Source organism: Cupriavidus gilardii (assembly GCF_008801915.1).
GTDB lineage: Bacteria > Pseudomonadota > Gammaproteobacteria > Burkholderiales > Burkholderiaceae > Cupriavidus > Cupriavidus gilardii.
Genome location: NZ_VZOV01000006.1, coordinates 114,407 through 228,080, shown reverse-complemented (window position 1 = coordinate 228,080; position 113,674 = coordinate 114,407). Strand labels below are relative to the sequence as shown.

107 protein-coding genes and 3 tRNA genes (1 of these 110 only partly in view) are annotated in these 113,674 nt (G+C 66.5%); 47 read left to right on the top strand and 63 right to left on the bottom strand.

Features of this window, described 5'->3' with window-relative positions:
• Positions 1-81: 81 nt before the first annotated feature.
• The 10 genes from F7Q96_RS10735 to lnt all read left to right on the top strand — a co-directional run bounded on the left by F7Q96_RS10735 (position 82) and on the right by lnt (position 12,199).
• Entirely contained in the window at positions 82-393 is a 312-nt protein-coding gene (locus tag F7Q96_RS10735) for an ArsR/SmtB family transcription factor (protein WP_003149789.1), read from the top strand.
• 22 nt (positions 394-415) lie between these two features.
• Positions 416-943: a rhodanese family protein gene (locus tag F7Q96_RS10730; RefSeq protein WP_004350638.1), complete on the top strand. Its 528-nt coding sequence runs from the start codon at positions 416-418 to the stop codon at positions 941-943.
• A 187-nt stretch (positions 944-1,130) separates the two neighbouring features.
• On the top strand, positions 1,131-2,009 hold the full coding sequence (locus F7Q96_RS10725; protein ID WP_003149790.1) for an MBL fold metallo-hydrolase: 879 nt from the start codon (positions 1,131-1,133) through the stop codon (positions 2,007-2,009).
• 48 nt (positions 2,010-2,057) lie between these two features.
• Positions 2,058-3,728: a bifunctional protein tyrosine phosphatase family protein/NAD(P)/FAD-dependent oxidoreductase gene (locus F7Q96_RS10720; RefSeq protein ID WP_004350643.1), complete on the top strand. Its 1,671-nt coding sequence runs from the start codon at positions 2,058-2,060 to the stop codon at positions 3,726-3,728.
• 518 nt (positions 3,729-4,246) lie between these two features.
• Positions 4,247-5,803: a cbb3-type cytochrome c oxidase subunit I gene (locus F7Q96_RS10715; protein WP_003149798.1), complete on the top strand. Its 1,557-nt coding sequence runs from the start codon at positions 4,247-4,249 to the stop codon at positions 5,801-5,803.
• On the top strand, positions 5,800-6,441 hold the full coding sequence (locus tag F7Q96_RS10710; RefSeq protein WP_003149800.1) for a cbb3-type cytochrome c oxidase subunit II: 642 nt from the start codon (positions 5,800-5,802) through the stop codon (positions 6,439-6,441). Before F7Q96_RS10715 ends, F7Q96_RS10710 begins: the two co-directional genes overlap by 4 nt.
• 8 nt (positions 6,442-6,449) lie before the next feature.
• Positions 6,450-7,256, top strand: coding sequence for a c-type cytochrome (locus tag F7Q96_RS10705; protein ID WP_023120493.1), 807 nt, complete (start codon positions 6,450-6,452; stop codon positions 7,254-7,256).
• A complete protein-coding gene (locus tag F7Q96_RS10700) occupies positions 7,240-8,337 on the top strand; it encodes a c-type cytochrome (RefSeq protein WP_004350647.1) in 1,098 nt (365 codons plus the stop codon). The genes F7Q96_RS10705 and F7Q96_RS10700 overlap by 17 nt, the downstream gene beginning before the upstream one ends.
• On the top strand, positions 8,318-10,576 hold the full coding sequence (locus F7Q96_RS10695) for a heavy metal translocating P-type ATPase (protein ID WP_011517003.1): 2,259 nt from the start codon (positions 8,318-8,320) through the stop codon (positions 10,574-10,576). Before F7Q96_RS10700 ends, F7Q96_RS10695 begins: the two co-directional genes overlap by 20 nt.
• Positions 10,577-10,600: 24 nt before the next feature.
• On the top strand, positions 10,601-12,199 hold the full coding sequence (lnt, locus tag F7Q96_RS10690; RefSeq protein WP_003149811.1) for an apolipoprotein N-acyltransferase: 1,599 nt from the start codon (positions 10,601-10,603) through the stop codon (positions 12,197-12,199).
• 153 nt (positions 12,200-12,352) lie between these two features.
• On the opposite strand, the gene F7Q96_RS10685 is transcribed toward lnt, so the two are convergent.
• The gene (locus F7Q96_RS10685) at positions 12,353-13,738 is read right to left on the bottom strand and encodes an ATP-binding protein (RefSeq protein WP_003149813.1); all 1,386 of its coding nucleotides are present in this window, start codon (positions 13,736-13,738) and stop codon (positions 12,353-12,355) included.
• Positions 13,735-14,403: a response regulator gene (locus F7Q96_RS10680; RefSeq protein WP_003149815.1), complete on the bottom strand. Its 669-nt coding sequence runs from the start codon at positions 14,401-14,403 to the stop codon at positions 13,735-13,737. The genes F7Q96_RS10685 and F7Q96_RS10680 overlap by 4 nt, the downstream gene beginning before the upstream one ends.
• A 180-nt stretch (positions 14,404-14,583) precedes the next feature.
• Between F7Q96_RS10680 and ccmA the strand changes: the two genes are divergently transcribed.
• From ccmA to F7Q96_RS10600, 16 genes are all read left to right on the top strand, one after another.
• On the top strand, positions 14,584-15,195 hold the full coding sequence (gene ccmA / locus F7Q96_RS10675) for a cytochrome c biogenesis heme-transporting ATPase CcmA (RefSeq protein ID WP_004350655.1): 612 nt from the start codon (positions 14,584-14,586) through the stop codon (positions 15,193-15,195).
• A complete protein-coding gene (gene ccmB, locus F7Q96_RS10670) occupies positions 15,192-15,878 on the top strand; it encodes a heme exporter protein CcmB (protein ID WP_003149819.1) in 687 nt (228 codons plus the stop codon). The genes ccmA and ccmB overlap by 4 nt, the downstream gene beginning before the upstream one ends.
• Before the next feature lie 12 nt (positions 15,879-15,890).
• On the top strand, positions 15,891-16,628 hold the full coding sequence (gene ccmC, locus F7Q96_RS10665) for a heme ABC transporter permease CcmC (RefSeq protein ID WP_003149822.1): 738 nt from the start codon (positions 15,891-15,893) through the stop codon (positions 16,626-16,628).
• Complete coding sequence (gene ccmD, locus F7Q96_RS10660) at positions 16,625-16,816, top strand: heme exporter protein CcmD (RefSeq protein ID WP_003149824.1); 192 nt, start codon at positions 16,625-16,627, stop codon at positions 16,814-16,816. Before ccmC ends, ccmD begins: the two co-directional genes overlap by 4 nt.
• Entirely contained in the window at positions 16,800-17,246 is a 447-nt protein-coding gene (ccmE, locus tag F7Q96_RS10655) for a cytochrome c maturation protein CcmE (protein WP_003149827.1), read from the top strand. Before ccmD ends, ccmE begins: the two co-directional genes overlap by 17 nt.
• Before the next feature lie 3 nt (positions 17,247-17,249).
• Positions 17,250-19,211 (top strand): heme lyase CcmF/NrfE family subunit, encoded by a 1,962-nt coding sequence (locus F7Q96_RS10650; protein WP_003149828.1) that lies wholly within the window; start codon positions 17,250-17,252, stop codon positions 19,209-19,211.
• Complete coding sequence (locus F7Q96_RS10645; RefSeq protein ID WP_003149830.1) at positions 19,208-19,732, top strand: DsbE family thiol:disulfide interchange protein; 525 nt, start codon at positions 19,208-19,210, stop codon at positions 19,730-19,732. The genes F7Q96_RS10650 and F7Q96_RS10645 overlap by 4 nt, the downstream gene beginning before the upstream one ends.
• The gene (locus F7Q96_RS10640; protein ID WP_003149833.1) at positions 19,729-20,184 is read left to right on the top strand and encodes a cytochrome c-type biogenesis protein; all 456 of its coding nucleotides are present in this window, start codon (positions 19,729-19,731) and stop codon (positions 20,182-20,184) included. The genes F7Q96_RS10645 and F7Q96_RS10640 overlap by 4 nt, the downstream gene beginning before the upstream one ends.
• Positions 20,181-21,062, top strand: a complete 882-nt coding sequence (gene ccmI, locus F7Q96_RS10635; protein WP_003149835.1) for a c-type cytochrome biogenesis protein CcmI — start codon at positions 20,181-20,183, stop codon at positions 21,060-21,062. The genes F7Q96_RS10640 and ccmI overlap by 4 nt, the downstream gene beginning before the upstream one ends.
• Positions 21,063-21,144: 82 nt before the next feature.
• Positions 21,145-22,998: a protein-disulfide reductase DsbD gene (gene dsbD / locus F7Q96_RS10630; RefSeq protein WP_004350664.1), complete on the top strand. Its 1,854-nt coding sequence runs from the start codon at positions 21,145-21,147 to the stop codon at positions 22,996-22,998.
• Complete coding sequence (locus F7Q96_RS10625; RefSeq protein WP_004350666.1) at positions 22,998-23,834, top strand: TlpA disulfide reductase family protein; 837 nt, start codon at positions 22,998-23,000, stop codon at positions 23,832-23,834. Before dsbD ends, F7Q96_RS10625 begins: the two co-directional genes overlap by 1 nt.
• A 2-nt stretch (positions 23,835-23,836) precedes the next feature.
• On the top strand, positions 23,837-24,610 hold the full coding sequence (dsbG, locus tag F7Q96_RS10620; protein ID WP_003149839.1) for a thiol:disulfide interchange protein DsbG: 774 nt from the start codon (positions 23,837-23,839) through the stop codon (positions 24,608-24,610).
• 90 nt (positions 24,611-24,700) lie between these two features.
• A complete protein-coding gene (locus tag F7Q96_RS10615) occupies positions 24,701-25,507 on the top strand; it encodes a sulfite exporter TauE/SafE family protein (RefSeq protein ID WP_004350669.1) in 807 nt (268 codons plus the stop codon).
• A 42-nt stretch (positions 25,508-25,549) separates the two neighbouring features.
• The gene (locus tag F7Q96_RS10610; protein ID WP_004350672.1) at positions 25,550-26,926 is read left to right on the top strand and encodes a dihydrolipoyl dehydrogenase; all 1,377 of its coding nucleotides are present in this window, start codon (positions 25,550-25,552) and stop codon (positions 26,924-26,926) included.
• 31 nt (positions 26,927-26,957) lie between these two features.
• Positions 26,958-27,281: a hypothetical protein gene (locus tag F7Q96_RS10605; RefSeq protein WP_003149844.1), complete on the top strand. Its 324-nt coding sequence runs from the start codon at positions 26,958-26,960 to the stop codon at positions 27,279-27,281.
• Between the two features lie 37 nt (positions 27,282-27,318).
• A complete protein-coding gene (locus F7Q96_RS10600) occupies positions 27,319-28,209 on the top strand; it encodes a LysR family transcriptional regulator (RefSeq protein ID WP_004350675.1) in 891 nt (296 codons plus the stop codon).
• Positions 28,210-28,230: 21 nt separating this feature from the next.
• Here F7Q96_RS10600 and F7Q96_RS10595 read toward each other — a convergent pair whose 3' ends face one another.
• On the bottom strand, positions 28,231-28,524 hold the full coding sequence (locus tag F7Q96_RS10595) for a helix-turn-helix domain-containing protein (RefSeq protein ID WP_003149846.1): 294 nt from the start codon (positions 28,522-28,524) through the stop codon (positions 28,231-28,233).
• Between the two features lie 119 nt (positions 28,525-28,643).
• On the opposite strand from F7Q96_RS10595, the gene F7Q96_RS10590 reads away from it, so the two are divergent.
• Positions 28,644-29,300, top strand: coding sequence for a substrate-binding domain-containing protein (locus F7Q96_RS10590; RefSeq protein ID WP_003149848.1), 657 nt, complete (start codon positions 28,644-28,646; stop codon positions 29,298-29,300).
• A 199-nt stretch (positions 29,301-29,499) separates the two neighbouring features.
• On the opposite strand, the gene F7Q96_RS10580 is transcribed toward F7Q96_RS10590, so the two are convergent.
• From F7Q96_RS10580 to uvrC, 5 genes are all read right to left on the bottom strand, one after another.
• Positions 29,500-31,431, bottom strand: a complete 1,932-nt coding sequence (locus F7Q96_RS10580) for a tyrosine-type recombinase/integrase (RefSeq protein ID WP_004350679.1) — start codon at positions 31,429-31,431, stop codon at positions 29,500-29,502.
• A gap of 228 nt (positions 31,432-31,659) precedes the next feature.
• Positions 31,660-31,735, bottom strand: a tRNA-Gly gene (locus F7Q96_RS10575).
• Positions 31,736-31,792: 57 nt separating this feature from the next.
• Positions 31,793-31,868, bottom strand: a tRNA-Gly gene (locus F7Q96_RS10570).
• A gap of 159 nt (positions 31,869-32,027) precedes the next feature.
• Complete coding sequence (gene pgsA, locus F7Q96_RS10565) at positions 32,028-32,627, bottom strand: CDP-diacylglycerol--glycerol-3-phosphate 3-phosphatidyltransferase (RefSeq protein WP_053822153.1); 600 nt, start codon at positions 32,625-32,627, stop codon at positions 32,028-32,030.
• 169 nt (positions 32,628-32,796) lie between these two features.
• Positions 32,797-34,926: an excinuclease ABC subunit UvrC gene (gene uvrC / locus F7Q96_RS10560; RefSeq protein ID WP_082371505.1), complete on the bottom strand. Its 2,130-nt coding sequence runs from the start codon at positions 34,924-34,926 to the stop codon at positions 32,797-32,799.
• A 113-nt stretch (positions 34,927-35,039) separates the two neighbouring features.
• On the opposite strand from uvrC, the gene earP reads away from it, so the two are divergent.
• Both earP and efp read left to right on the top strand, forming a co-directional pair.
• Positions 35,040-36,224: an elongation factor P maturation arginine rhamnosyltransferase EarP gene (earP, locus tag F7Q96_RS10555; RefSeq protein ID WP_151022607.1), complete on the top strand. Its 1,185-nt coding sequence runs from the start codon at positions 35,040-35,042 to the stop codon at positions 36,222-36,224.
• Between the two features lie 177 nt (positions 36,225-36,401).
• Complete coding sequence (gene efp, locus F7Q96_RS10550; RefSeq protein ID WP_006578548.1) at positions 36,402-36,962, top strand: elongation factor P; 561 nt, start codon at positions 36,402-36,404, stop codon at positions 36,960-36,962.
• A 114-nt stretch (positions 36,963-37,076) separates the two neighbouring features.
• Here the strand turns inward: efp and nagZ are convergent, their stop codons facing one another.
• From nagZ to F7Q96_RS10445, 21 genes are all read right to left on the bottom strand, one after another.
• The gene (gene nagZ, locus F7Q96_RS10545) at positions 37,077-38,126 is read right to left on the bottom strand and encodes a beta-N-acetylhexosaminidase (protein ID WP_053822154.1); all 1,050 of its coding nucleotides are present in this window, start codon (positions 38,124-38,126) and stop codon (positions 37,077-37,079) included.
• Between the two features lie 18 nt (positions 38,127-38,144).
• Positions 38,145-38,573 carry a holo-ACP synthase gene (gene acpS, locus F7Q96_RS10540; RefSeq protein WP_053822155.1) on the bottom strand — a complete coding sequence of 143 codons (429 nt, stop codon included), beginning with the start codon at positions 38,571-38,573 and terminating at the stop codon, positions 38,145-38,147.
• A complete protein-coding gene (gene pdxJ, locus F7Q96_RS10535; RefSeq protein WP_053822156.1) occupies positions 38,570-39,364 on the bottom strand; it encodes a pyridoxine 5'-phosphate synthase in 795 nt (264 codons plus the stop codon). The genes acpS and pdxJ overlap by 4 nt, the downstream gene beginning before the upstream one ends.
• A gap of 7 nt (positions 39,365-39,371) precedes the next feature.
• A complete protein-coding gene (recO, locus tag F7Q96_RS10530) occupies positions 39,372-40,259 on the bottom strand; it encodes a DNA repair protein RecO (RefSeq protein ID WP_053822157.1) in 888 nt (295 codons plus the stop codon).
• Positions 40,252-41,202, bottom strand: a complete 951-nt coding sequence (gene era / locus F7Q96_RS10525) for a GTPase Era (protein ID WP_053822158.1) — start codon at positions 41,200-41,202, stop codon at positions 40,252-40,254. The genes recO and era overlap by 8 nt, the downstream gene beginning before the upstream one ends.
• A complete protein-coding gene (gene rnc, locus F7Q96_RS10520; protein WP_006578554.1) occupies positions 41,199-41,969 on the bottom strand; it encodes a ribonuclease III in 771 nt (256 codons plus the stop codon). Before rnc ends, era begins: the two co-directional genes overlap by 4 nt.
• Before the next feature lie 59 nt (positions 41,970-42,028).
• Positions 42,029-42,928, bottom strand: a complete 900-nt coding sequence (gene lepB / locus F7Q96_RS10515) for a signal peptidase I (RefSeq protein ID WP_053822159.1) — start codon at positions 42,926-42,928, stop codon at positions 42,029-42,031.
• Positions 42,929-43,026: 98 nt separating this feature from the next.
• Positions 43,027-44,820 (bottom strand): translation elongation factor 4, encoded by a 1,794-nt coding sequence (gene lepA / locus F7Q96_RS10510; protein ID WP_053822160.1) that lies wholly within the window; start codon positions 44,818-44,820, stop codon positions 43,027-43,029.
• 386 nt (positions 44,821-45,206) lie between these two features.
• Positions 45,207-46,691, bottom strand: coding sequence for a DegQ family serine endoprotease (locus tag F7Q96_RS10505; RefSeq protein ID WP_053822161.1), 1,485 nt, complete (start codon positions 46,689-46,691; stop codon positions 45,207-45,209).
• A gap of 160 nt (positions 46,692-46,851) precedes the next feature.
• Positions 46,852-47,925, bottom strand: coding sequence for a MucB/RseB C-terminal domain-containing protein (locus F7Q96_RS10500; RefSeq protein WP_053823143.1), 1,074 nt, complete (start codon positions 47,923-47,925; stop codon positions 46,852-46,854).
• Between the two features lie 8 nt (positions 47,926-47,933).
• Entirely contained in the window at positions 47,934-48,572 is a 639-nt protein-coding gene (locus F7Q96_RS10495; RefSeq protein WP_151022605.1) for a sigma-E factor negative regulatory protein, read from the bottom strand.
• 108 nt (positions 48,573-48,680) lie between these two features.
• Complete coding sequence (rpoE, locus tag F7Q96_RS10490) at positions 48,681-49,280, bottom strand: RNA polymerase sigma factor RpoE (protein WP_006578764.1); 600 nt, start codon at positions 49,278-49,280, stop codon at positions 48,681-48,683.
• Positions 49,281-49,465: 185 nt separating this feature from the next.
• Entirely contained in the window at positions 49,466-49,897 is a 432-nt protein-coding gene (locus tag F7Q96_RS10485; RefSeq protein ID WP_053822163.1) for a hypothetical protein, read from the bottom strand.
• Between the two features lie 67 nt (positions 49,898-49,964).
• Positions 49,965-51,197 (bottom strand): beta-ketoacyl-ACP synthase II, encoded by a 1,233-nt coding sequence (fabF, locus tag F7Q96_RS10480; RefSeq protein ID WP_053822164.1) that lies wholly within the window; start codon positions 51,195-51,197, stop codon positions 49,965-49,967.
• Between the two features lie 298 nt (positions 51,198-51,495).
• Entirely contained in the window at positions 51,496-51,735 is a 240-nt protein-coding gene (gene acpP / locus F7Q96_RS10475; RefSeq protein WP_006577662.1) for an acyl carrier protein, read from the bottom strand.
• Between the two features lie 139 nt (positions 51,736-51,874).
• Positions 51,875-52,624, bottom strand: a complete 750-nt coding sequence (fabG, locus tag F7Q96_RS10470; RefSeq protein WP_053822165.1) for a 3-oxoacyl-ACP reductase FabG — start codon at positions 52,622-52,624, stop codon at positions 51,875-51,877.
• Positions 52,625-52,657: 33 nt separating this feature from the next.
• Positions 52,658-53,590: an ACP S-malonyltransferase gene (gene fabD / locus F7Q96_RS10465; protein ID WP_053822166.1), complete on the bottom strand. Its 933-nt coding sequence runs from the start codon at positions 53,588-53,590 to the stop codon at positions 52,658-52,660.
• Positions 53,591-53,689: 99 nt separating this feature from the next.
• Positions 53,690-54,670 (bottom strand): beta-ketoacyl-ACP synthase III, encoded by a 981-nt coding sequence (locus F7Q96_RS10460; RefSeq protein WP_006577659.1) that lies wholly within the window; start codon positions 54,668-54,670, stop codon positions 53,690-53,692.
• A gap of 132 nt (positions 54,671-54,802) precedes the next feature.
• Entirely contained in the window at positions 54,803-55,882 is a 1,080-nt protein-coding gene (plsX, locus tag F7Q96_RS10455; protein WP_053822167.1) for a phosphate acyltransferase PlsX, read from the bottom strand.
• A gap of 174 nt (positions 55,883-56,056) precedes the next feature.
• A complete protein-coding gene (gene rpmF, locus F7Q96_RS10450) occupies positions 56,057-56,236 on the bottom strand; it encodes a 50S ribosomal protein L32 (protein WP_006577657.1) in 180 nt (59 codons plus the stop codon).
• 132 nt (positions 56,237-56,368) lie between these two features.
• Positions 56,369-56,965 (bottom strand): DUF177 domain-containing protein, encoded by a 597-nt coding sequence (locus F7Q96_RS10445; RefSeq protein ID WP_053822168.1) that lies wholly within the window; start codon positions 56,963-56,965, stop codon positions 56,369-56,371.
• Positions 56,966-57,201: 236 nt separating this feature from the next.
• Between F7Q96_RS10445 and F7Q96_RS10440 the strand changes: the two genes are divergently transcribed.
• Together F7Q96_RS10440 and F7Q96_RS10435 are read left to right on the top strand one after the other, a co-directional pair.
• Positions 57,202-57,849: a Maf-like protein gene (locus F7Q96_RS10440; protein ID WP_249041663.1), complete on the top strand. Its 648-nt coding sequence runs from the start codon at positions 57,202-57,204 to the stop codon at positions 57,847-57,849.
• A gap of 41 nt (positions 57,850-57,890) precedes the next feature.
• Entirely contained in the window at positions 57,891-58,622 is a 732-nt protein-coding gene (locus F7Q96_RS10435; protein WP_053822169.1) for an SAM-dependent methyltransferase, read from the top strand.
• Between the two features lie 31 nt (positions 58,623-58,653).
• Here the strand turns inward: F7Q96_RS10435 and F7Q96_RS10430 are convergent, their stop codons facing one another.
• From F7Q96_RS10430 to F7Q96_RS10415, 4 genes are all read right to left on the bottom strand, one after another.
• Positions 58,654-59,820, bottom strand: coding sequence for a S49 family peptidase (locus tag F7Q96_RS10430; RefSeq protein WP_151022603.1), 1,167 nt, complete (start codon positions 59,818-59,820; stop codon positions 58,654-58,656).
• A gap of 111 nt (positions 59,821-59,931) precedes the next feature.
• Entirely contained in the window at positions 59,932-60,375 is a 444-nt protein-coding gene (locus F7Q96_RS10425; RefSeq protein ID WP_053822170.1) for a Rieske (2Fe-2S) protein, read from the bottom strand.
• Positions 60,368-61,027 (bottom strand): HAD-IA family hydrolase, encoded by a 660-nt coding sequence (locus F7Q96_RS10420; RefSeq protein ID WP_053822171.1) that lies wholly within the window; start codon positions 61,025-61,027, stop codon positions 60,368-60,370. The genes F7Q96_RS10425 and F7Q96_RS10420 overlap by 8 nt, the downstream gene beginning before the upstream one ends.
• Before the next feature lie 54 nt (positions 61,028-61,081).
• Positions 61,082-62,113 carry an RluA family pseudouridine synthase gene (locus tag F7Q96_RS10415; RefSeq protein WP_053822172.1) on the bottom strand — a complete coding sequence of 344 codons (1,032 nt, stop codon included), beginning with the start codon at positions 62,111-62,113 and terminating at the stop codon, positions 61,082-61,084.
• A gap of 839 nt (positions 62,114-62,952) precedes the next feature.
• Between F7Q96_RS10415 and F7Q96_RS10410 the strand changes: the two genes are divergently transcribed.
• From F7Q96_RS10410 to F7Q96_RS10390, 5 genes are all read left to right on the top strand, one after another.
• Complete coding sequence (locus F7Q96_RS10410; protein WP_053822173.1) at positions 62,953-66,192, top strand: Rne/Rng family ribonuclease; 3,240 nt, start codon at positions 62,953-62,955, stop codon at positions 66,190-66,192.
• Between the two features lie 221 nt (positions 66,193-66,413).
• The gene (gene moaA, locus F7Q96_RS10405; RefSeq protein WP_053822174.1) at positions 66,414-67,538 is read left to right on the top strand and encodes a GTP 3',8-cyclase MoaA; all 1,125 of its coding nucleotides are present in this window, start codon (positions 66,414-66,416) and stop codon (positions 67,536-67,538) included.
• Positions 67,539-67,603: 65 nt separating this feature from the next.
• Complete coding sequence (gene mobA, locus F7Q96_RS10400) at positions 67,604-68,203, top strand: molybdenum cofactor guanylyltransferase MobA (protein WP_053822175.1); 600 nt, start codon at positions 67,604-67,606, stop codon at positions 68,201-68,203.
• A gap of 110 nt (positions 68,204-68,313) precedes the next feature.
• On the top strand, positions 68,314-69,645 hold the full coding sequence (gene moeA / locus F7Q96_RS10395) for a molybdopterin molybdotransferase MoeA (RefSeq protein ID WP_053822176.1): 1,332 nt from the start codon (positions 68,314-68,316) through the stop codon (positions 69,643-69,645).
• A gap of 185 nt (positions 69,646-69,830) precedes the next feature.
• On the top strand, positions 69,831-70,109 hold the full coding sequence (locus F7Q96_RS10390) for a hypothetical protein (protein WP_151022601.1): 279 nt from the start codon (positions 69,831-69,833) through the stop codon (positions 70,107-70,109).
• Positions 70,110-70,197: 88 nt separating this feature from the next.
• Here F7Q96_RS10390 and F7Q96_RS10385 read toward each other — a convergent pair whose 3' ends face one another.
• The 5 genes from F7Q96_RS10385 to pncB all read right to left on the bottom strand — a co-directional run bounded on the left by F7Q96_RS10385 (position 70,198) and on the right by pncB (position 76,203).
• The gene (locus tag F7Q96_RS10385) at positions 70,198-71,577 is read right to left on the bottom strand and encodes a DNA recombination protein RmuC (RefSeq protein ID WP_053822177.1); all 1,380 of its coding nucleotides are present in this window, start codon (positions 71,575-71,577) and stop codon (positions 70,198-70,200) included.
• Positions 71,578-71,639: 62 nt separating this feature from the next.
• Positions 71,640-72,668 (bottom strand): 2-hydroxyacid dehydrogenase, encoded by a 1,029-nt coding sequence (locus F7Q96_RS10380; RefSeq protein ID WP_053822178.1) that lies wholly within the window; start codon positions 72,666-72,668, stop codon positions 71,640-71,642.
• Between the two features lie 8 nt (positions 72,669-72,676).
• Positions 72,677-74,095 carry a sodium:proton antiporter gene (locus F7Q96_RS10375; protein ID WP_053823145.1) on the bottom strand — a complete coding sequence of 473 codons (1,419 nt, stop codon included), beginning with the start codon at positions 74,093-74,095 and terminating at the stop codon, positions 72,677-72,679.
• A 148-nt stretch (positions 74,096-74,243) separates the two neighbouring features.
• Entirely contained in the window at positions 74,244-74,930 is a 687-nt protein-coding gene (locus F7Q96_RS10370) for a LutC/YkgG family protein (RefSeq protein ID WP_023265151.1), read from the bottom strand.
• 97 nt (positions 74,931-75,027) lie between these two features.
• A complete protein-coding gene (pncB, locus tag F7Q96_RS10365) occupies positions 75,028-76,203 on the bottom strand; it encodes a nicotinate phosphoribosyltransferase (protein WP_053822179.1) in 1,176 nt (391 codons plus the stop codon).
• A gap of 346 nt (positions 76,204-76,549) precedes the next feature.
• Between pncB and fdxA the strand changes: the two genes are divergently transcribed.
• From fdxA to F7Q96_RS10330, 7 genes are all read left to right on the top strand, one after another.
• Positions 76,550-76,873, top strand: a complete 324-nt coding sequence (gene fdxA / locus F7Q96_RS10360; RefSeq protein ID WP_053822180.1) for a ferredoxin FdxA — start codon at positions 76,550-76,552, stop codon at positions 76,871-76,873.
• A 109-nt stretch (positions 76,874-76,982) separates the two neighbouring features.
• Positions 76,983-78,089, top strand: coding sequence for an NAD(P)/FAD-dependent oxidoreductase (locus F7Q96_RS10355; RefSeq protein ID WP_006578042.1), 1,107 nt, complete (start codon positions 76,983-76,985; stop codon positions 78,087-78,089).
• A 282-nt stretch (positions 78,090-78,371) separates the two neighbouring features.
• Positions 78,372-78,447 (top strand) — tRNA-Asn (locus F7Q96_RS10350).
• 234 nt (positions 78,448-78,681) lie between these two features.
• Positions 78,682-78,894, top strand: a complete 213-nt coding sequence (rpsU, locus tag F7Q96_RS10345) for a 30S ribosomal protein S21 (RefSeq protein ID WP_006578041.1) — start codon at positions 78,682-78,684, stop codon at positions 78,892-78,894.
• A 241-nt stretch (positions 78,895-79,135) separates the two neighbouring features.
• Positions 79,136-79,537, top strand: coding sequence for a VanZ family protein (locus F7Q96_RS10340; RefSeq protein WP_170265984.1), 402 nt, complete (start codon positions 79,136-79,138; stop codon positions 79,535-79,537).
• Between the two features lie 136 nt (positions 79,538-79,673).
• Positions 79,674-80,585, top strand: coding sequence for a nodulation factor ABC transporter ATP-binding protein NodI (gene nodI, locus F7Q96_RS10335; protein ID WP_053822181.1), 912 nt, complete (start codon positions 79,674-79,676; stop codon positions 80,583-80,585).
• Between the two features lie 64 nt (positions 80,586-80,649).
• Entirely contained in the window at positions 80,650-81,519 is an 870-nt protein-coding gene (locus tag F7Q96_RS10330; RefSeq protein WP_151022599.1) for an ABC transporter permease, read from the top strand.
• 153 nt (positions 81,520-81,672) lie between these two features.
• Here the strand turns inward: F7Q96_RS10330 and F7Q96_RS10325 are convergent, their stop codons facing one another.
• The 25 genes from F7Q96_RS10325 to F7Q96_RS10210 all read right to left on the bottom strand — a co-directional run bounded on the left by F7Q96_RS10325 (position 81,673) and on the right by F7Q96_RS10210 (position 108,857).
• On the bottom strand, positions 81,673-82,878 hold the full coding sequence (locus tag F7Q96_RS10325; protein ID WP_053822183.1) for an O-succinylhomoserine sulfhydrylase: 1,206 nt from the start codon (positions 82,876-82,878) through the stop codon (positions 81,673-81,675).
• 208 nt (positions 82,879-83,086) lie between these two features.
• A complete protein-coding gene (gene purF / locus F7Q96_RS10320; RefSeq protein WP_053822184.1) occupies positions 83,087-84,613 on the bottom strand; it encodes an amidophosphoribosyltransferase in 1,527 nt (508 codons plus the stop codon).
• A gap of 95 nt (positions 84,614-84,708) precedes the next feature.
• Complete coding sequence (locus F7Q96_RS10315) at positions 84,709-85,206, bottom strand: CvpA family protein (protein WP_151022597.1); 498 nt, start codon at positions 85,204-85,206, stop codon at positions 84,709-84,711.
• Positions 85,207-85,234: 28 nt separating this feature from the next.
• Positions 85,235-86,020: an SPOR domain-containing protein gene (locus tag F7Q96_RS10310; protein ID WP_053822185.1), complete on the bottom strand. Its 786-nt coding sequence runs from the start codon at positions 86,018-86,020 to the stop codon at positions 85,235-85,237.
• 111 nt (positions 86,021-86,131) lie between these two features.
• Positions 86,132-87,442 carry a bifunctional tetrahydrofolate synthase/dihydrofolate synthase gene (gene folC, locus F7Q96_RS10305; protein WP_053822186.1) on the bottom strand — a complete coding sequence of 437 codons (1,311 nt, stop codon included), beginning with the start codon at positions 87,440-87,442 and terminating at the stop codon, positions 86,132-86,134.
• A gap of 237 nt (positions 87,443-87,679) precedes the next feature.
• Entirely contained in the window at positions 87,680-88,552 is an 873-nt protein-coding gene (gene accD / locus F7Q96_RS10300; RefSeq protein ID WP_006579934.1) for an acetyl-CoA carboxylase, carboxyltransferase subunit beta, read from the bottom strand.
• Positions 88,553-88,773: 221 nt separating this feature from the next.
• The gene (gene trpA / locus F7Q96_RS10295) at positions 88,774-89,577 is read right to left on the bottom strand and encodes a tryptophan synthase subunit alpha (protein WP_053822187.1); all 804 of its coding nucleotides are present in this window, start codon (positions 89,575-89,577) and stop codon (positions 88,774-88,776) included.
• A gap of 2 nt (positions 89,578-89,579) precedes the next feature.
• Positions 89,580-90,569, bottom strand: a complete 990-nt coding sequence (locus F7Q96_RS10290; RefSeq protein WP_082371507.1) for a DNA-methyltransferase — start codon at positions 90,567-90,569, stop codon at positions 89,580-89,582.
• Positions 90,569-91,762 carry a tryptophan synthase subunit beta gene (gene trpB / locus F7Q96_RS10285; RefSeq protein WP_053822188.1) on the bottom strand — a complete coding sequence of 398 codons (1,194 nt, stop codon included), beginning with the start codon at positions 91,760-91,762 and terminating at the stop codon, positions 90,569-90,571. The genes F7Q96_RS10290 and trpB overlap by 1 nt, the downstream gene beginning before the upstream one ends.
• Before the next feature lie 114 nt (positions 91,763-91,876).
• Positions 91,877-92,629 (bottom strand): phosphoribosylanthranilate isomerase, encoded by a 753-nt coding sequence (locus F7Q96_RS10280; protein WP_053822189.1) that lies wholly within the window; start codon positions 92,627-92,629, stop codon positions 91,877-91,879.
• Positions 92,613-93,437: a tRNA pseudouridine(38-40) synthase TruA gene (gene truA / locus F7Q96_RS10275; protein WP_151022595.1), complete on the bottom strand. Its 825-nt coding sequence runs from the start codon at positions 93,435-93,437 to the stop codon at positions 92,613-92,615. The genes F7Q96_RS10280 and truA overlap by 17 nt, the downstream gene beginning before the upstream one ends.
• A 10-nt stretch (positions 93,438-93,447) precedes the next feature.
• A complete protein-coding gene (locus F7Q96_RS10270; protein ID WP_151022593.1) occupies positions 93,448-95,271 on the bottom strand; it encodes a type IV pilus assembly protein FimV in 1,824 nt (607 codons plus the stop codon).
• Positions 95,272-95,572: 301 nt separating this feature from the next.
• A complete protein-coding gene (gene asd / locus F7Q96_RS10265; RefSeq protein WP_006578096.1) occupies positions 95,573-96,709 on the bottom strand; it encodes an aspartate-semialdehyde dehydrogenase in 1,137 nt (378 codons plus the stop codon).
• Positions 96,710-96,798: 89 nt separating this feature from the next.
• Positions 96,799-96,933, bottom strand: a complete 135-nt coding sequence (locus F7Q96_RS27380; protein ID WP_257720530.1) for a hypothetical protein — start codon at positions 96,931-96,933, stop codon at positions 96,799-96,801.
• A gap of 218 nt (positions 96,934-97,151) precedes the next feature.
• Entirely contained in the window at positions 97,152-98,219 is a 1,068-nt protein-coding gene (gene leuB, locus F7Q96_RS10260) for a 3-isopropylmalate dehydrogenase (protein WP_053822191.1), read from the bottom strand.
• Positions 98,220-98,301: 82 nt separating this feature from the next.
• Positions 98,302-98,952 carry a 3-isopropylmalate dehydratase small subunit gene (gene leuD / locus F7Q96_RS10255; RefSeq protein ID WP_023263465.1) on the bottom strand — a complete coding sequence of 217 codons (651 nt, stop codon included), beginning with the start codon at positions 98,950-98,952 and terminating at the stop codon, positions 98,302-98,304.
• Between the two features lie 33 nt (positions 98,953-98,985).
• Positions 98,986-100,395 (bottom strand): 3-isopropylmalate dehydratase large subunit, encoded by a 1,410-nt coding sequence (leuC, locus tag F7Q96_RS10250; protein WP_053822192.1) that lies wholly within the window; start codon positions 100,393-100,395, stop codon positions 98,986-98,988.
• Between the two features lie 279 nt (positions 100,396-100,674).
• Positions 100,675-102,474: a methyl-accepting chemotaxis protein gene (locus tag F7Q96_RS10245; RefSeq protein WP_151022591.1), complete on the bottom strand. Its 1,800-nt coding sequence runs from the start codon at positions 102,472-102,474 to the stop codon at positions 100,675-100,677.
• Between the two features lie 199 nt (positions 102,475-102,673).
• Positions 102,674-103,975, bottom strand: a complete 1,302-nt coding sequence (gltA, locus tag F7Q96_RS10240) for a citrate synthase (RefSeq protein ID WP_006578089.1) — start codon at positions 103,973-103,975, stop codon at positions 102,674-102,676.
• Between the two features lie 42 nt (positions 103,976-104,017).
• Positions 104,018-104,302 carry an FAD assembly factor SdhE gene (locus F7Q96_RS10235; RefSeq protein ID WP_053822194.1) on the bottom strand — a complete coding sequence of 95 codons (285 nt, stop codon included), beginning with the start codon at positions 104,300-104,302 and terminating at the stop codon, positions 104,018-104,020.
• 52 nt (positions 104,303-104,354) lie between these two features.
• Positions 104,355-105,056, bottom strand: a complete 702-nt coding sequence (locus F7Q96_RS10230; protein WP_006578087.1) for a succinate dehydrogenase iron-sulfur subunit — start codon at positions 105,054-105,056, stop codon at positions 104,355-104,357.
• 42 nt (positions 105,057-105,098) lie between these two features.
• Positions 105,099-106,877, bottom strand: a complete 1,779-nt coding sequence (sdhA, locus tag F7Q96_RS10225; RefSeq protein WP_053822195.1) for a succinate dehydrogenase flavoprotein subunit — start codon at positions 106,875-106,877, stop codon at positions 105,099-105,101.
• 3 nt (positions 106,878-106,880) lie between these two features.
• Positions 106,881-107,192, bottom strand: a complete 312-nt coding sequence (gene sdhD, locus F7Q96_RS10220) for a succinate dehydrogenase, hydrophobic membrane anchor protein (protein WP_052511249.1) — start codon at positions 107,190-107,192, stop codon at positions 106,881-106,883.
• Between the two features lie 66 nt (positions 107,193-107,258).
• Positions 107,259-107,669, bottom strand: a complete 411-nt coding sequence (gene sdhC, locus F7Q96_RS10215; protein ID WP_006578084.1) for a succinate dehydrogenase, cytochrome b556 subunit — start codon at positions 107,667-107,669, stop codon at positions 107,259-107,261.
• Between the two features lie 336 nt (positions 107,670-108,005).
• Positions 108,006-108,857 carry a GntR family transcriptional regulator gene (locus F7Q96_RS10210; RefSeq protein WP_053822196.1) on the bottom strand — a complete coding sequence of 284 codons (852 nt, stop codon included), beginning with the start codon at positions 108,855-108,857 and terminating at the stop codon, positions 108,006-108,008.
• Between the two features lie 426 nt (positions 108,858-109,283).
• Here F7Q96_RS10210 and F7Q96_RS10205 point away from each other — a divergent pair, with 426 nt between their 5' ends.
• From F7Q96_RS10205 to F7Q96_RS10190, 4 genes are all read left to right on the top strand, one after another.
• Positions 109,284-110,267 (top strand): malate dehydrogenase, encoded by a 984-nt coding sequence (locus tag F7Q96_RS10205; RefSeq protein WP_006578853.1) that lies wholly within the window; start codon positions 109,284-109,286, stop codon positions 110,265-110,267.
• A gap of 238 nt (positions 110,268-110,505) precedes the next feature.
• Positions 110,506-111,486 carry an HpcH/HpaI aldolase/citrate lyase family protein gene (locus tag F7Q96_RS10200; RefSeq protein ID WP_053822197.1) on the top strand — a complete coding sequence of 327 codons (981 nt, stop codon included), beginning with the start codon at positions 110,506-110,508 and terminating at the stop codon, positions 111,484-111,486.
• 214 nt (positions 111,487-111,700) lie between these two features.
• Positions 111,701-112,330, top strand: coding sequence for a hypothetical protein (locus F7Q96_RS10195; RefSeq protein WP_151022589.1), 630 nt, complete (start codon positions 111,701-111,703; stop codon positions 112,328-112,330).
• Between the two features lie 67 nt (positions 112,331-112,397).
• On the top strand, positions 112,398-113,674 hold the 5' portion of the coding sequence (locus F7Q96_RS10190) for a bifunctional 2-methylcitrate dehydratase/aconitate hydratase (RefSeq protein WP_053822198.1). 199 nt of this gene lie beyond the right edge of the window; 1,277 of the gene's 1,476 nt are visible here — the first part of the coding sequence; it begins with the start codon at positions 112,398-112,400; its stop codon lies beyond the right edge, outside the window.

Sequence of the window (113,674 nt, the reverse complement as noted above, 5' to 3'; positions counted from 1 at the left end):
CCGCACTTCCTGCCTTCGAGGAAGTGCCTTGATATTTTATTAGCTTATGCTAAATTAGATACATGTTAAATACAAGCTGCCATGATGGTTGACAAGAAAGACCAGTCGTTTCTACAGGACGGCGCGGCCAAGGCTGCGGCCATGCTGCGGACGGTCGGCAATGAGCATCGCCTGCTCGTTCTCTGCCTGCTGATCGAGCATGGCGAGATGACCGTCGGTGCCCTGCACGAAAACGTGGCGCTGAGCCAGTCCGCCTTGTCCCAGCACCTGGCCAAGATGCGCGAGGAAGGCCTGGTGACCTATCGGCGAGAGTCGCAGACCCTGCACTACCGTATCGACAACCCCGACGTGGCCAAGCTCATCGCCACGCTCAAGGCCATCTTCTGTCCCTGATCCACCCTCGGAGGCCATTGCCATGTCCCTGAAATCCATCTCGCCCCAAGCTGCCAGCGAACTCATGAACCAGGGTGCCGTTCTGGTGGACATCCGTGCGGCGGACGAACATGCCCGTGAGCGCATCGCGCAGGCACGCCATGTGCCGATGGACCGCTTGCGAAGCGGCGGCCTGCCGCTCGACGGCGCTTCGGCAATCATCTTCCACTGCCGCTCGGGCAACCGGACGCGGGTGAACGCCCCGACGCTGGGGGCATGCACGGCCTGCGAGGCCTACGTGCTTGAAGGCGGGCTGGACGCCTGGAAGAAGGCCGGCCTGCCCGTCGTGGCGGACGCCTCTCAACCCCTGGAGCTGCAACGGCAGGTGCAGATTGTTGCGGGGTCCTTGATCGTGCTGGGTGCCGTGCTGGGCGCCACGATTTCGCCATGGTTCCATGTGCTTTCGGGCTTCGTGGGCGCGGGGCTGGTCTTCGCCGGTGTCTCGGGGTTCTGTGGGCTCGCGCGCGTGCTGATGCGCATGCCCTGGAACCGCCGCGCGCTGGCCGGCTGAGTCTACGGGTGGGGAAGCGATTTCTTCACTCGGCCGCCGGTCGGCAAGAACATGCGACGGCAAGTTTTTAATTTTGAGTTAATTCGACCCGGACACCATCTGGCATGTGAGAACGACCCACAAACATCCGATCAAGGGAGCTTGGGCGACAACAGACGGGTCATACATTCAGCGAGGCAAAGACACCGTGAAGATCGAACCCTTCTTTGACGAGGACACCAGCACCTTCAGCTACATCGTGCTGGACACGAAAAGCGGTCAGTGCGCCATCATCGACAGCGTGCTCGGCTACGATCCTAAATCCGGCCGCACCTCGCGCGCCGGCGCGGACCGCATGGCCGAGCGCGTGCGGGAACTGGGGGCGAGCGTCCAGTGGATTCTGGAGACGCATGTGCACGCAGATCACCTGAGCGCCGCGCCGTATCTCCATTCGTGCCTGGGCGGCCGAACCGGCATTGGGGCGAACATCCGTACCGTACAGCAGGTGTTCGGCCAGCTCTTCAACGCCGAGCCGGCCTTCGCGCGTGACGGCCGGCAGTTTGATCGTCTGTTCGACGACGGCGAGACCTTCATGCTCGGCACGCTGCAGGTGCGGGCCATGCATACCCCCGGCCATACGCCCGCTTGCATGACCTATCTGGTCCAGGACAACGCCACACCTGAAGCGCCTGCCGCAGCCTTCGTGGGCGACACGCTGTTCATGCCCGACTATGGCACGGCGCGTTGCGACTTTCCGGGTGGCGACGCGCGCACACTGTTCCGCTCGATCGGCCGCGTGCTGTCGCTGCCGCCGGAGACCGTGCTCTACATGTGCCACGACTACCGCCCCGGGGGGCGCGAGCTTCAATGGAAGACCACCGTGGCCGAGGAGCGTGCGCACAACATCCATGTGCGTGACGGCATCAGCGAGGATGACTTCGCGGCCACGCGCGAGCAGCGCGACGCCACGCTGGCGATGCCCGTGCTTCTGCTGCCCTCCGTGCAGGTGAACATGCGGGCCGGCGAGTTGCCGCCTGCCGAATCCAACGGCGTCCACTACCTCAAGATTCCCATCGATGCCCTCTGAGAGCGGCACCGACCGGCTGAAAGGACAATTTCCGGGCAGGAGACCCTCATGGACATCAAAGCCTTGGACCAGGGACTGGCCGTCAGCGGCCAGATCGCTGCCACCGACCTGCAGGCCATCGCCGAGGCTGGCTACCGCTCGGTGATCTGCAATCGGCCCGATGGAGAAGCGGGCGATCAGCCCGGCTTCAGCGAAATCGAGCAGGCCGCCCAGTCACTGGGTATGGCGGCGACCTACCTGCCCGTCGAGTCCGGCAAAGTGACCGACCAGCAGGCCCAGGCCTTCGGGACGCTGATGACGCAACTGCCCGGCCCGGTGTTCGCCTACTGCCGCACCGGCACGCGCTCGGCCACGCTGTGGGCGCTGAGCCAGGCGCAGCGTCAGCCGTTGGCCTCCATCCTCGAAGCCGCGCGCGGTGCCGGCTACGACCTGTCCGGCGTGGCCCGGCGCATCGCCAACGGCGGGCGCACACCCACCGAAGTCGTGGACGCCACGCATGACATCGTGATCGTCGGCGCGGGCGCGGCGGGCATCGCGGTGGCGTCCAGCCTGCTCGCGCGCAAGCCGGACGCGGACATCGCCGTCATCGACCCGGCGGATGTGCACTACTACCAGCCGGGGTGGACGATGGTGGGCGCGGGCATCTTTCCGCCTGCGCACACGGCGCGCACGATGGCGAGCGTGCTTCCGCGCGGCGTCAAGTGGATCAAGATGGCCGTCGCCGCGTTCGAGCCCGAGCGCGACGCCCTCGTGCTCGATGGCTGCCGCGTCGTCAAGTACCAGCAGCTCGTGGTCTGCCCGGGCCTGAAACTCGACTGGAACGGCATCGAGGGCCTACCTGAAACACTGGGCCGCAACGGCGTCACCTCCAACTACCGCTACGACCTCGCGCCCTACACCTGGGAACTGGTGCAGAACCTCAAGAGCGGCCAGGCCCTGTTCACGCAGCCGCCCATGCCCATCAAATGCGCGGGTGCGCCGCAGAAGGCGATGTACCTCTCGGCCGATCACTGGAAGCGGCAGGGCGTGCTCAAGAACATCCACATCGAGTTCTGCAACGCGGGAGGCGTGCTCTTCGGCGTGCCGGACTACGTGCCCGCGCTCATGGAGTACGTGAAGGCTTATGGCATCGATCTGCAATTCAGCAACCAGCTCGTGGCCGTCGATGGCGCAGCGCATGAAGCCACCTTCATCCGCACGAACGCCGACGGCACCAAGGAGCGCGTCACCCGTCCATTTGACCTGCTGCACGCCGTGCCGCCACAGAAGGCGCCGGACTTCATCCGAGTGAGCCCGCTGGCGGACGCTGCGGGCTGGGTGGACGTGGACCCGTCGAGCCTGCGCCACAAGAAGTACGCCAACGTCTTCGCACTCGGCGACTGCACCAACACCACCAATGCCAAGACTGCTGCGGCCGCACGCAAGCAGGCGCCGGTGGTCGCGCACAACCTGCTCGCCGCCCGGAGCGGGTCCACGCGCCTGGCCAGCTATGACGGCTATGGCTCCTGCCCGCTCACTGTCGAGCGCGGCAAGATCGTGCTGGCGGAATTTGCCTACGGCGGCAAGCTGGCGCCTTCGTTTCCGAAATGGTTCATCGACGGCAAGCGGCCGTCATCGCTGGCGTGGCTGCTGAAGGAACGCATCCTGCCGCCGGTCTATTGGGACGGCATGCTCAAGGGCCGCGAATGGCTCGCGCATCCTGTCCTCTCGGACGGGTGAGCCGCCGCATGCGTCATCGCCGGGACATGGGAAACCGACGCTCATAGTGCGGGCGAAAGGAGGAGCGGCATTCGGCCCTCCGAGCCTCAACAGCGGCTATCCCTGCCAGGGGAGACTGTCCTTCGGGATGCGGGTGGTTATAACGGATACGTGCGTCCACTGTGATTTCCTGGCACTAGGCGAACAAGCGATCGTCCCGCCCCCTGCCGATGCTGACCCCAGGCGCAGCGCCGGTGTCTGCCGCGAGGCGGCCGAGACCTTCGCGTCACGACGATTCGAATATCCGGGCCGACTGTATTTGGATCTCGCCATCCAGACAGTCCACGGTCAAAGAGCGCGGGGCACCTCGAAAAACACTCTTAACTTTCGCTTAATCGAGGCTGACCATCATTCCCGTGATTCACATGCGACATTCATAAAAACAATGCTGAGGCAAGCCCTGATGGAACACTATCGCCAACACCAGTGGTTGGCATCGGAACCAATTCGGATGGTTGCGCGCCATTTCTGGAGCGCCCATGAATGAAAGCCTAGGGTTTCTCCTTGCTCTGAGCTTTATCGTCTCGCTGGCGGCTCTGGGCGCGTTGATCTGGTCCATCGTGACGCGCCAGATCCATGCGGGAAAGAAGGAGGCTTCGACCATATTTCTGGAGGGCGAGGCCGGCTCCCCGGATGATCCATCTTCATTCGATGAAGGGGCGGCCGAGCATCGATTCGACGCCTTGCGTGCCGGCGTCGACGCCCCGGGTCGGAACGTCGTACTGGTCCTGTCCATCGCTTCCTTCCTGTTCCTGATCGTTGGCTCGCTGTTCGGGATGATCGCCTCGCTGAAGTTGCACTGGCCCGACTGGCTGGCGAGTCAGGCGTTCACCACCTTCGGGCGCGCGCGCACCGTCCATCTGAATCTGGTCGCGTACGGCTGGCTGTCCACAGGGGGCATAGCGGTCGCGCTCTGGATCATCCCTCGCATGTTTCATACGCCCCTGCGAAGGCCCGCAATGGCGATGGTGGGCGCGGTGCTGTGGGCCCTCGGCGTGGCGGCCGGTGCCATTGCCATTGCCAATGGATGGAGCGACGGCCTGGAGTGGCTCGAAATCCCATGGCAGATCGACATCGTCCTGGCCCTCGGCGGCTTCTTCATCGCATGGTCCGCCATCGCGACGACCCGAAAACGCAACGTTCACCACATCTACGTCAGCGGCTGGTACTACCTCGCGGGACTGGCATGGTTCCCCATTCTGTTCTTCATCGCGAATATCCCGGGCCTGCATTCAGGCGTGCAGCAAGCCACCACCAACTGGTGGTTCGCGCATAACGTGCTTGGCCTCTGGCTGACACCGCTGGGGCTGGGTGCTGCCTATTACCTGATTCCCAAGATCATCGGCAAGCCGATCTATTCGTATAGCGTTTCGCTGCTGGGCTTCTGGGGCCTTGCCTTGTTCTACAGCCAGGTGGGTATTCATCACCTGATCGGTGGGCCCGTGCCGACGTGGGTGGTCACGCTGTCGATCGTGCACAGCGTCATGATGTTCATTCCTGTCATCGCGGTGGCGATCAATCAGCACGTGACGGTCGCGCAGAATTTCTGGGCGTTCAAGGAGTCCATGGCGCTGCGCTTCGTGTCCACGGGCGCATTGATGTACACGGCCGCATCCTTCCAGGGATCGCTGGAGGCTGTACGGGCCATCAACTCGATCACCCACTTCACGCACTACACGGTGGGGCATGCGCACCTGGGAGCTTACGCATTCGTCTCCATCGTGCTGTTCGGCGCCTTCTACTATCTCTTGCCCTACCTGACGGGCAAGAACTGGCCCTGTCCGCGACTCATCGCCATCCACTATTGGCTGACGGTCCTGGGTTTTCTGATCTATTTCCTGTCATTGACCATCGGCGGTTTCCTGCAAGGCATGTCGCTGCTCGATCCACAGACCAGTTTCGCTGACATCACCCGCAACATCGTGCCGTATCTCGAAGGTCGATCGGTGGGCGGCGGCATGATGACGCTGGGACACTTCGTCTTTGCCTTCCATGCGATGGCCCTACTCTGGTCGAAACGGCGAGGTGACGCATGAACCGGCTGATTCCATTGTTCGTCGGCGCTGTCGGAATCTTGGTGTTCGCGACCGTCATGCTCGTGGTGCTCCCCGGCCTGCAGGTCCGTACGGTCCAGGCACCTGCGCAGTTGCAGAACTACACGATCGAACAGCTAAGAGGCCGTGCGCAGTACGTGGCCAATGGCTGTGTCTACTGTCACAGCCAGCAGCCTCGTTCGAGTGGCCAGACGCTGGCGGATCAGGCCCGGGGCTGGGGAAGGCCGTCCACGCCGGGCGACTACGCCTACGACGCTCCCCAACTGCTCGGGACGATGCGCACCGGCCCCGATTTGCTGAATGTCGGGGTGCGCCTGCCGAGCCGGGACTGGCAATTGACCCACCTGTACCAGCCCAGGGCCATCTTCGACTGGAGCATCATGCCTTCGTACCCCTTCCTCTTCGAGGTCAAGGAGAAGGCCGCGCCCGGCGAGGTCGTGGTCAAGTTGCCGCAGGAGTACCGTCCCGCGGACGGGAAAGTGGTGGTGGCCCGACAGGAGGCGCTCGACCTGGTCGCGTACCTGTTGAGCCTGGACCGTTCCTACCCCGTCAGCGCCAAAGAGGCGACATTGCGTGATCGTGGCTACGATCCGAAAACTCAGAAGGGCCCGCGTCAATGAGGGGCGAGATGAAATCCGAGCTGAGCGGCAAGGGGCGTCGTGTTCAAGACGTAGACCCGACATTCGACCCCTGGGAGCAATCGCGTCCCATTCCCTTGTTTGTGCTGGCCATCTTCCTGGCGCTGGCGATCTGGGGCGCTTTGAGCTACATCGCCGACCTGGCGCCGAATCGCGGGGCGGCGATTGGCGGGACCGTTGCGCCGAAGCAGCAGGCGCCCGCAGTTCCCGATGACGCGCCGGTGCTCGTCTTTCAGGGCAACGACATCGTCTGGGCCTGCGCGTCATGTCACGGCGACCACGGTGCTGGCGCGGGGCTGACGCCCGCGCTGGCCGGCCTGTCCGAAGCCTACATCGCGAAGCAACTCCACGACTTCGCTACCGGAAGCCGCCCCAACGAGTCCATGCGGTACGTGGCCAGTGCAATGAGCGCCGAGGAGATCGGGCAAGTCTCGGCCTATTACGCTGCGCTGCCGCACGTTGCCGGGCCGCCCGTCGATCTGGGCGGAGACGCGGCGCGTGGAGAGGCACTGAGCCGAACGGGCGACTGGAAAAAGGATATCCCGGCGTGCGTGACCTGTCATGGCCAGCAGGGTGAGGGTGTCGGCGGCCATTTCCCTGCGCTGGCGGGTCAGCAGCCCGAGTACATCTTCCACCAGTTGGTCTCATGGAAAGGCGGCCATCGCCACAATTCGCCGCAATCCTTGATGGATGACATCGCGTCGCGCATGTCGGACCAAGACATGCGCGATGTGGCTCAGTATTTCGGATCTTTGCGTCCGGGCAGCAAAGGAGGCAATCATGACGAACAACGGTGATCGCCGCTCTGCGCACACGGGGACACTCCGGCGTGCCGGTTATGCTGCGGCGCTGGGTCTCCTGCTGTTTTCGGCAGGTTACGGCGTCTACGAGAGCGGCGTGATGGGGTATCTGTACAGCGCGATCAGCGGCAAAACGGTCACGATTCCTTCGGCCGCGCCCTATTCGAGAGCAGATATGGAAGCTGCTCGCAAGGCCTACGCAAAAGACGCCAAGGCGTCTCCGCCCGGTATGCCCGTCGGTGCGGACGGCTACTACCTCCCGCCTGCGGAGGATGACATTCCGAAAGGACCCTATGGCGATGCCATCCGGCGAGGAATGAAAATCTTCACCGACACTGGCGCCATGGTCAAAGACCACGTGGGCAATTCGCTGGCCTGCGCGAACTGCCACCTCGACTCGGGACGGCGAGAGAATGCCGCACCGATGTGGGCGGCCTATGCGTCCTACCCCGCTTTTCGCAGCAAGACCGGGACCATCAGCACGCTCGAAGACCGGATCATGGGCTGTTTCACCTATTCGATGAACGCCCAGGCGTCGTCCTCCGGGAAACCGCCGCCCGCTGGCAGCGATGTGTACCGCGATCTCATGACCTATATGGCCTGGATGGCCGATGGGCTGCCCGCCGGCAACAAGCCGCGCGGAGCGCTCTATCCCAAGGTGCCGAAACCAAAGGACGACTACGACGTGGGCCGAGGTCTGGCGGTCTATCAACAAAATTGCGCACTGTGCCATGGTCCTGATGGACAGGGCACGCGGGAGGAAAACGGCAAGATGAGATTTCCCCCGCTTTGGGGACCCGAGTCGTACAACTGGGGCGCCGGCATGGCCCGCATCGATACTGCAGCGGGCTTTATCTGGGCGAACATGCCGCTTGGAAAGCCATACAGTCTGACAGAACAGGAGGCCTGGGACGTGGCGGCATTCATCAACAGCCACGAACGCCCCAAGGACACACGCCAGACCGGAACCGTGGCTGAGGCGCTGGAGAAATACCACGAAGGTGAGCAAAGCTACTACGGGAAGGTCGTGGGCGGAAAACTGCTTGGGGTTGGAACGGATGCCAAGAGCGGACCGTAGTTCCGGTGGGGATTTCGACTATGAGCAGGCCCGTGTGGCGGGCCGGATGGTGTTTTTCGTAGACGGGCTTTGGTGCGTGAGCTGTGCGATGGCCTTGCAGCGCGTCCTGCAGCGTGTGCCCGGCGTGGTCTCGGCGACGGTGAATTTCACCTCCGGTTCGGCGCTGGTGACCTGGGTCCCGGAGTCGATCGACTTCCCCTTGCTGCTGCGAAAGGCCGAGGGTCTGGGCTACGCACTGTCCCCGTTGAAAGGCAGCGACGAGCTGGAAGCGGCCCTGCAGCGGCAGGCCAGGAAGATCCGCTTGCAGTTGACCGTCGCGGTCGTCTTCGGGATGTGGAGCATGCTGGGCTCATGGGTGCTTTACCTGAACGCCGACGAGGCGGCGGCGCTCGTCATCGCCTGGGCCAGCGTCGTAGCAAGCCTTCCCGTCGTCGGATATTCGGCGTGGGATTTCTACCGCGCCGCCGCCCGTTCGCTGCGCGCCGGGATCGCAGGGATGGACGTCTTTGCCTCTGTTGCTGTCCTTGGCTCCCTCTTTGTGTCGGTCGGGTCCCTGGCCATGGGGTCCGTGGCGATTTACACCGACGCCGCCACCATGTTGATCACTTTTCTGCTGATCGGAAGATTGATCGAAATCCATGCCCGGCAGGAGAGCGGACTTGCCGTACAAGCATTGCGCAGCCTTGCGCCGGAAACCGCGACGAAGCTGACTTCTGCCGGCGGCGAAAAGGCCGAGAGCACCGTCCTGCTGGCAGAGCTCGCGCCCGGTGATACCGTTTTGATACGCGCCAACGAGCGCATCGCGGTCGATGGCATCGTCGTAGCGGGACAGTCGGCCGTCGATCTCTCGCTGCTGCAAGGCGAGTCCGCGCCTCGCAGCGTTCAGCCTGGCGAACGGGTCTTCGCCGGGTCCGTGAACCTGCGCGGACCTCTGACGGTCCACGTGACCGCCGGTGCGGGGGACCGACGATTGGACGTGCTCGGCCTGCGCATGCTTGAGCTGTTTGGCGCTCGTTCGTCGTTGTCCGAGACGGCCGAGCGCTTCGTCCGGATACTGCTCCCGGTCGTGGTGACGGCATCTCTGCTCGCCTTCGTCCATTACCTGTGGAACGGCTCAAGCGCAGACCAGGCGTTGCTCGGTGCGCTGAGCCTTCTGGTCGCAGCCTGCCCTTGCGCGGTCGGTCTGGCGATGCCGCTGGCCTACGCCTTTACCTGCCGCGAGGCCGCGCGGCGCGGCGTCCTCCTGAGAGACTCCGCGAGCGTCGAAGCGCTCGCCAGGGCAAGGATCATGGCGTTCGACAAGACCGGCACATTGACGTGCGGTCAGATGCGTATCGTCAGCATCCAGACGCGGCACGGGGGGGCCGAACAGGACCTCATCGACCTTGCGGCAAGGGCCGAGGCCGGCGTCGCGCACCCCATTGCACACGCGGTGGTCCTCGCGGCCCGGCAGTCTGGAATGAGCAGCGCGTGCGAGCCCGACGGATGCCAGGTGACGGCGTGCGCGAAAGGCGTGACGATGCATGTCCCCGGCGGCGAGACCGTGTGGGTGGGTGAAAGGCATTGGCTGCTCGCCGCGGGAGTCGAGGGCATGCCGCCGGAAGATGGCCTGCCAGGGCTGGTACACGTAGCCAATGGCCGGGATTGGCTCGGCTCCTTGCGTCTGCAGGATGCCCCTCGCGACGACGCCCGTTCGTCACTGCAGCGGTTACGTGCGCAGGGATTGAAACTCTGGTTGCTGACCGGGGATTCCAGCGCAGCGTCCGAACGCCTGACGGCTGACCTGGGCATAGACTTCGACCGGGTCGAGGCCGATTGCTCTCCGGAAGAAAAAGCCGACATCGTGGCAAAGAGCCCAGCGCCTGTCGCATTCGTGGGCGACGGCGCCAACGATGGCCTGGTCCTGGCCCAGGCAGCCTGCGGAATCGCCATCCCAGGATCGAGTTCCGTGGCTGTTTCCGCAGCCGGGGTGGTGATCGCGCACGGCAGCGTGGGCGCTGTCGTCGAGACCCGTGAGTTGGCTCGCAAGTTTGATCGCATCGTCCGGCAGAATCTCGCATTTTCCGTCGTGTACAACCTCGCCGTGATTGTCGTGCTGTTCGAAGCAGGCGTGACGCCCTTTGCCGCCGCGCTCGCCATGCTGGCCAGCAGCGCGTCGGTGCTCCTGAACACCTGCAGGCTGCTGCAGGGCCGCGTCGTCTGTGACAAGTCGATGCAGGCCAAGCCGGCTGCGTCCTGAAAGGAGCACTGGAATGCTCAGGCTGTGAGCAGGCTTGCGCGGTGGCGAAATGCCGCGACCTTGGCGTTTGCCGGTAGCGCACATGCGTTGACGTTCGCCCCGGATCCGTTGCCCCAGTGGTCGCTGCCCATCGTTCAAATCCTCGCGCTGGCGGTGCTGGCACGCGCCAGCTTTGCCGCCGAGCGCGGCCGGCAGGCATTCCTTCGCGGATGGGCGTTCGGCTTCGTCAATTTTGCGGTCGGCTTGTACTGGCTGTTCATCAGCATCCATGACTACGGTGGTTTGTCCGCGCCACTGGCCGGTGCGAGCGTCGTGGCGCTGTCTGCCTTTCTCGCGCTGTTTCCCGCTCTTGCCTGCGCGATCAGCAAGTGGCTGCAGTCTCGCACTCGGCGGGGAGCAGCGCTGTCACAAGTGCTGGTCTGGTCAGCTGTCTGGGCCGCCTCGGAATGGCTGCGCGGCGTGCTGTTCTCGGGCTTTCCGTGGCTGAACATTGGCTACGCCCATGTGGACAGCCCCTTGGTCGGCTGGGCGCCGTTGCTGGGCGTGCATGGCGTCGCGCTGCTCGCGGCGTGCGCCTCGGGGACCGTGGCGTTCCTGTCGCGTCCGGCCGCGGCTTCCATGCGCTCGAACGTGTCTTTGCTGGCGACGGTGCTGATCCTGATCGCCACGGGATGGACACTTACTCGCCTCGATTGGTCGACGGCCGAAGGCGAGCCGCTGCATCTGAGGCTAGTGCAGGGAAACATCGATCAATCGCAGAAGTTCGACCCGACCCTGCTTGAAGACGGCATCGCCAGTCACTTGCGGCTGGCCGCACAGCCACCGGGCCCCGGAGAGCCGCATCCGGACCTGATCGTCTTGCCAGAGACCGTCGTGCCCGTATTCCAAGACCAGCTCGACCCGATGATTTGGAAAACCTGGCTCGACGTAGCGGCGAACCAGCGCAGCACGATCGCGATGGGCGTCCCTTTGCACAGCATGGCGGCCGACGGCAGTTCGCGCTACACCAACAGCGCCATCGGCTTCGACTCCGGCACGCCGTTGCAGCAGCTTGTCGACGCCTCCGTGCCGCTACGCTACGACAAGCACCACCTCGTGCCCTGGGGCGAATATGTACCGGCTGGGTTCGAGTGGTTCACGCGGATGCTGAAAATGCCGCTGGGTGACTTCGATCGTGGAGCCCCGGTCCAGAGACCATTCTCGGTGAATGATCAGCATTTGGCGTTCAACATTTGCTACGAGGATGTTTTCGGTTCCGAGCTGCTCCCGTCGCTCCTGCCGACCCCAGGCGCAGGACCCGGCGCGAGCGTGCTCGTGAACTTGAGCAACCTCGCTTGGTTCGGCCAGACCTGGGCGCTTCGCCAGCATCTGCAGATCGGGCGGTTGCGCAGCATCGAGACCGCTCGGCCTATGGTGACCTCCACGAATACAGGCATCACGGCCTCGATCGATCCGAAAGGACGGGTCGTTGCCGCTCTGCCGCCACATCGGCCGGGCGTGTTGTCCGCGACCGTACAAGGCATGAGCGGCCTGACGCCGTATGTTCGCTATGGCGACCAGCCGGTCCTGTTGCTGGTAGGGATAGTATTGGCTGCTCTCGTACGGCGCCCGACCCCACGGTAGTCGCAAGAGCGGCAGCCGCACGAGCACCGCCATGCGCCTGATCCCTGGCGGATGCCTACTCCGAAGTCAGGCGCTGGATCGAACGAAGGCGAACCACATCAGCACGCCTGCGTCCATTGGCTGTGACCGCGCTATCCCTGGCAGGGTCCGAACCTACGGTTTTGAATCCAAGCCACGCCCTGCAGGCCTAGCTTGACCTTTTTTGGGTGCGGGGTCGGTGGGCACGAGAAATTTCGCAACCAGGCCTCCGCCTTCCCGGGGTTCGAGATTCAGGGCCCCACCAAATCTCTCTGCAATGGCCCGAACGATCGAAATGCCCAGGCCCGCCCCGTCCTTGCTCTTTCGGCCCTGATCACCGCGCCAGAAACGTTGGCCAATTTGGCATGCCTGCTCGGCAGTCAGCCCGGGGCCACGGTCCGACACGCTAATCACACACTGCTGTGCATTCGGATCCAGGAACACGCCCACCTCGATGGCCGTATCTCGCGGCGAATAGCGCATCGCGTTGTCAACCAGATTGCGAACCGCCGTTTCCAGCATCGACTTGGGCACCGGGGTTCCGATGTCCTCGCCGCTGACGTTCAACGACAAGCGCTCTTTTTCTGCGGCCTTCCACTGTTCCAGCACGCCGCCGACGGAAGCGACCACCGAAGTGCAACCATCCGCCTTGTCGGCAGACGTCTCGGCGCGGGCCAGTATCATCATCTGGTCCAAGGTGCGCCTCAGCCGCTTCACGCCTTCCTCTGCACTGGAAAGAGAGGACGCCACCTCGTCGCCTTCACTGATCCGGGCCACCTGCAGGTGCGTATCGATCACGGTCAACGGCGTGCGCAGCTCGTGCGCCGCGGCGTCGGTGAATGCCCGTTGGCTGGCGAGTGTCCGTGCCAGGCGCTTGAGAAGCCCATTCATTGCGTCCAGAACCGGGCGCAGTTCCGAGGGTGAATGGTTGACGGCGATCGGGGACGTGTCGTCCGCGTGTTTGTCGCGCAATTGCTGCGACAGAGCCTCCAGGGGGGCGAGCCCCCGTCCGATGCCGATCCAAAGGGCAGCCAGGCCGCCCAGGAAGGCAATCAAGAAGGGCACGCCAGCCACGCTTAGCAATTCGTTGATCAGCATATCCCGCTGATCCACGCGATCCGCCGTCGTGATCTGGTAGCCATTGGCACGAAGAACGTAGACCCTCCACTGATGTCCCAAAACGTCCCGCGTGCTGAAGCCGGCCGGCAGTGACTCGAACTCCGAGTGAGGTCCGGTGGTCGTTCGTGCCAGGATCTCTCCCTGCAAAGACCGGATTTCGCATGCGATGCCCTCCTTGCCGCTGACGCGCACCGCCTCGGTGAAGTCGTTGGACGCTGCATTCGGAGCCAGCGCGGCGCGTTCAAGAAGCCCCGACACCATGCGTGCCGACATGGCAAGACGACCGTCGAGGGTCCGGTCGAGATTGGAATGAACGCCGCGCATCATCCAGCCGGCGGCAGCGCCCCACAGAACCAACAGCGAAATGCCGGCGATCAGAACGGCGCGCAGCCGCAGGCTCATGATGCAAGCCTCCAGCCCAGCCGATAGCCGAGCCCACGGACCGTCTCGATGGCTTCGGCGCCGAGCTTGCGGCGGATGTTGTGGATATGCACATTCAGCGCGTTGCTGCCGATCTCTTCCCCGAGGCCGTACAAGCGCTCGTTGAGCATGTCGGGCGGGACCCACCGGCCATCGGCGTTGGCGAGATGGGCCAGCAGATCGACCTCGCGGCGCGACAAGGAGACGGGCTCGCCCTGGAACCAGGCCAGCCCGCTCTCCGGCTCCAGCCGCAGGGGACCGGCCGAGATGACCTGGGCCGCACGGCCTTGCGTGCGTCTGACCAGCGCATGCAACCGGGCTGCGAGTTCACGCAGGTCGAACGGTTTGATCATGTAGTCGTCGGCACCTTCATGCAGCCCTTTGAGCCTGTGTTCGATGGCGTCCCGCGCCGTGAGGATCAGGACGGGCAATTGAGGTTCGACGGCCCGCATGCTGGCCAGCAACTCCATGCCGTCCCGGTCAGGCAGCCCGAGATCGAGCACCAGGGCATGGAAGGTGTCTTCCGCATGCGTGGCTTCGGCTTCTTCTGCGGTGCCGACGTGATGCACCGCGATGCCGTGCTTGTGCAGACCGGCCACGATCCCCCGTCCGATCAGTTTGTCGTCTTCCACCAACAGTATTCGCATGGCGCCTACCAACCTGAATTTGCTTGTTTGACACGCTCATGTTAGGCCAGAAATGACAGCAAGGTAGGACGCAAGTTCCCGCTAATTCTCAGTTAATCGGGAGAAGACATGATTTTGAAGATTGCCCCTTGAGGGCGCACCTTCCAGGGATGCCCATGTGCATGAACTATGACCCGGCCCATGCTTGAAGCTCTCGATCTCGCGGGCGTTCGCGGGGAGCGCCGCCTGTTTGACCATTTGACTTTCCGGATCGTGCCGGGCGAGTGCCTGTCGGTGCACGGCGAGAACGGCAGCGGGAAGACCACGCTATTGCGAACGCTTGCAGGGTTCGCTACGCCTGCTGCTGGCAGAGTCTTGTGGAAAGGAAAGCCGCTGCGCAACCAGTGGAGTGAATACCAACGCGAACTGGTTTACAACGGCCATGGCATTGGACTCAAAGAAGACCTGAATGCCTTGGACAACCTGCTTGCCGCGGCCGCCATCGCTGGTGAGCCGGTCACCACGGAATGCGTGGAATCAGCGTTGGACGAAGTTGGCTTGGCCGAGCACAGGCACTTGCCGTTCCGGATGTTGTCACAAGGCCAAAAGCGTCGTGCAAGCCTGGCTCGATTGCTCCTCTACAGGAGGAAGTTGTGGATTCTCGATGAGCCCTCCACAGCGCTGGACCAATTCGGTGCGCGATGGCTTGGTGAACTGATCCATCGGCACCAGTCACGCGGCGGCATGGTCGTTCTGACGAGTCACCAGGAGCTGGCCTTGAAAACTTCTCAGACCGTCCGGATGGGGGCATGAGCCGGCCCCTCGTTGCCAATCCGGTATTTGTCGTGATGCGCCGGGACTTGAAGCTCGCCTTGCTCCGAAGGTCAGACGCGCTGATACCTCTTTGCTTCTTTGTCGTGGTCGTCAGTCTGTTTCCATTGGGTATCGGCCCCGAGCGCGAAATGCTCCGACGGATCGCTCCGGGCGTCCTGTGGGTATCGGCGTTGCTGGCCAGCATGCTTTCGCTCAATCGCCTGTTCGAGCAGGATCACGCCGATGGCACGCTGGAGCAGATGATGCTGTCGCCAGCGCCGTTGGCCATGTTGGTCGTCGGCAAGATCGCGGCGCATTGGCTGTTGTCCGGTTTGCCCTTGGCCTTGCTTGCGCCCGCGCTGGCATTGCAGTTCGACCTGCCTGCCTTGTCCCTCTGGATTTTGACCGCATCGCTCGTTATCGGTACGCCGGTGCTCAGCCTCATCGGCGCCGTCGGCGCGGGGCTGACGCTGGGCGTACGCGCAGGGGGTGTCCTCGTTGCTGTGCTGGTGCTGCCGCTCTACATCCCGGTGCTGATCTTCGGTGCCGGCGCGGTCGATGCGTCGATCATCGGTCAGGGAGCGTCGGCCAACCTCTCTTTGCTCGCCGCCGTGTTCGTCTTGGCGGCGTTCTTCACGCCATTCGCAGCGAGTGCATCGCTGCGCATCGCACTGGAGTACTGAGGAGCGAAGCGTATGGTCAACTGGTTCAAGTTTTCATCTCCCAAGGCGTTCTACCCACTCGCGGGGAAGCTCGTCCCTTGGCTCGGCGTGACCGCCGCGGCGCTGTCGCTCGCGGGCGTCTATGTGGGGTTCTTCTTGGCACCCACCGACGCCCAGCAGGGAGAGGGGTATCGCATCATCTTCCTGCACGTGCCGGTTTCATGGATGTCCATGGTCATCTATCTGGCGATGGCGTTCTGGGCCGGCATTGGCCTGGTGTTCAACAGCCGCCTGTCGGCAATGATGGCCTCGGCGCTGGCCCCCACGGGTGCACTGTTCACCTTCCTTTCTCTGTGGACCGGCGCCTTGTGGGGAAAGCCGATGTGGGGAACCTGGTGGGTCTGGGATGCGCGGCTGACCTCTGAACTAGTCCTGCTGTTTCTGTACATCGGTTTCATCGCACTCCAGTCGGCGATCGAAGATCGTCGCCGTGCCGACCGGGCAGGCGCCGTGCTGGCACTGGTCGGCGTGGTGAACATCCCTGTGATCTATTTCTCCGTGCAGTGGTGGAACACCTTGCACCAGGGCGCCTCGGTATCGCTGACTCGTTCGCCCTCCATGGCGACGGTCATGTTGTTGGGCATGCTGATCATGGTTCTTGCGGCCTGGGCTTACACGGCTGCGGCGGCGCTGGCGCGTGTGCGCTGCATCATCCTGGAACGCGAACATCACGCCGGCTGGCTGCAGGACATCGAGGAGGTGAAGCGATGAACTGGGCCAGTGTGGGTGAGTTCCTGGCGATGGGCGGATATGGCGTGTACGTTTGGGGATCCGTCCTGACGACGGTGGTGTTGCTCTGGACTGAATGCCGAATGCTCCGGCGCCGGCGCCGAGCAGCGCTATGGCGCATCCAGTCGGAATTGCTGGGCAAGGAGGCGCGGCGTGAAGCCACGAAATAGACGCATCGCACTCATCGTCGCCGGGCTATCCGCCCTCGGCATCGCCACCGCGCTGGTGCTCAATGCCTTTCAGAGCAACCTTGTGTTCTTCTTCACGCCCTCGCAGGTCAGTGCCGGGGAGGCACCACTGGAGCGCACCTTTCGAGTCGGCGGCATGGTGGAACGAGGTAGTCTGAAGCGCCAGCGTGGTGAGCTTGCCGTGCAGTTCGTCATCACCGATACGGTCAAAGCAATCCCGGTCACGTATTCGGGCATCTTGCCTGACCTGTTCAGTGAAGGAAAAGGGGTGGTTGTTCAAGGACGGCTGGACAGTGCCGGCCTCTTTCGCGCCGAGGAGGTGCTGGCCAAGCACGACGAGAACTACATGCCGCCCGAGGCCCAGCATGCGCTGGACGAAGTCCAGAAGAAGCCGGCTTCAAGGAAGCCTTGACCCATGATTCCAGAAATCGGCCACCTCGCCCTCATCGCTGCCTTGTTCGTGGCACTCGCTCAAGGTGTTCTTGCCCTGGCCGGCGCGGCGCGAGCCAACCTCACCTGGATCGCGTTCGCCCGCCCCGCTGCACGCGCTCAATTCCTGTTGGTGATGGTCGGTTTTGCCGCGCTCACCTGGGCCTTTGTCGCGAAGGACTACTCGGTCGCCTACGTCGCTCAAAACTCCAATTCTCAGCTCCCGCTGGGCTACAGAATGGCCGCGGTCTGGGGCGGACATGAGGGTTCGCTCCTGCTCTGGCTGCTGATGCAGACCGGCTGGGCCTATGCGGTCAGCCGGTTGTCGAAACAGCTTCCGGATGCCATGGTGGCGCGCGTTCTGGGCGTGCTCGGCCTGGTGACGGCCGGCTTCCTGCTGTTCGTCCTGTTGACCTCCAATCCCTTCGAGCGACTTTTCCCGGTACCGCAAGATGGATGGGATCTGAATCCGCTCCTGCAGGATATCGGCTTGATCTTTCATCCACCGCTGCTTTACATGGGGTACGTCGGATTTTCGGTGGCCTTCGCATTCGCGATTGCTGCATTGCTTGCCGGACAACTGGACTCGACGTGGGCACGCTGGTCTCGTCCCTGGGCCACCGCAGCCTGGGCAAATCTGACGGTCGGAATCGCCTTGGGGAGTTGGTGGGCCTACTACGAGTTGGGCTGGGGGGGCTGGTGGTTTTGGGACCCGGTCGAGAACTCGTCGTTCATCCCCTGGCTGGTGGGCACCGCCTTGATCCACTCTTTGGCGGTGACGGAAAAGCGGGCCAGTTTCAAGAACTGGACGGTGCTGCTCTCGATCGGCGCATTTTCTTGCTCGCTTTTGGGTGCCTTTCTGGTGCGCTCGGGCGTACTGACTTCTGTGCATGCATTTGCCACCGATCCGCGACGCGGGTTATTCATTCTGATTCTGCTGACGGTCATTGTGGGCACGTCGCTCGCTTTGTTCGCATGGCGAGCCCCTAAGGTCGGCATGGGAGGACGGTTCGACATGGTCTCCAGGGAGTCCTTGCTGCTGGTCAACAATGTGCTGTTGGTCGTCACTGCCGGCGCTGTCGCGCTCGGTACGCTGTACCCACTGCTCGTCGATGCGCTGGGCCTGGGCAAGCTCTCCGTGGGGCCGCCATACTTCAATGCGGTGTTCGTGCCATTGATGATCCCCGCGTTGCTTCTGATTGCGGTAGGACCCGCCGCCAATTGGAAGGCCGCCCAGTTCGGTGCCATCTTCAGGCAGTTGCGCGTGCCGATGATTGCTGCACCCCTGGTGGGCCTGACCGCCCCGTTCGTGCTGGGGCACTGGTCAGCTTCTGCGGCGTTGGGCTTGATGCTCGCCACGTGGATTGCGGTGTCGGTGGTGACGGGCATCTTCGGCCGAATGCGCGCCACCCGCGGCGGGTTGCGTGCCCAGCCACGCAGTTGGCTTGGGATGCATATGGCGCATCTGGGCATCGCGGTATTCGTGACTGGCGTGACCATCGTCAGTGGGTATGAGACCGAGCGAGACGTTCGATTGGCCCAGGGCGAGTCCGTCAGCATCGGCGGCTACGACCTCACTTTGATCGGCGTCAGAAGCACGCGGGGGCCCAACTACGTGGCGCAGATAGGCGATATCGAACTGTCGCGCGACGGCAAGGTCTTGCGTCGGCTGCATCCGGAAAAGCGCAATTACCCGGCCTCGCAGATGCCGATGACCGAGGTGGCGATCGATGCAAACGGACTGCGCCACGTCTACGCGGCGCTCGGCGAACCGCTCGGCGACGGTGTTTGGAGCGTTCGTGTCTACCACAAGCCATTCGTTGACTGGATCTGGATCGGCTGCATCCTGATGGCGCTTGGCGGTGGCTTGGCCATCAGCGATCGTCGATACCGTCTGAAGCCTCGCCGTCAACACGTCGCTCCGCCATTGCCCGAGGCCGCATCATGAACCGTTTCCTATGGCCGCTGCTCGGATTCCTTGTCTTGGTGTCGTTCCTCGCAGTGGGCCTGACGCTCAAGCCCAGCGAGGTGCCATCGCCCTTGATCAACAAGCCCGCGCCGCGCTTCAGCCTTCCGCAACTGCAAGCTCCGGACCTGACCTTCTCATCCGAGAGCATGATCGGGAAAGTTTGGGTACTGAACGTGTGGGCTTCCTGGTGCGCGCCCTGTCTTGAGGAGCATCCTGTCATCACCGAATTGGCCAGCAGGCATGCTGTTTCGGTGGTCGGCATGAACTACAAGGACACGCCCCAGAACGCCATCGCCTGGCTACGGCGCAATGGCAATGCCTTTGAAACGACGGTCTCCGATGCGCATGGGGCGGTCGGCATCGACTTCGGGGTGTACGGCGTGCCGGAAACCTATGTGATCGATAAGGCAGGCATCATTCGCTACAAGCACACCGGGGCGATTGACGCGGGGGAAATGCGCGGCGAGCTGCTGCCGCTGGTGCGGGAGCTTGAGAAATGATTCTCTGGCGGGTGGCATTGTTTTTCTTTCTGTTCACGGCTCCGGTCTGGGCCAGCGACCAAGCGGCCGAGGACCGAATGCTGGGCATTGCATCCGAGTTACGTTGCCTGGTTTGCCAGAATGAATCGATTGCAGCTTCGCAGGCCGATCTTGCCGCTGACTTGCGCCAACAGATCCGCGAGCAGATCCGTGCCGGCAAGAGCGATGACGACATCCGGACTTATATGGTCGAGCGATACGGCGATTTCGTGCTCTATCGCCCGCCCTTGAAGCCGACAACGATGTTGCTTTGGTTTGGCCCGTTCGTGGTGCTTGCCTTGGGCATTGTGGTCTTGGTCATGAATCTGCGCAGCCGAAACCGCAAGCCGAAGCATGCTGCACTCAATGAAGAGGAGCGCAGACACGCGGACGCGCTGCTGGCTCCGCCACACAATGTACTGGACGAAACATGAGCATCGTTTTCCTGACTCTGGCGTCGGTGCTCGTGGGAGGCGTCTCGATATGGCTTTCTTTCGTTCTCTGGCGAGGGGGACATGGTGCGAGCGACCAAGTTGCCCCTGAAAGCGTGAACGTCGCGGTACTGCGCGATCAATGGGCGGAGTTGGAGAGAGACCACATCAATGGCACGTTGTCGGCCAATGAATTGGCCGATGCAAGATCTGATCTTCAGCGGCGAGCGCTGAATGAAACTGCTGCTCCTCCGTTGAAATTGGGGCCGCCTGCTGGAAGCAAGCGGGCAGCGATCACTGTCGCCATTCTGCTGCCGATCGCGACAGCGCTCACCTATTCGTACCTGGGAAATCCGGCCGCCACGGACCCGTCACAGGTTCGCAGCGCGAGCATGACGACGCAAACCGATGTGCAAGCAATGGTGGCCTCTCTTCAGGCACGGCTGGCCCAGCACCCCGATGATCCTGGAGGCTGGCTCATGCTGGCGCGTTCCTACCGTTACTTCGGCGATCATGAGCAAGCCGTCAATGCCTTCACCCACGCCAATGAGCTGGTCCAGAACGATCCACAGGCGTTGGCGGAGTACGCGGAGTCGCTGTCCAGAATCCGTGGCTCCGGTTTTGAGGGAGAGCCCACTCGTCTGCTTGAGCGCGCCTTGTCGCTCGATCCCAATGCAGCCCTGCCTCTGACTCTGGCCGGCGCTGCTGCGGTGCAGCGCCGGGACTATCAAACGGCCATCGCGCACTGGGAGAAGCTGCTCGGGATGATGCCCCCCGATTCCGAGGCGGCGAAAGTCGTCGCGGCCGGGATTGAACGGGCCCGGACGGAGCAGGCGGAACTCGCCCATGGTCGATCACCAGAGCCAAGCGCAAAGCCTTGATGGCATCCCCGTCCCCCACGGGCCATTGGGGGGACCTTTAGTTTCGCTTAATCGGGTCATCGCATGATCCAGGCAGCTTTGCTTGGAGGACTCGGATTTGGCTTTTTATCGGCGCATCGTAGCGATCTTTCTCCTGTGTGGTTGTGCGGTCGGCAGTGCGTGGGCGGACGGCCTTTTTCCCTCCTGGGGCCGCAGCGAGCGGCAATTTCTGGACGTTGCCGAAGTTCTCAAGCTGGACGCTGTGCAGCAGCAGGGCGATTCGTTCTCGGCCGCTGGACACGTTGCCGATGGCTACTACGTTTATCGCCATGCCATCAAGTTGGTCGATGCGCAGGGCCATGAAGTCAGCCTGACGCTTCCGGCAGGAACAGCCAAACACGACGAATTCTTTGGCGATACGGAAATCTATACGGGCGATGCCCTCAATCTGCGCTTTCCCGCCACCGCCCCCGGCCCGCTGACACTGCATTGGCAAGGGTGCGCGGAGGCAGGTATCTGCTATCCGCCGCAGACCATGAATGTGGCATTGCCGGCAGTGGTGGCCGGCACATCCCCGACCGGCAATGACTCCGTACAGCGGAGTTCGGCTTTGACCTCCACCAACACAGTCAGCTTGGGCGGAGCTACCGAGGTGGCAGAGGATCAAGCGGCAGCGCAGCGCCTAGCAGCATTGGGCCCCGTGTGGGGAACACTGCTGTTTTTTGGCTTCGGCTTGCTGCTCGCTTTCACACCATGCTCGCTCCCGATGATCCCCATCGTCTCCACCATGGTCGTCGGCAGCCAGGCCAAGCCGCGGCGGGCTTTCTTCCTCTCTCTGTCCTATGTCCTGGCGATGGCGGGCACCTACGCCGCGGTGGGCGTGGCCGCTGGCTTGGCCGGGGCCAACCTGCAAGCCACACTGCAATCGCCTTGGCTGCTCGGAGCGTTTGCAGCCTTGTTCCTGGTCCTGGCGAGTTCACTGTTCGGCCTGTTCGAGCTGCAGATGCCCTCGGCGCTGATCAATCGGGTCGAATCCGCCGGTAGAGATCGCTCGGGCGGGAGCATCTCCGGCGCGGCGGCGCTGGGCTTCCTCTCGGCGCTTCTGGTCGGGCCTTGCATGACCGCTCCATTGGCAGGCGCATTGCTGTACATCGGGCAGACCGGCAGCGCGGTCTACGGTGGCATGGCCTTGTTCGCGCTGGGTTTGGGCATGGGACTGCCCCTGCTGGCCATCGCCGTGTTCGGTGCCCGGGTCCTGCCACGGCCTGGCGCGTGGATGGACCGCGTGCGCGTGGCATTCGGCTACGTCATGGTGGGCATGGCCGTGATGATGCTGACGCGCTTCCTGCCCGGCACGGTCAGCCTGGTTCTGTGGGGCGCATGGGTCTTGTCGGTGGCGATTGGCCTGATCGCGTGGGGCCAGGCCGTGGCAGCGAAGCATCGGCTGGCATGGTCGCTGCGGTCCGGCGCCGTCTTCGCCGGCTTGTGGTCCATCCTGATGCTGGTCGGCGCGGCCTCTGGCGGCGAATCGGCATTGCAGCCGCTGGCCCACCTGCGCGGTGGTTCGACTTCGCCAGCACCGGCGGCGGGCGGCGTCGCTTACCTGCAGGCGAAATCGGTCGAGGACGTGGATGCGCATTTGGCACAGGCCGCTTCGCGCGGCCAATGGACCCTGATCGACTTCTACGCCGACTGGTGCGTCAGTTGCCATGTGATCGAACGCAACGTATTCGGCGACCCCGCCGTCGCGTCCCGCCTGGCCCGGATGCAGGTCGTGCGACCAGATGTGACGCGCAATGATGCGACCGATCAGGCCTTGCTCAAGCATTGGGGTGTCATGGGGCCGCCCACGCTCATTCTGGTTGGCCCGGACGGTACGGAACGCCGGGACCTGCGCGTCGTCGGTGAGATCGATGCCCGCGCCTTCCTGGTGCGCTTGGACAAGGCAGGTTCCTGATGATCAGCGTAGGTCCGTTCTCCGTCCAAGTCGTTGCCGTCTTCCTGGCCGTCCTGCTGGCCTGGGCGGTGGCGCGCATGGTTGCCAAGCGGTTGCCCGACTCTCCGTACAAGGCGGCCGGCGGAATGTTGCTGGACGCCGCTTTTGTGGGGTTTGTGGCGGCTCGCCTCGGCTACATCGCGCAATGGTGGGAAGAGTACGCGCAGTCGCCGATGTCCATGATTTCCATTGGCGACCAAGGCTTTTCGTGGTGGGTCGGTGTCCTGGCAGCGCTGGCGCTCATCTGGTGGCGCACCCGTGCGGTTCGGGCATTGCGCCGGCCTGTATTGGCGGGAGTTGCGGTCGGACTCGCAGCCTGGTTTGCTACCGGGGGCGTACTGGCTCTGCTGCAGCGCTCGGCACCGCCGTTGCCAGCGTTGACGCTCGCAACGCTCGATGAACAGCCAGTCGTCCTGAATTCCTATGCTGGGCGGCCCGTCGTGCTCAACCTCTGGGCGTCGTGGTGTCCACCATGCCGTCGCGAGATGCCGGTGTTCGAGCAGGCACAAGCGCAGTATCCCGATATCGCTTTTGTCATGGTCAACCAGGGAGAGAGCGCCCAGCAAGCCCGCGCCTTTCTTGAGAGCGAACGCCTGCATCTCAAGGATGTGCTGCTCGACCCCGCTTCCCAGACCATGCAGGCCGTCGCATCGCGAGGCCTGCCCACCACCTTGTTCTTCGATGAGCAAGGACGCCTGGTGGATACCCATCTGGGCGAACTCACGATGGCCAGCCTCAAACACACGGTGTCGCGCCGATTCGCGCCAGCCCAACAGATCAAGACAGACAAGGAGTAACCATGTTTGCACAACGCTCGCACATTTCGTTCCTGCTGGCCGCCAGCTTCATGGTGGTCACCGGCTGCAGCAAGGCAGAGACGGCTGACAAGCCGGCCGTCCTCAAGGCGCTGGAAGGTCAGGGCCTGACCGTCACGCAGGAATTCAAGGTCGGCGGCGGTCTGCGCGCCTTCGCTGCCGTCGCGGGTGACCGGCCCATTGCCGTGTACATCACGAGCGATGGCAATGCCATCGTGGGAACTCGCCTGAACGCCAAGGGCGAGCCAATGGACGAAGCGGACCTGGAAAAGCTGGCCGCCAAGCCGGTCAGCGACAAGGAATGGTCGCAGCTGCAGTCGTCCACCTGGGTGCTGGACGGCAAGGCAGATGCGCCGCGCGTCATCTACACCTTCAGCGATGCCAACTGCCCCTATTGCAACGCCTTCTGGGAAGCTGCACGCCCCTGGGTGGATTCCGGCAAGGTCCAGTTGCGGCACATTCTGGTAGGCATCATCAAGGATGACAGCCCGGCCAAAGCCGCGGCCATTCTTGGCGCGCCTGACCGGAGTGCGGCGTTGTTGACGAACGAGCGGCAGTTTGGCCAGGGCGGGATTACGCCAGCCAAGAGCGTGCCTGCCGATGTGCGCAAGATCCTCGATGACAACCTGGCACTCATGGCGAGCACCGGCTTCCGGGGGACGCCCGGCATCGTTGTACGCGGCCCCAATGGGATCCTCAAGAAGTACAACGGCATGCCGCGAGGGGCGCAATTGGGTGAAGTGCTGGGGCCGCGCTGAACCAGCCGCCCAGGCGCCGAACCTGATGGCCGCTTCTCTCAGCCCGCATCTCAGGCTGCTCAACGGAAATTGCACAAAGGATCATTCACTATGCTCTCGCTGACGGGTGGAGTGCTGGGCCTCATCATCGGAGCCGTGCTGGGATTGACTGGCGCCGGCGGCGGCATCTTCGCGGTGCCGGCGCTGGTGTTCGGCCTGGGCATGGACATCCGTCAGGCCGCGCCCGTGGCGCTGCTCGCCGTGGGAGCAGCGGCGACCCTGGGCGCTTTGCAGGGCTTGCGCCAGGGGGTAGTTCGGTACAAGGCAGCGATGATGTTGGCGGCTGCCGGCGCCGTGACGGCTCCGCTGGGCGTGCAGTTTGCCCACTGGCTTTCGCCTCGATGGCTGAACCTGATCTTCGTCGCCATCATGCTCGTGGTGGCCTACCGGATGTTCATGTCATCTCGCGGCAGCCAGACGCAGGACGATCTGGCTGACGAGCCAGCCCGGGTCTGCAAGATCTCCAAGGACACCGGCCGCTTCGTCTGGAACGTGCGAACAGCGACCACGCTGGGGAGCATCGGCATCGTCTCCGGTTTGGCCACGGGCATGTTGGGGGTGGGCGGCGGATTCATCATCGTCCCGGCTCTGGCGCATTTCAGCGAGCTGCGCATGCACAGCATCGTCGCGACCTCGCTCATGGTGATCGCGCTGCTGTCCGCTGTAACCGTGTTCATCGCGTGGAGTCATGGCATGACGCTCACCGCGCCCGCCTGGACATTCGTTCTCACGGCGCTCGTGGGCATGTCGCTCGGCCGTGTTCTGGCACGCAGGATTCCCTCAAAGATGCTCCAGCGGGTGTTTTCGATCACCTGCGTGGCCGTGGCGGCCCTCATGCTCATGCGCAATGTTGGCTAGAGGTCCGATGTTCGATTAATTGATTGTGGACGGGAAAATTCAATGCAGACAAGGAAAGTAGATGTCGCCATCATTGGCGCGGGAACCGCTGGCAGCACCGCATTCCATGCGCTGAAAGCGACAGGCAAACAGGTGGTTCTGATCGATCGGGGGCCATTGGGGACGACCTGCGCGCGCGTCGGATGCATGCCCTCGAAGGCGGCCCTGCATGCCGGCATGCACTGGAAGGTCGCCAAGGCACTGGCAGCGAGCGCCACGCCATCGACCCAAGGGCCGCAGGCCTTATGGTCCCACGCCCGCCAGACCAGGGATGCGCTGGCCGGCGCCGCCGCGGAGCGCACGCGCAAGGCGGCTGGCGAGAGCCTGATCATGGCCGAAGCGCGCTTCGTCGCGCCGGGCATCTTGCAGGCAGGTGAACAACGGATCGAGGCCAGCGCCTTCATCGTGGCGACGGGCTCTCGCCCGGTGGTCCCCAAAGCGCTCGACGGCGTTGCCTCCCGCATCCTGACCACCGATACCCTGTTCGACCTGGGCGTCCTGCCCGCACGGATGGGAATCCTGGGACTGGGCGCCATCGGGCTGGAACTCGGCCTGGCCCTGTCTCGCTTGGATGTGCAGGTGGTCGCGGCAGACCAGAAAGACGCCATCGGCGGCATCCAGGACCCCGATGTCCTGGAGCGGGCGATCGCCAGGTTCGAGACCGAGTTGCCGATGTGGTTGGGCGCCGCCGTCGAAGTCAGCCTTGAAGGCGACCAGGTGCGCATGCGCGCCGGCGAGCGCGACGCGCTCGTGGATCGGCTTCTCGTCGTGACGGGACGACAACCCAATACCGAGGCGCTCGATCTCGCCGCGGCCGGCATCTCCTTGGATCAGGCTGGCCGACCGAGCATCGACCCCGCGACCATGCAGGCCTGCGGGCCGTCCCAGGTGCCGATTTTCTTCGCAGGCGATGTGCAGCCGGATCGCCCTCTGATGCACGAGGCCGCGGACGAGGGTCAGATGGCAGCGCAAGCCGCACTGGCGAGCTTGCGCGGCGAAAGTTGGCCGGGCGCATCCCGGCGCGTGCCGATCACGATCCTGTTCACCGACCCGGATGCGTGCGCAGTCGGCATGACCTACGAGGCGGCGGTGCAGGAAGGCGCGGTCGTCGGCACCGCGGAAGGCAGCGGCAACGGGCGCTCCAAGATTCTTGGTGCTCCGGAAAACCTGCTGCACATCTATGCCGACCCCGGCTCAGGCGCCTTGCTCGGTGCCAGCATGCTCCTGACGCAAGGCGAGCACCTGGCGCACCTGATCGCTTGGGCGATCCAGGCGAAGCAGACCGTCAACGATCTGCTGGCCATGCCGTACTACCACCCCTCCATCGAGGAGATGCTGCAAAGCGCCTTGAAATCCGCATCCCAGCAGATGCGCCCGTGAACAACCCTTCTGACTGCACCACCGACCGACCATGACCCAAGACACCCAGCGCCCCACATTGAAAGTGATCCTCCACGCACCGACGGCAGAAGCCTTTGAGCGTGCGCGAAGCAATGCAACCAATCTCAAGCGCGCGGCGCCCGATGCCGATGTGCGCATCGTTGCGAACGCGCAAGCCGTCGCCGCCGCCCTGGACACGGCACCTTCCGACCTCGACGCGCTCACCTGGGTATGCCCGAACACACTTTCGCGGATCGGCAGGGACAACAGAGAGCCGCTCGAAGTACTGGACGGGCCTGCTGTTATCGAGATGGCGCGCATGCAGCAAGCGGGATGGATCTACATACGGGCGTAGCACGCGACTGCCGGTTCGGCATGGGGGGGCTGAGACCATGGAATTACGACATCTGCGCTATTTCATGGCCCTGGCTGAAGAGTTGCATTTCACGCGCGCCGCCGAGCGCCTGCACATCGAACAGCCCCCCTTGTCCCGTGCCATCAAAGAACTGGAGGACGAGCTAGGGGTCGTGCTGTTCGACCGGAACCGCCGTGGAACCGTGCTGACGTCGGCGGGTGTTGTCTTTCTTCAAGATATCCGCAGATTGTTCACCGTGCTCGAACAGGCACGCGAAAACGCCCAGGCCGTGGCAGCAGGTTTGCGAGGCAGTCTGCGCATCGCGATTTCCGACGGGGCAATCGATGCTCGCCTGTCGGCATTTCTGGCCCGGTGCCGCGCGGAGGAGCCGGAGATCGAGATACGGCTGTCCGAGGTTCCGCTGGCCGAGCAGTTGCGCGGCCTGCGGTCCGGGGATTTCATGATCGGATTCGCGCATACGGCCGACGTCGGCGACGACATACGGGCTGAGCCCATCTGGCGAGATCCATTGGTCATTGCCGTGCCGGCACGGCACGCACTGCTCGCCCACAAAAAGGTCCCGCTCCAAGAAGTCGGGATCCATCCACTGGTCTTGTGCGATCCCCATGCGTGCGAGGGCTACTGCCGGGAACTGACACGACTGCTGCAGGTGCTTGAGCACAAGTTGAACGTCGTCGAGGAGGTGTCCTCGCTGGACATGATGCTCACCTTGGTCGGTGCTGGTTACGGTATCGGCTTTCTCGCGGCGAGCAAGATTCCGGTTTGCCAACGCCCGGACGTGGTGATCCGTCCCCTGGCCATCGATTCAGCCGTCATCACGACTTACTTGCTGCGGGCCGACAGCAGTGATTTGTCGGCTTCGCTGGAGCGGTTCATCGTTCGCCTACGTGACTCTGCGAGCGGCTGAAGGCCCCGCTGGCAGACACCCTCAAAGATCGGTTTCGGCACGAAGATTGCGCTCGGTGGCCGCCATCAATTCAGCCGCGCTTATCCCAAGTGCTACTGAAATTTTCAGTATGAGGGGCAGCGTGGGCACGTGCTCTCCACGCTCGATCTTGCCCATGTGCGAGCGCGAAATGCCTGCCCGAGATGCGAACTCGTCTTGCGCGACTCCTTGTGCGACGCGCGCAGCGCGCACGGCCTGTCCGAAAGCTGTCGCCGCTGCGGATTCATACGTTGTTGTGCCAGAAGGACGGCCTGGCTGAATGGTTGATTTCTGCATTAGCAGAAGCGTCAAACAATCTGCCAAAATTAACCACGTTAAAGATAACGGCGTTAAACTTCACTCTTGACCACGATGCAAGTTCACCTACTCGGCCAGAACACTTTTTGGGGGCTCGCATGCATGATGCCACCAGCCAGTTTCCCCATCTCAGGCTTGCGATAGCACCTGGGGTGCCATCCTCATGCTTCTCCTCGCTTCTCGCCCTGCAACGCGCGGAAGAGCCGGAAATCACTATCGCGTTCTTTGAGACATCAAGTGACGACCTGGTGACGGGCATTGATGAAGGTCGTTACGACGCAGGAATGTCGCTTCGGGCCGTAAGCGCTCCGTCTCTGAAAAGCCAACCCTTGTGGATCGAGAACATCGCTGTTGCCATGCCATTGTGGTCCCCCTTGCTCGCCCAGACAAAGCTTACGATCGCCGAACTTTTGGACTACCCCGTGTTTCGCTGGCCGGCAGAAAGCTGCTCACTACTGGATCAGCGGCTGTCATCCCTCCCGTCTTTAAGCCGGCAGAGCGTCCAGCATGTGACCTCGTTCGACATGTTGGCGCTATGGGTCGGCGCTGGCTATGGTGTCGGGATCACCGCGCAATCGCGCATCGAGCGCGCTGATGCATGGGGGATCACCGCCCGGCCGCTGGCCGAGGGGCCCTACGAGGTCGTGACTCATCTGCAGCGCCTCAAAGGACGAACTAACGCGGTTTCTGAGCGGTTCGAGCGCAGAGCGATGCAGGTAGCCAAGGATAGTGCAGTCCAATCGAATACCCGATAGCGCGCCCGCGCTGAGCGTTCCCTGATGTGCAGACGCCAGGCGTCCGGCGATCTGCTGGACATGCATGATCGTCTGCTCGATTTCTCGACGGCGCATACCGGCGCCGTGTCCTTCGCTCCCGCACAGCGTGCTGAGCGAACTCATGCAGGCGGTGCAGATGTAGCGCGGGGGCCGTAAGGCCCCCGCGAGGGCTGTAACCCTATGCGCCGTCCAAGGCGACAGCGCTCTCCATCAGCCGGCGAACACTCTGGCGCACCTCTTCGGAGATAGGCCGCGGCGGTACGACCTCGGGAGCATTCGCATGTGGCTCGCTGCCTGCGATGATCTGTACCACCATGCCCAGATTGCTTGGCGTCACGATGTCGATGGCCGCGCGGTCACCCAGGTCGGGATGTGGCTGGGTCAGCATGCGGTAAAGCTCCCATGAATCCGCCTGGGGGTACTGGCGCATGAGCACCTGGGCCAGCTTGTGTTTGAGCGGCACCAGTTGCCAATCGGGAACTCGCTGCCCCCGGTTGCCCAGGCTGATGGAGAGCAGCTTGCCCGCCTTCAACTCGCGGTTGATCTGGTCCTTGGACTTTCCAGCCAACTTGCCGAACAGGGGCACCGGCAGACTGCTCGGCGATTCGTAGATGGCCAGCATTTCCTCGCGCTCGCGCTGGATGGCCGACACCTCGGGTTCTGGCGCATGAGTCGGGGATGGCGGCACCTGCGACAACCGTTGGAAGGTGATGCCCCCTTCGTTCGGCGTCACGACGATGGGGGTGGCCACCACCGGCGGAACGGGAGGCGCAGAGGAAGCTGCAACGATGGCGTCGGGCTTGTCCTCCTCCGCCATGGCCGGTACGCCCTCGATGTGGATAGTGAGGTGCGCGCTGGCCGCTTCGACTTGGCCCTGTTCGAGCAAGTCGAGGCGGTCGGCCCAGTCCTGCATCATCCGGCGGCGCGGTTCCACGTACTTGGCGTGGTTGTAGGCCGAACTCACCTTGTTTGGGTCGGAATGCGAAAGCTGCGCGTCCACCCAAATCTTGGGATAGCCGATCTCGTTGAGTGCCGTCGAGATGGTTCCACGAATACCGTGGCCGGTCAGTTTGTCCTCGTAGCCCATCCGCTTCAAGGCGGCGTTGAGCGTGTTCTCGCTGATGCGCTTCTTGAGTTCGCTGCGGTGCGTCAGCAGGTGGCGCTGGGCGGGCCGCATCACCCCCAGGAGGTAGCGCACGATCTCGATGGCCTGAAGGGACAGCGGCACGATGTAGGGCGGTACGTCCTGCGGCCGCTTCCCCGCTTTGCGCATCTCGTCCTGAAGCTGCTTGACGATCTGCGGGGGGATGATCCAAAGCCCACGGTCGAGGTCGAACTGATCCGGGGTCGCCAGCCGCAGTTCGCCGGTGCGCACGCCGGTCAAGAACAGCAGGCGGATACCGAGCTGGGTTTGCCAGCCGCGCGGGTTGTAGAGCCTGAGCTTCTGGAGGAACTCGGGAAGCTCGGGCAGGTGCAGGTAGGGGTTATGGGTCACCGCGGGCTTGGGCTCGGCCACTACGTCCAGGTCCGTGGCCGGATTGGCCTCCATGCCCTCGACGATGACGAGCGCATAGCGGAATAGCTGCCCCAGCCAGGTCCGGACCTTTTCGGCAGTGGTGAAGGCCTCGCGCTTCTCGATCCGCGCCAGGACGCCCAGGAGTTGCGGCCTGCGAATGTCATAGATCGACATCTGCTTGAGGCTGGGCAGCACGTCTTTCTCGAAGATCCGCTTGATCTGCGACAGTGTGCTGTTCCGGCCTTCCTTGAGTTCCTTGGCGCGGTGCTCGACCCAAGCATCGAAGACTGCCTTGAATGTGTAGTCCGAGGCCAGCTTGACCGCATGCCGTTTCTGCTTGCGGTCGGTGTGGGGGTTGATGCCTTGGGCCAGGAGCGCCCTGGCTTCGTCGCGCAAGGTGCGGGCTTCGCGCAGGCCGATCTCGGGATAGTTGCCCAGGGATATGCGTTTTTGCTTGCCGAGCCAGTAGTAGCGCAGGTGCCACGATTTGCCGCCGGTGGGGGCGACCACCAGGCCGAGGCCATCGGTATCGGGGATGCTGTAGGTTTTCTTGGCGGCCTTGGCTTGCCGCACGGTCAGATCAGAGAGTGCCATCATCAAACTCCTAAGTCGTGAGACTTAGGCTCAATGCTGCTGGTCATCCCGATCCAACCCCAGCAACAACCCGGAACCGGCACCACCCGCATTCTCTGGCCTCAATTTTGGCCTCAAAAACGCTGGCTGTCGGTGGATTTCCGTGGCTTTGGCTGGAATGAAAAAAGGGGCCGAAGCCCCTAATTTCAATGACTTACAGACGTCAGTGGAAGTCTGTAGATCAAAACTTGGAGCGGGAGACGAGTCTCGAACTCGCGACCTCAACCTTGGCAAGGTTGCGCTCTACCAACTGAGCTACTCCCGCATGACACCTGCTGCGGCAAACCCGGAACATGCTGCTTCCGGATCAACCAGAAAATTCTGGAGCGGGAGACGAGTCTCGAACTCGCGACCTCAACCTTGGCAAGGTTGCGCTCTACCAACTGAGCTACTCCCGCAGTGTCCTGCGTACTGCACATGCAGCAAAACGGCGCTAAATCACTGCATATCGCTCGCTTCTTGCTGCATCTCGCTTCGTTCGTTTTGTTTCGTCAGAAGCGAGAACGAAATTATGCAAACATCCGGCAATGAAGTCAAGCATATTTTTGCACTGATCCTCACTTTTGCGCCGCGGCCCGGGCGGCGGCCGCGCTGCGCTCCCGGATCTGGGGCCACGCCAGCTTCATGTAATAGAACATCGACCACAGCGTCAGCACCGCGGCGACATAGATCAGCCAGCCGCCCAGCATGCCGGCGTCGATGCCAAACAGCGGCGCATCGAACAGCAGCAGCGGGATCGCGATCATCTGGAACGTGGTCTTGAGCTTGCCCAGGAAGTTGACGGCGACGCTCCTGGACGCACCGATCTGCGCCATCCATTCGCGCAGCGCCGAAATGGTGATCTCGCGGCCGATGATGACCAGCGCGATCAGATCGCTGACGCGATCCAGCGCCAGCAGCGACAGCAGCGCCGCGGCGACCATCAGCTTGTCCGCGACCGGGTCAAGGAAGGCGCCGAACGACGAGGTCTGGTTCCAGCGCCGCGCAAGGAAGCCGTCGAGCCAGTCCGTCGCCGCCGCCACGATGAAGAACACCGCCGCCGTCAGGTTCTTCGTCGGCATCGACAGCCAGGCGTCGGGCAGATAGAAGACGCCGACCACGAGCGGGATCATGGCAACGCGCAGCCAGGTCAGCAGGATCGGAATATTCAGCGGCATAGGCGGAATCGGCAGGTCGAAGACGGGACAATCCCGCGATTGTCGCCGATTCCGACATCAATTGAGCATTTCCCGAAGCGAGCCCGGCCGATTGCATTCCGCGCCGGCGTCGGATGTGCCTGCTGTGCCGGCGGCCACGCCGATCGCGCCGGGCGGCCGGCGCGCCGCCTCAATGCAGCTGCCGGTAGATTTCCTCGGCCAGGGCGCGCGAAATGCCATCGACACTGGCGAGTTCGTCGACGCTGGCCGCCATCACGCCGCGGATGCCGCCAAAGCGGGTCAGCAGCTTCTGCCGCCGGCGGGCGCCAATCCCTTCGATCTCTTCGAGCCGCGAGGTGGTGCGCGTCTTCGCCCGGCGCGCGCGCATGCCGGTGATCGCAAAACGGTGCGCCTCGTCGCGGATCTGCGCCACCAGCATCAGCGCCGCGCTGCCCTGCCCCAGTTCCAGCGCGGGACGTCCGTCGGCAAACACCAGCGTCTCCAGGCCGACCTTGCGGCCCTCGCCCTTTGCCACGCCGACCAGCAGTCCGATATCGAGCCCCAGTTCCTCGAAGACCTGGCGCGCGACCTCGACCTGGCCCTTGCCGCCGTCGATCAGCACGATATGCGGCATCGCGGCGCTGTCCTCCTGGCTGCGCTCGACCAGCTTCTGATAGCGGCGCGTCAGCACCTGCCGCATCGCCGCATAGTCGTCGCCCGGCGTGATGCCGTCGATGTTGTAGCGCCGGTATTCGCTGTTCTGCATCGCATGGTGATGGAACACCACGCACGAGGCCTGTGTCGCCTCGCCGGCGGTATGGCTGATGTCGAAGCATTCGACCCGCAGCGCGCCCAGATCGTCGAACTCGATGCCGATGGTATCGGCCAGCGCCCGCGTGCGCGCTTCCTGGCTGCCCTGCTCGGCCAGACGCCGCGCCAGCGCCAGCGCGGCGCCCTGCTGCGCCATCTCCAGCCAGGCGCGCCGCTGGCCCTGCGGCTGCCGCACCAGCGTGATGCGGCGGCCCGCCTGCATCGTCAGCGCCTCCATCAGCGCGCCGTCGGCGGGGGCGTGGCTGACTACCAGGATCGGCGGCACCGGCTGATCGAGGTAGTGCTGCGCCATGAAGGCGGCCAGCACGTTGGCGGCGACGCGCTCGGCCACCGCGGCGCCCGACTCGGCAACTTCGGCCCCTTGCGCGGCCTGGGCCGACTCGGCGCTTTCGCCGCCGACCGGCGTGGCGACGATCTCCTCGGCCTCCTCGTCGACGATCATCGCGGCCTCGTCGACATGCGCGGGGAAATACGCCTTGTCGCCCAGATGGCGGCCGCCGCGGACCATTGCCAGGTTGACGCAGGCGCGTCCGCCCTGCACCGCCACGGCGAGGATGTCGATATCGCTGCTCTGCCCGACCTCCTCGACCGCCTGGCGCTTGAGCACCGTCGACAGCGCGCCGATCTGGTCGCGCACCGCGGCGGCCTGCTCGAACTCGAGCCGCTCGGCGTGCTGCTCCATCTTCTGCTGCAGGCCCTCGAGCACCTCCTTCTGCCGGCCCTGCAGGAAGCGCGCGGCGTTGCCGACGTCGCGCGCGTAATCGTCTTCGCTGATCGCGCCGACGCACGGCGCCGTGCAGCGGTGGATCTGGTGCAGCAGGCACGGCCGCGTGCGGTTGTTGAAGACGGTGTCCTCGCAGGTGCGCAGCTGGAATACCTTCTGCAGGATCTGCATGCTCTCGCGCACCGCATGCGCGCTCGGGAACGGACCGAAATACTGGTGGCGCTTGTCGGTCGCGCCCCGGTAGTACGCCATGCGCGGATAGCGATGCGCCGACAGCTTCAGCAGCGGATACGACTTGTCGTCGCGGAACAGGATGTTGTAGCGCGGCGTCAGCGCCTTGATCAGGTTGTTCTCGAGCAGCAGCGCCTCGGCCTCGCTGCGGACCACCGTGGTATCGATGCGGGCGATGCGCGACACCATCATCGCGATGCGCGGCGACAGCTGGGTCTTGTTGAAATAGCTCGACACGCGCTTCTTCAGGTCGCGCGCCTTGCCGACATAGAGCACGCCGCCGGCCGCGTCGTAATAGCGGTAGACGCCGGGAAGGCCCGGCAGCGCGGCGATCACCGGGCGGGGATCGAAGCTGGTTTCCAGTTCCGGCTCCGGCCGCGGCTGCGGCTCCTGCGACGGCGCGCCGCCCTGGGCAGGCACAGCCAAAACGTCGGTGGACGCTGCACCGGCTTCGGGCAGCGCCGGCTGGGGCGTGTCGATGCGCGGCTCGGCCTCGGCGGGCGTGCCAGCGGGTTGCGGATCCGGACGTGACATCGGGGAAGGCGGCAGGGACATGCGATCGGCCGCCGCGAACGTCGAACGCCTGACGCGCGGAGGCGCGAAGGCTCGCGGGGCTCTAAAATGGCAAGTTTAGAGCAATTCCGGCCATGACCATCCGCTCCTGGGACATCTTCTGCACCGTGATCGACAACTTCGGCGACATCGGTGTCTGCTGGCGGCTGGCGCGCCAACTGGCCCAGGAGCATGGCCATGCGGTGCGGCTGTGGGTCGACGATCTGGGCAGCTTTGCCCGCCTGGCGCCGGCGCTCGATCCCGCGGCCAGCCGGCAGCGGCTGGCCGGCGTCGAGGTGCGCCGCTGGATCGCAGGCAGCGACGCCGGGCTCGATGAGTCGGGCGAAGCGGTCGTCCCGCACGACGCCGTGATCGAGGCCTTTGCCTGCGAACTGCCGCCGGCCTTCGTCGCGCGCATGGCACAGGCCGCGCGCAAGCCGGCATGGATCAATCTCGAATATCTGAGCGCCGAGCCTTGGGTGCGTGAGCATCACGGCATGGCCTCGCCGAATCCGCGTCTGCCCCTGGTCAAGTACTTCTTCTTCCCCGGCTTCGAGCCGGGCACCGGCGGCGTGCTGCGCGAATCGCTGCTCGGCATGCAGCGGCGCAGCTTCACCGGCTCTCCGGCGGCGCAGGCGCGGCTATGGCATCGGCTCGGCGTCACGCCGATCGACGGCGCGCGCCGGGTCAGCCTGTTCGCCTATCCGAATCCCGCGCTGCCGGCGCTGCTGGCCCACTGGCGCGACGGCGACGAGCCCGTTCAGTGCCTGATGCCGGCTGGTCCGGCGGCGCAGCAGGCCTTCGCCTGGGCCGGCCCGGACGCCACGGGGGCGGCGCCGGAAACCGCGCGCACGCTGGGACGGCTGCACCTGCATCGGGTGCCCTTCCTGCCGCAGGAACAGTTCGACGAACTGCTGTGGGCCTGCGATATCAATTTCGTGCGCGGCGAGGATTCGTTCGTTCGTGCCCAATGGGCCGCGCGCCCCTTCGTCTGGCACATCTATCCGCAGGCCGACGACGCCCACCGCGTCAAGCTGGACGCGTTTCTGACGCTCTACCGGCAGCAGATCGGCGAGCCGGCCGACGCCGCGGCGATCACGCGCTTCTGGCATGCCTGGAACGGCGCGGCCCCGCCCGCGGATGTCGCGGCCGCGTGGGATGGCCTGCGCGCCGCACTGCCCGGACTGGCGCGTACCGCACAGCGCTGGCAGCATAGCCTGGCCGCGCTGGGCGATCTCGCAGCGAACCTCGTAGCCTTTTGCGAAAGTCGGGTAAAATAGCGGGTTGATTTGATGGCGACCGGGCTGGACATCCTGGGTTGCCCGCGCGGCGCCTTGCGGCGTCCGATCCCGCGGGCCCCGCGCGGAACTGAGCACGGATCGCGAACGCGCGCCGAGCCGGCGCGCTCTCGCCACGCCGAACTCCCAGACATTTTTAATTCAGGAAGATTAGTTCAGATGAAAACCGCACAGGAACTCCGCGTCGGTAACGTGTTCATGATCGGTGCCGATCCGATGGTCGTGCAGAAGGCCGAGTACAACAAGTCGGGCCGCAACGCCGCGGTCGTCAAGATGAAGTACAAGAACCTGCTGACCGACGCACCGGGCGAAGCCGTGTTCAAGGCCGACGACAAGTTCGAAGTGGTCGTGCTGGATCGCAAGGAATGCACCTACTCGTACTTCGCCGACCCGATGTACGTGTTCATGGACGCCGACTACAACCAGTACGAAGTCGAAAGCGACAACATGGGCGACGCCCTGCACTACCTCGAAGACGGCATGAACGTCGAAGTGGTGTTCTACAACGACAAGGCCATCTCGGTCGAAATGCCGACCACGCTGGTGCGCGAGATCGTCTACACCGAGCCGGCCGTCAAGGGCGACACCTCGTCGGGCAAGGTGCTGAAGAACGCCAAGATCAATACCGGTTTCGAGCTGCAGGTGCCGCTGTTCTGCAACATCGGCGACAAGATCGAGATCGACACCCGCACCGGCGAATACCGCAGCCGCGCCAACTAAGGCGACGCGGACGGACCCGCGCGGTCCGTGCCGAGACGAAAGAAAGGGCAGCCCGACCGGCTGCCCTTTTTCATTGCGCGGCGCTCATGGCGGCGAGCGCTACGCGCTGCGGCTTCAGCCGATCAGTCCCTCATCGCGCAGCTGCCGCAGTGCGCCGCGATAGCCCGCGTCCTGCTCGAGCTTGTTCCAGTCCATCGCCTTGCCGCGTGCGAACAGCCGGCGCACGCGCCGCTGCGAGGCCTTGTCGATCGACACGTCGAGCTCGGCCAGCAGCTGGTCGGCGCGCTCGGGATGATTGCAGATCAGTACCATGTCGCAGCCGGCATCGAGCGCGGCGCGCGCGCCCTGCGTGACGGTGCCGGCGACGCTGGCGCCTTCCATGCTGAGGTCGTCGCTGAAGATCACCCCCTCGAAGCCGAGCTGGCCGCGCAGGATGTCCTGCAGCCAGTAGCGCGAGAAGCCGGCCGGATTCGGGTCGACCTTCGGGTAGATCACGTGGGCCGGCATCACCGAGGCCAGCGTCATGCCCATCCACTGGTACGGCCGCACGTCCTGCTCGAGGATCTGGTCCAGCGTGCGTTCGTCGACCGGCACCGCGACGTGCGAATCGGCTTCGACGTGGCCGTGCCCGGGGAAATGCTTGCCGCAGTTGGCCATGCCGGCCAGCAGCAGGCCATGGGTCAGATGGTTGGCCAGCATCGCCACCACGCGCGGGTCGGCATGGAAGGCGCGATCGCCGATCACGCCGCTGCGCCCATAGTCCAGGTCGAGCACCGGCGTGAACGACAGGTCGATGTCGCAGGCGCGCAGCTCGGCCGCCAGCACATAGCCGCAGGCCACCGCGGCACGGGTCGCGGCCAGCACGTCGCGATCCCACAGCTCGCCCAGTTTCGCCATCGCCGGCAGATGGGTGAAGCCATCTGTCTTGCAGCGCTGCACGCGGCCGCCTTCATGGTCGATGCAGATCAGCACGTCGTCGCGCAGCGCGCGAATCTCGCGCGTCAGCGAGACCAGCTGCGCGCGCGACTCGAAGTTGCGCGCGAACAGGATCACCCCGCCGGTCAACGGATGCGAGATGCGGCGCGCATCGTCGGCGTCCAGCTGCTTGCCCTTGACATCGAGCACGACCGGGCCCGGTCGCTTGCCTGCGTTCTTCTTGGTCATCGGTGAAAGGAGAAGGAGTTATCTGGGTAGGGGCACGCCCGATGCTTCCGCCGGCCCCGTCCGTTCCGCGATCGCGAAGGCGACCGCATAGTCGTGTTCGTCGCTGACGCTGACGCGCACCGTCAGCCCACGTTCGTTCAGCCACTGCGCCAGCTCGCCGTGGCAATGCGCGTACGGCTCGCCCGACGGCAGGTTCAGCAGCTCCATCGCGCGCCAGGTCATCGGCCAGTGCATGCCCAGGCCGATCGCCTTGGAGAAGGCCTCCTTGGCGGCGAACCGCGTCGCCAGGAAGGCCAGTCCGCGCTTGTCGACGCGCGCGCGGCGCCGATGATAGACCGCCAGCTCCTGCGGCCCCAGCACCTTCTCGGCGAAGCGTCCGCCGGTGCGGGCCATCACGCCGCGCACGCGCTCGATCTGGATGATGTCGGTGCCGACGCCGTAGATCACGCCGGAGCCTTCGGCGCGGGATAACGCGTGCCGAGCCGGGCGGCGACCATGATCGCCTTCATCTCGCGCACCGCGTTCTGCCAGCCGGCGAATACCGCGTGCGCGACGATCGCGTGGCCGATATTGAGTTCGGCGATGCCCGGCAGCGCGGCGATCGGCTGCACATTGGTGTAGTGCAGGCCGTGGCCGGCGTTGACGACGAGGCCATGCTTCAGACCGGTGTCGACACCGTCGGCGATGCGGCGGAATTCGAGCGCCTGGTCCTCGCTCGTCTGCGCATCGGCATAGCGGCCGGTATGCAGTTCGATCACGGGCGCGCCGCTGGCGGCGGCGGCCTCGATCTGCTCGGCCTGCGCATCGATGAACAGCGACACGCGGATGCCCGCGTCGGCCAGCTGGCGGCACGCCGCCTTGACCTGCTCGAAACGGCCGGCCACGTCGAGCCCGCCTTCGGTGGTCACTTCCTCGCGGCGCTCCGGCACCAGGCAGACGTCCTGCGGGCGGATCTCGCAGGCGATGTCCAGCATCTCCTGCGTCAGCGCGCATTCGAGGTTCATCCGCGTGGCCAGCTGCGGCCGCAGCGCACGCACATCGGCGTCGCGGATATGGCGGCGGTCCTCGCGCAGATGCAGCGTGATCAGGTCGGCGCCGGCCTCCTCGGCCTGCAAGGCGGCCTGGATCGGATCCGGATAGACGGTGCCGCGCGCGTTGCGCAGCGTCGCCACATGGTCGATGTTGACGCCGAGCGCGATGAAGCTCGAGTTCGCACCGGGATGAGCGTGGAAAATCATAGGGGGATCACAGGGCTTGCAGGTCGATCAGGATCTGGCGCGTCTTCAGTGGCACGCCTTGCAGATGATAATGCAGAAGAAAGCGCATCAGCGCGCGGCTCTGCGTCACGGTCTGCGCGCGGCTGTAGTCGTCGCGGGACATGTCGAGCAGCGTCTGCCCGGACACGACCGGCCACGACGACGGATCGCTGGCATGCGCCCGCCGCACGCCGCGCTCGGGCTGGTAGACATAATCGAGGTCCGGCTGCACCGCCTCGCCGGTCGACGTGCAGCGATCGAAGGCGACCGCGAAGCCGGTCTCCTGCAGCAGCACGCGCTCGAAGCCGCGCAGCACCAGGGCGGCCGGCTCGCCCTGCCCCAGCCGTGTCAGCGTCGTCATGTAATGGCGGAACAGCGCCTCGTGCGCATCCTCGCGCGGACAGAAACGCAGCAGCAGCTCGTTCAGGTAGAAGCCGGACAGCAGCGCCTCGCCGGCCAGCGGCGGCATGCCGCCGATCCATTCGGCCTTCGTCAGCGTCTTGACCTCGCCGCGCCCGCTCCAGGACAGCGAGATCGGCAGGAAATGCTGCAGCACCGCGCGCAGCGCCGAATGCGGACGCTTGGCGCCCTTGGCAACCAGCGCCATGCGGCCGTGGTCGCGCGTGAAGACATCGACGATCAGGCTGGTTTCGCGATACGGCCACGCATGCAGCACGAAGCCCGGCTGATTGACCACGCGCAGCTCGGTGCGCGCCGGCACGATCCGCATCGCCCGATCCATCATCGCGCGCGCGCCGGCCAGCTCGGCGCCGACGCTGTCGAGTACTTCGGCGGCTTCCTCTGCCACCGGGTCCGCGCGGCGCGCGGAGGCGGTCCCGCGCCGCGCAGGCGCCGGGACCGCCGGGCGGTCACTCATATCCGTAGGCACGCAGTCCGGCTTCGTTGTCGGCCCAGCCGCTCTTGACCTTGATCCACAGCTCCAGGTAGACCTTGCCGTCGAACAGCTTCTCCATGTCCAGGCGCGCCTCGGTCGAGATCTGCTTGAGCTTGCTGCCCTTGGCGCCGATCACCATCGCCTTGTGCGCATCGCGCTCGACCAGGATCGTGGCAAACACGCGCCGCAGCCGGCCTTCGGTCTCGAACTTGTCGATGACGACGGTGCTGGTGTATGGCAGCTCGTCGCCGGTCCAGCGGAACACCTTCTCGCGGATGATCTCGGAGGCGAGGAAGCGCTCGCTGCGGTCGGTCAGCGCATCGGTGTCGTACATCGGCTCGCCTTCCGGCAGATAGGGCCGGATGATGCCGAGCAGGCGCTCGATATGGTCGCGCGTCTTGGCCGACATCGGCACCACCTCGCGGAACGGAAACTGCTGCCCCATCTTCTCGAGGAACGGGAACATGATTTCCGAGCGCCGCTCGCCCGGCAGCCGGTCGATCTTGTTGACGATCAGCAGCACCGGCGTATTGCGCGGCAGCAGCGTCAGCACCTTCTCGTCGTCGGCGCCGTACTGGCCGGCCTCGACCACGAACAGCACCAGATCGACCGACGACAGCGTCGAGGTCACGGCGCGATTGAGCGAGCGATTGAGCGCGCTGGCATGCCGGGTCTGAAAGCCAGGCGTATCGACGAACACGTATTGCGTGTCGTCGGTGGTCTGGATGCCGACCAGCCGGTGGCGCGTGGTCTGTGCCTTGCGGGACGTGATGCTGATCTTCTGGCCAACCAGCGCATTGACCAGGGTCGACTTGCCGACGTTGGGCCGCCCGACGATGGCCACGGTGCCGCAGCGGAATGCCGCGGGCGGGTTTGCCGCGGCGGAGTCCGTGGACTCCGGTTGCGGGCGATTCGATTCGGTCATTCCTTCAACCTGAGAGACAACTGCGGATCCGGGGGAACGGGCTGCTTGCGGGTCTTGCCGGTGCGTTCGGCGCGACTGCGCTTGAGCAGCTGGGGCACCAGCCGCTGCACCTCTTCCAGCGCCAGCTTGGCGGCCGCCTGTTCGGCGGCACGGCGCGAGGCCCCGGTGCCGAATACCTGCACTTCCAGTTTAGGCACGATGCATTCGACTTCAAACTGCTGATTATGGGCGGCGCCGTGGGTCGCGATCACGTTGTACTGGGGCAGCGCGATCTTGTGGCCCTGCAGGTATTCCTGCAGCAGCGTCTTGGCGTCCTTGCCGAGCGTGCGCGGGTCGACCTGTTCGAGGATCGGAATATAGAGCTTGCGGATCAGGCTGCGGGCGGCCTCGAAACCGGCGTCGAGAAAGACTGCACCGACGATGGCTTCGAGGGCGTCCGCCAGGATCGAGGGACGGCGGAAGCCGCCGCTTTTCAGCTCGCCTTCGCCCAGCCGCAGGGACTCCGACAGCTGCAGCATCTGCGCGATCTCGTACAGCGCCTGCTGCTTGACCAGATTGGCCCGCACGCGCGACAGATCGCCTTCGTCGAGCTTGCCGAACATGCCGTACAGCATGTCGGCGACGGCGCAGTTCAGCACCGAGTCGCCCAGGAATTCCAGCCGCTCGTTGTGCTGCGCGCTATGGCTGCGGTGCGTCAGCGCCTGCTGCAGCAATTCGGGCTTGCTGAAACGGTAGCCGAGTCGTTGCTGCAAGGCGTCGAGGTTCATGTCAGTACTGCGTTCCCGAAGAGGTAGTCGAATGGCGCGCTCCGGCCGGTGGCCGCCGTTTATTGGAACGACCCCACCCGGCCCAGGTTGCCGAGATTCATCCAGATCAGGAATGCCTTGCCGACGATGTTCTCGTCCGGCACGAAGCCCCAATAGCGCGAATCCAGGCTGTTGTCCCGGTTATCCCCCATGACGAAATAGTGGCCCGAAGGCACCTTGCAGGTCACGCCCTGCTGATTGTAAGTGCAGTTTTCGCGGAAGGGAAAATCTGGGTCGGCGCCCGCCACGAAGGCCGGGCGGTCGGCGTCGTTCAGGATGCCATGCGGCGCGCCGCCCGGCAGGGTTTCCTTGTAATGCTTGGAATACGACAGCCGCTCCTCGTCCAGATAGTCGGGCAGCGCGTCGTATTGCGCGGGCTTGCCATTGACGGTCAGCCGCTTGTTTTCATAGGTCACCACATCGCCGGGCACGCCGATCACGCGCTTGATGTAATCGAGCGACGGATCCTTCGGATAGCGGAACACCATCACGTCGCCGCGCTGCGGCTCGCCCAGCGAGACGATCTTCTTGTTGACCACCGGCAGACGCAGGCCGTATTCGTACTTGTTGACCAGGATGAAATCGCCGATCAGCAGCGTCGGGATCATCGAGCCGGACGGGATCTTGAACGGCTCGACCACGAACGAACGCAGCACGAACACCGCCAGGATCACCGGGAAGAAGCTGGCCGAGTATTCGAGCCACCACGGCTGGCGCAGCTTCTCCTCGGCCAGCCTGCTGCGCGAGGATTCGAACTCGGTGCCGGAGCCATGCCCCGGCATCGCGGCGCGGCGCGCATCGAACTCGGCCAGGGCGGCCTGCGCCGATACCCGGCGCTGCTTCTGGAACACCAGCTTGTCGGCCACCCAGGCAATACCGGTGATGACCACCAGCACAAAAAGGATCAGTGCAAAATTCATGACGGCTAGATCGTTGGCGAAGTCTTATTGGTGCGGACCGGAGGGCATCGGGGCTGCGCCGGCGTTGCGCCGGTTCGCCACGCTTGCCGTCCGGCGCGTCATTTCTCTTCCACCTGCAGAATGGCCAGGAACGCTTCCTGCGGAATTTCGACCGTGCCGACCTGCTTCATGCGCTTCTTGCCGGCCTTCTGCTTTTCCAGCAGTTTCTTCTTGCGCGAGATATCGCCGCCATAGCATTTGGCCAGCACGTTCTTGCGCAGCGCCTTGACGTTTTCGCGCGCAATGATGTTCGAGCCGATCGCCGCCTGGATGGCGACGTCGTACATCTGGCGCGGAATGATTTCGCGCATCTTGGCGGCAACCTCGCGGCCCCGGTATTGCGAATTGGAACGGTGCACGATGATCGAGAGCGCATCGACCTTGTCGCCGTTGATCAGGATATCGACCTTGACCACATCGGAAACGCGGTACTCCTTGAACTCGTAATCCATCGACGCATAGCCGCGCGATACCGATTTGAGGCGGTCGAAGAAATCGAGCACGATCTCGGCCATCGGAATCTCGTAGGTCAGCTGCACCTGCTTGCCGTGGTAGCTCATGTTGACCTGCGTGCCCCGCTTCTGCGTGCACAGCGTGATCACCGAGCCGACGTAATCCTGCGGCATGTACAGATTGACCGTGACGATCGGTTCCAGGATCGCGTCGACCTTGCTCGGGTCGGGCATCTTGGCCGGGTTCTCGACCTGGGCCATGGTGCCGTCGCGCATCTGCACCTGATAGACCACCGTCGGCGCGGTGGTGATCAGGTCCATGTCGAACTCGCGCTCGAGCCGCTCCTGCACGATCTCCATATGCAGCAGGCCGAGGAAACCGCAGCGGAAGCCAAAGCCCAGCGCCTGCGAGACCTCGGGCTCGAACTGCAGCGACGCATCGTTCAGGCGCAGCTTTTCCAGCGATTCGCGCAGCGCCTCGTACTGGTTCGCTTCGACCGGATAGAGACCCGCGAAGACCTGCGGCTTGACTTCCTTGAAGCCGGGCAGCGGCGCCTCGGCCTTGCGTGCCACCGTGGTGATGGTGTCGCCGACCTTGGCCGCCTTCAGTTCCTTGATGCCCGCGATCACGAAGCCGACCTGCCCCGCCGACAGCGACTCGCGCGGAATCGACTTGGGCGAGAAGATGCCGACCTGCTCGACCAGATGCTGCGAGCCGTTGGCCATCAGCAGCACCTTGTCCTTGGGGCGCAGCGTGCCGTTGACCACGCGCACCAGCATCACCACGCCAACGTAGTTGTCGAACCACGAATCGATGATCAGCGCCTGCAGCGGCGCGTCCGGGTCGCCCTTGGGCGGCGGCACCTTGGCGATCATCGCCTCGATCACGTCCTCGACGCCCTGGCCTGTCTTGGCCGAGCACGGCGTCGCGTCGTGCGCGTCGATGCCGATCACGTCCTCGATCTCCTGGATCGCGTTGTCGGGGTCGGCCTGCGGCAGATCGATCTTGTTGAGCACCGGCACCACTTCGACGCCGAGCTCGATCGCGGTGTAGCAGTTGGCCACGGTCTGGGCCTCGACGCCCTGCGAGGCATCGACCACCAGCAGCGCACCTTCGCAGGCGGACAGCGAGCGGCTGACTTCATAGCTGAAGTCGACGTGTCCCGGGGTATCGATCAGGTTCAGGTTGTAGACCTTGCCGTCGCGCGCCTTGTAGCTGAGCGCCGCGGTCTGGGCCTTGATCGTGATGCCCCGCTCCTTTTCGATATCCATCGAATCCAGGACCTGGGCCTCCATTTCGCGGTCGGAAAGGCCCCCGCACAGCTGGATGATGCGATCGGCCAGGGTCGATTTCCCGTGGTCGATATGGGCAATGATCGAAAAGTTACGGATATGGTCCATCGGTTGGTCAGGGGAGCGCCGCGGCAGCGCATTGGCAACGGGCGATGGCGACGTACGCGCATCCGGCCGCGGCACAGCATGTCATGGGCGGAGGGACGGGCGGCCCGCCGGGCGCGCCTGGGCCCGGCCGCAGGTTGGTGGCGCGCTTGCGCCCGACCGTTTCCACGGTCGGCGGCTTTCGCGCCAGACGGCGATTTTACCGGATTTTCAAGGGGGTCCCGCAGCTCAATCGCGCGGCGGAACGGGAAAATGCGGGGCAGCCGAAATCGGCAGGGTTATCTCGTCGCCCCACGCAGCGGGAAACCCGGCGACGCGCACGATGTGCGCGCGGAAAGACGCCGGCTCCCCGCTTGCACGGGGACGCGGAGACGAGGCAGCGTCGTCGATCAGCGGGCGGCGCCGCCGTTCGGGCGCAGCGTCAACACCTGGGTGGCGTCACCGCGGCGAACGAAGATTGCCGCCATGCGGCTCTTGTCCAGGCCGCGCACCAGCTCGTTGAACTGGCGGGCACTGGTCACATCGGTGTCGCCCAGACGCAGGATCACGTCGCCCGGACGGATGCCCGCGCGCGCCGCGACCCCTTCGGCCGCCTGGACCTCGACGCCCGACTTGATCTTCAGCTCGCGCAGCCGTGCCTCGGACAGATCGCCGACCACCAGGCCCAGCGCATTGGGCTTGGCGCCTGCCGCGCCGTCATCGCCCGGCGTGGTGCCGGCGCGCGGACGCGGCTTGGCATCCGGCTCGAGCTCGGCCACGGTGATGGTGACCTCACGGGTCCCGCCCTTGCGCCACAGCTGCATCGGCACCCGCGAGCCGGGCTTGGTCTCGCCGACCAGACGCGGCAGGTCCGAAGCGCGCTCGATATCGCGGCCGTTGAACTTCAGGATGATGTCGCCCGCCTCGATGCCGGCCTTTTCGGCCGGACCGCCGGGCTCGACGCTGCCGACCAGCGCGCCCCGCGCGCGGCCCAGGCCCAACGAATCGGCGACCTCCTTGGTGACATCGCCGATCGCCACCGCGATCCGGCCGCGCGTGACCTTGCCGGTCGACTTCAGCTGCTCGCTGACGCGCAGCGCCTCGTCGATCGGAATCGCGAACGAGATGCCCATGTAGCCGCCGCTGCGGCTGTAGATCTGCGAATTGATGCCGATCACCTCGCCGCGCAGATTGATCAGCGGCCCGCCCGAGTTGCCGGGGTTGACCGCGACGTCGGTCTGGATGAACGGCAGGTAGTCGCCGGTGTCGCGGCCCTTGGCCGACACGATGCCGGCGGTCACGCTATTGTCCAGGCCGAATGGCGAGCCGATGGCCAGCACCCATTCGCCGACGCGGATCTTGTTCGAATCGCCCATCTGCAGGCGCGGCAGGCCGTTGGCATCGACCTTGAGCAGCGCGACGTCGGTGCGCCGGTCGGTGCCGATCAGCCTGGCCTTGAACTCGCGCTTGTCGGGCAGCGTCACGTAGATGGTTTCGGCGTCGGCGACCACGTGGGCGTTGGTCATCACGTAGCCGTCGGCGCTGATGATGAAGCCGGAGCCGACCCCGCGGCTCTGCTCCTCGCCCTGCGGCGGCTGGCCGCGGCGCGGCGTTCCAGGCGGCGTGGGCGCGCCCGGCATCGGGATGCCGAAGAAGCGCCGGAAGAACTCGGCCATCTCCTCGTCCTCGGGCGTCATGCCGCGCGAACGCACGCGCTCGGTGGTGCGGATGTTGACCACGGCGGGGCTGACGCGCTCCACCAGGTCGGTGAAGTCGGGCAGGCTGTAGTTCGAGGCGGCGGCCTGCGCATGGACCGGCGTGGCCAGCATGGGACCCACCGCCAGCACGGCGGCCAATGCCATGGTCCTGGCCACGGCGTAATAGTTTGACGACATGGTCGACTCCCGCGAGTTCAGCGTAACAGGGTAAGCAAGCCGGGGCGCCCGGTCCAGTCGGGGCCAGCCCGGAGGCTGTCCACGGAACCGTCCGAAGAACTTCCGGAGAATGCGCCCGGGCGTGTGCGGGCGGGCGCGCCGGCGCGCGCCGCATCCCGGCTCAGCGTGGCTTGGGCGCGCGGTATTCCACCGCGGCCGCGAACTGCTTGACCGTGGCCGCCGGCACCTCGCCGACGACGGTGATCCAGAAATCGGCGACCTTGCGCACCACCACCTGGGTCGCGCCCAGCGAGGCAACGCCCTCGCGGCGCACCCGCTGATCCGATACCGGTTCGATGAAGACCGACAGCCCGGTCAGGCCATCGCTGTAGACGACCTGCAGCACCTCGAACACCTGCTCGCGGCCGCTGCCTTGCGGGTTGCGCAAATCGCCCAGCGGGCGGCGCACCTCGCGAATCTTCTGGAAGCCCTTGACCGGCACCGCGATCAGCCAGCCCTCTTCGGCGATATTGGCCGGCTGATAGTTGATCTCGTAGCGCTGCCAGTTGCTGGCATTCTTGATCGCGCCGAGGATCTTCTGCTTTTCGGACGGCACGCCGATCTCGATCTGCGAGAACGCGACCTGCTCGAGCACCTTGCCGCCCTCGCCGATGGTCTGCGCGCGCATCAGCAGGCCCGAGTGCTTCTCGGCCCAGAGGCGGACCGCATAGCGGGCACCGTCGTGCGGCACCAGCGAGAACACTTCGCATTCCATGCCCGCCACGCGCTCGGGCGAGAGCCTGCGCATCTCGTAGAGATCGAGCACGTCGCCCTTGTTGGTGGCCAGCAATGCCGGGAAGCGGTCCTTGGCGTCCTGGCGCTCGACCACGACAAGCTTGGCCTCGGGGATCAGGCTATGGACGATGTCGTTCTGGCGCAGCACCTCGCGCGGCTTGCCGTCGAGCGTCTCGAGCCGCTCGTACTCGTTGTGCACAAGGTCGCTGAAATGCTGGATGCGCGAGGCATGCATGACGCTGCCGCGCTGGTAGATCAGAGTACCGACGTAGTTTTCGCGCTGCGCGGCGCGGTGAATCTTGCCAAGCCAGGCCGCGGCATCGCGGCGCGCCAGCGTGGGCTCGGGCGTTTGCGCCGTCGCCACCGCGGCCGTCAGGCACAAGGCGAGAAAAAAGGACCTCCTCAGGGCCCTTATTCCTTGCGCGCCCGCTGCATGGGCGGGCGCCCATCCTTTTTGCATGTCCGGCATTATTCCTGCGTGTTGTCCTGAGAGAAGCTTGCACTATTGGCGACGTTGCGCATGGTGGGCACCATGGCATTGGTCGTCACGGACACCCGGTGAACCCGCAGGTACTCGTCCAGGCGCGGATCGCGAATCATCTGGCCGGCGTCGGCCGCGACGGTCAGCACGCCGCTGGCCTTGGGCGCCGCGGGGACGCCTTCACTGGTGCTGGCCACGATGGCGCCGGGCGCGGCCGGATCGGCATCGCGCATCTGCGGCACGACCACCCAGCTGACTGCCGCGACGGCAGCCGCGATCGCAGTGCCCGGCATCACGCGGCGCACCCACGACGGGCGCAGCAGAAGACGATGGCGGCGGACCGGCGCATCGGCCAGCGCGGCCGGCGCCAGCAGGTGCGGCTCGTCTTCGAGACGGCTCGCAAAGCGCGACACGAAAGCCGCGGTCGAGCCGGCATGGGCGAGATCCTCGGAACGCAGCGTGTCGCCGATCAACTGGAACACCGACCATTGCTCCTGGCCCGGCTCGCTCTTGGCGAGCGCCAGCACGGCCTCGAATTCATGCGGCGCCAGTTCGCCGTCGATCAATGCGGAAATCTGCTCCGCTGCCTCGGGCGCATGAACCGATTGCCTGTGAGCCTGACCCATTTCCAACCCCTCGATAACCATCGAACACCGAACAATCCCGTCACAATACTGTCGCTTCTCGATGCAGGAGCAGGCTGCAACGCTGGCCGCACGACATGTCTTTGACTTCTACCACCGCTTGCCCTCTGCCGTTCCCAGCAGCGGGCGCAATTTTTCCGCAATCGCTTCGCGTGCCCGGAAAATGCGCGATCTGACCGTACCGATCGGACACCCCATCGCTTCGGCGATTTCCTCGTAACTGAGGCCTTCGATCTCGCGCAGCGTGATGGCGGTTCGCAATTCTTCCGGCAGGGCCTCCATGGCGCGGTTGACGGTGTCCGCCACCTGGCGCGTATGGAGCATCGACTCCGGCGTATTGATATCCCTTAGTTGCTCACCATCCGCAAAAGTTTCAGCCTCTTCGGCATCGATGTCGCTGGACGCTTCGGGCCGCCGGCCTTGCGTGGCCAGGTAGTTCTTGGCCGTGTTGACAGCGATCCGGTACAGCCAGGTGTAGAACGCCGATTCCCCGCGGAATTGGGGCAAGGCGCGATATGCCTTGATAAAGGCATCCTGCGCCACATCCTCGACTTCAGCGGGGTCCCTGACCAGACGCGAGATCAACCGGATGATCTTGCGGTGGTATTTGGCCACCAGCAGTTCAAAGGCCCGCTTGTCGCCCTGCTGGACGCGTTCAACAAGGAGCTGGTCGGCTTCGCGTTCGCTCACGAATAGTTCACCTGCAGTGTATCTCTTGGTATCGCCGTCAAAACAAACGTTGTATTTTACCTACGCCGCACCCCGCGAAACGACCGCGGAGCGAAAAGCGTATTGACAGCGGTGGCGAATGCCACCGGGCGTCAGTATGCATTAAGCGGCACCGCTTGGGCCGCCAATCATGTCGCCTGCCGCGTTCAAAGCGATCCCGGCGCCCCATGCAGTGCGCGCAGCAGCGCCCGCCGCGAGGCATCGGCCGCTTCATCGCGGCCATCGGGAACGCCAGCGCTCCCAATCAGCAGCACGCGCGGCACGTCGGCTTGCGCGGGCGCCAGGCGCAGCACCGAGGCGACACTACCCAACTGCCAGCACGCCATGACCCGGGCCCGCGCTTCGGCGCCCTCGGGCAACGCGACCACGATCTCCGTCGCCGAACCGCCCGGCGCGATCCGGACAAGGCGGCATGCCGCCGCCAACCATGCGGCTCGCCACGCGCGGACACCCGACAGCGTGGCCGCCGCCGCGAGCACCGCCCACCACAGCGGCGCCGTCTCGCCCGCCCGCCACCCCTGTTCCGCCCGCCACAGCAGCCACAGCAACGCGGCAAGCTCGCAGCCCAGGAACGCCATCAGCAGCCAACGCTGCGGATGACGCCCCGGGAACGGGAAGCAAGGGAGCGGCCGGCGGGCGCCGGCTTCAGGCACGACGGAAGACGAGCGTGCCGTTGGTACCGCCGAAGCCGAAGTTGTTCTTGACGGCTACGTCGATCTTCATTTCACGCGCGGTGTTCGGCACGTAATCGAGATCGCACTCGGGGTCCTGATTGAAGATGTTGATCGTCGGCGGCGCGACCTGGTGATGCAGGGCCAGCACCGTGAAGACCGACTCCAGGCCGCCGGCGCCGCCCAGCAGATGGCCGGTCATCGACTTGGTCGAGTTCACCGCGATCTTGTAGGCGTGTTCGCCGAAGGCCAGCTTGATTGCGTCGGACTCGTTCTTGTCGCCCAGCGGCGTCGAGGTGCCGTGCGCGTTCAGATAATCGACTTCGTCCGGATTGACGCCCGCGTTCTTCAGCGCATTGACCATGCAGCGGCGCGGACCGTCGGTATTCGGCGCCGTCATGTGGAACGCATCGCCGCTCATGCCGAAGCCCGACAGCTCGGCATAGATCTTGGCGCCGCGCGCCTTGGCCGACTCGTATTCCTCGAGCATCATCACGCCGGCGCCCTCGCCCAGCACAAAGCCGTCGCGGTCGACATCCCACGGACGCGAGGCGGCCGCCGGATCGTCGTTGCGGGTCGACAGCGCACGGGCCGCGGCAAAACCGCCGATACCGAGCGGCGATACAGTCGATTCCGCGCCGCCGGCCAGCATCGCGTCGGCGTCGCCGGCCTCGATCAGGCGCGCGGCCAGGCCGATGCTGTGCAAGCCGGTGGTGCAGGCGGTCACGGCGGCCAGGTTCGGGCCCTTCAGGTTGTGGTTGATCGACAGGTGGCCGGAGATCATGTTGATGATCGAACCGGGCACGAAGAACGGCGAAATCCGCCGCGGACCGCGATTGGTCAGTTCCGCGTGCGTGTCCTCGATCATGGGCAGGCCGCCGATGCCCGAGCCGACCAGCACGCCGATGCGATCGGCGTTGGCCTCGGTCACTTCCAGGCCGCTGTCGCGCAGGGCCTGGGTGCCGGCCGCGATGCCATAGTGGATGAAGGTATCCATATGGCGGGCTTCCTTGGCGGGAATGTAATCCTCGACGTTGAAGCCCTTCACTTCGCCGGCGAAATGCACGGCCAGCGCGGAGTGATCGAATTTGGTGATGGTGGCAATGCCGGACTTGCCGGCAACCAGATTGGCCCAGCCTTCGGCAACCGTGTTTCCGACCGGAGACACAAGGCCGAGCCCGGTGACGACGACGCGACGACGGCTCACTATGATTTCCTACGGGTGGATGAGGCAAGGCGGAACGGGCGGGAAGCCCGCGGCACCGTCAAGGCGCCAAGGCGATTCCGCCGCGCCGGCAGGCCGGCGCACCGGCCAATCTGCCGGCCGGACCGACGGCGCGAATCCCGGCCGGCAGTTCGGCGGCACGATGGCCGATGATGGAGCCAGCTTCGGCCCCACCGCAACTCCGCTTGCTCGAACAAACGAAAGCCACAGAAAACGGCACAACGGGATCTGGCGACCCCTCTGCCCGTTTTCTGTGGCCCGGAATCCGGATACGACAGGCTTAGGCCTTGACGTGCGCCGACGCGTAGTCGATGGCCTGCTGCACGGTCGTGATCTTTTCGGCTTCCTCATCGGGAATTTCCATGCCGAATTCATCTTCCAACGCCATCACGAGTTCGACCGTGTCGAGCGAGTCGGCGCCGAGGTCGTTCACGAACGAGGATTCGTTCTTGATGTCGGCTTCGGCGACGCCGAGTTGCTCTGCCACGATCTTCTTGACGCGTTGTTCGATATTGTCCATTTAGCCCTCCAGGGAAGTTCGACAAAAAAGTGGGCGCATTTTAGCAGGTTTGGCCTCTGAAAATGCCGTCCGCAGTCTTTCGCAAGAAATGCGCCCGTTCTTCTAAAAAAGGGGGTGACGCCAAGGCGTCGCGCCCCCCTCAGTTCATATACATGCCACCGTTGACATGCAGCGTGGTGCCGGTCACATAAGCCGCCTGCGGACCGGCCAGGAAAGCCACCGCGTTGGCGATGTCCTCCGGCTGACCGAGCCTGCCGAGCGGAATCTGGGTCTTGAGCGCGGCATGCTGCTCTTCCGACAGCACCTTGGTCATATCGGTATCGATAAACCCCGGTGCGACGCAATTGACGGTGATGTTGCGGCTGCCGATTTCGCGGGCCAGCGCCCGCGTCATGCCTTCCACGCCCGCCTTGGCCGCAGCATAGTTCATCTGGCCCGGGTTGCCGGTCGAACCGACCACCGAGGTGATGTTGATGATGCGTCCGCCGCGCGCCTTCATCATCGGCCGCAGCACACCGCGCGACAGGCGGAACACCGCCGTCAGGTTGGTATCGATCACCGCGCTCCAGTCCTCGTCCTTCATCCGCATCGCCAGCTGGTCCTGCGTGATGCCGGCATTGTTGACGAGGATGTGGATGCCGCCGTGATTCTTGACGATCTCGTCGATCAGCGCCTCGCAGCGTGCCGCGTCGTTGACGTCGAGCACCGCGCCGGCGCCCTTGAGTTGCTCGGCGGCCAGGTACTCGCCAATCGCGGCGGCGCCCTTTTCGCTGGTGGCCGTGCCGATCACCAGCGCGCCCTGCCGGGCCAGTTCCAGCGCGATCGCGCGGCCGATGCCGCGCGAGGCGCCCGTCACCAGCGCGACCTGATTGTCCAGGGTCTTGCTCATCCCGTTGTTTCTCCTTGTTGCGGTGCGTGCGGATCAGCCGCGCACCAGCGCCAGCGTGTCCTGCAGCGAGGCCGGATCGACGATCGCGCCGCCGACCAGATTGCCGTCGATGCGCTTGGTCAGCCCGGCCAGCACCTTGCCCGGACCGCATTCGATCACATGGGTGACGCCGTCGGCGGCCATCTTCTGCACCGACTCGACCCAGCGCACCGGCGCCGCGGCCTGGCGCACCAGCGCATCCTTGATCGCCTCGGGATCGTCGACGATGGCGACGTCGACGTTGTTGATCAGCGGAATCGACGGCGCCGAGAACTTCAGGCCGGCCATGCGCTCGCGCAGGCGGTCCGATGCGGGCTTGAGCAGCGACGAATGGAACGGTGCCGACACCGGCAGCGGCAGCGCACGCTTGGCACCCTTGGCCTTGGCGATCTCGCAGGCCTTCTCGACCGCTGCCTTGGCGCCGGCGATCACGACCTGCGCCGGCGCATTGAAATTGACCGCTTCGACCACGCCGGCCGCCGAGGCCTCGGCGCAGGCGGCGCGCACGTCGTCGTCGGACAGGCCGAGGATCGCGGCCATGCCGCCCTCGCCCACCGGCACCGCTTCCTGCATCGCCTGGGCGCGGAAGCGCACCAGCGGCACCGCGTCGGCAAAGGGAATCACGCCGGCGGCGACCAGCGCCGAATACTCGCCGAGGCTATGGCCGGCCACCAGCGCCGGGGCCGGGCCGCCGGCCTCGCGCCAGGCACGGTAGATCGCCACCGCGGCGGTCAGCATCACCGGCTGGGTGTTGGTGGTCAGGTTCAGCTCTTCGGCCGGCCCTTCGGCGATCAGGCGCGCCAGGTCCTGGCCCAGCGCGTCGGACGCTTCCTGCAGCGTCGCGCGCACCACCGGGTTGTCGGCGAAGGCATTGAGCATTCCGACCGACTGCGAGCCTTGGCCGGGGAAGACGAATGAGAATTTCATCGGTTTCCGATCGGTTTGAAAATGGAATCGTCGGCGCCATCGCGCATCGGCCGCGCACATCATCGTGCCGCGCGCCGATGGCTGGCACCAGCTTGCGAATTACATACGCAGCAGCACCGCGCCCCAGGTGAAACCGCCGCCCACGCCTTCCATCAGCACGTGGTGGCCGGGGCGAATGCGCCCGTCGCGCACCGCGACGTCGAGCGCCAGCGGAATCGATGCGGCCGACGTGTTGCCGTGTTCGTGCACGGTCGCGATCATGCGCTCGAGCGGCAGGCCCAGCTTCTTCGCGGTGCCCTGCATGATGCGGATATTGGCCTGGTGAGGAATCAGCCAGTCGAGCTTCTCGGCCGGAAAATCGGCCGCGGCCAGCGTCTCGCGCGCGACCTTGTCGAGCACGCTGACGGCGAGCTTGAACACCGCCTGGCCATCCATGTGCAGGAACGCATTGCCGGTGATATTGCCGGCCGCGACATTGCCCGGCACGCACAGGATATCGACGTGGCTGCCGTCGGCATGCATCGCCGAGGACATCACGCCGGGCTCGTCCGACGCGGTCAGCACCACCGCGCCGGCGCCGTCGCCGAACAGCACGCAGGTGGTGCGATCGTTGAAGTCGAGGATGCGCGAGAACACTTCGGCGCCGATCAGCAGCACGTTGCGATGCGAGCCGCTGCGGATGAACTTGTCCGCGGTGGCCAGCGCATAGGCAAAGCCGGAGCAGACCGCCTGCAGGTCGAACGCCGCGCAGTGGTTGGTGATGCCGAGCTTCTGCTGCACCAGGCAGGCGGTGCTCGGAAATACGTAGTCCGGCGTCGAGGTGGCGACGATGATCAGGTCGATCTGCTGCCGGTCGATGCCGGCCGCTTCCAGCGCGCGCTCGGCCGCCTTGACCGCCAGATCGCTGCTGGTGACATCGGGCTCGGCCCAGTGGCGCGCCGAGATGCCGCTGCGCGAGACGATCCACTCGTCGCTGGTCTCGATGCCCTTCTCGGCCAGCTGCGCCGCGAGCTCGTGATTGGTGACGCGCCGCGGAGGCAGGTAGCTCCCCGTGCCGATGATTTTTGCGTAGCTTGTCATGTGGTGTCGGATCGTATTGCCGGACTCAGCGCGACCCCGGCGCGGCGGCATGCCGGCCTGGCCGGTGCTGGCGCACGAGGCGTGGGACCAGGGGCACCGGCATCGCCGCTGCCTCGGTAATGCTGGGCAGGATCATGCGGCGTGTGCGCTGCGACCCGCGTCGGGCGGGTCTGTCTCCTGGCCCGCGGATGCGGTGCCCGCGGTGCTCGTCTTGTTGGCGAACGCCTGCGAAATCCGGGCGATGACGCCATTCCTGGCCGCATCATACCCGCGTTTGATAGCCCACTCAAAAGAGTGGGCATCGGCGGAACCGTGGCTCTTGATCACCAGCCCGCGCAGCCCGAGCAGCGAGGCGCCGTTGTAGCGGGCCGGATCGAGCCGGCGCGCCAGCCGCGTCAGCACCGGCATCGCGATGCCGGCCAGCAGCTTGGTGAACCAGGAGCGCGTGAATTCCTCCTTGATCATGCTGCCGATCATCTTGGCCAGGCCCTCGGTGCTCTTGAGCGCCACGTTGCCGACGAAGCCGTCGCACACCACGATGTCGGTGGTGCCCTTGAAGATGTCGTTGCCCTCGACGTTGCCGTAGAAGTTCAGCTCCGAGGCGCGCAGCAGTTCGCCGGCGCGCTTGACCACCTCGTTGCCCTTGATCACTTCCTCGCCGATGTTCAGCAGGCCGACCGTCGGGTGTTCCTTGTGGTCGACCACCGCGACCATGGCCTCGGCCATGCGGGCAAATTGCAGCAGATGTTCGGGTTCGCAGTCGGCGTTGGCGCCCAGGTCCAGCACCGTGGTGCCCCAGCCCTGTTCGTTCGGAATGGTGGTGGCGATGGCCGGGCGCTCGATGCCTTCGAGCGTCTTGAGCACATAGCGCGACACGGCCATCAGCGCGCCGGTATTGCCGGCCGAGATGCAGGCGTCGGCGCGGCCTTCCTTGACCTGGGTCACCGCGACGCGCATCGAGGAATCCTTCTTCTTGCGCAGCGCGACCTCGACCGGGTCGTCCATCGTGATCACTTCGGTGGCGGCCACCACGGTCACGCGCGGATGGTTCAGCGCGTGCAGCTTGCGCAGCTGCGGCTCGATGGCATCCGGCCGCCCCACGAGCACCATCTCGGCATCCTCGTGGGCGGCAAGAAAACTGATCGCCGCCGGCACCGTCACGGACACGCCGTGATCGCCACCCATGCAGTCGATAGCGAGTTTGATCGTCATTGTTTGCTGATGCGCGAGGCGCCGAATCCGCGCTGCGGAGGCCTCGCAGGGAAAGCGGCGCCAGCGTTCACGCTTGCCGCGGCCAACAAAAAAGCGGCAAGGAGTTTGCCGCTTCTTTGTATGTCTTCTACCTGCAAGCGCGTGCGGGACGCAGCGTCACGCCGAGCGAATGCGTCAGTCGTTCTTGGTCTTGACGACCTTGCGGCCACGGTAGTAGCCGTTCGGGCTGACGTGGTGACGCAGGTGCGTTTCACCGGTGGTCGGCTCGACTGCCAGCGGCGCGACGGACAGGTGATCGTGCGAACGATGCATGCCGCGCTTGGACGGCGACTTCTTGTTCTGTTGAACAGCCATGATGACTCCTTGGAGAATTTGCGGATATTAACACACGCATCCTGCACGAGGCGTAGCCGGGCCCGGCCGGATGCTGATTACGGTACGACGTTGTTACTGCCGAAGCGCGCCGCCGCGGACCTGGTCCGCGCGTCAGTGCTTCGTCTTCAGACTGGCCAGCGCCGCAAAGGGCGACGGCCGCTTTTCTTCTTCCTGCTCGTCCTCGGGTTCCGGTTCGACGCTGCCGTCGGCTCCGGTGACCAGGCTCTCATGGACTTCGGGGCAGACCTCGTGCTTCGGCGCCACCGGCAGCGACAGCAGGATCTCGTCCTCGATCAGCGCCAGCAGATCGAATCGGCGCGAGCCCGCGATGACATCGATCTCGTCGTCGTCCATCGGCGCGGCATCGGCCTCGGCTTCGCTGGCCACCACCTCGAACCGGGTCGCGGTCGAGATCGGCTCGGCGTAGACCGCCAGACAACGCTGACAGTTCAGCCACATGCTGCCCTGCACCGCCAGATCGAGAAACAGGCGCCGGCGCGCCGGCTTGCCGGGCTCGGCCGCTTCGTCCTGGGCGGAACCGCTCATCGTGTAGCGGAACCGTTCGTCCGGGGCCGAGGCTGGCGCTTCGGCGGAGGTCTCGGCTATGATGCGCGGCAATTCACGCGCCGCGATCTCGCCGGCCGCCGAGCCCGAGGACCGGCAGAACTCGAAGAGATCGAACGCTTGCAAGTCGATGGGCTGAGTCATGTCGCTGGGTGCGCCTGTGATGCAGGGCGCTGGCAATGCTGCTGAACGCTGGTCCTGTCGCCGCAGCGGCCATCGAGTGGCGAGGCCTCCGCATTACGCCGCACGAGGCGCTGGCAGGACACCACGCGGCGGATGCCTGCGCGGTAAAACGCGTGATTATACGTCGAAATCCGAGCCGCAGTCAAAGTCGCCAGCGCTTGCCTGTTGCGCATTCCTCTTTCGCTTCAATCACTTATATGTCTTCCGCCGTGACACCCGCCGCGCCATCCGCGGCACCGCTTCCCTCGGCGCCGGCCGCGGCCCCCAGGCTGATTCTTGGCTCGAGCTCGCGCTATCGCCGCGAGCTGCTGGAGCGCCTGCGCATTCCGTTCGAGATCGACGTGCCGGACATCGACGAGACGCCGCTGGCCGGCGAGGCGCCGGAGGCGACCGCGCTGCGTCTGTCGCGCCGCAAGGCAGAGGCGATCGCCGCCCGTCACCCCGGCGCGCTGGTGATCGGCTCCGACCAGGTCGCCACGCTGGACGGCGTCCAGGTCGGCAAGCCGGGCTCGCACGAGCGGGCACTGGAGCAGTTGCGCTGGATGCGCGGCCGCACGGTGACGTTCCATTCGGCGCTGTGCCTGCTGGACGGGCGCAGCGGCGAGGTCCAGCTGGAGGAGGTGCGTACGCTGGCGACCTTTCGCGAGCTCGACGACAGCGAGCTGGAGGCCTATCTGCGGCTCGAGCAACCCTATGACGTGGCCGGCAGCGCCAAATCGGAAGGACTCGGCATTGCGCTGCTGTCGCGCGTCGAGTCCGACGATCCGACCGCGCTGGTCGGCCTGCCGCTGATCGCGCTGACCGGCATGCTGCGCCGCGCCGGCTATCCCTTCTTCACGGCCTGATTCCGCGGGCCTTCCCTCTCCGCTGTCGAGGACATCCGCCCATGAGCGGCACGCTATACCTGATTCCCAACACGCTGGGCAAACGCGACGAGGCCGACCCGCTGCCGGCCGTGATCCCGGCCGACGTGCAGCAGATCGCCGCCAGCCTGGACTACCTGGTCGCCGAAAACGCCAAGACCGCGCGCGCCTATCTGAAGAAGCTGGGGCAGACCTGCCCGCTGGCGCGGCCGATCCAGCAGATCGAGATCCGCGAGCTGAACGTCAATACGCCCGAGGCCGCGCTGGCAGAGCTGCTGGCCCCGGTGCTGGCCGGCCGCGACGGGGGCCTGCTGTCGGAGGCCGGGGTGCCGGCGGTGGCCGACCCCGGCGCCAATCTGGTGCGGCTGGCTCACGCGCGCGGCGTGCGCGTGCGGCCGCTGGTCGGGCCCAGCTCGATCCTGCTGGCAGTGATGGGCTCGGGGCTGAACGGCCAGAGCTTTGCCTTCAACGGCTATCTGCCGGTCGATCCGGCCGAGCGCACGCAGCGCCTGCGCGAACTGGAGCAATGGTCGCGCAAGCACCGGCAGACCCAGGTCTGGATCGAGACGCCGTATCGCAACGAGGCGCTGCTGGCGGCGCTGAAGACCACCTGCGCGGGCACCACGCTGCTGTCGATCGCGGTGGACCTGACGCTGCCGACCGAGACCATCGTCACGCAGCCGCTGTCGGCCTGGCAGCCGGGCCGGCTGGAATTGCACAAGCGGCCGGCGATCTTCTCGATCCTGGCGGCCTGAACGGCCGCGCTGCCCCACGCGCCGGCCGGCGTCAATACAGCGACTGCAGCCGCGAACTCCACATCAGGGTCTTGGCGGCCGCGGTCCCGACCGCGGCGCCGAAGCGCTTGGCGACGCGCTCGGCGATGTTCTCCTTGACCGTGTAGTCGACGATGTCCTCGGCCTTCAGCACGTCGCGCGCCACCGACTCGGCGCTGCCCAGCCCGTCGGCCAGGCCTAGCTCGATGCTGCGCTCGCCGGACCAGAACAGGCCCGAGAACAGCGTCGGATCGTCTTTCAGCCGGTTGCCGCGCCCTTCCTTGACCACTGCGATGAACTGCTCGTGGATCTGGCGCAGCATCTGCTCGGCGAACGCCTTCTGCTGCGGCGATTCCGGCGAGAACGGGTCCAGCATGCCCTTGTTGGCGCCCGCGGTGTACAGCCGCCGCTCGACGCCGAGCTTATCCATCAGACCCGTGAAGCCGAAGCCGTCCATCAGCACGCCGATCGAACCGACGATGCTGGCCTTGTCGACATAGATCTTGTCGGCCGCGGCGGCGACGTAGTAGCCGCCCGACGCGCAGATTTCCTCGACCACGACATACAGCGGCTTGGACGGATGCAGCGAGCGCAGGCGCTGGATCTCGTCGTTGATGATGCCGGCCTGCACCGGCGAGCCGCCCGGGGAATTGATCTTCAGGATCACGCCGGCCGCGTTGGCATCGGCGAAGGCGGCCTGCAGCGATGCGTTGATCGACTCGGCACTGGCCGGCGTGCCGGCGGCGATCTCGCCCTCCAGCGTGACCATCGCCGTATGCCGGCCGCTGGTAATGGCGCCGTCGGTCTTGAAGTCGAACAGCGAGAACAGCACCAGCGCGAACAGCGCGAAGCCGGCCAGGCGGAAGAAGATCTTCCAGCGGCGCGCCGCCCGCTGCTCGCGCAGCGTGGCCATCAGCACGCGTTCGAGCACATCGCGCTCCCAGCCGGCGCCGGTCTTGACCGGCCCGGCCGACTCGCCCTTGAGCCGCGCCTTGCGCTCGACCGACTCGCGACGCGCGGCGGCCTCGGCATCGCGGACCTCGGCCTCCAGCGGGTAATCGGCGTGGCGCGCGGTTTCGAGCCGCTCGCCGGCGCCGCGCCCGCCCGGGCTCTCGTCGCCGCGGCCCGGCTCGGCATCCGGCTCGTTCGGATTCACCGGCGGTTTGTTCTGATCTGTCATGCAAATACTCTCGAACGGGCGCCGCTGCGCGGACGTGGCCGACGTTGCGCTGGAGCCCGAAGGTTTCCCGTCAAAAAAAGCGATGCCGATGCGCGGCCGCGGCGTGCCCGCTTACGGGACGGGCGGTGGCGACGGCAGCGAGGGCGGATCGTCGTACGGCGACTCCGGTATCCAGTAGACGGCGCCGTCGCGCTCCTCGACGCGCAGCTTGGCCAGCGACGCGCCGCGGCACGGTCCGCCGACGCACAGTCCGCTGTCGGGCGCATAGGTCGCGCCATGTGTGGCGCACATCAAGTATAGGCCCGACGACTCGAAAAAGTGGCCTTCCTGCCAGTCGAGCTCCATCGGCACATGGGCGCACTGATTCAGATAGCCATGGACCTGCCCCTCGAAGCGCACCGCGAAGGCGCCGATCTCCCGGCCCCCGACCGCAACCGTGAAGCGCACGCCGACGCCGCCTTCGACCAGTTCGTCCGCCGCGCACAGCCGGCGCGCCTGGACCGGCAGGGCCGGGGTATTCGCCAGCGGACCGGTGTCAGGGCCGGAATCAGCCATGGGTATGCAGCCAGTCGCTGAGGTCGGCGATCGAACTGGCGCAGTGCAGCGGCGTCATCGCGCGCAGCGAATCGGCCGGGTGGGCGCCATAGCAGACGCCGATGCCGTGGGCGCCGGCGTTGACCGCCATCTGCAGGTCGTGCGTGGTGTCGCCGATCATCACCGTGCGCGCCATGTCCTGGCCCAGCTCGCGGGTCAGCTCGTGCAGCATCGCCGGATGCGGCTTGGAGAAGGTCTCGTCGGCGCAGCGCGTGGCGTCGAAGAGCGCCGTCAGACCGGTGGCGGCCAGCGCCCGCTGCAGTCCGACGCGGGTCTTGCCGGTGGCGACGCCGAGGAAATAGTGCTGGCCGCGCAGCGCCTCGAGCATGTCCCGCACGCCCTCGAACAGCACCAGTTCGGCGTCGCGCGTCAGGAAATGGTAGCGATAGCGCTCGGCCAGGCGCGGATAGTCGACCGGATCCAGCGTCGGAATCGCATATTCGAGCGCGTCCTTCAGCCCGAGGCCGATCACGTGGCGGGCGGCGTCCTCGTCGGGCACCGGCAGGCCCAGGTCGCGGCTCGCCAGCTGGATGCACTTGGCGATGGTCGGGGTGGAATCCATCAGGGTTCCATCCCAGTCGAAGACGATCAGGTCGAAGCGTTGCCGGGCCATGGGGTTCTCGATCGAAAAAATGGGGCTGCCGGGACGGATAACGATGTCGTCCGGCTACGGGGATGGGGTCGCGGAAGCCGGATCGGGCAGTCCCGCCTGCCCGATCTGCCTGAGCTGCCGCAGGAACGTTTCGCACTCGTCCGGCAGCGGCGCGCTCAGCGTCAGCGCCTGGCCGCTGCCCGGATGCACGAACGTCAGCCGGTGCGCGTGCAGGAACATCCGCTTCAGGCCCGGCCTGGCGCCGGCGCGGGCCAGCGCCTTGTTCAGCGCGAAGTCGCCGTACTTGTCGTCACCGACGATCGGAAAGCCGAGCTGAGCCAGGTGCACGCGGATCTGGTGGGTGCGGCCGGTCTTGAGCTCGGCCTCCAGCAGCGTGTAGCCGGGGAAGGAGGCGACGCGGTTGAACACCGTATGCGAGGGCTGGCCGTCGGCCTGCACGCGCACGCGGCGCTCGCCGTCCGGCGTGGTGTACTTGAACAGCGGGAAGCGGGCGTGCTGGCGGTTGTGGCCGAATTCGCCGGCGACGCAGGCGAAATAGCGCTTGTCCATCGCATTGTCGCGGATCTGCTGGTGCAGATGCACCAGCGCGGCGCGCTTCTTGGCCAGCAACAGGATGCCCGAGGTTTCGCGGTCGAGCCGGTGCACCAGTTCCAGGAAGCGGGCCTCGGGGCGTGCCTGGCGCAGCTGCTCGATGACGCCGAAGGCCACGCCGGAGCCGCCATGGACCGCCACGCCGGCCGGCTTGTCGATCACCAGCAGATGGGCGTCCTCGAACAGCACCGGGAACGAGGCCGCGGGCACGTAGGTATCCGATGCGGCGGCCGTCGCCACACGAAGTGGCGGAATGCGCACAACGTCGCCCAGCTTCAGCCGATAGGTGGCGTCGACGCGGCCTTTGTTGACCCGTACTTCGCCGGAGCGCAGGATCCGGTAGACGTGGCTCTTGGGCACGCCCTTGGCCACCCGCAGCAGGTAGTTGTCGATCCGCTGACCGTCGGCGTCTTCCCCGATGGTCACATACGCCACCTGGGGCGCATCCGTGCCGGATCGCACCTCTTTTTCAATTCGATGGCGTAACTCATTCATTTTCAAATATAATTTCCGCGCTACCCCGGCCATAGCCGGCAGCGCAAGCGGTGTAAGCGAATTGTCGCATTTTACACTTCGGGTCACCGCTGGCCCGGCCCGGTCCCCCGCCATCGCGTAATCCGCAGGCGCCGGACGGGCAAAGTGGCGGTACGGGCCGACAGCTCCGCTGGCGGCCCGTCGCAGTAAATCAAGTAACAAGCAGCACGCACGGTACCGGCTGTGCGCAGGAAAACCGCCCAAAGGCGGGTTCGGCGCGGACTCGGTTCACGTGGGAGCAGAGTGTTCAGGTAGAACAGAATTTGATGGCGGATGCCGATACGGCATTCGCTTCGGTGAGAGAAAGTCCCGCCGCACCGGAAATCGGTGCCGGCCGGTTGCCTGGCCCCTCGCCTGATCGACGACATGGTGACAATCGCGGCGCCCGGTCGCAGAACTCCAACAAGCAGCAGGTGCGCCTGCCTTGTCGGTCGCTCAGGTCGTGGTGGCATGCCGCCGCGTCCGACAACCTTGCTCTTTGACGCGTCCTGGCCGTTCGTGGCCGGCCCCGGTGCGAGCCGAAGCGCAAGCGGCATCCTGTCGTCGCTGCCCTCCCCCGTACCCCGGCCTCCGTCCGATATCGCCGCCTGACCCTGCGCGCAGCTCGCGCATGGCCGGCATGGCGGTCCGAACCCGCGCAGCGCGCCGACGTCTCTCTCTTTCACCCGCGCCCAGCCGGCGGCTTGCATTCGCCCCGGCGCCTTCGGCAATTCTCACGCCACCTCTCGCTTCCTCGCGTGCTTTCGAAACGCCGCGCGGCACCCCTGGTGCCGGCCGCGGCATTGGAACGAGGGTTTGCGATGAAACGCATGCTGTTCAATGCGACGCAGCAGGAGGAATTGCGCGTCGCCATCGTCGACGGTCAGAAGCTGATCGACATCGATATCGAGACCGCCGGGCGCGAGCAGCGCAAGGGCAATATCTACAAGGGCGTGATCACCCGCATCGAGCCGTCGCTCGAAGCGTGCTTCGTCAACTACGGCGAAGAGCGTCACGGCTTCCTGCCGTTCAAGGAAGTGGCCCGCGCCTACTTCAAGGAAGGCGTCGACGTGCGCAACGCGCGCATCCAGGACGCGCTGCACGAGGGCCAGGAACTGATCGTCCAGGTCGAGAAGGAAGAGCGCGGCAACAAGGGCGCGGCGCTGACCACCTTCATCTCGCTGGCCGGCCGCTACCTGGTGCTGATGCCGAACAACCCGCGTGGTGGCGGCGTGTCGCGCCGCATCGAAGGCGAAGACCGCCAGGAGCTGCGCGAGACGATGGCGCAGCTGACCGTGCCCGACGGCATGAGCATCATCGCCCGCACTGCGGGCATCGGCCGCTCGGCCGAGGAACTGCAGTGGGACCTGAACTACCTGCTGCAACTGTGGAAGGCCATCGACGGCGCCGCGCTCGACAACAAGGCGCCGCTGCTGATCTATCTCGAATCGAGCCTGGTGATCCGCGCGATCCGCGATTACTTCCAGCCGGACATCGGCGAGATCCTGATCGACACCGACGACATCTACGAGCAGGCCCGCGCCTTCATGAGCGTGGTGATGCCCGACAACATGAACCGCGTGAAGAAATATCGGGACGACGTGCCCCTCTTCTCGCGTTTCCAGATCGAACACCAGATCGAATCGGCGTATTCCCGCATGGTGATGCTGCCCTCCGGCGGCGCCATCGTGATCGACCACACCGAGGCGCTGGTCTCGGTCGATGTCAACTCGGCGCGCGCCACCAAGGGCGCCGACATCGAGGAAACGGCGCTGCGCACCAACCTGGAGGCGGCCGACGAGATCGCCCGCCAGCTGCGCCTGCGCGACCTGGGCGGCCTGATCGTCATCGACTTCATCGACATGGAGTCGAACAAGGCGCAGAAGGACGTCGAGACGCGGCTGAAGGACGCGCTGCGCCATGACCGCGCGCGCGTGCAGATGGGCAAGATCAGCCGCTTCGGCCTGATGGAGCTGTCGCGCCAGCGCCTGCGTCCGTCGCTGTCCGAGGGCTCGCATATCACCTGCCCGCGCTGCAACGGCACCGGCCATATCCGCGATACCGAATCGTCCGCCCTGCAGGTGCTGCGCATCATCCAGGAAGAGGCGATGAAGGAAAACACCGCCGCGATCCACTGCCAGGTGCCGGTCGAGGTCGCCGCCTTCCTGCTCAACGAGAAGCGCCAGGACATCAACCTGATCGAGCTGCGCTTCAAGGTCAACGTGCTGCTGATCCCGAACAAGCATCTGGAAACGCCGCACTACAAGCTCGAGCGCCTGCGCCACGACGATCCGCGCCTGGAAGAAAGCACCGCCAGCTACCGGATGGCCGAGGCCGCCGCCAAGGAACTGGAGGCGGACACCAGCTACAGCAGCCGCAAGAAGGAAGACGCCAAGCCGCGCCAGGAAGCCGCGGTCAAGGGCATCACCCCCGAGCAGCCGGCGCCGGTTTCGGTGCCCCGCCCCGAGCGCGCTCCGCGCCAGGAAGCCCCGGCGGCCAAGCCGGCCGCTCCGGCCGCGGCGACGCAGCCGATCGGCAGCGGCGGCTTCATCGCCTGGCTCAAGGGCCTGTTCGGCGCCCGTCCTGCACCGGCTCCGGTGCAGCCGGCCAAGCCCGCCGCGACGGAAGCCCGTACCGGCGGCAATGGCGAAGGCAGCCGGCGCGAGCGCGGCCAGCGTGGCGAACGTGGCCAACGCAGTGAACGCGGCGAGCGTGGCGATCGCACCGAGCGCGCGGAACGTGGCGACCGCGCCGAACGCGGCGAGCGCCAGGCCGGCCGTGGCCAGCGTGCCGAACGCGGCGAGCGCGCCGAACGCGGTGAGCGGGTGGAACGCGGCGAGCGTGGCGATCGCGCCGAGCGTCAGCCCCGTCAGCCGCGCCAAGGCGAGGCGCAGCCGGCGCAGGCCGAAGCCCGCCAGCCGGACGCCGTGCAAGGCGAACGCGGTGAACGGACGGAGCGCAGCGAGAACCGCCGCGAACGCAACCAGGAACGCCGCGAGCGCCAGCGCGAACGGCAGCGTGAGCGCAGCGAGGCGCGCGCCGCCGATGCCGAGCTGACCGACGTGGAAGCGGGCGTGCCGACCCAGCCGGTGCCGGTGGCTGCACTGACCGACGAGGCCGGCGCGGTCCGCGCCGAACTGCCGGAAACCGCAGACACCGCCGAGAACGGCGAAGGCGAAGAGCGTCGCCGCCGCAATCGCCGCGGCCGCAACCGCTATCGCCGCGAGCGCGAGGAAGGCGCCGCCACGGAAGCCACCGAAGCCGCCGAGGCTGCGGAGGCCGAAGGCGCCGAGGGCCAGACCAGCGGCACGATGGCCGCCATGCCGGCCACCGGCCAGGCGCTGGCCGAAGCCGGCGAGGCTGCCGGCGTGACGCCGGTGCCGGTCGCCGCGGTCGCGGCCGCGGAAGCGGAAACCGCGGGCGTCGCACCGACCGCCGCGATGCCGACCCAGGCCGTGCCGGCCGAGCCGGCCCCCGCTCCGGTGATCGCCGCCGAACTGGCGCCGGGCAGCTCGGCCGCGACCCAGGTGTCGCCGGCCGAAGCCGTCGCCCCGACCGCCCCCGCACCCCAAGCGCCTGCCACGGCAGCCGCCGACGCAGTGCCCGCGCAAGCGGCCACCGCGGTGACGGCCGACGCTGCGGCCGAAGCCACCGCCGAAGCAACGGCCGACGTGCCGACCGAGCTCGCCCGGGAAGCCGCGCCGGCACCGGCCGCCGAAGCCGTGCAGCAAGCCCCCGCGGAAGCGGTCGCCAAACCCGCCCCCGAGGCGGTCAACGCCCCGGCAGCACAGCAGCCACAGGCTGCCCCTGCCGCCGCTGTGGCGCCGCTGTCGGCCGATGCGCTCGAGCCGATGCTGAACGCAGCCGGCCTGCAGTGGGTGCACACCGACAGCGCCAAGTACCGTGCCGCGCAGGAAGCCGCCGCGCGCATCGTGCCGGCGCCGCGTGTGCCGCGCGAGCGCAAGCCGCTGCCGCCGCTGCCGCAGGGCCCGATGGTGCTGGTCGAGACCGGCGGCCGCGAGGTCACGATGGACGCGCAGCAGTCGGCCGCGCAGCAGTAACGCGTGGCGATCGTCTCGTCGTCCCCGCGCGCGGGGACCCGGGACGTTCCAGCACGCTGCATTCCCGCCTGCGCGGAAACGATGTGAGCCAAAGGGGACGGCACCGCCGTCCCCTTTTTCCTTGCCTGCACGCGTGCGCCGCCCGTCCCGGCGATCCCTCGGCGCAAGCTCGGATAGAATGGCGGCAGAACGGCGCCGGGCTGGCGGCGACCTATCACGACATGACCGAATCCGTCATTCCCATCTTCGATCTGCGCGAGCATCGCTATCACTCGATGAAGCCCGCGATTCCCGCGCGGCTGGAAACGCCGGGCGGGCTGCTGGCCGACCGCCGCGGACGCCCGCTGCACGACCTGCGCATCTCGGTGACCGACCGCTGCAATTTCCGCTGTGTCTACTGCATGCCGAAGGAGGTGTTCGACAAGGACTACACCTTCCTGCCGCATTCGGAGCTGCTCAGCTTCGAGGAGATCGAGCGCGTCGCGCGCCTGTTCGTCGCCCATGGCGTCGAGAAGATCCGGCTGACCGGCGGCGAGCCGCTGCTGCGCAAGAACATCGAGAAGCTGGTCGAAATGCTGGCGCGCATCGAGACGCCGGCCGGCAAGCCGCTGGACCTGACGCTGACCACCAATGCCTCGCTGCTGGCCCGCAAGGCGCGTGCGCTGCGCGACGCCGGGCTGACGCGGGTCTCGGTCAGCCTCGATGCGATCGACGACGCCACCTTCCGCCGCATGAACGACGTCGACTTCGCCGTGGCGGACGTGCTCAAGGGCATCGAGACCGCACAGGCGGTCGGGCTGGCGCCGCTGAAGGTCAACATGGTGGTCAAGCGCGGCACCAACGACGCCGAGATCGTACCGATGGCGCGCCATTTCCGCGGCAGCGGCATCATCGTCCGCTATATCGAGTTCATGGACGTGGGCGCCAGCAACCACTGGCGCATGGACGAGGTGCTGCCGTCGGACGAAGTGGTCGCACGCATCGACGCGGAGTTTCCGCTCGAGCCGATCGCGGCCAACTACAGCGGCGAGACCGCGCAGCGCTGGCGCTACCGCGACGGCGCCGGCGAGATCGGCGTAATCTCCAGCGTCACGCACGCCTTCTGCGGCGATTGCAGCCGCATCCGGCTGTCGACCGAGGGCCGGCTCTATCTGTGCCTGTTTGCCACCGAGGGCTACGATCTGCGCACGCTGCTGCGCGACGGGCACAGCGACCTCGAGATCGCCAACGCGATCGCCGGCGTCTGGCGCGAGCGCACCGACAACTATTCGGAGCAGCGCGGCGACGAGCAGGTGCGCGCGGCCCGCGCGGCGCGCAAGATCGAGATGTCCTATATCGGCGGCTAGGCGCGCCGCCCCGGCTCCGATCCCATCAACGCTTCAACGCTTCACCCCTTTTTCTCTGCACCGCGATGATCGAACGCGAAGACATTACCGGCCTGATCCTGGCCGGCGGACGCGGCAGCCGCATGGGCGGCACCGACAAGGGCCTGCAGTCGCTGCGTGGCGCGCCGATGGCGATGCACACGATGATGCGGCTCTCGCCGCAGACCGGCGCGCTGCTGATCAACGCCAACCGCAATCTGGCCGCCTACGAATCGTTCGGCGTGCCGGTGGTCACCGACTCGGTGCCCGACTTCGCCGGCCCGCTGGCCGGCATGCTGGCCGGCCTGGAACAGTGCCAGACGCGCTGGATGGTCACCGCGCCGTGCGATTCGCCGTTCCTGCCGACCGATCTGGTGGCGCGGCTGGCGCAGGCGATCGAGCGCGAAGGGGCCGAGATGGCGATGCCGGTCACCGTCGACGAGCAGGGCCGCCGCCAGACCCAGCCGGTGTTCCTGCTGATGCCGCATACCGCGCTGGACAGCCTGGTCGCCTTCCTGAACGGCGGCGGCCGCAAGATCGAGGCCTGGGCCTCGCAGCACCGGCTGGCCGAAGTGCCGTTCGACGACGCGGCGCCGTTCGCCAATATCAACACGCTGGACGAACTGCGTACCTTCGAGGCGCGCTGAGCGGAGCAAAGAGCGCGGCCCCGGCCGGCCCGCGGCTCCGCTTTGCGACCGGCACCCGCTGCGCCCAAACCGAACCCAACCCCGAATCTGATCCCTACCCGAACCCTGCCATGCCGTCCCTGCAATCCGTGATCTCCTGCCTGTCCGACTACGATCCCAGCGCGCTGCCGGTGGCGCAGGCCAACCGGATCATCGCCGACGTGGTCGAACCGGTCAGCGGCATCGAGCACGTCGCGATCCGCGCGGCGCTGGACCGGGTGCTGGCCGAGGACGTCGTATCGCCGCTCGACGTGCCGGCGCACGACAATTCGGCGATGGACGGCTATGCCTTCGCCAGCGCCGCGCTGCAGGCTGCAAGCGGCGGCGAGGTGACGCTGCGCGTCATCGGCACGGCGCTGGCCGGCGAGGCGCACGGCCTGGTCCCGGCCGCCGGCGAGGCGGTACGGATCATGACCGGCGCGGTGATGCCGGCTGGCTGCGATACGGTAATCCCGCAGGAATTCACGCAGCGCGTAGCGCAGGGGGCGGGCGAGGCAGCGGGCGAGACAGCAGGCGAGGCAGCAGGCGAGACCGTACGCTTTGCCGCCGACGCGGTGCGGGCCGGCGACAACCGCCGCCTGCGCGGCGAAGACCTGGCGCGCGGCAAACCCGCGCTCAGGCAGGGCCGCGTGCTGCAGCCCGCCGACCTCGGCCTGCTGGCCTCGCTCGGCATCGCCGAGGTCAAGGTCCGGCGGCGGCTGCGCGTGGCCTTCTTCTCGACCGGCGACGAGCTGCGTTCGATCGGGGAGCCGCTCGACGCCGGCTGCGTCTACGACTCGAACCGCTACACGCTGCACGGCATGCTGCGACGGCTGCATGTCGATCTGATCGACATGGGCGTGGTGCGCGACGATCCCGCCGCGCTCGAGGCCGCGCTGCGCAGCGCCTGCGAAAACGCGGATGCGGTGATCACCTCGGGCGGCGTGTCGGTCGGCGAGGCCGACTACACCAAGCAGATCATGGCCGAACTCGGCGACGTGACCTTCTGGAAAATCGCGATGCGCCCCGGCCGGCCGATGGCCTTCGGCCGCATCGCGTCGAACGGCCATCAGGCGCTGCTGTTCGGCCTGCCCGGCAATCCGGTCGCGGTGATGGTGACCTTCTACCATTTCGTCCGCGCCGCGCTGCACCGGATGATGGGCGCGGACATCTCGCCGCCGCCGCTGATGCGCGTGCGCAGCGCCCAGGCGATCCGCAAGAAGCCGGGCCGCACCGAATACCAGCGCGGCATCCTCGCGCGCGGCGCCGACGGCCAGTGGGAGGTGCGCATCACCGGCCAGCAGGGCTCGGGCGTGCTGCGCTCGATGAGCGAGGCCAACTGCTTCATCGTGCTGGCACACGAGCAAGGCGGCGTCGCGGCCGGCGATCCGGTCGAGGTCATGCTGTTCGAGGGCCTGCTGTAAGGTCGCTGCCCCACCATTCGCCCCACCGCGGCACGGCGGCACCGCCCCGCTCCACTGTCGTTTTTTTGCTTACCGAAGCCGTGCCGGCGGCCGCTTTTGGCCGGCCCGGCGGGGCGAGGCTATGCGCCACGCCACCCATTCGCTACACTTGCCGCAACCCAACTCTGCCCCACTGCCACGCTGTCATGAATCAGGAGATCGCTTACCTCCACCCCGTCAAGACCGCACGCGCGCTCGTCCTGGTCTATCTGTGCTTCTCGGTGCCGATCGTGTCGATGGGGTTGTTCGTGGCCTTTGTCCGCTATGGCGATCTGCCCGGCATCACGGTGTTCACCGCGCTGATTCTGAACGCGCTGGTCGGCTTCGGCCTGCTGTGGCTGGCCTGCAAGGCCTACAACTGGGTGGCGGCCCGCTTCGGCGGCATCGAGGTGACGATCCGCAATCTGCCGAACGACGGGCAATAAGCCCCGGCAGTTCGTCCCTCGCCCGACAAAAAAAGCGCATCCCGATGGATGCGCTTTTTTGCTTTCTTGCCACGACGCTGCCGCTGGCTCAGGCCGGCGGGCCGGAATCTTTCGGCGCGGCCTCGCCGTCGTCCTCCTCCGGCAGGCCCAGCAGCTGCTCCGCCGCCTCCGACGGCAACGCCTCGACCTTGCGCAGCTTGCGCGCCATCTGGCGGCTGCGCACCTCGGCCTGCTCGATATTGCGGGCGGCGCGCTCGAGCGTGTCCCTGGTGCGCGCCAGCACGTCGCCGAACTTGCCGAACTCGGTCTTGACCGCGCCGAGCACCTCCCACACCTCGCTGGAGCGCTTTTCCAGCGCCAGCGTGCGAAAGCCCATCTGCAGGCTGTTGAGCACCGCGGTCAGCGTGGTCGGGCCGGCCACCGTCACGCGGTGATTGCGCTGCAGCAGGTCGGTCAGTCCCGGCCGGCGCAGCACCTCGGCATAGAGTCCCTCGGTCGGCAGGAACAGGATCGCGAAGTCGGTGGTGGCCGGCGGCGACAGGTACTTCTCGGCGATGGTCTGCGCCTCGCGCTTGATCGCGACTTCGAGTTCGCGCCCGGCGGCGGCCACGCCGTCGACATCGCCGTGTTCCTGCGCGTCGGTCAGCCGCTCGTACTGCTCCTTCGGAAACTTGGCGTCGATCGGCAGCCAGACCGTGCCGTTGCCATTCCCGGCGGCGTTGCCGACGCCGACCTCCTTGCCAGGCAGCCGGATCGCGAACTCGACCCGCGCGCCGGAATTCGGCACGGTCTCGACGTTGCGCGCGTATTGCTCGGGCGTCAGGATCTGCTGCAGCAGCATCTCCAGTTGGACCTCGCCCCAGGTGCCGCGCGTCTTCACATTGGTCAGCACGCGCTTCAGGTCGCCGACGCCCTGCGCCAGCATCTGCATCTCGCCCAGGCCCCGGTGCACCTGCTCGAGCCGGTCCGACACCATGCGGAACGATTCGCCCAGCCGCTGCTCCAGCGTCGCGTGCAGCTTCTCGTCGACGGTACGCCGCATCTCGTCGAGCCTGGCGGCGTTATTGGCCTCGATGTCCTTGAGCTTCTGCTCCAGCGTGGTGCGCACCTCGCCCAGGCGCCGCTCGTTCGATTCGGTCAGCTTGGCCAGCTGCTGCGCGAACATGTCGATCTGGTTGTTCTGCAGCGTGGCGATATGCGTCATCTGCGCCGACAGCGTCTGCTGGAAGCGCATCATCTGCTCGCTGGTCTCGTCGCGCCCGAGTCGCGCGGCCTCGGCAACCTCGCCGCGCAGGCTGCGTTCGAGCCGTTCGCTGTCGCGTTCACCGCGTTCGCGCCAGTCGGCGAGACGTTGCAGCAGTTCGGCGGTGCCGCCGTCACGCCCGCGCGTCAGCAGCAGGACGAGCGTCAGCAGGGTCAGCAGCAGGATTGCCGCCAGGGCGATCAGAATCAGCGAGGAGGAGGACATCGGGACGGGGTCGTGAAACAGGGCGCCGCCGCGGCCAGGGCAACCGCGACGGCGAAGGTGCGCTAGCGGCGCGCCAGCACTTCCGGGTTCAGCGCGCAGGGCGGCCTGCCGGCATCGGGGCCGGCGCCCAGCGCCGCGATCAGATTGTCGGCCGCCAGATTCGCCATCGCGCGCCGCGTCTTCTCCGAGGCGCTGGCGATATGCGGGGTCAGCACGACGTTGGGCACCTCGAGCAGCGCGGGATGGACCTTCGGCTCGCCTTCGAACACGTCCAGCCCCGCGGCGAAGAGGCGCTTCTCGCGCAGCGCCGCGGCCAGCGCCGCGTCGTCGACGATGCCGCCGCGTGCCAGGTTGATCAGCGTCGCGGTGGGCTTCATCTGCGCCAGCTCGGCCGCGCCGATCGCATGGTGGCTCTGCTCGCTATAGGGCAGCACCAGCATCAGATGGTCGGACTCGCGCAGCAGTTCGGCCTTGCCGACATAGCGCGCGCCCAGTCCCTGCTCGATCTCGGCCGGCAGCTGGCTGCGGTTGTGATACAGCACCGTCATGCCGAAGCCGGCGGCGCGGCGCGCCAGCGCCTGTCCGATGCGGCCCATGCCGAGGATGCCCAGCGTGCTGCCGTGCAGGTCCATGCCGAGGAACATGTCGTAGGACCAGCGCTCCCATTTGCCCGCGCGCAGGAAGTGCTCGGACTCGGTGACGCGCCGCGCGGTCGCCATCAGCAGCGCCCAGCCGAAGTCGGCGGTGGTCTCGGTCAGCACGTCCGGCGTGTTGGTGGCGACGATGCCCGCCGCCGTCAGCGCCGGCAGGTCCAGATTGTTGTAGCCGACCGCCATGTTGCAGACCGCGCGCAGTTGCGGCAGCGCGCCGATCAAATCCGCGTCGATGCGGTCGGCGGCATTGGACAGCACACCCGCCTTGCCGGCCAGGCGCGCCTTCAGCGCGGCGGCGTCGAGCGGCACGTCGGGCTGGTTGTGATCGACGTCGAAATACTGCGCGAGGCGTTCGATCACATCGGGGAAGATCGCCCGCGTGACCAGCACGGCGGGGCGCGAAGCGGATTGCGATTGCGATTGCGATTGCGAAGCCATCGTGTACCTCAGACGCGGAAGAACAGCAGGGTCATCACCCCGAACAGCGGCACCAGGATGCCGCAGGACCACAGCATATAACCGAAGAAGCTGGGCATGCGCACGCCGCGATTCTCGGCGATCGCCTTGACCATCAGGTTCGGCGCATTGCCGATATAGGTGTTGGCGCCCATGAACACCGCGCCGGCCGAGATCGCCGCCAGCGTGGTGGCGTCGCGCGTCATCAGCGTGGCCGCGTCGCCGCCGGCGGTATTGAAGAACACCAGGTAGGTCGGCGCGTTGTCGAGGAACGACGACAGCACGCCGGTGGCCCAGAAGTACATGCCGTCGATCGGCTGGCCGTTGCTGTCGCTGACCGCGCGGATCACGCCGGCGAAGGCGCCGTCGGTGCCCGCCTTCAGCATCGCGATCACCGGGATGATCGTCAGGAAGATGCCGGCGAACAGCTTGCCGACTTCGAGAATCGGATCCCAGTTGAACTCGTTGCCGGCGCGCGCGCTGTGCGGCGTGATGGCCAGCGACACCAGCGCCACCACCACCAGCGCGACGTCGCGCACCAGCGCCTGCAGCGGCACCACCGTGCCCAGTACGTCGAATTCGATGCCCGGCTTCCACAGGCCGCTCATCAGCACCAGCGCCATCACCGCCAGCAGCAGCGCAAAATTGGCCTTGCCCTCGATGCGGATGCCCGGCGAATCCGGCGTCGGATCGAGCCGCGGCGGCAGCTCTTCTTCGCGATTGAGAAAGTAGTAACGATCGACGAAATAGAAGATCGCCAGCAGCGCGGCGCACAGGAACAGCGTCTCGGGGAAGATGTGGCGCGTGGTCCAGAAGAACTCGACGCCCTTCAGGAAGCCGAGGAACAGCGGCGGATCGCCCAGCGGCGTCAGCGAGCCGCCGGCATTGGCGACCAGGAAGATGAAGAAGACCACCACGTGCGCGACATGGCGCCGGTTGTCGTTGGCGCGCAGCAGCGGCCGGATCAGCAGCATCGCCGCGCCGGTGGTGCCCATCACGCTGGCAAGGCACGTGCCGAGCGCGAGGATGCCGGTATTGAGTTTCGGCGTGCCATGCAGATTGCCTTGCACGCAGATGCCCCCGGCCACGATATACAGCGCGCCGATCAGCACGATGAACGGAATGTACTCGGCCAGCAGCGCATGCACGACGTTGGCCGCCGCGGCATGCGTGCCGAAGGCCAGCGCGAACGGCACCAGGAACAGCAGGCCCCAGGCGGCCGCGACCTTGCCGAAGTGGTGATGCCAGAAGCGCGGCGCCAGCAGCGGGAACAGCGCGATCGACAGCAGGATGCCGGCGAACGGCAAGGCCCACAGCGGGCCCAGGGTGGCGCCGTCGAGCTCGGCGGCGCCGGCCAGCGACGGCGCCAGCCAAAGCATGGCTGCCGGCGCGATGGTTCGCCACGGCATGGTGCGCGCAAGGACAGACTGCATCGTGTTCGGTCTCCTGATATTCGAATTGGGCGATGCCGGCCGCCCCTTGCGGAAGCGGCCGCGCATGGATGCGGGTGCGGGCGCGCGCGTCACGCAGCCGGCGCGTGCCAGGCGACGGACGTCCTCAGGCCTGCTCGACCAGCACCACGTGCACGCGATACGGGCCGTGCGCGCCAAGCACGATGGTCTGTTCGATATCGCCGGTACGGGACGGACCGCTGATGATGTTGGTCGCGCGCGGCAGCTCGCCGCGCTCGGCGCGTACCAGCGCGAAGGCTTCCTCGAGATCGGCGACGATGCGGCCGGCCGGCACCACCGCGATATGGGTCTCGGGCAGCAGCGCACCGGAGGCGAAGGTCTCCGGTCCCGACAGCAGCATCAGCGAACCGGTCTCGGCGATCGCGCAGAAGCAGCCGGTGATGCCGACCAGATCGCCATGCTCGCGGTCGGCCTGCGGATCGCGCAGCGGCGGCCGCGCTTCGACCGCAATCCCCTGCGCCTGCCAGTCGAGCGCACCGAGCGCCGGCCAGGCGACCGCGCGCGGCGGCAAGGCCAGGCCGCTCAGGTAGTGCGCCACCGCCGCCGGCACGTCGGCCAGCGTGGCGACGCGCTCGACGGTGGACGCCATCTTGCGCGCCTGCACGCTGAAGGCTTCGACCAGATCGCCGGCCACGCCGGGACGCGGCCCCTGCGGATGGCGCGCCAGATAGTCGGCCACCGCCTCGCGCTCGCCCCGGGTCGGCTGCGCCGGCCGCCCCTGGGCGGCACGGATACGGGCGAAGATGCGGTCGCGAGCGGAATCGGTATTCATGGTTCGGACGATCGGAGTCGGGAGGCCGGAGCAGCGGGCATTATAAGTCCCCCTGCCCGCGCCCTTCGACGGAAAACGGCGCCAGGATCCGCCTGGCTCAGGCGGTCTCCACGCCGAACACCTGGCGCAGATAGCCGAGGTAGGCCGGGTCGTCGCACATCGTCTTCTCCGGCGTGTCCGACAGCTTGGCGACCGGCTGCCCATTGCAGCGGACCATCTTGATGACGATCTGCAGCGGCGTGTAGCCCAGGTCGTTGGTCAGGTTGGTGCCGACGCCGAACGCCAGCCGGCAGCGTCCGCCGAAGCGTTCGTACAGCTCGATCACGCGCGGGATATTGAGGTTATCGCTGAAGATCAGCGTCTTGCTGCGCGGATCGACGCGGTTCCTGGTGTAGTGCGCCAGCATCCGTTCGCCCCAGGCCACCGGATCGCCGGAGTCGTGCCGCACGCCGTCGAACAGCTTGCAGAAGTACAGATCGAAGTCGTTCAGGAAGGCATCGAAGCCGTAGGTGTCCGACAGCGCGATGCCGAGGTCGCCGCGATATTCGCGCGCCCAGGTCTCGAGCGCGAACACCTGCGAATCGCGCAGCCGCGGCCCCAGCGACTGGCAGGCCTGCAGATATTCGTGCGCCATCGTGCCGAGCGGCGTCAGGTTGTGCTGGCGGGCGAAATGCACGTTGCTGGTGCCGGCCAGCTGCGGTCCCAGCAGCTGCTGCATCGAGGCCAGCACCTCCCCCTGCCAGTCGCGCGAGAAGCGGCGGCGCGTGCCGTAGTCCGCGATCACGCAGTCGTCGCGGCCGGGCATGCGCAGCAGCGCCAGCTTGTCGACCAGGCGGCGCCGGCCCTCCTCCCAGTCGGGTTGCGGCTGGGTATGGCGGAAGTACACCTCGTTGACGATCGCCAGCAGCGGCACCTCGAACAGGATGGTGTGCAGCCACGGGCCGCGGATCGTGATGTCGATCTCGCCGGGATGCGTGGCCGACGGGCTGACCGATACGTATTTGGCGTTGAGCTGGAACAGCCCGAGGAAATCGACGAAATCGCTCTTGATGAAGCGAAAGCCCCGCAGATATTCGAGCTCGTCCTCGGTGAAGCGCAACTGGCACAGCAGCTCGATCTGCGCGCGGATCTCATCCGCATACGGCGTCAAATCCACGCCGGCATTGCGGCATTTGAAGCGGTACTCGACCTGGGCCGCCGGGAAATGATGCAGCACCACCTGCATCATCGTGAATTTGTAGAGGTCGGTATCGAGCAGAGATTGGATGATCATCGCGTAACCCGCACAAGTGTGCCGAATCAGGCCCACATGCTACCCCATCGGGCGACCTCGTCGTGCATGGGGCCAATGCGCGGCGGTTGCCGAGCGCACCGGCAAACCAGCACCGGATGACCGTGCGCCAATGCCGAACAGGCTCGCATAAAGAAATAAGAAAACTATCTGATTCGGCTATATAGGGCCGCTGTGCGGGACGAACGGGTCGGCTACAATACCGATCTTTGAAAGGCCGCGGTCGACGCTCGTCCCGCGCGTGCGTGTGTTGTACGGGCGTCCAGTACCGACACAAGCGGCCAAAAACAGTCTCCCATCGAAGCCGATCCGTTTTCCTGGAACCGAAATGACTCACGTTGTCACCGAATCCTGCATCCGTTGCCGCTACACCGACTGCGTTGACGTGTGTCCGGTCGATTGTTTTCGCGAGGGCCCGAACTTCCTCGCGATCGATCCGGACGAGTGCATCGACTGCGCGGTGTGCGTCGCCGAGTGCCCGGTCAACGCGATCTATGCCGAGGAAGACGTGCCGGGCGACCAGCAGCACTTCATCGAACTGAATGCCGAACTGGCCCGCAGCTGGCCTTCGATCACCAAGACCAAGGCCCCGCTGCCCGAGGCCGAGGAATGGAAGGACGCCACCGGCAAGCTGCAATACCTGGAGCGCTGAGCCGACGCGCCAGCCGCACCCACCCGATAGCGACAAAGAGAAAGCCGTCCCCACGCGCTTTCCCGCAATGCCGGGCACAGACCGTGCCCCCAAACGTATCAGGACGCATATGGACTTGAGCATCCCCAACCCCGTCGCGGACACCACCAACCAGGTCGGCGGCAACGCTGGCGGTGGCCAGCCCCTCGAAATCGACGCGCTGATCGTCGGCGCCGGTCCGGTCGGCCTGTTCCAGGTCTTCGAACTCGGACTGCTCGAGATCAAGGCGCACGTGATCGACTCGCTGAAGGTCGTCGGCGGCCAGTGCGTCGAGCTGTATCCGGACAAGCCGATCTATGACATTCCGGCGGTGCCGATCTGCACCGGCCAGGAGCTGACCGACAATCTGCTCAAGCAGATCGAGCCATTCGAGCCGACCTTCCACCTCGGCCAGGAAGTCTCGGTGGTCGAGCGCCAGGAGGACGGCCGCTTCTTCGTCGAGACCTCGCTCGGCACCCGCTTCCTGACCAAGACGATCTTCATCGCGGCCGGCGTCGGCTCGTTCCAGCCGCGCACGCTGAAGGTCGAGGGCCTGGACAAGTTCGACGGCAAGCAGCTGTTCTACCGCGTCAAGGATCCGAGCCGCTTCCACGGCCGCAACCTGGTGGTCGTCGGCGGCGGCGACTCGGCGCTGGACTGGACGCTGGATCTGGTCGGCAAGGCCGAGTCGGTGGTGCTGATCCACCGCCGCGACGGCTTCCGCGCCGCCCCCGCCTCGGTGGCGAAGATGAAGGAACTGTGCGAGCAGATGGAAATGCAGTTCATGGTCGGCCAGGTCACCGGCTACGAGGAAAAGGACGGCGTGCTGACCGAGATCAAGGTCACCGGCGGCGACGGCGTGACGCGCCGCATGCCGCTGGACGATCTGCTGGTGTTCTTCGGCCTGTCGCCGAAGCTCGGCCCGATCGCCGAATGGGGCCTCGATCTGGAGCGCAAGCAGATCAAGGTAGATACGGAGAAGTTCGAGACCAACATCCCGGGCATCTTCGCGGTCGGCGACATCAACACCTACCCGGGCAAGAAGAAGCTGATCCTGTCGGGCTTCCACGAGGCCGCGCTGGCCGCCTTCGGCGCCGCGCCGTACATCTTCCCCGAGAAGAAGATCCACATGCAGTACACGACGACCTCGCCGAAGCTGCACAAGATCCTCGGTGTCGAATCGCCGGTGTTCGACTGAGCGATCTCGCGATCCGATGACGAATCAGAAAACCGCCTTCGGGCGGTTTTTTGTTGCGCCCCGCAAATTCTTCTTGGCATTCGCGGCACTCGCCGTCTATAATGCGCCCCTCGCCAACGCACATTCGCGGCACCGGATGGCCCCAGGGCTTCCGACCCAACGAATGGGCAGGCAAGCCGGACACTTCGGCGCAGCGTTTGGCGGATGACGCAACGACAACAAAATGTCGAAACGTTGTTGACGAAGTAACGAGAAACTGGCTATAATCCTTTTCTCAGCTGTTCCCCGATAGCTCAGTCGGTAGAGCGACGGACTGTTAATCCGCAGGTCCCTGGTTCGAGCCCAGGTCGGGGAGCCAAAGAATAAAAGGCCCGCCATCCGAGATGGCGGGCCTTTTCACTGGTGCGCTGGCATCTTGCGTGACCGACGTCGTCGCGACTCGCACGCCCACCCTTCCGGTCCACTGCCCCGCCACGCTTGCGGGGTTTTGCCAACACCCAGCTCCGCGGGTATCGGCAGCGAGCACAGGCTCGAGGCTGCCGAGGCTCACCGTTCCACCCCGCCGCAGCAGCGGCACCCCGAAGGACACGCTTTGACCAAGATCGTTTTGAAGCCGGGCGAACCGGTTGATGTCGCCATGCGGCGATTCCGCCGGGCCATTCTGCAAAATGGCCTGATCGTCGAACTGAAGAGCCGCACGGCCTACGAGAAGCCGACGACCGAGCGCAAGCGCAAGAAGAAGGCCGCCGAGTCGCGCCTGCGCAAGCGTCTGCGCATGCAGATGCTGCCGAAGAAGATGTACTGAGCATCGTCGACTGCCGGGAGTCCCGCGGGCGCGGCGCATCGCCCGCCGCGTGACCCCCTGTCGTTGTCCCATCGTTCTCCCATCGCCGGGAGAGCGCCGCACTCCTCCGGGGAGCGCCCTTCTCGTCCAGCCTTCTGGCCGACGACACCCGCTGCGCCACCCATCCCCCCAGCCGATATCGGGCCCCTGCCCCGGCTGCTACATTACGTTCCTGTTGTCTCGCCTCAGGAACCGTTTCCGCATGTCTTCCCGCACGCCTTTCCGTCCGTCATCCAGCCTGACGATCGGTCGGTCGCCATGGCGTCTCGCGTTCTGGCTGTGCCTGTGCGCCGTGCTGACGCTGGCGCTGATGCCGCCGACCACGCCGATGCCGACCACCGGCTGGGACAAGAGCAATCATCTGCTGGCCTTCGCCACGCTCGGCGTGCTCGGATGGCGCGCCTATCCGTCGCGGCCCTGGCTCGTGCCGATCGGCTTGCTGGTCTATGGCGGACTGATCGAGTGGCTGCAGTCGATGACGCCCTATCGCTCCGCCGACGCGATCGACGTGCTGGCCGACGGGCTCGGCCTGGCGCTGGGCTGGCTGCTGCACGGGCTGGTGCGTTCGCTGATGCGCCGCCTGCGGGCCGGACGCACGGCCTAGCAGCCGCGACCGGTACCGCGACGGGACAGACAGGCGCAGCACCGCGCCGCTTGTGCTGCGGCGCGCCAAGGACCGATCGCAGGCGGATCGGCATAATGGCGGGATTGCGCCAGGCGCGCTTCACCGGAACGCTGCGTTGACTGCCATTCTCGAGTTGCGCCACGTGCGCAAGCAATACGGCGATACCGTCGTCGTCGACGATCTGAGCCTGCAGGTGCAGCGCGGCCAATGCTTCGGCCTGCTGGGCCCCAATGGCGCCGGCAAGACCACCACGCTGCGCCTGCTGCTGGGGCTGACCACGCCGGCCTCGGGCGAGCTGACGCTGTGCGGCGAACCGGTTCCCGCGCGCGCGCCGCAGGCCCGGATGCGCGTCGGCGTGGTGCCGCAGTTCGACAATCTCGACCCCGACTTCACCGTGGTCGAAAACCTGCGCATCTTCGGCCGCTATTTCGGCCTGTCGGCCGCCGAGATCGAACGGCGCGTACCGATGCTGCTCGAATTCGCCCGCCTGGAAAACCGCGCCGACGCGCATGTGCGCGACCTGTCCGGCGGCATGCGCCGGCGCCTGACCGTGGCGCGCGCGCTGATCAACGACCCGGACCTGCTGGTGATGGACGAGCCGACCACCGGGCTCGACCCGCAGGCGCGCCATCTGATCTGGGACCGGCTCAAGTCGCTGCTGGCCGCCGGCAAGACCATCCTGCTGACCACGCATTTCATGGAGGAGGCCGAGCGGCTGTGCAACTATCTGTGCGTGATCGATGGCGGCCGCAAGATCGCCGAAGGCAAGCCGCACGAGCTGATCGACCGGCAGATCGGCTGCGACGTGGTCGAGGTCTATGGCGAGGAGCTGGACGCGCTGCGCGAGCGGCTGGCGCCGCTGGCCGAGCGCACCGAGAAGAGCGGCGAGACGCTGTTCTGCTACGTGCGCGAGCCCGAGCCGCTGCTGGCCGCGCTGCACGGCAATGGCGGCATCCGCTATCTGCATCGTCCGGCCAATCTGGAGGATGTGTTCCTGAAGCTGACCGGCCGCGAGATGCGCGATTGAATCCCGTCGACCGCGGCCGTCCCGCCACGCCGCCCCCGCCACGCACCGAACCATCGAGGAAACCATGAGCGAACGAGATCCGGCCCCCGGCGACGACGGCAAGCTGGCCACCGCGGCGGCCTCCCCCGGCGGCGCGACCGTCGCCGCGCGGCGCTATCCGCAGCCGCTGTGGCCGCTGAACCTGCGCAACTGGACCATGGTCTGGTACCGCAACTACCGCGTCTGGCGCAAGCTGGCGATCCCGTCGATGATCGGCAACCTGGCCGATCCGATGATCTATCTGTTCGGCCTCGGGCTGGGGCTGGGACTGCTGGTCGGGCGCGTCGACGGCGTCTCATACATCGCCTTCCTCGCCGCCGGCACCACCGCCTCCAGCGTGATGATGTCGGCCAGCTTCGAGTCGATGTATTCGGCCTTCTCCCGCATGCATGTGCAGCGCACCTGGGAGGCCATCATGCACGCGCCGCTGACGCTCGGCGACGTGGTGCTCGGCGAGGTGCTGTGGGCCGCCAGCAAGGCGGTGCTGTCCGGCGTGGCGATCATGCTGGTGGCCAGCGCGCTCGGCTACGCGCAGATGCCCAACGCGCTGCTGGCGCTGCCGGTGATCGCGCTGGCGGGCATCGCCTTCGCCAGCCTCGCGATGATCGTCACCGCGCTGGCGCCCAGCTACGACTTCTTCATGTTCTACCAGACGCTGGTGATGACGCCGATGCTGCTGCTGTCGGGCGTGTTCTTCCCGCTGGAACAGCTGCCGCCCGGCGTGCAGTCCGCCACGCAGGCGCTGCCGCTGGCGCACGCGGTGGCGCTGATCCGGCCGCTGATGCTGGACCGCCCGGTCGAGCAGGTCGGGTTGCATCTGGCGGTGCTGGCCGCGTATGCGGCGGTGGCGCTGGTGGCGGCGCTGATGCTGCTGCGCCGGCGGATGCTGCGCTGAGGCGGGACACCTTCGGCGTCGTTCCCGCGCAGGCGGGAACCCAGCGTCGTGGATAGCCACCGGGTCCCCGCCTGCGCGGGGACGACGGACTGGCTGAAAGCAAGAAGCCGGCCCCAGGCCGGCTTTTGTTCTTGCTGGCCCAGCGAGCCGGGATCAGTCGCGCAGCCCGCGCAGCAGGTCCGCCTTCAGATCCTCGACCGACTCGAGCCCCACCGCCATGCGGATCAGGCCCTCGCCGATGCCGGCCGCGGCCTTGGCCTCGGGGCTGACGCGCGCGTGCGTGGTGGTGTACGGATGGGTGATCGTGGTGCGCGTGTCGCCCAGGTTGCCGGTGATCGAGCACAGCCGCGTGCTGTCGATCACGCGCCAGGCATTGGCGCGCTGCTGTTCCGGCGTCGCGCCCTTCAGTTCGAACGACACGATCGCACCGCCGCCGCTTTGCTGGCGCATCGCGATCTCGTGCTGCGGGTGCGACTTCAGCGCGGGATGATAGACGCGCGCCACCGCCGGATGCGATTCGAGGAACTGGGCCAGTGCCATCGCGCTGGCCGAATGACGCTCCATGCGGATCGCCAGCGTCTCCATGCCCTTGAGCATGACCCAGGCGTTGAAGGCCGACAGCGTCGGGCCGGCGGTCCGCACGAAGGGGAACACCTTGCCCATGATGAAGTCGTGCTTGCCCAGCACCGCGCCACCCAGCACGCGCCCCTGGCCGTCGATATGCTTGGTCGCCGAATGCACGACGATGTCGGCGCCGAAGCGCAGCGGCTGCTGCAGCGCCGGCGAGCAGAAGCAGTTGTCGACCACCAGCAGCGCGCCGGCATCGTGCGCGATCTCGGCCACCGCCGCGATGTCGGCGACCTCGGTCAGCGGATTCGACGGCGTCTCCAGGAAGAACAGCCTGGTATTGGGCCTGACCGCGGCGCGCCAGCCGGCCAGGTCGGTGCCGTCGACAAAGGTTGTCTCGACGCCGAACTTCGAGAAGATGTTCGAGAACAGCGTCATCGTCGAGCCGAAGATTGCGCGCGAGCTGATCAGATGGTCGCCCGCCTGCATCGACGACAGCACCACCGACAGGATCGCGCTCATGCCCGAGGCGGTCGCCATGCAGGCCTCCGCGCCTTCGAGCGCGGCCAGCCGCTGCTGGAACATGCTGACGGTCGGATTGGTGAAGCGCGAGTAGGTATAGCCCTGTTCCGAGTTGGCAAAGCGCTCGGCGGCCTCGGCGGCGCTGCCGAAGCAGAAGCTCGACGTCAGGTACATCGCCTCCGAATGCTCCATGAACTCGCTGCGCAGCGTGCCGGCGCGCACGCCGAGCGTATCAATGCCGAGGGAGTCGAGGTCGAGCGGTTCGTTCATGGTCGGAGAAGCGCCAGGCGGCGCGCAGAAGATGGTAGTTCGATGGGTGTTCCCCTCTCCCGCTTGCGGGAGAGGGGTTGAGGAGAGGGCAAACGACGCCCGCAATGCCAACGTCCGTGCCATGGCGAACGCCCTGCCCTCTCTCACGCCCCTCTCCATCAATGGAAGAGGGGAGCAAACCGCCGGCAACGTTGCGGCGGCGGCAGTCTTACTCGTTGCCGCCCGAGCGCTGCAGATGCAGCTGCGAGCGCTCGGTATCGCCGCCGCCTTCTCGGTCGGCCTGGCTGCGCGCGGTCTCGAGGCGGTCCAGATAGGCCTCGTCGATATCGCCGGTGATGTACTTGCCGTCGAAGCACGAGGCCTCGAAGTCCTTCAGCGCCGGGTTGATGTCGCGCACCGCCTGCTTCATTGCCTCGACATCCTGGTAGACCAGCTGGTCGGCGCCGATGATGCGGCAGATCTCGTCATGGCTGCGGCCATGCGCGACCAGTTCGCTGCGGGTCGGCATGTCGATGCCGTAGACGTTGGGGAATTTCACCGGCGGCGCCGCGGACGCGAAGATCACCTTGTTGGCGCCGGCATCGCGCGCCATCTGCACGATCTCGAACGAGGTGGTGCCGCGCACGATCGAGTCGTCGACGATCAGCACGTTCTTGCCCTTGAACTCGACGCCCATCGCGTTGAGCTTCTGGCGCACCGACTTCTTGCGCACCGCCTGGCCGGGCATGATGAAGGTGCGGCCGACATAGCGGTTCTTGAAGAAGCCCTCGCGATAGTTCAGGCCGAGCTTGTTGGCGACCTGCATTGCCGCCGGCCGGCTCGAATCGGGAATCGGCATCACCACGTCGATATCGCCGGCGCTGACCTCGCTGCGGATCTTCTCGGCCAGGTAGTCGCCCATGCGCAGGCGCGCATCGTAGACCGGCACGCCGTCGATGCATGAATCGGGCCGAGCCAGGTAGACGTATTCGAAGATGCAGGAGTTCAGCAGCGGATTGTCGGCGCACTGCCTGGTGTACAGCTTGCCGTCCAGATCGATGAAGATCGCCTCGCCCGGCGCCACGTCGCGCTCGAGCTTGTAGCCGATGCCTTCGAGCGCCACCGATTCCGACGCGACCATCCATTCCTTGCCGTTGGGCGTCTCGACGCTGCCCAGGCACAGCGGGCGGATGCCGAACGGATCGCGCACCGCCAGCATGCCGTAGCCGGCGATCTGCGCGGCGATCGCGTACGAACCGCGCACGCGGCGGTGCATGCCGGCCACCGCGGCGAAGATGATCTCGGGATCGAGCGAGGTGCCGTTGCTGGCGCGCTGCAGCTCGTCGGCCAGCACGTTCAGCAGCACCTCGGTATCCGAATGCGTATTGATGTGGCGGCGATCGCGCCGGAACATCTCCTCGCGCAGCTGCTGCCAGTTGGTCAGGTTGCCGTTATGCGCCAGGATGATGCCGTACGGCGCATTGACGTAGAACGGCTGGGCCTCTTCCTCGCTGGAGGCCGAGCCCGCGGTCGGGTAGCGCACCTGGCCGATGCCCGCCGCGCCCGGCAGGCCGCGCATATTGCGCGTGCGGAACACGTCGCGCACCAGGCCGTTGGCCTTGTGCATGTGGAAGGTGCTGCCGTTGGCGGTCGCGATGCCCGCGGCGTCCTGACCGCGGTGCTGCAACAGCAGCAGGCTGTCGTAAATCAACTGATTGACGGGCGTGGCAGACACCACACCGACGATACCGCACATGCCAAGCTCCCAGGAAAGGCTTTGATTCGGCGCGCCCTGCGCGCTGCCGACGGCAGACCAGGCGCGAAAATTTCATGCCGGGCGGGTGCCCGGCCTCAAGTTCTGACGTATTTTGCGATTTCCGGCGGCAACCAGGGCCGCAGCGACTCCATCGCGGCGATCACATAGGGGCGCGACACCGCGTCGCGCCAGAAAGGTTCGTCGGGCAATCTGGTGAAGCCGGCCAACGTGACCAGCAGCATCACCACCAGCGCGCCGCGCGCCACTCCGAACACCAGTCCCAGCCCCCGATCGGCCGGCTTCAGGCCGGTGGTCTCCAGCAGCTGGCCGATCACCGCGCCGACCAGCGCCGCACCGATCACGGTGCCGAAGAACAATACCGCGAATCCCGCGGCGCTGCGCGCGAGCGCTCCGCCGGGCAGCGACTCGGGCATCCATTGCGCCGCGACGCCGACATAGTTGTAGGCCACGAAGAAGGCCGCGATCCAGCCCACCAGCGACAGCAGTTCGCGCATCAGGCCGCGCAGCGCGCCGACCAGCCCCGAGGCGATCAGCACGAACACGACCGCGTAGTCGAAGAACGTCAGCTGCATTCCCGCCAGCACCGCTGTCCGCCGCCGCTCAGAGCTCGACCACGCGGGCCGTCAGGCCGGTCGCGCGGACCCGCTTCTCGGCGGCGTCGGCGGCATCGCGGTCGGAAAACGGGCCGGCGCGCAGCAGGATGCGTTCGCCGTCGGCCAGCGCCTTGCGTTCGATATATGCGGGCACCTTGTTCGCCTTCAACTTGCTCATCCACTGCCTGGCCTTGTCCTCGGTCGAGAAGGCGCCGACGAGGATCACATATTTGCCGCTGCCGGACGATTTGGCTTCCGCCCTGGATTCGGGCTTCGATTCCGGCTTGGGATCGGCCTTGGCCACCGCTTCGGTGCGCTCGGCGGGCTTTTCCGCCGGCTTGTCGACCCCACGGGCTGCCGGCGCGCTGACCAGTTCCTCGCCGGCATCGAGCGCCTGCGCGTCGAGGCGGGATTGCTGCTGAGGCGGCAGCGGCGCGGCCTTGCGCGGCTCGGGCCTGGCCTGCGCGTCGCCCTGGCCGCCGCTCAGGCGCACCGCGATCTGGTCCGCGGCAGGACGCGGCTCGGTCTCGAATACGATCGGCAGCACGATGACCGCGGCCACCGTCATCACCAGCGCGCCGATCAGGCGGCGCCGCGCGCGTTGCTTCTGCGGGAATTCCGGGTCCAGCATGTCGTCCGCGTAATCGTCGGCACCTCGGTCGGCACCTCGGTCGGCACCCCGGCGCGTATCGCGGCTGCCGGCGCGCGTGCCGGCGTCGCTGCGGGCGCGCCGTGCGCGCTCCGGTGACGCGTCTTTGCCCTTGCGGAAGGAAAACAGCGAAAGCAGGCCCATAGATTGGTTCGGTGCGGGCAGCAGGCGCGGCCGCCCCTTGAGTTTGTCGCTCGACCGCGGTGCGTGCCCCGGATTTGCCCGGGGTCGTGTCCGAGAAAACAGTCCGGCAGGCTAGTTGGCCTGGGTCGCGCGGTACGCCATCACGCCGGCCACGGTATAGAACGATCCGAAGACCAGGATTCTATCATTCTCGGTGGCACGCTCGATGGCGTCCCGATAGGCCGCTTCCGGGCTCGCAAAGCACGCCGCGGTGGCATCCGGACCCGGCCGGAAGCCGCCCTGCTCCAGGTGCTCGAGCAGGTCCTGCGCGCTGGCCGCGCGCGGCGTCGGCAGGTCGCACAGGCACCAGTGATCGACCTTGTCGCTCAGATGGCGCAGCACGCCGGCGATGTCCTTGTCCGCCATCGCGCCGAACACCGCGTAGGTGTAGCGGAAGAACCCCATGTTGTCGAGGCTCTGGCCCAGCGTCGCGGCGGCATGGGGGTTGTGGGCGACGTCGAGAATCACCGTCGGACGGCCCGCCATCACCTGGAAGCGCCCCGGCAGATCGACGAACGCAAGCCCATTGCGGACCTCCTGCGCGCTGACCGGCAGCCGGTCGCGCACCGCCTGCAGCGCGGCCAGCGCGGCCGAGGCGTTCAGCAGCTGGTTGGCGCCGCGCAGCGCCGGATAGCCGAGCCCATTGAGCTTGCGGCCGCGGCCGCTCCAGTCCCACTGCAGGCGCTCCTGGCCCTTGGCGGCCTGGTGCTGGAAATCGCGGCCGACCAGCCACAGGTCGGCGCCGATCGTCTCGGCGTGCTGGACCAGCGAGGCCGGCGGCATCGGGTCCCCGCAGATCGCCGGCACGTGCGGGCGGAAGATGCCGGCCTTCTCGAAGCCGATCTTCTCGCGGGTGTCGCCCAGGTACTGGGCATGGTCGATATCGACGCTGGTGACGATCGCGCAGTCGGGATCGAACACATTGACCGCGTCGAGCCGGCCGCCCAGCCCGACCTCCAGGATGATCGCGTCGAGCTGCGCGGCGGCGAAGGCATGGACGATCGCCAGCGTGGTGAACTCGAAATAGGTCAGGCTGACCGGGTCGGCAAAGCTGGTGCGGGCCCGCTCGACCGCCTCGAAATGCGGCAGCAGCTGGGCGTCGGTGGCGATCTCGCCGTTGATGCGGGCGCGCTCGTTGAACGACAGCAGGTGCGGCGAGGTATGGCAGCCGACCTTGTAGCCCGCTTCCAGCAGGATGCGCTCGAGCATTGCGCAGGTCGAACCCTTGCCGTTGGTGCCGCCCACGGTGAAGACCAGCGCGTCGATGCGCAGGCCCAGCGCTTCCTTGACGCGGCTGATCCGGGTCAGGCCCATGTCGATGCCGACCGGGTGCGCGGTTTCGAGGTGGGCCAGCCACTCGGGCAGGGAGGAGAAGATAGGCATGATGCTGCAGTGATGAACTGGAGTTCTCGGGCACACCGCCGCTCTCCCGCTTGCGGGAGAGGGGCTGGGGGAGAGGGCAACCGCGATGACAGGCCTGGGCGGGTTCGAGCCCCCCTTCTCCCCGACCCTCTGCCCCTGAGGGGCGAGGGCGAACAGCACCCGTGAATCGATACTACGCAATGAAGAACGCGGACCAGGTCCGCGTCGTCAAACCAGCCTTCGGCGATCGGCGCCCGTTCAGGCCACCGCGTCGGCCGGCTGCTTCTGCAGCAGCGCCAGCAGTTGCGCCAGTTCGGCACGCAGCTTGCGCCGGTCGACGATCATGTCGATGGCGCCCTTCTGCAGCAGGAACTCGGCACGCTGGAAGCCTTCGGGCAGCTTCTCGCGCACGGTCTGCTCGATCACGCGCGGGCCGGCAAAACCGATCAGCGCCTTCGGCTCGGCGATCACCACATCGCCCAGGAAGGCGAAGCTGGCCGACACGCCACCCATGGTCGGGTCGGTCAGCACGCTGATGAACGGCAGCCTGGCGGCCGACAGCTTGTTCAGCATCGCGGTGGTCTTGGCCATCTGCATCAGCGACAGCAGGCTCTCCTGCATGCGGGCGCCGCCGGTGGCGCTGATGCAGATGAACGGCACCTTCTGCTCGAGCGCCGCCTGCGCGCCGCGGGCGAAGCGCTCCCCGACCACCGAACCCATCGAGCCGCCCATGAAGGCGAATTCGAAGCAGCTGACCACCACCGGAATGGTGTGGATCGCGCCGCCCATCACGACCATCGCGTCGGTTTCGCCGGTCTCGTCCATCGCGGCCTTGATGCGGTCCGGATATTTCTTCGAGTCCTTGAACTTGAGCGCGTCGACCGGCACGATTTCCTGGCCGATCTCATAGCGGCCCTCGGCGTCGAGCAGCGAATCGAGCCGCTCGCGCGCGCGGATGCGCATATGGTGGTCGCACTTGGGACAGACATGCAGATTGGCCTCGACGTCGGTCCGGTACAGCACGGACTCGCACGACGGGCATTTGACCCACAGGCCCTCGGGGATGCCCTTGCGGGACGAGGGGTCGGTCTGTTGAATCTTCGGGGGCAGGAGTTTATCCAACCAGCTCATCAAAACGCTCCTTTCGGATAAGGCCGCGGCCCGGCGCATCGCAGCGTGATACTGCCTACGCGCGCGCAGGTGGCAGGCCCGGCCATCGGCCAAGGCGGCGAATGTACCACGGGCGCCGACCCGGGGCCGAGATTCTGTGCTGCGGAAAGCAGGAATCGGCGGACACCGGCCGGGAAATCTCCCCGAAGCTAGCCGATGATCGCCGATATGAGGCTAATACATCACGCCCTGGCGTCCAGCGCCGTGCGGATCTCCGCGATGAACGAACGCAGCGATTGTACCGCCTGTTCCCGCGGCGCTTCCTCCAGCAGTTGCACCAGGCGGCTGCCGATCACGACCGCGTCGGCCACGCTGGCGATCGCACGCGCGGTCTGCGCGTCGCGGATGCCGAAGCCGACGCCGACCGGCAGGTTGGCGTGGCGCTTGATCACCGGCAGGCGCGCCGCGACGCTGTCCAGGTCGAGCGCGCCCGAACCGGTCACGCCCTTCAGCGACACGTAGTACAGATAGCCGCTGGCCACCCTGGCGACCTGCGCGATGCGGGCATCGGTGGTGGTCGGCGCCAGCAGGAAGATCGGGTCGATGCCGTGCTCGCGCATCAGCCCGGCAAACGATTCGCACTCCTCGGGCGGGTAGTCGACCACCAGCACGCCGTCGACGCCGGCGTCGCGGGCGGCCTGCGCGAAGGCCTGCTCGCCCATCCGCTCGATCGGATTGGCATAGCCCATCAGCACCACCGGCGTGGCGGCGTCGCGTTGGCGGAATTCGCGCACCCAGCCCAGCACCTGGGTCAGGCTGACGCCGTTGGCCAGCGCCCGCTCGGAGGCGCGCTGGATCACCGGGCCGTCGGCCATCGGGTCGGAGAACGGCACGCCGAGCTCGATCACGTCGGCACCGCCCTCGACCAGTGCATGCATCAGCGCGACGGTCAGGCCGGGCTCGGGATCGCCGGCGGTGATGAAGGGGATCAGGCCCTTCCTGCCTTGTGCGGACAGCGCCGCGAAAGTCGTTTGGATGCGGGACATGGTCAGGATGCGAGATGAGGCAGCGCGTCCGCCGGACCGGCGTCGTTGGCGGCTGCCGGGGTAGACGGAACGGCGGCGATCGAAGCGGCGGCGGCGGCTTCGGCGGCTTGCGCCGCCTGCGCCGCATCGGGCCGGGCCAGCGGCATCACCGAAGCCACACGCCCACGGGCAACGTCGACATAGGCCGGATTGATCTCGAAGCCGACGAAGCGGCGCCCGTGGCGCGCGCAGGCGACCGCGGTGGTGCCGCTGCCGGTGAACGGATCGAGCACCAGCCCGCCGGGCGGACAACTGGACAGCACCATCCGCTCGACGATCTGCAACGGCTTCTGCGTCGGATGGTCGGCCCGCTCCGGGTCCTGCCGATGGATGCGCGGCACGCTCCACAGGTCCTTCGGGTTGTAGCCGACCTCCAGCCACTTCTTGCCCTCGAAACGCGGGCGGCTGCGCGCCTTCTTGGTCTCGGCGTCGTACGGCACCCGCACCGAGTCCAGGTCGAAGTAATAGTCGCGGGCCTTGGCGAAGAAGCCGATGTTGTCGTGCACCGACGAATACTTGCGCGTGGTACCGCCCATGCTGGGCACGCGCCGGTCCCAGATGATCTCGTTGACCATCGTCAGCCGGCGCTTGAGCATCACGAACAGCTCGGGCGAGTACTGCCAGGTGCAGAACAGGTACAGCGAGCCGCGCGGCGACAGCTTGGGCACCACCGCGTCGATCCAGCGCTCGGACCATTCCAGATAGGCCTGGCCGGACAGCCGGTCCGAGTCGTTGCCGTAGTCCTTGCCGAGCCCATAGGGCGGGTCGGCGACCACCAGATCGATCGAACCGTCGGCCAGCCGGCGCACGCCGTCGAGCACGTCCTCCTGGTACAGCAGGGCCGGCAGCGCCGGCGCCGCGGTCAGCGCGATTGCGTCGCCGCCGACCGTCGGCGTGGCCTTGTCGGCAACGGAGGCGGCGGCGCCCGGTGCGGCTTCGGGAAGCGTGCGCATCAGAGCGTCAACCCCGCACGTTCGGCGACCGTGTGCATGTCCTTGTCGCCGCGGCCCGACAGGTTGACCAGCAGCAGCTTGTCCTTGGGCAGCGTCGGCGCCAGCTTGCACGCGTAGGCGATCGCATGGCTCGATTCGAGCGCCGGGATGATGCCCTCGATGCGGCAGCAATCGTGGAAGGCGCGCAGCGCCTCGTCGTCGGTGATGCACACGTATTCGGCACGGCCGCTGTCCTTGAGCCACGCGTGCTCGGGACCGACGCCCGGATAGTCGAGCCCTGCCGACACCGAATGCGTCTCGATGATCTGCCCGTTCGGATCCTGCAGCAGATAGGTGCGGTTGCCGTGCAGCACGCCGGGCGAACCGGCGCTCAGCGAGGCCGCGTGCCGGCCGGTATCGATGCCGTCGCCGGCTGCCTCGACGCCGATCAGCCTGACGTCCTGATGATCGATGTACGGATAGAAGATGCCCATCGCGTTGGAGCCGCCGCCGACGCAGGCGATCACCGCATCGGGCTGCCGGCCGGTCATCTCGGGCATCTGCACCTTGGCCTCCTCGCCGATCACGCACTGGAAATCGCGCACCATCGCGGGATACGGGTGCGGGCCGGCGACGGTGCCGATGATGTAGAAGGTGTTCTCGACGTTGGTGACCCAGTCGCGCATCGCCTCGTTCAGCGCATCCTTCAGCGTCTTCGAACCGCTCTCGACCGGCACCACGGTGGCGCCCAGCAGCTTCATCCGGTAGACGTTGGCGGCCTGGCGCTTGACGTCCTCGGCGCCCATATAGACCACGCACTCCATGCCGAAGCGCGCCGCGATGGTCGCGGTGGCCACGCCGTGCTGGCCGGCGCCGGTCTCGGCGATCACGCGCGGCTTGCCCATCTTGCGGGCCAGCAGCGCCTGGCCGATCACGTTGTTGATCTTGTGCGCGCCGGTGTGGTTCAGGTCCTCGCGCTTGAAGTAGATCTGCGCGCCGCCGAGCGTCTCGCTCCAGCGCTGCGCATGATAGATCGGCGACGGACGGCCGACGAAGTGCTTGAGCTCACGCCGGAATTCGGCCTCGAACTCGGCGTCGGTGCGCAGGTTGGCATAGGCCTCGCGCAATTCGTCCAGCGCGTAGGTCAGGGTCTCGGAGACGAAGGTACCGCCATAGGGGCCGAAGTGGCCGCGGGAATCGGGCAGGTTGTACATGAGTGGGGCTTCCGGGTGGCGCGGCCGTCCTCGTTGGATCGGCCGCGGCAGGGGAACAGGGTGGCTTGCGGGACCGGCGCGATGTCTGTCATCGGCGCCGGTCGGCCGCCAGGCTCAGGCGGCGTGGTTGGCATCCGCGGCGCGCACCGCGCGCACGAAGTCGGCGATGCGGGCGGGATCCTTGACGCCCTTGGCCGCCTCCACGCCGCTGCTGACATCGACGGCGTAGGGGCGCACGCGCTCAATCGCGCCAGCCACGTTTTGCGCGTTCAACCCACCACTCAAAACGATGCGAGGAGCGGCGCTTGCGGTTCGATTGCCGTTGCATGGTGATGTGCCGGGTTCAGGCGCAATCCATCCGGGAGGGATCAGGGTCCAGTCGAAGGCGTGACCGCCGCCGCCATAGCCTTCGACGAAGGCATCGAGCAGGATGGCCGCGGCGTCACGATATTGATCGCCGAATTCTACCAAATCGAGGCCGGGACGCACGCGCGCGGCGCGCAGGAACGGCAGCCGGCAGCGCTGGGCGGCGCGCGCGCAGTCCTGCGCGCTCTCGTCGCCGTGGAACTGCAGCAGCGACAGCGGCACGCGTTCGGCCACGTGCGCGACCTCCTCGGCGTCGGCATTGACGAACAGGCCGACCACCGCGACGAAGGGGCCGGCGGCCTCGGCGAGCGCGGCGGCACGGGCCACGTCGACATGGCGCGGGCTGCCGGGATAGAACACCAGCCCGATCGCATCGGCGCCGGCATCGACGGCCGCGCGCACATCGTCCTCGCGAGTCAGCCCGCAGATCTTGATGCGGGTGCGCGGGCGGACCGGCACGAACTGCGCCTCGGCGCCGGGCACGCTAGTTGGCGAAGGCATCGGCAAACACTCCATGAAACAGGCTGCCGGCCGGATCGGCGGCCGGGATGCCATAGGGCTCAGGATACCTGACGCCGGCCAGATACAGGCCGTCCGGCATGAAGGTCGGCGCGGCCATGCTGCGCTGGCGCGAAGCCAGCACCTCGGCCAGCCACGAGGCGGGATAGCGCCCGCGCCCCACCGCCACCAGGCAACCCATCAGGTTGCGCACCATATGGTGCAGGAAGGCGCTGGCGCGAAAACGCAGGAACACCCAGTCGCGGTCGGCGTGGATGCGGATCTCGTACATGGTCTTGACCGGCGACCTGGCCTGGCATTCGGCGGCGCGGAAGGCCGAGAAATCATGCTCGCCGATCAGGCAGGCGGCAGCCTCGCGCATCGCCTCCACGTCCAGCCGCTTGCCCGGCGGCAGCATCAGGTAGCCTGCGCGGCCGTGCACCAGCGGCGCGCGGTGCGGGCCGGTGTAGAGCGCGTAGTAGTAGGTCCGCTCGAACGCGGCGAAGCGCGCGTGAAACGCCTCGTCGACCGGCTTGGCCCATTGCAGCGCGATGGTCGGCGGCAGGAAGGCATTGACGCCGCGCACCCACGAGAACGGCTCGCGCGACAGCACGGTATCGAGGTGGATCACCTGCCCCAGCGCATGGACGCCCGCGTCGGTCCGCCCCGCCACCGTGGTCGGCAGCCGCTCGCCGGCGAACTGCGCGATGGCGTCCTCGAGCACGTCCTGCACGGTATTGCGGTGCGGCTGCGACTGCCAGCCGGAGAAGGCGGTGCCGTCGTAGTGGAGGCCGAGAGCGAGACGGGTCATGGATGCAGGATCACGGACGAGGCGGCGTGCCGGGGGACGTATCGGGGGGCGCCATGATATCAGGCGAGCCCTTGGCGGAACGGTTGCCGGCATCGCCGCCATCGAGATCGAGCGAGATTCCGCCGAGGTCGAAGGCCAGCGGACGGGGCGCGGTCGTGCGCGGGGCGTGCGGCTCGTCAGGCTCGATGTCCTGACCGTCATCAGCCTCTGTCGGAACTTCGGCGAACGCCTGCGCCGCGGACGCCGGCGCGGCGATCGGCTGGTCGCCGGCGGGCGCCGGGAAGGCGTCGAGCGGCAGGCTCAGTCCGGTCAGCGCGACCGGCGCACCGGCCAGGATATCGTCGCCGGCCGGCGTCGCCGGCGCCCCCGCCTGCCCGGCCAGCGGCCGGCGCTGACGGCGGTACAGCGCATAGCCGCCCAGCAGTGCGATCGCCAGGCCCCCGCCGGGCAGCGTCCAGGGGCTCTGCAGCAGCGTGTCGAACCACGAGGACGAGGCGTGCCGCGGCGAATTGGCGGGCGCCGAGGCGGCGGCGGCCGGTGCGGCCGTTGCGGACATCGCCGGCGCAGCCGCGGCGGGCTGCGTCGCTGATGCGACCGCGGCGGGGGCCGCCGGCGTGCTGGCGCCCTGCGCCTGCGTCTGCGTCTGCGTCTGCGGCTGCGGCTGCGGCTGAGAAGCACCCTGCCCGTCCTGCCCCAGCCTGGCCAGCTCGGCGCTCTTCATCTCGAGCAGGCGCTGCATGTCGCCAACGTTCTTGCGCAACTGCGTCAGGCGCTCCTCCGCCTCGCGCAACTGGCGCTCGCGCGCGAGCTTCGCCTCGGCGGTCTCGCCGCTGGGCGCCACGGCGCCCGCCTCCGGCTTGCTGAGCCGCAGCTCATCGCGGGCCTGCTCCGGCACGGCGGCGTCGCGCACCCGCGCGGTGATCTGCCCGCGCTGCTGCTGGCCGCTCTGCGGCTGCACCTGCATCGCCGCGGCCGCATCGGCCAGCCGGTTGCGGTAGGCATCGAAGGCGCGGGTATGCGCGACGATCTCGCGGCGCGCCTCCGGCCCGGCGATCGATCCGGACTGTTGCGCCGACGGCAGCGACAGCACCGCGCCCGCCTTCAGCCGGTTCATGTTGCCGGCGATGAAGGCGTCGCGATTGGCGCGGTACAGCGCGACCACCATTTGATCGAGGGAGACGGCGTCGCGCTGCTGCACCAGTTCGCGCGCGATGCCGTACAGATGGTCGCCGCGGCGGACCGTGTAGCTGCCGCCGGCCACCGCGGGCGGCGTTGTGGCCGGCTTCGTGGCCGGCTTTGCTGCGGAGTTCGCGGCCGCGGGCCGCTGCTCCACGGCAGTGGCGGCCGCCGGCGCGGCCGGCTCCGGCGTGGCGGCCTGCACCAGCGGCGCTGCGCCGGTGTCGGGCTGCGCCGCGATGGCGGGATCGGCCGGTGGCGCGGCCAGCAGCACGGTGTAGGCCCGCGTTGTCGTGGCAGACGTCCCGATCGCCCCGCCCGTCCCCGTCGCCCCGCCCGGCCCGCGCAGCTCCAGCAGCAGATCGATGAAGTTCTCGCCGATCGGCTGCGCCGAGCGCAGCAGGGCCACATGGCGGCCGTCGGCGTTGCGCGCCAGCTGGATCTGCAGCCCGCCGGCCCCCGCCGGATAGGTCAGTCCCGCCGCCGCATAGGCCTGGGGCGAGGCCAGCGCCAGCGTCAAGCCCTCGCCCTCCCCGGCCGCGACGTCGCGCAGCTCGATCTCGGCCTGCAGCGGCTGGCCCTGCGCCGAGCGCACCTGCAGCGATCCCAGCGACGCCGCTTCGGCGGGCGCAGGCAGCAGCGCCTGGCTCAGCAGCACGCCGAGGACGGCGGCCGCCAGCGCGTGGCGGCGCGGCCGGCTTGGGCCGTGCGGACGAGGCGGGCGGTGTGGGTGCTCTGTCGTGGGGAGGCGGCGATGGTGGCTCACTGGTACCTCATGCGGGGTAGGGGTTCGACGGGCGATCGCGCGAAAGCACGGTATTGTGACCCAAGACCCCGACCGGACAATGTCCGGAAACGACGACGCCGCGCATCGGCGCGGCGTCGTTGGCCAGCGGGTGGCGGCGCGGCGGCCAGGATGTCGGCTCGCCGCAACGCCACGTCAGCCGATCGGCAAGCGATCAGCTCTCGATCAGGATCCGCAGCATGCGGCGCAGCGGTTCGGCGGCGCCCCACAGCAGCTGGTCGCCGACGGTGAACGCCGACAGGTATTCGCCGCCCATCTGCATCTTGCGCAGGCGGCCGACCGGGATCGTCAGCGTGCCGGTCACGGCGGCCGGCGTCAGGTCGGTCATGCTGGCTTCGCGGGTGTTCGGCACGACCTTGGCCCACGGGTTATGGGCGGCCAGCATGCCTTCGATCTCGTCCAGCGGCACGTCGCGGCGCAGCTTGATGGTCAGCGCCTGCGAGTGGCAGCGCATCGCGCCGATGCGCACGCACAGCCCGTCGACCGCGATCGGCGTGGCGCCGGTGGCGCCGAGGAAACCGTCGCCGCGGCCCAGGATCTTGTTGGTCTCGGCGCCGCCCTTCCATTCCTCGCGCGACACGCCATTGCCCAGGTCCTTGTCGATCCAGGGAATCAGGTTGCCGGCCAGCGGCACGCCGAACTGCTTGGTTTCGTCGGCGGACAGGCCGTGCTGGGTCGCCAGGATGGTGCGGTCGATTTCCAGGATCGCCGAGGCCGGGTCATCCAGCAGCGGCTTGACCGCGGCGTTCAGCGTGCCGAACTGGGTCAGCAGCTCGCGCATGTGCTGGGCGCCACCGCCCGAGGCGGCCTGGTAGGTCATCGAGGTCATCCACTCGACCAGGTCGTGCTGGAACAGCCCGCCCAGGCCCATCAGCATGCAGCTGACCGTGCAGTTGCCACCGATGAAATTCTTGACGCCCTTGGACAGCGCGTCCTTGATCACACCCTGGTTGACCGGATCGAGCACGATGATCGCGTCGTCCTTCATCCGCAGCGACGAGGCCGCGTCGATCCAGTAGCCCTTCCAGCCGGCGGCCCGCAGCTTCGGGAAGACCTCGTTGGTGTAGTCCCCGCCCTGGGCGGTCAGCACGACGTCGCAGCGCTTGAGCGCTTCGATGTCGTTGGCGTCCTGCAGCGTGGTTTCGTTCTTGGCCATCGCCGGCGCCTTGCCGCCTGCGTTGGACGTGCTGAAGAAAACCGGCTCGATATGGTCGAAGTCGCGCTCTTCCTGCATGCGTTGCATCAGCACGCTGCCGACCATTCCTCGCCAACCGACGAGACCTACAATCATGACTAACCTCGGATGTGATTGAAAACTTCCCCGCATTTTCCTCGCCCGGCGTGGCTGCGCGGGGAAGACGGGCAGGCACGACGAACGATCTAGGCGATCGTGGTTTTGATAATGGTTTTAATCGTCGTTGCGGTGATGGCGCCGCGCGCACCCGCGCCCGCCGTGGCGCGCAAAGCGGCCGGCGAGGCAATTTCCGTCGGGAGGAATCGGGCGATTCGGGGCATCGGCGCAGTCTACACGATTTTGCGGGGTTGGGCTGGGGCTGTGGCGAGGGTCGGGGGCTGCTCCTCTCCCCTGGCCCGCTCTCCCCCGCCCCCTCCCGGTCCCTCTGCCGCGCGCGGCAGCGGAGAGAACACCGCAGGCATCGATGCGTGCCGCTGGAGTGCTCCCTCTCCCGCCCGCGGAAGACGGTCGGGGCGAGGGCAACCCGCGCCCGGATTCCTTACAGCGCCGCCAGCACCGCCTCGCCCATCTCGCGGGTGCCGACCTGCCTGCAGCCCGGCGTCAGGATGTCCGCGGTGCGGTAGCCCTGGGCCAGCACGGTCTTGACGGCGTTTTCGATGCGGTCGGCCTGCTCGGCCTTGTTCAGCGAATAGCGCAGCATCATCGCGGCCGACAGGATGGTCGCCAGCGGGTTGGCGACGCCCTTGCCGGCGATGTCCGGCGCCGAGCCGTGCGAGGGCTCGTACAGGCCCTTGTTGTTGGCGTCCAGTGACGCCGACGGCAGCATGCCGATCGAGCCCGTCAGCATCGCGGCCTCGTCCGACAGGATGTCGCCGAACATGTTGCCGGTGACGATCACGTCGAAGCTCTTGGGCGCCTTGACCAGCTGCATCGCGGCGTTGTCGACGTACATGTGCGACAGCTCGACGTCCGGATATTCCTTCGACACCTCGATCATGATGTCCTTCCAGAACTGGAAGGTCTCCAGCACGTTGGCCTTGTCGACGCTGCACAGCTTCTTGCCGCGCTTGGCCGCGGCCTGGAACGCGACGTGGGCGATGCGGCGGATTTCCGGCTCGCTGTAGCGCATCGTGTCGAAGCCCTCGCGCGCGCCGGGGAACAGCCCGTCGGTCGCCGTGCGCACGCCGCGCGGCTGGCCGAAGTAGATGTCGCCGTTCAGCTCGCGCACGATCAGGATGTCCAGGCCCGCGACCAGCTCCGGCTTCAGGCTCGAGGCGCCGGTCAGCTCGGGATAGCAGATCGCCGGGCGGAAGTTGGCGAACAGCTGCAGATGCTTGCGCAGGCCCAGGATCGCCTGCTCGGGGCGCAGCGCGCGCTCCAGGCTGTCGTACTTCCAGTCGCCCACCGCGCCGAACAGGATCGCGTCGGCCTGCTGCGCGAGCTTCAGCGTCTCCTCGGGCAGCGGATGGCCCTTGGCCTCGTAACCGGCGCCGCCCACCGGCGCGGTTTCCATCTCGAACTTCTCGTCGAGCGCGTTCAGGACCTTGACGGCCTGTTCGACGATCTCGGGGCCGATGCCGTCGCCCGGCAGGACTGCGATCTTCATGCTGTGTTTGCCTTGTTGTCGTTTCGGTTCGTTGCGGTTCGCCTGCAATGCAGGCAGCGCGCTGCGCGGTGCTACGCCGGCGTCAGCCGACCAGCCGGTGGTTCAGCCACGGCATCTTCGCCACGCGCTCGGCCTCGAACGCGCGGATCTTGTCCGCGTGGCGCAGCGTCAGGCCGATATCGTCGAAGCCGTTCAGCATGCAGTACTTGCGGAACGGCGCGATGTCGAACTCGAAGCCGGCGCCCGACGGCGTGATCACGGCCTGGCGCTCCAGGTCGATGGTCAGCTGGTAGCCGTTGAAGGCATTGGTCTCGTTGAACAGCTGGTCGACCTGGGCCTCGGTCAGCACCACCGGCAGCAGGCCGTTCTTGTAGCAGTTGTTGAAGAAGATGTCGGCGAAGCTCGGCGCGATCACCGCGCGGAAACCGTACTGCGTCAGCGCCCACGGCGCGTGCTCGCGCGAGCTGCCGCAGCCGAAGTTGTCGCGCGCCAGCAGGATCGACGCGCCCTGGTAGCGCGGCTGGTTCAGCACGAAGTCCGGGTTCAGCGGGCGCTTGCTGTTGTCCTGGCCCGGCTGGCCGACATCGAGATAGCGCCATTCGTCGAACAGGTTCGGACCGAATCCGGTGCGCTTGATCGACTTGAGGAATTGCTTGGGGATGATCGCGTCGGTATCGACGTTGGCGCGATCGAGCGGCGCCACCAGGCCCTTGTGTACAGTGAACTTTTCCATGGTCTCGTCCTTGGTTCCGGGGTCGGCGAGGCGTCAGCCGAGCTGGCGGATATCGACAAAATGGCCTTCGATCGCGGCCGCCGCGGCCATCGCCGGGCTGACCAGATGCGTGCGGCCGCCGGCGCCCTGCCGGCCCTCGAAGTTGCGGTTCGAGGTCGAGGCGCAGCGCTCGCCCGGATCGAGCCGGTCGGCATTCATCGCCAGGCACATCGAGCAGCCCGGCTCGCGCCATTCGAAGCCGGCGGCCTTGAAGACCTTGTCCAGCCCTTCGCGCTCGGCCTGCTCCTTGACCAGGCCCGAGCCCGGCACCACCATCGCCAGCTTGACGTTCGAGGCGATGCGGCGGCCCAGCTTCTGCACCACCCAGGCGGCGGCGCGCATGTCCTCGATCCGGCTGTTGGTGCACGAGCCGATGAAGACCTTGTCGATGCGCACGTCCTGGATCGGCACGTTCGGCTGCAGGCCCATGTACTGCAGCGCGCGTTCGATCGCGTTGCGCTTGTTCGGATCCTTCTCCTTGTCGGGATCGGGAATGCGGTCCTCGATGCTGATCACCATCTCGGGCGAGGTGCCCCAGGTGACCTGCGGACGCACTTCCTCGGCACGCAGCTCGACCACGCGGTCGAAATGCGCGCCCGGGTCCGAATGCAGCGTGCGCCAGTAGGCGACCGCCTGCTCCCACTCGGCGCCCTGCGGCGCGTAGGGGCGGCCCTTGACGTATTCCAGCGTGACGTCGTCGACGGCGATCAGGCCGGCGCGCGCGCCCGCTTCGATCGCCATGTTGCAGACGGTCATGCGCCCTTCCATCGTCAGGTCGCGGATCGCCGAGCCGGCGAACTCGATCGTGTAGCCGGTGCCGCCCGCGGTGCCGATCTTGCCGATGATCGCCAGCACGATGTCCTTCGCGGTGCAGCCGCGCGGCAGCTTGCCCTCGACCTTGACCAGCATGTTCTTCGCCTTCTTGCCCAGCAGCGTCTGCGTGGCCAGCACGTGCTCGACCTCGGAGGTGCCGATGCCGTGCGCCAGCGCGCCGAAGGCGCCGTGCGTGCTGGTGTGCGAGTCGCCGCAGACCACCGTCATGCCCGGCAGCGTCGCGCCCTGCTCCGGTCCGATCACGTGCACGATGCCCTGGCGATGATCGTTCATCTTGAACTGCGTGATGCCGTAGGCGTCGCAGTTGGCGTCCAGCGTGTCGACCTGCAGCTTCGAGATCGGGTCGGCGATGCCGTGGCTGCGGTCGGTGGTCGGCACGTTGTGGTCCGACACCGCCAGGTTCGCGCTGATGCGCCACACCGGCCGCTCGGCCAGCTTCAGCCCTTCGAACGCCTGCGGGCTGGTCACCTCGTGCAGCAGGTGCCGGTCGATATAGAGCAGCGTGGTGCCGTCTTCCTCGACGTGCACGGTATGGTCGTCCCAGAGTTTGTCGTAGAGCGTCTTGGCCATGTCGCGGGGGGCGGCGACAGCCTCGCCGAAGCGGGCCGGCACCGCTGATAGAAGTTGCGGGGAGGAGGTCTTCGCAGCGTCGAAGGCAGCGCGGGGCTGCGTGGCTGCGTTTGCTTGACTTCGGGGGGAATTATGCCGGAAAGCCCGGCGAAACAAGGGTTTGCCGCCGGCGCCGATGTAATGTGATTGGCGAAAGGGGGATTTCGCGGATGGCGAAAACGCCGTTTTTTCGCGGCGTTTTCGTCGACAAGGCGCCGCGCAGGCCGCCCCCGGCCCCCTTCAATCGAGCCGGAAAGTCCGCACCACGCCGGCCAGCCGGCCCGCCTGGTCCTGCAGCATCGCCGCCGCCGCGGTCGACTCTTCCACCAGTGCCGCGTTCTGCTGGACCATCTGGTCGAGCTGCCCCACCGCGGCGTTGACCTCCTGGATGCCGCGCGTCTGCTCCTGCGCCGCATGCAGGATTTCCGAGATCACCTGCGACACGCTGTTCACGTTGCCGACGATCTCGCGCATGGTGCTGCCGCTGCGCTCCACCTGCTCGGAGCCCGCGTTGACGCTGCTGACCGTCGACTCGATCAGTGTCTTGATCTCCCTTGCCGCCTGCGAGCTGCGCTGCGCCAGCGAGCGCACCTCGCCCGCCACCACCGCGAAGCCCCGCCCCTGCTCGCCGGCGCGCGCCGCTTCCACGGCCGCATTCAGCGCGAGGATATTGGTCTGGAACGCGATGCCGTCGATCACGCCGGTGATGTCCGACACCTTGACCGCCGCCTGCTGCACGTCGCCCATGGTCTGCACCGCGGCCTGGATCGCGTGGCCGCCCTCGTCGGCGACCTGCTTGGCCTGGACCGAAGAGCGCTCGGCGGCGCGGGCCGAGGCCTCCGACTGCCCGACGGTGGCCGTGATCTGCTCCATCGACGCGGCGGTCTGCTGCAGGCTCGCGGCCGCCGATTCGGTGCGGCGCGACAGGTCGGCATTGCCGGCGGCGATCTCGTTGGCGGCGCCGTGCACGGCCTCGCTGGCATCGCGGATCTGCCGCATCACGCCGACCAGCTTGTCGGCGAAGGCGTTGAAGGCGCCGGCGATCTGCGCCACCTCGTCCTTGCCCTGCGCCGGCAGCCGGCGCGTCAGGTCGCCGTCGCCGCTGCCGATGGCCGCCATCGCATCGCGGATCGACGACAGGCGACGGAACGAGACCGCGGTGACGGCCGCCATGATCAGCGCGGCGGCCAGCGCCACCACCACCAGCGAGATCACCGAGGCGAGCAGCACCGAGCGCATGCCGGCGGTGGCCTCGGCCTTGTCCAGCGCGATCACCGCCATCCAGTCGGTGCCCGGCACCGCCGTCACGCCCAGCAGCTTGGCCTCGTCGCCGACCATCACCTCCATCGGCGTGTCGATGCCCAGTTGCGCGGCCAGCTTGTCGCCGTCCAGGCCGGGAATCAGTTCGCCGATCGGCTTGAGCATCAGCTTGTCCTCGCCATACGCGACGATCTGGCCGTTGCGCGCCACCAGGATGCCGAAGCTGCTCGGGGTCGGATGGATCGAACGCACGTTCTCGACGACGCCGTCCATCGGCACATTGCCGCCGACCACCGCCCGCAGGCTGCCGTCGCGGATGATCGGCACCGCGAACGTCACCACCATCTTGCCGGTACTGGCCGACACATAAGGCGGGGTAACCACCGGCTTGCCCGCGGCCGAGGCGAGCTTGTACCACGGCCGCGAGGTCGGGTCGAAGCCCGGCTTGACGCTCTCGGGATTGGAAAAATGGTGGCGTTTGTCGGGGTAGCCGACGAAGGTGTTCAGAAACCCGCCAGCCTCGACGATCAGCTTCAGCACCGGACCCGGGTCGTCCTGCAGCGCGGCCTCGTGCAGCGCGGCCATGCTCGCCGTGTGGGCGGACACCCATTCGGCGATCGCATCGACATGGCCGGCCTGCACCGCGCGCAAGTTGTTGCGGATGGCTTCGTCGTTGTAGCGGGAGGCAACCAGATGATTGACCAGGGCGTTGCAGACCAGCGCGACGACGACGATGGCCACCGAAAATCCAACGATGCGCGCGCGCAGCGAGGCAAACATGTGAATACCCCTTCTCTTTTTATGGGCCGGAAGCAGACGATTGCTGCATCGATTTACGGCGCGCCGGACGAAGGGGTTGAGTAGGGACAAATCAGTAGGGGCAAATCCCCGTTCAGAAATCCGCGGAGCAAGTTCGGCGCAAAAAAAACGCCCCGTGCGGGGCACGGGGCGTTCTTCGGCGCGGGAGGAAAGGCGCGGATCAGCGCTTGCCCATCTCCGGCACGTCGCGGGTCGCGGCGCCGTTGAACAGCTGACGCGGACGGCCGATCTTGTACTCCGGATCGGTGATCATCTCTTCCCACTGCGAGATCCAGCCCACGGTGCGGGCCAGCGCAAAGATGCAGGTGAACATCGAGGTCGGGATGCCCAGCGCGCGCTGCACGATGCCCGAGTAGAAGTCGACATTCGGGTACAGCTTGCGGCTGACGAAGTACTCGTCTTCCAGCGCGATCTTTTCCAGCTCCATCGCCAGCTTGAACAGCGGGTCGTTGTGCAGGCCCAGCTCGTTGAGCACCTCGTGGCAGGTCTCGCGCATCAGCTTGGCGCGCGGGTCGTAGTTCTTGTAGACGCGGTGGCCGAAGCCCATCAGGCGCACGCCCGAGTTCTTGTCCTTGACCTGCTTGATGAACTCGCCGATGTTGTCGACGCTGCCGATCTCTTCCAGCATGTTCAGCGCCGCTTCGTTGGCGCCGCCGTGAGCCGGGCCCCACAGGCAGGCCACGCCCGAGGCGATCGCCGCGAACGGGTTGGTGCCCGACGAACCGGCCAGGCGCACGGTCGAGGTCGACGCGTTCTGCTCGTGGTCGGCATGCAGGATGAAGATGCGGTCCAGCGCGCGCTCGAGCACCGGGTTGACCTGGAACGGCGCGCACGGCGTGGCGAACATCATGCGCATGAAGTTGCCGGTGTACGACAGGTCGTTCTGCGGGTAGATGTACGGCTGGCCGATGTTGTACTTGTAGGACATCGCGACCAGAGTCGGCATCTTGGCGATCAGGCGGATCGCCGAGATTTCGCGCTGGTGCGGATCGTTGATGTCCATCGCGTCGTGATAGAACGCGGACATGCCGCCCACCAGGCCGGTCAGCACGGCCATCGGGTGCGCGTCGCGGCGGAAGCCCCGCATGAAGAACTGCATCTGCTCGTGAACCATCGTGTGGTTCATCACGCGGCCGACGAATTCTTCCTTCTGCTTGGCGTTGGGCAGTTCGCCCTTGAGCAGCAGGTAGCAGACTTCGAGGAAGTCGCACTTCTCGGCCAGTTGCTCGATCGGATAGCCGCGGTACAGCAGTTCGCCCTTGTCACCGTCGATATAGGTGATGCGGGAATTGCAGGAGGCCGTCGACATGAAACCCGGGTCGTAGGTGAACTTGCCGGTCTGGCCGTACAGCTTGCGGATGTCGATCACGTCCGGGCCGACGGTACCCTTGTAGATCGGCAGCTCGACGCTGGGGGACCCATCGGAGAACGATAGCGTGGCTTTCACATCGGACGGCGTCATGTCGGTTCCTTCAAATGCTAAGAATAATAGTGTTGACCAAACTCACACCGAGCGCAGCAGGCCAAGCAGCTTGCGCATCGGCGGCGTGTCGAGCTCACCGTCCAGCTCCTTGCGGGCAAGCAGCAGGTCCATCAACTCGTTGTCGCTGAGCTCGAGCAGCTGGCTCAGCGATGCCACGTCCTCGTCGGACAGGCTCTCCTCGTAACGGTTGAAAAAACGTTCGACGATGATGTCGTTCTCCAGCAGGCCGCGGCGCGCGCGCCAGCGCAGTCGCGCCCGCTTGTGCGGGTCGGCCTGATGGGAGAAAGGGGTGGGGTGATCCGTCATATGGCTTGGCCTTCACGGACGACGCCGCGCGGCGTCGTCCGGTCCAGCAGGTTCAGACCGCGCGGCGAACCATCAATTCCCGAATCTTGCCGATCGCCTTGGTCGGATTCAGTCCCTTCGGGCACACATCCACGCAGTTCATGATGGTGTGGCAGCGGAACAGGCGATACGGGTCGTTCAGGTCGTCCAGACGCTGGCCGGTGGCCTGGTCGCGGCTGTCGGCGATGAAGCGGTAAGCCTGCAGCAGGCCGGCCGGGCCGACGAACTTGTCCGGGTTCCACCAGAACGACGGGCACGAGGTCGAGCAGCTCGCGCACAGAATACACTCGTACAGGCCGTCAAGCTCGTCGCGCTCTTCCGGCGTCTGCAGGCGCTCCTTCTCGGGGGGCGGCTCGTCGTTGATCAGGAACGGCTTGATCGAGTGGTACTGCTTGAAGAACTGCGTCATGTCGACGATCAGGTCGCGCACGACGGGCAGGCCCGGCAGCGGACGCAGCACGATGCGGTCCGGCAGCTCGCGCATGTTGGTCAGGCACGCCAGGCCGTTCTTGCCGTTGATGTTCATCGCGTCCGAACCGCACACGCCTTCGCGGCAGGAGCGGCGGAACGAGATGCTCTCGTCGAGCTTCTTCAGCTTGACCAGGGCATCGAGCAGCATGCGTTCGTGACCGTCGAGCTCGACCTCGTAGGTCTGCATGCGGGGCGCCGCGTCCTTGTCCGGATCGTAGCGGTAGACTTCGAAAATACGCTTCATTTCTGTGGGTCCTGTAGTCGTCTGTAGTCGCCTACGCGGTGCTTAGAAGGTGCGGGCCTTGGGCGGAACGCTCTCCACCGTCAGCGGCTGCATCTTGACCGGCTTGTAGTCGAGACGGTTGCCTTCGCTGTAGAACAGCGAGTGCTTGAGCCAGTTCTCGTCGTCGCGGGTCGGGAAGTCGCTGTGGGCGTGGGCGCCGCGCGATTCCTTGCGGGCCGCCGCCGAGATCATCGTGGCCTTGGCCACTTCGACCAGGTTGGCCACTTCCAGCGCCTCGACCAGCGCGGTGTTGAACACCTTCGACTTGTCCTTCAGGTGGATGCTGTCGGCGCGCTCGGCCACTTCCAGGATGCGCTGCACGCCTTCGTCCATCAGCTTCTGCGTGCGGAACACGCCGGCGTGCGACTGCATGTTGCGGCGGATGTCGTTGGCGACGTCCTGCGCATACTCGCCCGACGAGGACGACTGCAGCTTCGCGAGGCGCGACAGCGCGCGGTCGGCGGCGTCGGCCGGCAGCGGCTTGTGTTCCTTCTGCTTGAGCGCGGTCGAGATGATGTGGTTGCCGGCGGCGCGGCCGAACACCACCAGGTCCAGCAGCGAGTTGGTGCCCAGGCGGTTGGCGCCGTGCACCGACACGCACGAGCATTCGCCGATCGCGTAGAAGCCGTTGACGACCTCGTTCGGGTTGCCGTTCTTCGGCACCACCACCTGGCCGTAGTAGTTGGTCGGAATGCCGCCCATCTGGTAGTGGATGGTCGGCACGACCGGGATCGGTTCCTTGATCGCGTCGACGTTGGCGAACTTCAGGCCGATCTCGCGGATCGACGGCAGGCGCTTCATGATCTTCTCGGCGCCGACGTGGGTCAGGTCGAGCAGCACGTAGTCGCCGTTCGGGCCGCAGCCGCGGCCTTCCTTGATTTCCTGGTCCATCGAGCGCGAGACGAAGTCGCGCGGCGCCAGGTCCTTCAGCGTCGGCGCGTAGCGCTCCATGAAGCGCTCGCCGTCCTTGTTGCGCAGGATGCCGCCTTCGCCGCGCACGCCTTCGGTGATCAGCACGCCCGCGCCGGCCACGCCGGTCGGGTGGAACTGCCAGAACTCCATGTCTTCCAGCGGCACGCCCGCGCGCGCCGCCATGCCGAGGCCGTCACCGGTATTGATGAAGGCGTTGGTCGACGCGGCGTAGATGCGGCCGGCACCGCCAGTGGCGAACAGCGTGGTCTTGGCCTCGAGGATGTAGACCTCGCCGGTTTCCATTTCCAGCGCGGTCACGCCCAGCACATCGCCGTCCTGGTCGCGGATCAGGTCCAGCGCCATCCATTCGACGAAGAAGTGGGTCTTGGCGCGGACATTGCGCTGGTACAGCGTGTGCAGCAGCGCGTGGCCGGTACGGTCGGCCGCGGCGCAGGCACGCTGCACCGGCTTCTCGCCGTAGTTGGCGGTGTGGCCGCCGAACGGACGCTGGTAGATCGTGCCGTCGGGGTTGCGGTCGAACGGCATGCCGAAGTGTTCGAGCTCGTAGACCACCTTCGGCGCTTCACGGCACATGAACTCGATGGCGTCCTGGTCGCCCAGCCAGTCCGAGCCCTTGACCGTGTCGTAGAAGTGATAGTGCCAGTTGTCCTCGCTCATGTTGCCGAGCGAGGCACCGATGCCGCCCTGCGCCGCCACCGTGTGCGAGCGCGTGGGGAACACCTTGGAAAGCACGGCGACGTTCAGGCCGGCTTCCGCGAGCTGGAGGGATGCGCGCATCCCGGCGCCGCCCGCCCCGACGATGACCACGTCAAAGCGCCGACGCGGCAATCCAGTCTTGACTGCGACCATGAATTACACCCTCCAGAGAATCTGAGCAGCGTAGCCCGCGCATCCGACGAGCCACAGAATCGTAAGAACTTGCAGCACGAGGCGAACCGCCATCGGCTTCACATAGTCCATCCAGATGTCGCGCACGCCGATCCAGGCGTGATAGAGCAGCGACAGGATCGTGACGAACGTCAGGATCTTCATCCATTGATTGGCGAACAGGCCTGCCCAGCCCTCATACGAGGCACCGTTCGACAACAGGAACGCCACCGCCAGCACGACGGTGTAGATCACCATCACCACGGCGGTCACGCGTTGGACCAGCCATTCCTTCATGCCGTAGTGGGCACCGACGACCAGACGCTTGGGACCGATATTGTTATTTGCCACCTTGCATGCTCCTCAAAACACGCCGAACAGCTTCAGGCCGAACACCGCGGTCAGCAGCAGGCTGACGATCAGCACGGCGATGGCCGACTTGGCCGACGACGGCTTGTCCACGCCGACGTGCATGTCCAGCAGGAGGAAGCGGATACCGGCGCAGAAGTGATGCAGATAGCCCCAGATCAGAACCAGCAGAACCAGCTTGACGAAGCCACCGGACAGAAGGGCCGAGAACTTTGCGAAGCTCAGTTCGGAAGTGACGCTCTGCTCGAAGAGGTAGAGGATGAAAGGAAGGAGGAGGAACAGCAGCGCACCGCTGACGCGATGCAGGATGGACACCTTGCCGGCCCAGGGCAACCGGTAGCGTGCGAGTTGCCCGATACCGATATTCCGGAACTCCGGCCTGGCTTGTTTGACGGCTTCAGCCATGCGAGACCCCATTAGCGAAAAAAAACGAAAGAGCCGAATGCACAATGTGCAAATCCACGTGATTTTAGCGCCTTTGTTGCGCGGCGCACCAATAATTTTCGACTATCGCACACCAACATGGCGGCCGCGACAATCGCTCGCAACGCCGTTCGACGACGATCGCGCAACGATCTGGCGGCGCCGGATTTCACGCCGCCGCCGCGCGTCCGCGGCACCTTCCGCCACCTTCGCCGCGCATTCCAATCGCCCCGCGCAATGCCGGCCGCCGTTGACGGCGAGGCGCGCAACAATCGTCCGCGTCATGCGGTGTTCTCGCGCGTGGGTGCGCGGGGCCGTTCAGCTCAGATCGTTCTGGTAATAGTGCCGCGTGGTCACATACAGCCCGCGCCGTACTTCGACGGGACGGTCGCCGTAGGTGAATGAAACCCGCTCGACCGACAGCAGCGGCGAGCCCGGCTCGACCGACAGCAGCGCGGCGGCGGTCTCGTCGGCGCTGACCGCGCGGATCTTCTCGGTGGCGCGGACCATGCGCGTACCGAACTCGGCCTCGAACAGCGCGTACATCGGCCCTTTCCACTCGGTCAGCTTCTCCGCCGTCAGGCCCTTGAAGTTCGCGCCCAGCAGCCAGATGTCGTCGAGCACGGTGGCTTCGCCGGAGAAGAACAGCACGCGGCGGATCTGCACCACGCTGTCGCCGGTGCGGATATCGAGCAGCCGCGCGATCTCGGCCGGCGCCCGCAGGCGCTTGCATTCGAGCACCCGGCTGGCGCCGTAGTGCGGCTCGCCCTCGTCCGGGACCAGCCGCAGGAATCGGAACTTGACCACGTCCTCGTGATGGGTCGTCACGAAGGTACCCTTGCCCTGCCGGCGCGCCACCAGGTTCTCGGCCGCGAGCTCGTCGATGGCCTTGCGCACCGTGCCCTGGCTGACCTTGTAGCGGGCCGCCAGCTCCATCTCGCTGGGAATCATCTCGCCCGGCTTCCATTCGCCGGACTGCAGGCTCTGCAGGATCAGCGACTTGATCTGCTGGTACAGCGGGCTGAAGGTCGGGGAAACGCCCGCGCTGGCGGCGCTCGAGGCGGCCGGGGCACTGGCGGGCGCGGACGCCGACGTCCCGGCGCCGGGCGTGGCGGCGCCATCTTGCGCGGCCGGCACGGCGGCGGCGAGGGACGTGGGCAACGTGGACATAGGCGGATTTCACCACAGATCGGCAAAGCGCGTCCAGCGCTGCATCAAATGTCTTATGTCTTATATAAGACATATGAATTGACAGCCCATGCCACGGCGCCTACACTCGCGCCGTGTCGTGCGCCCGCGGTGCGCACTCCGGGGTGCGCCGTGGCGCTCGCTTTGGTGCTGTCGCTCCCGCCTGCGCCGGAATACGGCTGGATGCGGTCCGCGGCTTCGCAGTAGACTTACGCCTTGTCGTCATCCGCGGTCTTTCGCAGCCGCCGCACCCCCGCCCGCCCTGCCGAGCCCGGCGCCGGACGGTGCGCCGCCGCCCGTGGCGACAACCTCCCTCCCGGTGTGCCCCGGCGCGATCGCGCGACAGATCGCGCGCCGCGCCTCGTGCCGCACCGGCCGGTTTCCCTTTCTTCGTTTGGAGACTTACAGATGGCTAAAGCCCCCATGCGCGTCGCAGTGACCGGCGCCGCTGGCCAGATCGGCTACTCCCTGCTGTTCCGCATCGCCAACGGCGACATGCTCGGCAAAGACCAGCCGGTCATCCTGCAGCTGCTGGACCTGCCGCAGGCCCAGAACGCCGTCAAGGGCGTCGTGATGGAGCTGGAAGACTGCGCGTTCCCGCTGCTGGCCGGCGTGGTGATCACCGACGATCCCAAGGTCGCGTTCAAGGATGCCGACGTCGCGCTGCTGGTCGGCGCCCGTCCGCGCAGCAAGGGCATGGAGCGCAAGGACCTGCTCGAAGCGAACGCGCAGATCTTCACGGTGCAGGGCAAGGCGCTGGACGAAGTCGCCAGCCGCAACGTCAAGGTGCTGGTGGTCGGCAACCCGGCCAACACCAACGCCTATATCGCGATGAAGTCGGCACCGAACCTGCCGAAGGAAAACTTCACCGCGATGCTGCGCCTGGACCACAACCGCGCGCTGTCGCAGATCGCCGCCAAGACCGGCAAGCCGGTGTCGTCGATCGAGAAGCTGTTCGTCTGGGGCAACCACAGCCCGACCATGTACGCCGACTACCGCTACGCGACCGTCGACGGCCAGAGCGTCAAGGACCTGATCAACGACCACGCCTGGAACAACGACGTGTTCCTGCCGACCGTCGGCAAGCGCGGCGCCGCGATCATCGAGGCGCGCGGCCTGTCGTCGGCCGCGTCGGCCGCCAATGCGGCGATCGACCACGTGCGTGACTGGGTGCTGGGCTCGAACGGCAAGTGGGTCACGATGGGCATCCCGTCGGACGGCTCGTACGGCATCCCGCAGGACGTGATGTTCGGCTTCCCGGTCACCACCGCCAACGGCAAGTACGAACTGGTCAAGGGCCTGGAGATCGACGCCTACAGCCAGGAAAAGATCAACATCACGCTGAAGGAACTGGAAGAGGAACGCGCCGGCGTGCAGCACCTGCTGGGCTGATACCCTTCCCTTCGCCGCATGCGAAACCGGGGCACCGCATCGAACCATCGAAGCGGGCCCCGGTTTTTTGTTGGTCCCCGCGTAGGCGTACGTCCGATACCGGCCGCGCCGCCTTCGCTGTAAACGGGTTGTTCGGGGTTTGCCGTCGTTGCCCTCGCCTGCCGCGGGACGGCGAGGCGGGCCAACCCGCTTTCCGAAGTTTCCGATTTCCTCTGACACCGTTAAAGACGAAGACGACGTGCATCCATCCGAAGTCTTGTTCCAGGGCGAAGCCGTACCGGTCCAGCTGCCGGTCTGCGACCACTATGCCGGCAGCGAGAAGCTGATGCGCAAATCGCTGGCGCTGCAGCAGGAGCTCGGCCCGGTGTTCGACCTGACCCTCGATTGCGAGGACGGCGCCGCGGTCGGCAGCGAACGCGAGCACGCGCAGCTGTGCGCGCAGCTGATCAACAGCCCGCTGAACCTGTTCAACCGCGTCGGCGTACGCATCCACGACCCGGCCCATCCGAGCTGGGGCGACGACGTCGATATCCTGGTGGCCGGCGCCGGCGCGCGGCTGGCCTACGTGACGGTGCCCAAGGTCACCGACGTGGTCGAGGTCGCGCGCGTGACCGACCGCGTCAACCAGGCCGCGCGCGCGGCCGGCATCGCCCGCCATATTCCGATCCACGTGCTGATCGAAACCCACGCGGCGCTCGAGCAGGTGTTCCGCATCGCCTCGCTGGTGCAGGTCGAATGCCTGAGCTTCGGCCTGATGGATTTCGTCTCGGCGCATCACGGCGCGATCCCCGGCGAGGCGATGCGCTCGCCGCAGCAGTTCGAGCATCCGCTGGTGCGCCGCGCGATGCTGGAGATCGCGGCCGCATGCCATCGGCACGGCAAGGTGCCGTCGCACAACGTCAGCACCGATATCCAGAACCCCGAGCGCGCCGGCGAGGACGCCCGTCGCGCCCGCGCCGAACTGGGCTTCCTGCGCAAGTGGAGCATCCATCCGGCGCAGATCGGACCGATCGTGCGGGCCTTCCAGCCGGGCCACGACGAAATCGGCCTGGCCAGCGCGATCCTGCTGGCCGCCCACGAGAACAACTGGGCGCCGATCCGGCACGACGGCGAGCTGCACGACCGCGCCAGCTACCGCTACTACTGGGCGCTGCTGCAGCGTGCCCACGCGACCGGCGCCACGCTGCCGGCCAATGTGACGGAACTGTTTTTCGGCTGAGCCGGCTGCCGGGCCCACGACCGGAGCCATCGCAGCCATCGCGAAAGACGGTGCGCCGGCGGTCCGGCAAATCGGAGAGAATAGCGGCGCCGCGTCCGGGGCGAATCCGGACCGGCATGCCCCCAAGGCCAACAACAACAAGCGCGACAGCGCAGAATCCGCAGACTCAGACCTGCAATTTCCGCATCCACCCATCATCTCGAGGAAGTATCCGATGAAACACCTCCTGCTCGCCGCCTGTCTCGGCGTCTTCACGCTGTCGGCCGGCAGCGCCGCCATCGCCCAGGAAACCGCCAAGAAGGCCAGCACGGCCAAGAAGAGCGCCGCCAAACCGAAGGCCAAGGCCAGCAGCAAGAAGCGCACGACCAAGGCCGCGGCCGCCGCGGCCCCGGTGGTGCCGGAAGGCGAGAAGTGGCAGTGCGAACTCGGCAAGTCGCTGTACGTCGCCGGCAACATGCTGCGCGACGAAGTGATCACCGTGCACTGGGACGGCCGCAACCACCGCCTGCCGCGCCAGGCCACGGTGACCGGCGCCGACCGCTATTTCGACCCGCAATCGGGCCTGGACCTGGTGGTGATCCCGAGCAAGGCCATGCTGTTCGACCGCAACCACGGCCAGCGCCTGGCGGACGAGTGCCAGACCTCCGCGATGCTGGCCGGCGCCGCCGCGCCGACCCAGTCCGGCGCGCTGCGCGCCCCGGTGACCAAGCCGCTGCTGGTTGCGCCGTCGGCGCCGGCCCAGGGCAGCGAGCCAGGCGCGACCGCCCCGGCCGCTCCGGCAGCGCCGGCAGCCGCGGCTCCGGCCGCCGGCGCCACCGAGCAGCAAGCGGCGCCGCGCCAGTAAGACGCGGCACCCGGCCCCGTGGGTCATGCCCGCGGGGCCACGCAGCACCACACCGAGGGGAAGTGTCGTGTCCGCAGCCAATCCGCATCTCCATTCCAATCCCGGGCCGGACCTCCGCCCCGAGCCGGACCGGGTACTGGTCGACATCGCCGACTATGTGACCCGGTACCAGGTCAAGAGCGCCCTCGCCTGCGACACCGCCCGCAACTGCCTGATCGACACGCTCGGCTGCGGCCTCGAGGCGCTGTCCTATCCCGCCTGCACCAAGCTGCTCGGCCCGATCGTGCCCGGCACCGTCGTGCCGAACGGCGCCCGGGTCCCCGGCACCCAGTTCCAGCTCGACCCGGTACAGGCCGCCTTCAACATCGGCACCATGATCCGCTGGCTGGACTTCAACGACACCTGGCTGGCGGCCGAATGGGGCCATCCGTCCGACAACCTCGGCGGCATCCTGGCCACCGCCGACTGGCTGTCGCGCCAGCGCGTCGCGGGCGGCAGGAAGCCGCTGACGATGAAGGACGTGCTGACCGCGATGATCAAGGCCCACGAGATCCAGGGCTGCATCGCGCTGGAGAATGCGTTCAACAAGGTCGGGCTGGACCATGTGGTGCTGGTCAAGGTCGCCACGACCGCGGTGGTCGCGCAGATGCTGGGCCTGTCGCGCGACGAGATCGTCAATGCGCTGTCGCTGGCCTGGGTCGACGGCCAGAGCCTGCGCACTTATCGGCATGCGCCGAACACCGGCAGCCGCAAGAGCTGGGCCGCCGGCGATGCCACCAGCCGCGGCGTGCGGCTGGCGCTGATCGCCAGGACCGGCGAAATGGGATATCCCTCGGTGCTGACGGCCAGGACCTGGGGCTTCTACGACGTGCTGTTCGACGGCAAGCCCTTCCGCTTCCAGCGTCCGTACGGCTCCTACGTGATGGAAAACGTGCTGTTCAAGATCTCGTTCCCGGCCGAATTCCACGCCCAGACCGCGGTCGAAGCCGCGATGACATTGCACGGGCTGCTGAACGCCATGGGCCGCGGCGCGGCGGAGATCCGGCGCGTGACCATCCGGACCCACGAAGCGTGCCTGCGCATCATCGACAAGAAAGGGCCGCTGGCCAATCCCGCCGACCGCGACCATTGCATCCAGTACATGGTCGCGGTGCCGCTGCTGTTCGGCCGTCTGACCGCCGAGGATTACGAGGACAGCGTCGCCGCCGATCCGCGCATCGATGCGCTGCGCGAAAAGATCGTCTGCGTCGAGGATGCCGGCTTTACCGCCGACTATCACGATCCGGACAAGCGCTCGATCGCCAATGCGCTGACGGTGGAGCTCGCCGACGGCACGGTACTGCC

Bases quoted from the DNA above. Each gene is read 5' to 3' on its own strand.
- F7Q96_RS10735 (WP_003149789.1), top strand. From the start codon at position 82: ATGATGGTTGACAAGAAAGACCAGTCGTTTCTACAGGACGGCGCGGCC.
- F7Q96_RS10730 (WP_004350638.1), top strand. From the start codon at position 416: ATGTCCCTGAAATCCATCTCGCCCCAAGCTGCCAGCGAACTCATGAAC.
- F7Q96_RS10720 (WP_004350643.1), top strand. From the start codon at position 2,058: ATGGACATCAAAGCCTTGGACCAGGGACTGGCCGTCAGCGGCCAGATC.
- F7Q96_RS10715 (WP_003149798.1), top strand. From the start codon at position 4,247: ATGAATGAAAGCCTAGGGTTTCTCCTTGCTCTGAGCTTTATCGTCTCG.
- F7Q96_RS10710 (WP_003149800.1), top strand. From the start codon at position 5,800: ATGAACCGGCTGATTCCATTGTTCGTCGGCGCTGTCGGAATCTTGGTG.
- F7Q96_RS10705 (WP_023120493.1), top strand. From the start codon at position 6,450: ATGAAATCCGAGCTGAGCGGCAAGGGGCGTCGTGTTCAAGACGTAGAC.
- F7Q96_RS10700 (WP_004350647.1), top strand. From the start codon at position 7,240: ATGACGAACAACGGTGATCGCCGCTCTGCGCACACGGGGACACTCCGG.
- F7Q96_RS10695 (WP_011517003.1), top strand. From the start codon at position 8,318: ATGCCAAGAGCGGACCGTAGTTCCGGTGGGGATTTCGACTATGAGCAG.
- F7Q96_RS10685 (WP_003149813.1), bottom strand. From the start codon at position 13,738: ATGAGCCTGCGGCTGCGCGCCGTTCTGATCGCCGGCATTTCGCTGTTG.
- F7Q96_RS10680 (WP_003149815.1), bottom strand. From the start codon at position 14,403: ATGCGAATACTGTTGGTGGAAGACGACAAACTGATCGGACGGGGGATC.
- ccmA (WP_004350655.1), top strand. From the start codon at position 14,584: ATGCTTGAAGCTCTCGATCTCGCGGGCGTTCGCGGGGAGCGCCGCCTG.
- ccmB (WP_003149819.1), top strand. From the start codon at position 15,192: ATGAGCCGGCCCCTCGTTGCCAATCCGGTATTTGTCGTGATGCGCCGG.
- ccmC (WP_003149822.1), top strand. From the start codon at position 15,891: ATGGTCAACTGGTTCAAGTTTTCATCTCCCAAGGCGTTCTACCCACTC.
- ccmD (WP_003149824.1), top strand. From the start codon at position 16,625: ATGAACTGGGCCAGTGTGGGTGAGTTCCTGGCGATGGGCGGATATGGC.
- F7Q96_RS10650 (WP_003149828.1), top strand. From the start codon at position 17,250: ATGATTCCAGAAATCGGCCACCTCGCCCTCATCGCTGCCTTGTTCGTG.
- F7Q96_RS10645 (WP_003149830.1), top strand. From the start codon at position 19,208: ATGAACCGTTTCCTATGGCCGCTGCTCGGATTCCTTGTCTTGGTGTCG.
- F7Q96_RS10640 (WP_003149833.1), top strand. From the start codon at position 19,729: ATGATTCTCTGGCGGGTGGCATTGTTTTTCTTTCTGTTCACGGCTCCG.
- ccmI (WP_003149835.1), top strand. From the start codon at position 20,181: ATGAGCATCGTTTTCCTGACTCTGGCGTCGGTGCTCGTGGGAGGCGTC.
- F7Q96_RS10625 (WP_004350666.1), top strand. From the start codon at position 22,998: ATGATCAGCGTAGGTCCGTTCTCCGTCCAAGTCGTTGCCGTCTTCCTG.
- dsbG (WP_003149839.1), top strand. From the start codon at position 23,837: ATGTTTGCACAACGCTCGCACATTTCGTTCCTGCTGGCCGCCAGCTTC.
- F7Q96_RS10615 (WP_004350669.1), top strand. From the start codon at position 24,701: ATGCTCTCGCTGACGGGTGGAGTGCTGGGCCTCATCATCGGAGCCGTG.
- F7Q96_RS10610 (WP_004350672.1), top strand. From the start codon at position 25,550: ATGCAGACAAGGAAAGTAGATGTCGCCATCATTGGCGCGGGAACCGCT.
- F7Q96_RS10605 (WP_003149844.1), top strand. From the start codon at position 26,958: ATGACCCAAGACACCCAGCGCCCCACATTGAAAGTGATCCTCCACGCA.
- F7Q96_RS10600 (WP_004350675.1), top strand. From the start codon at position 27,319: ATGGAATTACGACATCTGCGCTATTTCATGGCCCTGGCTGAAGAGTTG.
- F7Q96_RS10595 (WP_003149846.1), bottom strand. From the start codon at position 28,524: ATGCAGAAATCAACCATTCAGCCAGGCCGTCCTTCTGGCACAACAACG.
- F7Q96_RS10590 (WP_003149848.1), top strand. From the start codon at position 28,644: ATGCATGATGCCACCAGCCAGTTTCCCCATCTCAGGCTTGCGATAGCA.
- F7Q96_RS10580 (WP_004350679.1), bottom strand. From the start codon at position 31,431: ATGGCACTCTCTGATCTGACCGTGCGGCAAGCCAAGGCCGCCAAGAAA.
- pgsA (WP_053822153.1), bottom strand. From the start codon at position 32,627: ATGCCGCTGAATATTCCGATCCTGCTGACCTGGCTGCGCGTTGCCATG.
- uvrC (WP_082371505.1), bottom strand. From the start codon at position 34,926: ATGTCACGTCCGGATCCGCAACCCGCTGGCACGCCCGCCGAGGCCGAG.
- earP (WP_151022607.1), top strand. From the start codon at position 35,040: ATGACCATCCGCTCCTGGGACATCTTCTGCACCGTGATCGACAACTTC.
- efp (WP_006578548.1), top strand. From the start codon at position 36,402: ATGAAAACCGCACAGGAACTCCGCGTCGGTAACGTGTTCATGATCGGT.
- nagZ (WP_053822154.1), bottom strand. From the start codon at position 38,126: ATGACCAAGAAGAACGCAGGCAAGCGACCGGGCCCGGTCGTGCTCGAT.
- pdxJ (WP_053822156.1), bottom strand. From the start codon at position 39,364: ATGATTTTCCACGCTCATCCCGGTGCGAACTCGAGCTTCATCGCGCTC.
- recO (WP_053822157.1), bottom strand. From the start codon at position 40,259: ATGAGTGACCGCCCGGCGGTCCCGGCGCCTGCGCGGCGCGGGACCGCC.
- era (WP_053822158.1), bottom strand. From the start codon at position 41,202: ATGACCGAATCGAATCGCCCGCAACCGGAGTCCACGGACTCCGCCGCG.
- rnc (WP_006578554.1), bottom strand. From the start codon at position 41,969: ATGAACCTCGACGCCTTGCAGCAACGACTCGGCTACCGTTTCAGCAAG.
- lepB (WP_053822159.1), bottom strand. From the start codon at position 42,928: ATGAATTTTGCACTGATCCTTTTTGTGCTGGTGGTCATCACCGGTATT.
- lepA (WP_053822160.1), bottom strand. From the start codon at position 44,820: ATGGACCATATCCGTAACTTTTCGATCATTGCCCATATCGACCACGGG.
- F7Q96_RS10505 (WP_053822161.1), bottom strand. From the start codon at position 46,691: ATGTCGTCAAACTATTACGCCGTGGCCAGGACCATGGCATTGGCCGCC.
- F7Q96_RS10500 (WP_053823143.1), bottom strand. From the start codon at position 47,925: ATGCAAAAAGGATGGGCGCCCGCCCATGCAGCGGGCGCGCAAGGAATA.
- F7Q96_RS10495 (WP_151022605.1), bottom strand. From the start codon at position 48,572: ATGGGTCAGGCTCACAGGCAATCGGTTCATGCGCCCGAGGCAGCGGAG.
- F7Q96_RS10485 (WP_053822163.1), bottom strand. From the start codon at position 49,897: ATGGCGTTCCTGGGCTGCGAGCTTGCCGCGTTGCTGTGGCTGCTGTGG.
- acpP (WP_006577662.1), bottom strand. From the start codon at position 51,735: ATGGACAATATCGAACAACGCGTCAAGAAGATCGTGGCAGAGCAACTC.
- fabG (WP_053822165.1), bottom strand. From the start codon at position 52,624: ATGAGCAAGACCCTGGACAATCAGGTCGCGCTGGTGACGGGCGCCTCG.
- fabD (WP_053822166.1), bottom strand. From the start codon at position 53,590: ATGAAATTCTCATTCGTCTTCCCCGGCCAAGGCTCGCAGTCGGTCGGA.
- F7Q96_RS10460 (WP_006577659.1), bottom strand. From the start codon at position 54,670: ATGACAAGCTACGCAAAAATCATCGGCACGGGGAGCTACCTGCCTCCG.
- plsX (WP_053822167.1), bottom strand. From the start codon at position 55,882: ATGACGATCAAACTCGCTATCGACTGCATGGGTGGCGATCACGGCGTG.
- rpmF (WP_006577657.1), bottom strand. From the start codon at position 56,236: ATGGCTGTTCAACAGAACAAGAAGTCGCCGTCCAAGCGCGGCATGCAT.
- F7Q96_RS10445 (WP_053822168.1), bottom strand. From the start codon at position 56,965: ATGACTCAGCCCATCGACTTGCAAGCGTTCGATCTCTTCGAGTTCTGC.
- F7Q96_RS10440 (WP_249041663.1), top strand. From the start codon at position 57,202: ATGTCTTCCGCCGTGACACCCGCCGCGCCATCCGCGGCACCGCTTCCC.
- F7Q96_RS10435 (WP_053822169.1), top strand. From the start codon at position 57,891: ATGAGCGGCACGCTATACCTGATTCCCAACACGCTGGGCAAACGCGAC.
- F7Q96_RS10430 (WP_151022603.1), bottom strand. From the start codon at position 59,820: ATGACAGATCAGAACAAACCGCCGGTGAATCCGAACGAGCCGGATGCC.
- F7Q96_RS10425 (WP_053822170.1), bottom strand. From the start codon at position 60,375: ATGGCTGATTCCGGCCCTGACACCGGTCCGCTGGCGAATACCCCGGCC.
- F7Q96_RS10420 (WP_053822171.1), bottom strand. From the start codon at position 61,027: ATGGCCCGGCAACGCTTCGACCTGATCGTCTTCGACTGGGATGGAACC.
- F7Q96_RS10415 (WP_053822172.1), bottom strand. From the start codon at position 62,113: ATGAATGAGTTACGCCATCGAATTGAAAAAGAGGTGCGATCCGGCACG.
- F7Q96_RS10410 (WP_053822173.1), top strand. From the start codon at position 62,953: ATGAAACGCATGCTGTTCAATGCGACGCAGCAGGAGGAATTGCGCGTC.
- moaA (WP_053822174.1), top strand. From the start codon at position 66,414: ATGACCGAATCCGTCATTCCCATCTTCGATCTGCGCGAGCATCGCTAT.
- mobA (WP_053822175.1), top strand. From the start codon at position 67,604: ATGATCGAACGCGAAGACATTACCGGCCTGATCCTGGCCGGCGGACGC.
- moeA (WP_053822176.1), top strand. From the start codon at position 68,314: ATGCCGTCCCTGCAATCCGTGATCTCCTGCCTGTCCGACTACGATCCC.
- F7Q96_RS10390 (WP_151022601.1), top strand. From the start codon at position 69,831: ATGAATCAGGAGATCGCTTACCTCCACCCCGTCAAGACCGCACGCGCG.
- F7Q96_RS10385 (WP_053822177.1), bottom strand. From the start codon at position 71,577: ATGTCCTCCTCCTCGCTGATTCTGATCGCCCTGGCGGCAATCCTGCTG.
- F7Q96_RS10380 (WP_053822178.1), bottom strand. From the start codon at position 72,668: ATGGCTTCGCAATCGCAATCGCAATCGCAATCCGCTTCGCGCCCCGCC.
- F7Q96_RS10375 (WP_053823145.1), bottom strand. From the start codon at position 74,095: ATGCCGTGGCGAACCATCGCGCCGGCAGCCATGCTTTGGCTGGCGCCG.
- F7Q96_RS10370 (WP_023265151.1), bottom strand. From the start codon at position 74,930: ATGAATACCGATTCCGCTCGCGACCGCATCTTCGCCCGTATCCGTGCC.
- pncB (WP_053822179.1), bottom strand. From the start codon at position 76,203: ATGATCATCCAATCTCTGCTCGATACCGACCTCTACAAATTCACGATG.
- fdxA (WP_053822180.1), top strand. From the start codon at position 76,550: ATGACTCACGTTGTCACCGAATCCTGCATCCGTTGCCGCTACACCGAC.
- F7Q96_RS10355 (WP_006578042.1), top strand. From the start codon at position 76,983: ATGGACTTGAGCATCCCCAACCCCGTCGCGGACACCACCAACCAGGTC.
- F7Q96_RS10340 (WP_170265984.1), top strand. From the start codon at position 79,136: ATGTCTTCCCGCACGCCTTTCCGTCCGTCATCCAGCCTGACGATCGGT.
- F7Q96_RS10330 (WP_151022599.1), top strand. From the start codon at position 80,650: ATGAGCGAACGAGATCCGGCCCCCGGCGACGACGGCAAGCTGGCCACC.
- F7Q96_RS10325 (WP_053822183.1), bottom strand. From the start codon at position 82,878: ATGAACGAACCGCTCGACCTCGACTCCCTCGGCATTGATACGCTCGGC.
- purF (WP_053822184.1), bottom strand. From the start codon at position 84,613: ATGTGCGGTATCGTCGGTGTGGTGTCTGCCACGCCCGTCAATCAGTTG.
- F7Q96_RS10315 (WP_151022597.1), bottom strand. From the start codon at position 85,206: ATGCAGCTGACGTTCTTCGACTACGCGGTCGTGTTCGTGCTGATCGCC.
- F7Q96_RS10310 (WP_053822185.1), bottom strand. From the start codon at position 86,020: ATGGGCCTGCTTTCGCTGTTTTCCTTCCGCAAGGGCAAAGACGCGTCA.
- folC (WP_053822186.1), bottom strand. From the start codon at position 87,442: ATGCCTATCTTCTCCTCCCTGCCCGAGTGGCTGGCCCACCTCGAAACC.
- accD (WP_006579934.1), bottom strand. From the start codon at position 88,552: ATGAGCTGGTTGGATAAACTCCTGCCCCCGAAGATTCAACAGACCGAC.
- trpA (WP_053822187.1), bottom strand. From the start codon at position 89,577: ATGTCCCGCATCCAAACGACTTTCGCGGCGCTGTCCGCACAAGGCAGG.
- F7Q96_RS10290 (WP_082371507.1), bottom strand. From the start codon at position 90,569: ATGCGCACGCTTCCCGAAGCCGCACCGGGCGCCGCCGCCTCCGTTGCC.
- trpB (WP_053822188.1), bottom strand. From the start codon at position 91,762: ATGTACAACCTGCCCGATTCCCGCGGCCACTTCGGCCCCTATGGCGGT.
- F7Q96_RS10280 (WP_053822189.1), bottom strand. From the start codon at position 92,629: ATGCCTTCGCCAACTAGCGTGCCCGGCGCCGAGGCGCAGTTCGTGCCG.
- truA (WP_151022595.1), bottom strand. From the start codon at position 93,437: ATGACCCGTCTCGCTCTCGGCCTCCACTACGACGGCACCGCCTTCTCC.
- asd (WP_006578096.1), bottom strand. From the start codon at position 96,709: ATGATTGTAGGTCTCGTCGGTTGGCGAGGAATGGTCGGCAGCGTGCTG.
- F7Q96_RS27380 (WP_257720530.1), bottom strand. From the start codon at position 96,933: ATGCCCCGAATCGCCCGATTCCTCCCGACGGAAATTGCCTCGCCGGCC.
- leuB (WP_053822191.1), bottom strand. From the start codon at position 98,219: ATGAAGATCGCAGTCCTGCCGGGCGACGGCATCGGCCCCGAGATCGTC.
- leuD (WP_023263465.1), bottom strand. From the start codon at position 98,952: ATGGAAAAGTTCACTGTACACAAGGGCCTGGTGGCGCCGCTCGATCGC.
- leuC (WP_053822192.1), bottom strand. From the start codon at position 100,395: ATGGCCAAGACGCTCTACGACAAACTCTGGGACGACCATACCGTGCAC.
- F7Q96_RS10245 (WP_151022591.1), bottom strand. From the start codon at position 102,474: ATGTTTGCCTCGCTGCGCGCGCGCATCGTTGGATTTTCGGTGGCCATC.
- gltA (WP_006578089.1), bottom strand. From the start codon at position 103,975: ATGACGCCGTCCGATGTGAAAGCCACGCTATCGTTCTCCGATGGGTCC.
- F7Q96_RS10235 (WP_053822194.1), bottom strand. From the start codon at position 104,302: ATGACGGATCACCCCACCCCTTTCTCCCATCAGGCCGACCCGCACAAG.
- F7Q96_RS10230 (WP_006578087.1), bottom strand. From the start codon at position 105,056: ATGAAGCGTATTTTCGAAGTCTACCGCTACGATCCGGACAAGGACGCG.
- sdhA (WP_053822195.1), bottom strand. From the start codon at position 106,877: ATGGTCGCAGTCAAGACTGGATTGCCGCGTCGGCGCTTTGACGTGGTC.
- sdhD (WP_052511249.1), bottom strand. From the start codon at position 107,192: ATGAAGGAATGGCTGGTCCAACGCGTGACCGCCGTGGTGATGGTGATC.
- sdhC (WP_006578084.1), bottom strand. From the start codon at position 107,669: ATGGCTGAAGCCGTCAAACAAGCCAGGCCGGAGTTCCGGAATATCGGT.
- F7Q96_RS10210 (WP_053822196.1), bottom strand. From the start codon at position 108,857: ATGTCCACGTTGCCCACGTCCCTCGCCGCCGCCGTGCCGGCCGCGCAA.
- F7Q96_RS10205 (WP_006578853.1), top strand. From the start codon at position 109,284: ATGGCTAAAGCCCCCATGCGCGTCGCAGTGACCGGCGCCGCTGGCCAG.
- F7Q96_RS10195 (WP_151022589.1), top strand. From the start codon at position 111,701: ATGAAACACCTCCTGCTCGCCGCCTGTCTCGGCGTCTTCACGCTGTCG.